The following is a 115,343-nucleotide window of genomic DNA, read 5'->3' as shown; positions in this document are numbered from 1 at the left end:
GGCCGCGTACTCCCCGTTGCCGGCCGCGTGCCGCGGGCGCGGTGCCGCGGGCGACTGTGAACCGGGGTGGAACGCCTCGGTCTCCTCTTCCTGACCCGGCCGCGAGGGCACCGCGAACCCGTCGAACGAGGGGCCGGCCAGGAGCGACCGTTCCTCGGCGGCCGGCCCGCGGGCCGCGCGCGAGGGGAGCCCGGCGGACGTCTCGCCGGCGCCGGGGTCCGAGCCGGCACCGGCGCCGAAGTCCGAGCCGGCACCCGACTCCGAGCCGGAGCCGACGCCCGAACCGGAGCCGGAGCCGGAGCGCGAATCAGAGCCGACGCCTGAGCCGAAGCCGGAATCAGAGCCGGAGCTGACGCCCGAACCGGAGCCGGAACGCGGATCAGAGCCGAAGCCGGAATCAGAGCCGGAGCTGACGCCCGAACCGGAGCCGGACCCGGAGGCCGAGCTTGCATACAGCGGCCGAGTCGCCTCGGTCTCGGTTTCGTCCACGGTCTCGTCCTCCGTCGACCCACCCGGCGCCGGAACGACGGGCCATGAGCCGGACGGCGTGAGGCCGGCCGGCGACGCGTCACCGGGGGCGGGCGAGGCGGGCACCGGCCAGGAGGGCGGAGCGTCCTCGGCCGGCGGCGGCGAGCTCGCCCCGCGGCTGTACCCGACGGCCCCGGTCGCCGCGTCCTCGGACTCCGCCCGGTTCCCGGTTTCGGGCGTCAGCCAGGAGGGATCCCCGGCGGCGGCCGGCGGGGTGGAGACCGGCGGCGCGGCCGCGGGCGACGGCGGCGTGAAGACCGGCTGCGGCGCAACCCCGGGCGGGGTCGGCGGGAACGGCCCGGGCGGAGCGGAAGCAACCGGCGGCGGCGCGGTGGAGTAGGAGGGCCGGGGCGGCGCCGAGCTGACCGGCGGCGCCGCGGCAAAAGGCGCCGGCCCGGCGGCAGGCCCCGACCCGGCGTAAGGCCCCTGCGCGCCGTAGGGCGCTTGCCCGGCATTGGCCCCCGGCGCGCCGTAGGGCGCTTGCCCGGCGGAAGACCCCGGCGGACTGAAGGGCGCTTGCCCGGCGGAAGACCCCGGCGGACTGTAGGGCCCCTGCGGGCTGTACGGCGCCTGCCCGGCCGAAGGCCCCTGCGCGCTGTAAGGTGCCTGCGCGCTGTAAGGTGCCTGCGCGCTGTAGGGCGCCTGCGCGGCGAAGGGCGACTGCGGCGGCCCGGACGTGACCGGCGGCGTCGCGGCGAAGGGCGACTGCGGCGGACCGGAAGCGACCGGCGGCGCCGCGGCGTAGGGCGACTGCGGCGGCCCGGACGTGACCGGCGGCGTCGCGGCGTACGGCGACTGCGCGGGCCCGGGCGGGCTCGACACCGGCGGCGCCGCGGCGAACGGCGGCGGGGCCGAACCGGGCGGCACGGAAGCGCCGGGCGGGGCCGACACCGGGGGAGTGGACACCACGGGCGGCGCCGGCACGAACGGCGGCGCCGCGAACGGCGACCCCGAGGAGACCGGCGGCGACGACACGGAACGGCCCGGGTACCCGCCACCGGAGACCGGCGGCACGGGCTGGGTCTCGTCACTCGGCGGCGGCGGACCCCCGAAGCCACCCGGCCCCGGCAGCACCGTGGTCGCCGCGGCCGGGAACCCCGCGGCGGCCGGGAACGCGGCCGTCTGCGCCGGCGAGTAACCGGGGCGCGCGGCCACCGGCGGCGTCGAGGCCGGACCCTGCCCGAGCGGGTACTCGTGCACGTCGGCCGGCCCGTCCGCCCCGACCGCGCCCAGCGGTACCACGGTCGGCCAGGTCCGCCAGCGCTTCACGCTGAAGGCGGCGATCAGCAGCGCCAGGCCCAGCACCGCGGTGGTGCCGTTGACGATCGGCAGCCGCAGGTCGACGGTGAGGCTGGCGATCTTGAGGTCGCGCGGCAGGCTGTTCATGACCGACAGCGGGTCGATGAACAGGCTCACGTACGTCGCCAGCAGCGCCGCGCCCGCGACGATCGGGCCGACGGGCGAGATGCGCAGGGTGGCGATGAGGCCGATGAGCAGGCCGGCACCCACGAGGTACGCGGCGGGGACGATCAGGTCGACGGAGTCGAAAGAACCGTTCTCGACCCACTTCGCCACGGTTTCCGCGGATTTCTGCTGACCGATCGCGATCAGCAGCCAGGCGATCGGGGCGATGAACATCCCCGCGATCAGGCTTCCGACGTGTCGCATGGCTCGCACCGTACCGTCTTTGGCATGACCGAGCACACCGCCCGTCCGACCAGCCGTCCCACCGGTTACTCGCGGGTCACGCTGAGCCGGATCATGACCCCGGTCGACGTCAACCTGTACGGCACGGTCCACGGCGGCGTGATCATGAAGTTCATCGACGACGTGGCCGGCGCCGCGGCCGCGCGGCACAGCGGTGGCACGGCCGTGACCGCCTCGATCGACGAGATCGCGTTCCTCGAACCACTGCGCGTCGGCGACCTCGTCCACGCGTTCGCACAGGTCAACTGGACCGGCACGAGCTCGATGGAGGTCGGCGTCCGCCTCGAGGCCGAGCGCTGGGACGAGGTCAGCGAGTCCGCCCCGGTGGTCGTCGCGACCGCGTACCTCGTCTTCGTCGCCGTCGACGCCGACGGCAGGCCGCGCCCGGTCCCCGCGGTCGTCCCCGACTCGCCGGCGAACGAGGGCCGGTGGCGGGAGGCGGAAATCCGACGCGAACACCGTCTCGCCCGCCGGGACGCGATCCAGAAACATCGATCGAACCGATAGGGCCGAAAAGAACGGCAAAAACCGGGAACAGCGCGGCGGGTACCGGACAAGAAGGTGTGTGGACCCGGAAGGCAACCTCTTGATCGCGGACGGCTTCACCGCCCTCTACGACCGGCACGCGCGGGCGCTCTACCGCTACTGCGCGCGCCGGGTGGGGCCGGATCGGGCCGAGGACGTGGTGGCGCAGACGTTCCTGGTCGCGTACGAAAAACGCCACACCCTCGACCCCGGTGCCGACCCGCTCCCGTGGCTGTTCGGCATCGCCACCAACGTGTTGTTCCGCCACCGCCGCGACGAGGTTCGCGGCTACCGGGCGCTGGCCCGGACCGGCGCGGACCCGTTGCTGGTGGCGACGTCGGCGGAGAGCCATGCGACCCGGACGGACGAACGGGTGGACGCCGGACGGCAGGCGCGCCTCATCGCGCGGGTGCTCGCCAAGCTGCCGGCCCGCCAGCGCGACGTTCTGCTGCTGTTCGGGGTCGCCGACCTGACGTACGCGGAGATCGCGGAGGCGCTGCACCTGCCGCTCGGCACGGTGCAGTCGGCGCTGCACCGGGCCCGGACCAAGTTGCGCAAGGCACTCGACGAGGCGGAGCGAACATGAGCACTGACGATAAGGACCTGATGGCGCTGCGGGGCTTCCGCCGCGACCTGGACGACCCGCCCGAGGGCGTGCTCGTGCGCGGGCGCTACCGGCTGGCGGGCAGCGAGCACCGCCCGCCGACCCGCCGCCGCCAGTGGCTGCTGGCGAGCGCCGGCGCGGCCGCGGCCCTGACCGTGGTCGTCGGCGCGGCCGCGGCCGTCAACAGCGCGGGCAACCGGACGGACGGCGGCGGTCAGGCCCCGGCGCAGGGGCCGGCGACGGCCGCGGGCCGCCCGAGCGCCGGTGCGACCGCGGACCTCCCGGTCACGATCGGCACCCGGGCCCCGCTCGACGCGAAGGTCACCAGCGACGGGGGCGCGACGCACGCCAAGGCGGTCGCCGCGATGGATCGCCTGGCGAACGCGGCGGCGGGCGGCCAGCCGCTGGCGGTGCCGGCCGGCCAGGTGTTGTACATCAAGACGTACAACCTGGTCCCCGGCGCCGAGAAGTACATCCACGAGATCTGGATGGACCCGTCCACCCTGGCCCCGCTGCGCATCCGGCGCACCGACGGCGACCAGACGGCGGACATGCCGAGCACCCAGGATGAGATCGACCAGGCCACGGCGCAGGCCCCGGGCCTGTACCGCCCGACCGCCGACTACCTGGCGAGCCTCCCGGCCGACCCGGCGCAGCTCATCTCGCGCTGGCGGCAGTGGGCGCAGACCACATACCCCGACCGCCCGGCCGACGGCATGATCTGGAAGGACGTCTTCGAGCTGATCAACTACTCGGAGCCGTTCTGGACCCCGCAGCAGCGCACCACCATCTACAAGGCCTTCGCGCTGATGCCCGACCTCAAGGCGACCACGGCGAAGATCGACAACCGGCCGTACGACCTCGTGTGCATGGACCGCGAGCCCAACGGCGGCGGCACCGTCGACTGCGACCTGTTCGACTCGGCCACGGGCCGCTACGCGGGCACCGCCTGGCCGGAGAAGAACCTGGCCCTGAAGCCGGTAAACGTCGGCCTCGTCGACTTCGGCACCCAGCCCCGCCCGGCCCCGGGCATCCGCCCGAGCCTTCCGCCCCATGCGGGCGGCTCCGAAAAGGCCAACCCCGGCAAGTCCTGATCAACCGTGGGCCGCCCCTACCCGATCGAGGGATCGGGTAGGGGCCGCCCACACTGAGCGAGCGTTCACGCGTACCGCAAGATGGACCAATGGCGAAGGTGCTCTGGGAACCCCCGACGGACGTGCGTGACCACACCCGCATCGGGGCGTTCCTGCACTGGTTGGAGGCCGAGCGCGGCCTCGCCTTCGCGGACTACCAGGCGCTGTGGCAGTGGTCGGTCGACGAGCCGGCCGCGTTCTGGCGCGCGATCTGGGAGCACCTCGGCGTGGTCGCGCACGTCGCGCCGGCCGACACCCTCCCCGACGCCCGGATGCCCGGCGCCGAATGGTTCCCCGGCGCCCGCCTCAACTACGCCGAGCACGTGCTGCGCATGCCCGGCGTCGCCGACGGCGACCCGATCGTCGTGGCCCGCTCGCAGACCCGAGCTCCCGTCGAGCTGACCGCGGCCGAGCTGCGCGAGCAGGTCCGCCGGGCGCGGGCCGGGCTGCGCCGGCTGGGGGTCGGCGAGGGCGACCGGGTCGCGGCCTACGCGCCGAACATCCCCGAGACCTTCGTGCTCCTGCTCGCCGCGGCCAGCCTCGGCGCCGTCTTCTCCAGCTGCGCCCCCGAGTTCGGCACCCGCTCCGTGGTCGACCGCTGGCAGCAGATCGAGCCCAAGGTGCTCGTCGCGGTGGACGGGTACCGCTACGGCGACAAGCCCATCGACCGCACCGGCGAGGTCGAGGCCATCCGCCGGGCCCTCCCGTCGGTCGAGCACGTGGTGCGCATCGGCTACCTCGACCCCGCCAACGACGACTGGGCCGCGCTCACCGGCGCCACGGACGAGCCGCTGGAGTTCGCGGCGGTGCCGTTCGCGCACCCGCTGTACGTCCTCTACTCCTCGGGCACCACGGGCCTGCCGAAGCCGATCGTGCACGGCCACGGCGGCATCCTCCTCGAGCACCTCAAGATGCTCGCCCTGCACCACGACCTCGGCCCCGGCGACCGGTTCTTCTGGTTCACCACGACCGGCTGGATGATGTGGAACTACCTCGTCTCCGCCCCCGCCGTCGGCGCCGCGGTCGTCCTGGTCGACGGCGACCCGGCGCACCCCGACCTGGGCTGGCTGTGGCGGGTCGCGGAGGAGACCGGCACGACGTACTTCGGCACCTCCGCCCCCTTCCTGCTCTCGTGCCGCAAGGCCGGCCTGGTGCCGAAGGACTTCGCGGACCTGAGCCGGCTGCGCGGAGTCGGCTCGACCGGCGCGCCGCTGCCGCCCGAGGGCTTCGAGTGGGTCTACGACGCCGTGTCCGGCGACGTGCTGCTCGCGTCGGCCTCCGGCGGTACCGACGTCTGCACCGCCTTCGTGGGGGGCGTGCCGCTGCTGCCGGTCCGGGCCGGGGAGATCGCCTGCCGGGCGCTCGGCGCGCGCGTCGAGGCGTTCGCGGCCGACGGCACCCCGGTCATCGGCGAACTCGGCGAGCTGGTCATCACCGCCCCGATGCCGAGCATGCCGGTCGGGTTCTGGGGCGATCCCGACGGCCGCCGCTACGCCGAGGCGTACTTCGGCACGTACCCGGGCGTGTGGCGGCACGGCGACTGGATCACCATCGACGAGCGCGGCGCGTGCGTCATCACCGGCCGCTCGGACGCGACCCTGAACCGCGGCGGCGTGCGGCTCGGCACGAGCGAGTTCTACTCGGTCGTCGAGGGGCTGGACGAGGTCGTGGATTCCGTGGTGGTACACCTGGAAGACCCCGAGGGCGGAGCCGGTGAACTGCTGCTGTTCGTGGTCCTGGCCGACGGGCTGACCCTCGACGACGCGCTGCGGTCGCGCATCGCCCGGGAGCTGCGCACCGCGCTCTCCCCGCGGCACGTCCCCGACCAGGTCTTCCAGGTCAAGGCCGTGCCGCGGACGCTGTCGGGCAAGAAGCTGGAGGTACCCGTGAAGCGCATTCTCACGGGAACGCCGGTCGAGCAGGCGGCCGCGAAGGGCGCGCTCGCCAACCCGGAGTCCCTGCAGTACTTCGTCACGGCACGGGCGTAGCCTGCTCGGACGCGGCCCGGTCGGCGAGCTTGGCCGGGTCGCTGTTCACGCTGAGCACGATGCTCGCCCCGGCCGCGAGCGGGCCGATCAGCCACTCGACCGGGTCGGGGTGGGCGACCGCGTCGACCAGCAGCCGGCCGCCCGGGTAGGCCAGCTTCCGCGCCCGGTCCACGAGGTCCTCGGTCCCGGCCCCGCCGGGCGGCCCCGGGTAGTGGTCGCCGAACTGCCGCACCTCGGCCACGTAGTCGGCGAACCCGTCCGGCACCCCGCCCCGCATCGGCAGGCCCATCGGGGCGAGCCCGAGCACGTACCGGTCCGCCGGCCCCGGCGCCCCCGTCTCCGCCGCCTTCAGTGACGCGAACTCCACGTCGGCCCCGGCGCCCGTCGGCTCCCCGTAGGCCACGCTCAGCCCGGCCGTCCACGCGCCCAGCAGGACCGCCGCCGTCTGCCAGTGCGGGGGCAGCCGCACCGCGGCCACGTCGCCGGGCCCCAGCCCGCACCCGTCGACCAGCAGGTTCGCGGTCTTCGACACCCAGTTGGCCAGCGTCGCCCCGGACAGTTCCGTTCGCTCGCCGGTCGCGTCGTCGTAGAACGTCAAGAACGGAAGTGACGGGTCTTTGCCGACAATTGCCGCAAAGAGTGAAGGAACTGTATTCCCCATATGTCCAATTAATCCCTTCTATAGCATCTCACCTGATTTCTAGCGAGATGGGGCAAGCGAGATGGGTGTCTGGGCAACGCGACGATACCGGCGCAGCAGGCTGGTCGCCCTCGCCGGCTGCGCGCTCGCCCTCCTCGCCGCGGGCGCGGTCGGCGGCGGCGCCGCGGCCCGCCCGACCGAGCCGCCGACCGCCCCGGAGAGCCTCACCGCGCCGGTCGAGTGGGCCAACCCGGCGGCCCGGGCGCCGGGCGGCGAGGGCGTGCCGACCCGCGTCACCCAGCTCGCGCTCGGCGACTTCGACCGGCCCGCGGGCGGGGTGAGCGCCCAGGGCGGGGTGCTCGAGGACGTACCGCTGGCCGACGGCTACCACCGGACCACCCGCAGCCGGACGCTCACCGTCACCCGCACCTCCACCGCCCCCTTCAGCGCTGTCGGCGTCACCTGGCGCGAGACCGGCCACGTGGGCGCGGTCAGCGTCGCCGTGCGCCACCACACCCCGGGCGGCGCCTGGAGCGCGTGGCGGACCGTCGGCGCCGGCGAGGCCGACCGCGACCCCGTGCGCGTCCCCGCCGGCCCCCGCGGGAAGGCCTCGCCGGCGCCGGGCGCATCGGCCCCCGCGACTGGGCCGGTCGGGCGGGGCGGGGCCGACCTCGTGTGGACCGGGCCGGGCGACGGCGTGCAGATCACCGTCAGCGCCACCGGTGGTTCGGCCCCGCACGATCTCACCGCCGACCTCATCGACCCGAGCGACTCGCCGGCCGACGCCGCGCCGCCCGCGCCGCCCGTGGCCGAGGACGCCCCAGTCGCGCTGCGCCCGTTCATGCCGGCCGTCAACCGCCGCGCCGCCTGGGGCGCCGACGAGCAGGTCATGGACTGGCGGCCGCAGTACGCGCCGCTGGTCAAGGCGGTCGCGGTGCACCACACGGCCACCGGCAACGACTACGCCGAGGCCGACGTGCCGAAGATCCTGCGCTCGATCTACCAGTACCAGACGGTCAGCCGCGGCTGGGGCGACATCGGCTACAACGTGCTGGTGGACCGGTTCGGCCGGCTCTGGGAGGGCCGTGCCGGCGGACTGGCCCGGCCGGTCGTGGGGGCCCAGGCGGGCGGCTTCAACACCGGCACCGCCGGCATCGCGATGATCGGCGACTACCGCACCACGCCCGTCCCGCCCGCCGTCGTGGAGTCGGCGGCCCGGTACACCGCCTGGAAACTTTCACTGAGCCAGGCCATCGACCCCGCGCGGGAGCGCGACGCTCACCGGCGGCGGGTCGACGTCGAGGTACCCCGTCGGCACCACGGTCACCGTCCCGCGTGTGTTCCCGCACCGCCAGACCAACCCCACCGAGTGCCCCGGCGACCGGGGGACGGACGTCCTGCCGGCGATCCGCGACCGGGCCGCCGCGCTGCTCGGCGACCTGGTGAAGGCGCCGACGGTACGGTCGCTGATGGCCGCCTACCGCCCGGCCGACGGCACCGTGCGCCTGCAGGGCATCGCGCAGCCCACCTTCACTTCGGGGCCGAACGAGATCGCGGTGCCGGCCGACTACAACGGCGACGGCAAGGCCGACGTGGCCACCTGGTCGCCGACGACCGGCAACTGGACGATGCTGCTCACCGGCGAGGGCCGCTCGGTGGCCCAGTGGGGCCTGCCCGGCGACGTCCCGGCCCCGGCCGACTACGACGGCGACGGCCGCGCCGAGCTCGCCGTGTTCCGGCCGTCCAACGGGATCTGGTACATCAAGGGCGTCGGCGAGCTGCAGCTCGGCCAGCCCGGCGACCAGCCGGTGCCCGGCGACTACACCGGCGACGGCCGGGCCGAGCCGGCCATCTGGCGCCCGGCCACCGGCCTGTGGGCCGTGCGGGCCATCCGCGAGTGGCGGTTCGGCCCGGCCGGGGCGATCGCGGTGCCCGCCGACTACGACGGCGACGGCCGGCTCGACGCGGCCGTGTGGTCGCCGGCGACCCAGCAGTTCACCGTCGCCGGGCAGGCGCCCGTGCGCCTCGGCGACCCGGGCGACACGCCGGTGCCGGGGCAGTACGACGGGGACGGGAAGGCCGACCCCGCCGTGTACCACGAGGGGCGGTTCGACGTGCGCGGGGTGGGCAAATACGTGGTCGGAGCGCCCGGCGACGTACCGATGCCGCTGAATTGAGGAAGATTTGAACTTCACGACCGACACGTGAGTTGATTCAGGCTGAATCCTGGGTGGAACTCACGATGCGAGTCGCGTCGTGGACATCGATCACCGGCGGATCGGGCGTAGGCTTTGCCGCGAGAGAGTCTCGCACCGAAGTTCCGCATCGAGTTCAAAAGGGAGTGCCACGTGACCCCCGGCCGACCGCCACGCGTGCTCGTAGACGCCACGAGTGTCCCTGCCGACCGAGGCGGAGTCGGGCGCTACGTAGACGGTCTCCTGGGCGCGCTCGGAGAGCTGGACGCCGACCTGGCCGTGGTGTGTCAGCGAACCGATGCGGAGCGTTACGGACGGCTGCTCCCCGCCGCACGGATCATGTCGGCCCCGGCCGCGGCCGCGCACCGCCCGGCCCGTCTGGCCTGGGAGCAGACCGGGCTGCCGATGCTCGCCCAGCAGGTGGGCGCCCAGGTGCTGCACTCGCCCTTCTACACCTGCCCGCTGCGCGCGGGCTGCCCGGTGACCGTCACCGTTCACGACGCGACGTTCTTCACCGAGCCCGAGCACTACGACAAGTCCCGCCGCACCTTCTTCCGCTCCGCTATCAAGACGTCGCTGCGGCGCGCCAGCCGGGTGATCGTGCCCAGCAAGGCGACCCGCGACGAGCTGATCCGCCTGCTCGACGCCGACCCGACCCGCATCGACGTGGCCTACCACGGCGTCGACCCGCAGGCGTTCCACGCGCCCAGCGACGACGAGAAGGCCCGCGTGCGCGCCCGGCTGGGGCTGGGCTCGACGGAGTACATCGCCTTCCTGGGGGCCAAGGAGCCGCGCAAGAACGTGCCCAGCCTGGTGCGCGGCTGGGTCTCGGCCGTGCGCGACCGGCAGGACCCGCCCGCGCTGGTGGTCGCCGGCGGCCAGGGCCACGACGACGAGATCGACGCGGCCATCGCCGAGGTGCCCAGCCACCTGCGGCTGCTGCGCCCGGGCTACCTGCGCTACGCGGACCTGCCCGGCTTCCTCGGCGGCGCGGTCGTCGCGGCCTACCCGTCCTTCGGCGAGGGCTTCGGCCTGCCGATCCTCGAGGCCATGGCCTGCGGCGCGCCGGTGCTCACCACCCCGCGGCTCTCGCTGCCGGAGGTGGGCGGCGACGCGGTGGCGTACACCGGCCCGGGCCCCGACGAGATCGCCCGTGACCTGGCGGCACTGCTCGACGACATGGAGCGACGTAACGCTTTGGCAAAGGCCGGCGCCGCGCGCGCCAAGGAGTTCACCTGGGAGTCCAGCGCCGAGGTTCACCTCGCCGCATGGGCTAGAGCCGCCGGACCGCGCGGTTTCTGACCCCGGGTGACCTTCGGTGTCACCCACCGAAACAATCCGAGGCGATTTCGGTAATGGTGTTGGCACCCCCGAGTTGTGGAAAGGTGCCCTTTTCCGGGCATGATGGGCGCGTGTTCTACGCGGTGATTCCTGCAGGTGGCAGCGGCACGCGGCTCTGGCCGCTGTCGCGAGCCGGCCATCCGAAGTTTCTCCACGCCCTCACCGGCACCCCGTTGTCGCTGCTGCAGGCGACGTACGGCCGTCTCGAAGGCCTGGCGACGCCCGAGTCCACCTACGTGGTGACCGGCGTAGCGCACGCGGCCGCCGTGGCCCGGCAGCTGCCGGGCCTGCCGGAGGGCAACATCCTCGTCGAGCCGACGCCGCGCGACTCGTGCGCCGCGATCGGGCTCGCCGCGGCGGTGATCGCCCGCCACGACCCGACCGCCGTCATGGGCGCCTTCGCCGCCGACCAGCTCGTGCGCGACGTCCCCGCCTTCCAGGACACCCTGCATCGGGCGATCCAGGGTGCGGCGGACGGCCTGCTCATGACGATCGGCATCACGCCGACGCACCCGGAGACCGGCTACGGCTACCTCCACGTCGGCGAGCCCACGGGCAGCGGCGACGTGTGCAAGGTGGCCGAGTTCGCGGAGAAGCCCGCCCTCGATGTCGCCCAGCGCTACGTCGACTCCGGGGAGTACCTCTGGAACGCCGGCATGTTCGTGTGGCGCGTCGACGTCTTCCTCGACGAGCTCGCCCGCCAGCAGCCGGCCCTGCACGACGGCCTGCGGCGCATCGCCGAGGCGTGGGAGACGCGTGAGCACGAGGAGGTCCTGGCCGAGATCTGGCCGGGCCTGACCAAGATCTCGGTCGACTTCGGGGTCATGGAGGGCGCGGGCCGCGCCGGCCTCGTCGGCACCGTGCCGGGCAACTTCGGCTGGAACGACGTCGGCGACTTCCACACCCTCGGCGAGCTGCTCGAGACCGACACCGCGGGCAACGTGGTGGTCGAGCTCGGCGCGGTAATCGACGACCCGGCCGCCACGGCCAAGCCGACGGTCCTGATGCAGGACGCCCAGCGAGTGGTCGTGGTGCCGCGCTCGGGCCGTCTGGTGGCCGCGGTCGGGGTGAGCGACCTTATCATCGTCGACACGCCCGATGCACTGCTGATCTGCCCGCGCGCACGGGCCCAGGACGTCAAGAAGCTGGTGGACTCGCTGAAGGAGCGCGGCTCGATCGAGCTGCTCTGAGCCTTCTGCCTGCTTCGCCCAGGCTGTTCTGGCTTTATGCCTGCTTCGCCCAGGCTGTTCTGCCTTCTATGCCTGCTTCGCCCAGGCTGTTCTGCCTTCTATGCCTGCTTCGCCCAGGCTGTTCTGCCTTCTATGCCTGCTTCGCCCAGGCTAATGCCGGCGCGACCAGAACATCGGTCGCGTCGGCCAGCGGGTCCGGCAGCTCGTCGGCCGTGAACCAGCCCAGCGCGCTCGACTCCGCGCTCACCATCTCCACGGCACCGGGCGGGGCGATGGCCGCGTACCGGATGTCGTAGTGCAGCGACGAACCGCCCGAGCAGTGCACGTGGTGCACGTCGAGGTCGATCGGGGCCTCGCTGATGCGCAGGCCGAGAATGCCCGACTCCTCGGCGGCCTCGCGCAGGGCCGCGCCCGCGATCGTGGCGTCGCCCGGCTCGCAGTGCCCGCCGAGCTGCATCCAGCGGTTGACCCGGCCGTGCAGGCACAGCAGCACCCGCTCCGCGGCGGCGTCGACGACCAGCGTGCTCGCGGTCACGTGGGCTCCGGTGTGCTCGCGCCAGACGGTGGTCGGCTCCGGGCGTACGAAATCCAGGAACCGCTGTCGGGTCGCCTCGGCCTCCGCCGAAGGAGCCGCCCATCCCGACAACACGGCCAGTGCGTCCTCGTGCAGCGTCATAGTGACGGTAGGCTACCGCGCCCGATGGCGAGCACGCCGAGGGGCACGCCCCCCGCGGGCAGCCGATCCGCCAGGGCCGCCGGGTCGCCGACCTCCAGCCACACGCTCGCGAGGCCGTCAGCTGCGAGAACGGCCCGTAGCCGCTCCGCCATGCGGCCCGCCTCGGCGGCGGCGCGCAGGTCGCCGGCCGGGGCCCAGACGACCACGGCGGCAACGGTGTTGACCGGAACCGTCACGCTGCGTATATCCGCCGGCGGCAGGGCCGGGAATGGCAGCGCGGGCAGGCGCACGGGCGGGCCGGCCGGGGCGAAGGCGGTCGCGTCGGGCAGGGCGGCGGCGGCGCGCAGGCCGCGGGCGGTCGCCTCCGCGGTACCGAGCGAGAAGAGGTCGGCGTCGGCCCCGCGGATGAGCTCGGCGGCGCCGCGGCCGTGTTCCGGTGGGAAGCCTGGGGCGAACCCGCGCACCACCGCGACCGGCACCTGGGCCGTCTTGCCCTGCACCAGCTCGGCGGCGGAGGCCAGCTGGTCGATCTGGGCCATCTGGGTGAGCTGCAGCTCGTTGCCGTAGACGTCCTGGAGCCCCCGGTAGTCCACCAGGGCGTCGACGCCGGCCGCGCCGATCGCGAAGTCGACCAGGCCCAGCCGCCACGGCCGGCCCATGGTGTCGGTGATGACCACGGCGACGTCGAGCCCGAAGCGGTCGCGCAGCTCCTCGCGCAGCGCCCGGGCCGAGGCGTCCGGGTCCTTCGGCAGCAGCACCAGGTGGGCGGCGTCGACGTTCGAGGCGTCGATGCCGGCCTGGGCGAGCACGAGGCCGTGGTGGGTCTGCACGATGCGGGTCGGGCCGCGCTCGGCGACGACCCGGGCGGTCTCGGCGTGCAGCGCGGCCTCGCGGGCGGCCTCGCGGTCGGGCCCGTCGGGCGGCAGGTCGACCAGCCGGCCCTCGGCCTTGCTCACGATCTTGCTGGTCACCACGAGCACGTCGCCGTCGCGGACCCAGTCGGCCGCGGCGGTGATGAGCTCGGCGAGGTTGTCGCCCGGCCGTACCTCGCCGATGCCACTGACCGGGCGGATCTCGAGGATCATGCGACACCGACCGTGGCGAGCGCGTTGCGGACCATCGTCGCGGTCGCGGCCTCGTCGGTCATCCAGAGCGGGATGGCCCGTACCGTCAGCCCGGGTACCGCCACCCCGGCATCCGACTCGTCGACCAGCCAGGCGTCGAGGACTCCGCCGTCGGCCCGGGCCCCGAGCAGCCCGCCGACGCCGGCCGCGGTGCACTCGACGCCCATCACGGCGAGGCACTTGTCGGCCATGCCGCGCACCGGCGCGGAGCCGATGATGGGGGAGAACCCGGCGACGGGCGCCTTGCCGCCGGCCACGGCCTCGCGGACCGCGGGCACGGCGAGGATCGGGGCGATGGAGACCACGGGGTTGCTCGGCGCCACGAGTACCACATCCGCCGCCGCGATCGCGTCCAGCACTCCGGCCGCCGGCTTCGCGGTGTCGGCCCCGACGAACACGAACCGCTGGGTCGGAACCCCGGCGCGGTAACGGATCCACCACTCCTGGAAGTGGATCGCCCGGGTCGCCCCGTCGACCTCCACGACGGCGTGGGTCTCCACGCGGTCGTCGCTCGCCGGCAGCATCCGGACGCCGGGCTGCCAGCGGTCGCACAGAGCCTCGGTGACCGCCGAGAGCGGGTAGCCCGCCTCCAGCATCCGGGTGCGCACCAGGTGGGTGGCGATGTCCTTGTCGCCGAGGCCGAACCAGGTGGGCTCCGCGCCGTACGCGGCCAGCTCCTCCTTGACCGTCCAGCTCTCGCCGACCCGGCCCCAGCCGCGCTCCGGGTCGGCGCCGCCACCGAGCGTGTACATCACGCTGTCCAGGTCGGGGCAGATGCGCAGCCCGTGCAGGGTCACGTCGTCGCCAACGTTGATCACCGCGGTGACGTCGGCGCCCGTCTCCCGGGCCACCGCGCGCACCCCCAGCAGGAAGCGCGCGCCGCCGATGCCACCTGCAAGAACCACGATCCGCATGGCTCAATCCTGCCCCACTCCGGTTACGGCGCCGTTCCGGGTCTCTCGCGCACGCGCGAATCGCCGCCGGGAGCTAGGCTGCTGGCGACCTGTTGCACGGACCGCTTCACTTCGGGAGAGCCAGTGAGCACCCAGCCACCCGATCCGACCCCCACCGGGGCGTACCAGCCCCAGGCGGCGGCCCAGTACCAGACCCCGGCCGCGGCGCCGCAGGCCGTTCCCGTTTCGGGTGCCGCGCAGCAGTACCAGGCCGTTCCCGTTTCGGGCGCCGCGCAGCAGTACCAGGCCGTCCCCGCGGCGCCCGCCGTCGCGCCGCCGGACGCCAAGAAGGCCCGCGGCCTGCTGGAGCCCTACCGCGAGCTGGCCGCGTTCGGCCTGCTCGGCGCGGTCGCGCTGATCCTGCTCGCCGGGCTCGTCCGGGTCCTCACCGGCCTCTTCAACTCGTTCCTGGCCACGGCCACCGCGTCGTTCAGCAACGTGATCGGCTTCGAGGTCATCCTGCTGCCGATCGTCGCGGTCGCGCTGGTCCTGCTCATCGACCCCGTGACCCCGCGGGCGAAGGCCGTCGTGCTCGGGGCCCTGGTGGAGTACGCGATCGCCGCCGTGCTCGGCCTCGTGCTCCTGCTCGCCGGGCTCATCGGCGACTTCCAGGACGAGAGCCCGATCGGCTGGGCGCTCGGCGCGTTCCTGGAGCACCTGGCGGGCCTCGGGCTCATCGGTCTCGGGCTGTTCCTCACCGCGCGGATCTTCCTGGGCGCGTACTCGGCCCCGAAGCCGGTCACCGCGGCCTACCCGGGCTACCCGCAGCAGCAGTACCCGCAGGGCTACGGCTACGCCCAGCAGCAGTACGCGCAGCAGCAGTACGCCGCCCAGCAGGCGGCGGCCGCCCAGCAGACCGGTTACGTCACCGGCGCCCAGCCGGCGGCGGCGGCCCAGGCTCAGCAGACCGGCTACGTCACCGGCGCCCAGCCGGCGGCGGCGGCGGCCCAGGCTCAGCAGACCGGCTACGTCACCGGCGCTCAGCCCGCGGCGGCGGCTCAGGCTCAGCAGACCGGGTACGTGACCGGCTCCCAGCCCGCGGCCGCCTACGCCCAGCAGCAGCCGGCCACCCAGGGCTGGTCGCAGCCGACGACCGGCGGCACGCCCACGGCCCAGCCGCAGCAGCAGGCCTACCCCGGTTACGCGACCCCGACGACGGGCGCCCCCGCGGCCGCGCCGACCTCGGGCGGGTACACCGCGCCCGGCGCGACCCCCGGGTACGCGACTCCGGCCGCTCCGGCCGCCTCGGCCGCTGAGGTCCAGCCTTCGTCGGCGGCGCCGTCCTCGGCCCCGCCGCTCAGCTCGCCGTTCGCCGCGTACACCGCGCCGGCCCCGACGCCGGTCCCCGACGAGCCGGTCGCCGCGCCTTCGGAGGCCCCGGCCGACACGCAGGCGTCGACGTCCGGCGGGTTCGCCGCGGCGGGCTGGCCGGGCGGCCACTCCACCCACCCGTCCCCGACCGACGAGGGCACTGCGGTCCTGTCGCCCGCCTCGTCGTCGTCCTCGTCGGTCGATGAGGGCACGGCGGCCATCACGCCGGCCTCGTCCGCGTCGGAGGAGGGCACCGCGGCTGTCGCTCCGGCCACCCCGGAGGAGGAGGGCACCGCGGCGCTGAGCCCCGCGCGGCCCGAGGAGGAGGGCACCGCCGTCCTCAGCCCGGTCGACCCCGACGCCACCCAGCAGGCGCCCGTGGTCAGGCCGGCCGACGAGGCCGCGGACCCGGACCGCACCACGGTCCTGCAGCCGGGCCGCCGGGACGACGGCGACGAGACCCAGCGCACCCAGTCGATCCCGCCGAGTAACTGACGGCGTCCCCGTGGCCGCGGTCCATCCGCGGCCACGGGGGCCTGGCGGGGATCCGCCCAGTTGGCGGCCTACGCTTCGGTGGTGACGTCTGAAACCGAAAGCAGCGCCCTGCGCCGTGCGCTGCGCCGCGCGCAGGACGGCCGCACGCTCGACGCGACCGAGTCCGCCGTTCTGCTGGGCGCCCGCGGCGCGGCCCTCGACGAGCTGCTCGCCATCGCGGGCGGCGTGCGCGACGCCGGGCTCGCCGACGCCGGTCGCCCGGGCGTCATCACGTTCTCCAAGAAGGTCTTCATCCCGCTGACCCGGCTGTGCCGGGACCGCTGCCACTACTGCACGTTCGCGACGGTGCCGCACCGGCTGCCGGCCGAGTACCTCGAGATGGACGAGGTCCTCGAGATCGCCCGCGAGGGCGCCCGCCAGGGCTGCAAGGAGGCCCTGTTCACGCTCGGTGACCGGCCCGAGGAGCGCTGGCCCCAGGCCCGGCGCTGGCTGGACGAGCGCGGCTACGATTCGACGCTGTCCTACCTGCGCGCGTGCGCGATCGCGGTGCTGGAGGAGACCGGCCTGCTGCCGCACCTCAACCCCGGCGTGCTGTCGTGGGCGGAGCTGCAGCGGCTCAAGCCGGTCGCGCCGAGCATGGGCATGATGCTCGAGACGACCGCGACCCGCCTGTGGTCGGAGCCGGGCGGCCCGCACTTCGGCTCGCCGGACAAGGAGCCCGCGGTACGGATGCGCGTGCTCGAGGACGCCGGGCGGGTGGGCGTGCCGTTCACCACCGGCATCCTCATCGGCATCGGCGAGACGCTCGACGAGCGCGCCGACTCGCTGTTCGCGATCCGCCGGACGATGCGCGAGTACGGCCACGTGCAGGAGGTCATCGTCCAGAACTTCCGCGCCAAGCCCGACACGGCGATGCGCGGCATGCCCGACGCCGAGCTGCGGGACCTGGCCGCGACCATCGCCGTGGCGCGGCTGGTGCTGGGCCCCCGCGCGCGCATCCAGGCCCCGCCGAACCTCATCGACGAGGAGTACGCGCTGCTCATCCGGGCCGGGATCGACGACTGGGGCGGCGTGAGCCCGGTGACGCCGGACCACGTGAACCCCGAACGGCCGTGGCCGGCCCTCGACGAGCTGGCGGCACGGACAAAAGCGGCGGGTTTCGTACTTCGTGAGCGTCTGACGATCTACCCGGAGTATGCGCGGCGCGGGGTACCGTGGCTGGACGCCCGCCTGACCGTGCACGTCGAGGCCCTCATGGACCGCGACTCGGGCCTGGCCGACGAGGCCGCGATGCCGATCGGGCGGCCGTGGCAGGAGCCGGACGGCGGCCACGAGGACAGCGGCCGCACCGACCTGCACACCGCGATCGACGAGCAGGGGCGCAGCGCGGACCGCCGCGGCGACTTCGACACCGTGTACGGGGACTGGGACGAGGTCGCCACGCGGGTACACCAGAAGACGCAGGAACGCCTGGACTCCGACGTCCACAGTGGACTCGCGCTGGCCGCGAGCGATCCGGGCGCCCTGCTGCGGCCCGAGCACGAGGCGGCCGCCCTGGCACTGTTCAATGTGGACGGCAGCGGCCTGGAGGAGCTCGTCCGCATCGCCGACGACCTGCGCCGCGACGCCGTCGGCGACGACATCACGTTCGTAGTGAACCGGAACATCAACTTCTCCAACGTCTGCTACGTGGGCTGCCGCTTCTGCGCCTTCGCCCAGCGCGAGCGCGACGCCGACGCCTTCCGGCTGTCCTACGAGCAGGTCGCCGACCGCGCCGAGGAGGCCTGGAACGCGGGCGCGACCGAGGTCTGCATGCAGGGCGGCATCGACCCGAAGCTGCCCGTCGGGGCCTACGCCGAGCTCGTGCGCGCCGTGAAGGCCCGGGTGCCCGGCATGCACGTCCACGCGTTCAGCCCGATGGAGGTCGTCACCGCCGCGGCCAAGGCCGGCGTGCCGATCCGCGACTGGCTGGCGCAGCTCAAGGACGCCGGCCTCGACACCATCCCCGGCACCGCCGCCGAGATCCTCGACGACGAGGTCCGCTGGGTGCTCACGAAGGGCAAGCTGCCCACCTCGGCCTGGGTCGAGGTCGTGACCACGGCGCACGAGCTGGGCATCCGGTCGAGCTCGACGATGATGTACGGCCACGTCGACCACCCCGGCCACTGGCTCGGCCACTTCCGCGTCCTCGCGGGCATCCAGGACCGCACGGGCGGCTTCACCGAGTTCGTGGCCCTGCCGTTCGTGCACCACAGCGCGCCCATCTACCTCGCGGGCATCGCCCGCCCGGGCCCGACCTGGCGCGACAACCGGGCGGTGCACGCCATGGCCCGCGTCCTCCTGCACGGCCGCATCCCGAACATCCAGTGCTCGTGGGTAAAACTGGGCGACGAGGGCACGGCGGCGATGCTGCGCGGGGGCGCCAACGACATCGGCGGGACGCTCATGGAGGAGACCATCTCGCGCATGGCGGGCTCGGAGCACGGCTCGGCGCGCACGAGCGAGGAGCTGGAGGCGATCGGCCGCGCCGCGGGCCGCCCGGTGCGCCGCCGCACCACGGTCTACGGCCGCGTTTGACGCTTTTCACCCTGTAAATCACCCCTGACGCCTTCACCCAGCGGTCGGGGTGCTCTCGGTCGCGTGTGGTCCCGATAAGTCGGGCGCTCCGCGCCGCGGCTTCGCTGTGGTCCCGATAAGTCGGGCGCTCCGCGCCGCGACTTATCGGATTTATCGTATATGCCCGATTAACCGACGGTGGTGGGTACCAGCGCCACCGCGGCGACCAGCACGCCCAGCAGGAGCAGCCCCAGCACTCGGCGGCCGGGGATGAGCAGGGCCAGCAGCAGCGCGCCGATGGCGATCTTCACGGGGTGGGGTCCGGACCTGCATGACCGGCCACCCCACGTGCGGCAGGATCAGCCGCACCGGCCCCACGACGTGCTTGCGGTCCACCGGCCCCGGGTCCGCCTGCGCGTTCGCGTCGCTCTTGACCGTGAGCGCCCCGTCCGCCGCCTGCGCCATGACCCGGTGCGTGACCGGTCCGCGCCGGTCCGTGTACGTGACGATCTCGTACGGTGCCACCGACTGCGCGTGCGGGTCGACGAAGATGAGGTCACCCCGGTGCATCGCGGGCGCCATGGACTCGGACATCACGACGTAGGGCTTCCACCCCAGGCCGGCAACGCCGACGGTGAACACGATCGCGGAGACGGCGGCGCCCAGGAGCAGACGGCGGATCATGAGCGTGCCGGTACGTCGGATCTCAGCTTTTGCCGCACATCGGCGCAGTTCGGCCGCGGCGCGCGCACCTTGAGCCAACTTGCCGAGACTCTTCCGGCGCGTCCGGCGTGTCGCCCGTTACCTCCGGGCGGGCTGCGTCGGTATGGGTACGGCACGGGGGTGCAAGCGGTCGCCCGAGCGGGCCTATTTATCAGGTTCGGCTTGACGACGCACGCATTACACGCGTGTAATTTCACGGGGGATGTTCGCCGGGTGGCTTCCGAGAAGCGATCTAGCGGACATAAGGAACACCGCGCCGAGGTACAGCAACCTTGTAGGACATGCGCCTTCCGCGTGGGGGGTTGCGCCGGCATTGACGCCGGTGCGCAAGAAGGAGGCACGCTGATGGACGGCCAACCAGTCGTGGCCGACCTGCTGGGTAACGCTCCGGAGTGGCAAGAGCGCGCTTTGTGTTCGCAGACCGACCCGGAGGCTTTCTTCCCGGAGAAGGGCGGGTCGACGCGCGAGGCCAAGCGCATCTGCTCGCGCTGTGAGGTGCGGGCAGACTGCCTGGAGTACGCGCTCGGACACGACGAGCGCTTCGGGATTTGGGGCGGACTCTCGGAACGCGAGCGTCGCAAGCTCAAACGACGAGCGGCTTAGCGGATCGGATTTTCGAATTCGGGCGCCGATCTCCTTTCGGGGGTCGGCGCCCTTTTCCATGGAATTGTATTGTTATGCGTCCGGGGGGATAACGCGCAGGTGCCCGCGCCGCCCGAGCGGGTGCTGCTGGTCGGGCTCCTCCCGGTGCGGCGCCGGCCGGGCCGCCTCGCGAACCGCCTCGGCCAGCGCGACGAGGTCATCGTTCGTCGGGGGCGGAGGCCCGTACTCACCTTCGTGCCGGACAAGATCCCAACCCCGCGGCGCGGTGAGCCCGCGCGCATGCGACTCGCACAGGTCGTAGGAGTGCGGCTCGGCGAACGCGGCCAAGGGACCGACAACTGCGGTCGATTCGGCATAAACGTACGTCAACGTCGCAACGGGAGATCGGGGGCAACCGTTGCGCGAGCATCGACGTGGGGTCCTCACGGCCAGACGGTATCGCTCGGACGCCCCCACGTCACCGGGAAAGCCCCGCGACACGCCGGGGTGACCATGGCGACACGCCCGCTCGGGCGATAGGCGCGGCCGGCCTCGACCGGGCGGGTTTGCCCTGGACACCGCGCACGGCCCGGCTCCCGTCCGCCGCCCGGACGTGTCCTGTCCCACCGCCCGGACGTGTCCCGTCCCACCGCCCGGACGGGTCGCGTCCCACCGCCCGGACGGGTCGCGTCCCACCGCCCGGACGGGTCGCGTCCCACCGCCCGGACGGGTCGCGTCCCAACGGGCGGTCGGTCCCATCCCAAGGCGCGGTCTGCCGGCCGCGTCCAACGCGCGGGCCTGCCTCAATACTGCGCGGTCTGCTCTCGTCCAACACGCGGGTCCGCCCCAACACTGCGCGGTCTGCTCTCGTCCAACACGCGGGTCCGCCCCAACACTGCGCGGTCTCGCGTCCAGCGCGCGGGTCCGCCCCAACACTGCGCGGTCTGCTCGCGTCCAACGTGCGGGCCTGCCCATCGCCGCGCGGCCTGCCCCGGGGCCTGGTCTGTTTCACTGCACAGGTCTGCACCATCGACTGCACGCATCCGCACTGATCGCGCGTTTGCCGCCCGCTAGGCGCGGCGGCGACCGGCGATCGTCACAGCTTGGCGGCTCGTGAGCGTGGCGGCGCCCGGCGGCAGCGCCGGGGTGTGGAGGCTGGCGCTACGCTGAACACCGTGGCAAGCCCTGACCGACGACGCAGTGGACCGGGCCGGCGCGGTCGCGACCGGCACGGCCGAGGCCTGCGCGGCCGGTTGGTGCCCGCGTCGCTGCCGATGTCCCGCACGCGCGCCGAAATGTTCGACGACCTCGTCCTGGACTCGGTCGAGCAGCTGGAGCAGCGCTTCTCCCAGGAGCTGGCGGGCGTGGAGTTCGCGGTGGAGGACGTGCCGCCGGAGCTCAACGTGTACGACTCCGACGTACTCGAAGACGGCGAAGTCCCCCTGGCCCGCCTGCTGCCCGGCCGCCCGGGACGCCACGGGGTCCCGCCACGGATCGTGCTCTACCGCCGCCCCCTCGAGTTCCGCGCCGCCGACCACGACGACCTGGCCGACCTCGTACACGACGTGATCATCGAGCAGGTCGCGAACCTCCTGGGAGTTTCCCCGGACGACCTAGAGGGCTGACCCGCTCACGCCCGAACGTCCATCCATGGCTGACGCACTCACGCCCGAACATCCATAGAGCGCCGGCCCGCTCACGGTCGATCAACCATCGAGCACTGATCACGCCCGAACGACCGTCGAGCGCTAGCCCGCTCATGCGCGATCGACCCATCGAGCCCTGATTCGCTCACGCCCGAACGTCCATCGAGGGCTGGCCCCGCTCATGCGCGATCAACCCATCGAGCGCTCACTCGCTCACGCCCGAACGTCCATCGAGCCCTGATTCGCTCACGCCCGAACGTCCATCGAGCCCTGATTCGCTCACGCCCGAACGTCCATCGAGGGCTGGCCCGCTCACGCTCGAACATCCGGCGAGGGCTGATTCGCTCACGCCCGGACATCCATCGAGCGTTGAGCGACTGCAACCGGACATGTTTCGAGCATCGAGGGTCACAATCGGACGTCGCCGCCGGACGGAGGCGCTCAGGCCTGCCACCATCCGAGCAGGTTCCACTGCCAGAAGAACCACATGAGCATGGTCAGACCGCTCAGTGACAGCACCTGATGCACACGCGCGGAGAAACGCGCAGTGGACCAGCCGCGTACCGTGCCGGCCAAGGACGCAACGGCCGCCGCGCCAACCAGGAGCGGCAGGGTCAGCAGCACCTTGAACGAAAGCGGCGCGCCGTAGATGAAGTCACTCACGTCGCCGGCGAGGGTTGCGACCAGCAGGCCCAGGAACACCAGGCCGAGAAGGGATGCGCCGCCGGCCAGCCAGCGCGACGCGCGCCAGGCGCGGGATGACTCGATCGGCTTGGCGCGGCGGCGTAGGAGGCGCCACAGGAGGTACACCGGAATCGTGAAGGCGATGACCGCGAACGCCGCCAGGATGCCGAGGTTGAACGGCGGGGAGTCGGTGTAGCCGAGCCGCTCGTAGGCGGGGCCGTCGGTGGCCACATAGGACACTCCACCGGCGCCGGGGCGGAACACCAGGTGGTCGTCGCCGTCCCGCTGCTTGTAGAGGCCGTCACCGGCGGCGACGTACTCGTGACCCTTGAAATGCACGGTTCCGTCATGGGACACGGTCAGTCGCATCGGGCCGAGCAGCACCAGCAGCCACTCCATTGTGGACTGGTTGTGGCGCGTCGAGGCGTAAAAACCAGGCGCCGGGACGGCCGTCGCGGGGGCCGTTGCAAGCTTCGTCGGTACCGTCGGCAGGAACTTGTTCGTAAAACCGGGCACGAGCGCCTGCATGGCGTCACCGGCGGCGGTGCTGTTGAGCGACGCGAACAGTCCGATGTTGCAGTCCGGGACCAGCAGCAGCACGCTGCCGAACGCCTCCCAGCCGCCGTCGTGCATGAGCACGCGATGTCCATTCATGGTGCGATCCATGAAACCGTGCGCAAATCCGCCCAACCGCGGGTCGGCCGCGAACGATCGAGTGTGCATCAGTTGCGCGGTCGCGGGCGACAGCAGCTTGCCGCCGTCGGCGAGGTGGGCCTTCATGAACTCCGCCATGTCGTCCGCGGACGCCGTGACCGAACCATCCGGAGTGAGCGGATCGAACGTGAACGGAACCTCCCGGGCCGGCGTTTCGTCGGTGTTGTAGCTGCGAGCCGGCGCGAACGGCGGCGGCTCGGTAGCGGTGCTGTGCGTCATGCCGAGCGGGTCGAGGATGTGGCGCTGCACGTACTGCTCGTACGGCTCCCCGGAGACCTGCGCCACGATGTACCCGGCGAGCGCGGCGCCGTAGTTGGAATACGCCGAGATCTCGCCCGGCGGACGGATCCGCACCGGAATGTTCGCGGCCAGGAACTCGCCGAGGTTCGTCGGGCCGTGCGCGCCGGTCCCGATGATCCGGTCCTCGAACCCGGCCGTGTGGTTCATGAGGTCCCCGACCGTGATCGGCCGCGGGTACGTCGCCGGGATCTTGAACGCCTTCAGGTAGGTGTTCACATCCGCGCCCAGATCGATCTTCCCGGCCTCGACCTGCTGCATGACCGCGGTGTACGTGAACAGTTTGCTGATCGACGCGATGCGCACGGCCGAAATCTGCGCATCCATCGGTACCCCGCGGGCGACATCGGCCAGCCCGTACCCCTTGCCGAACACGGTCTGGCCGCCGGCCACGACCGACACCACCGCGCCCGGCACCTTGTCGTTCCGAATGAACGGTTGCAACTGCTCGTCGACGAGCGTTTCGACGGCGGCCGTGGTGACGTCCGCGCATCCGGCAGTGGGGGCCGCACTCGCCGGCGACACCGGCAGAGCTAGCAAGGCGACCACCGGCAGGGCCAGCCCGGTGATCGCAACGAGTCCGAGAATCGCGCTCCTTCGCATGCGAAAACCTTCGCGTCCGCACACCCCGAACCACATCGCCGCGCAGTCCCCGCTCACCTACGACAAAAGTCGGAGCAGATTGCACGATTGCGCAACCAACGTCGGAGCAAGCCAAACATTCGCGCGACCGGATGTGGAGCAGTCCGCACGTTCACGCGACCGAAGCAGGGGTATTCCGCACGTTCGCGCGACTGGTTGTGGAGCAGTCCGCACGTTGACGCGACCGAAGCAGGGGTATTCCGCACGTTCGCGCGACTGGTTGTGGAGCAGTCCGCACGTTCACGCGACCGAAGTAGGACCACTCCGCACGTTCGCGCGACCGGATGTGGAGCGGTCTGCACATTCGCACGACCGAGTTTCGTGCAGGTCTGCACACTCGCACGAGCGTGTTCGCGCGACCTAGTGGGAGCGTGCTTGGGCATCTGCGCGACTAAAGTCGGAGGGCGTTCGCGCATTTGCGCGACTCACGTCGGACGCGCGCGGCTGCCTTGTGTTTCTACATTGAGCGCATGGACTCCAAACGGCTTGGCGATGCGGCTCTGGTGGCCGCCTCGCTGGCGTTGACGGTGCTCGCGGTGAAGGGGCATTGGTCGGCCGTACCGGCCGTGCTCATCGGGTTCGCCGGCGCCGTCGGCAGCCTGTCACTGTGGTGGCGCCGCCGGTGGCCGGTGGTCACCGCGCTCGTCTCCGCCGGCTCCTACGCTCTCTCGGGCAATCCGCTCCCCATTCTGGCTGCCGTCTACTCCGGCGCCGCCCACAGCCCGCGCCCGCGCGTGTGGATCTACCCGGTGGCCGGCCTCGCCGGATTCACCGGCTGGTCTCTGCTCGACAACGGCCGTATCGCGGCCCAGGATGCGGCCGCCGAGGCGTTGGCGGTACTGCTCCTGGCCGCCCTCGGCGTGTACGTCTCCACCCGCCGCGATCTGGCCGAGTCCTGGCGGGAGCGAGCCGAACGCGCCGATGTCGAGCGGCGGCTGCGGGACGAACGTGCACGGGCGGATGAGCGAACGCGCATTGCGCGTGAGATGCACGACGTACTCGCGCACAAGGTGTCGCTCATCGCCCTACACGCCGGCGCGCTGGAACTCATTGCCACGGAGGACGACCGCGTCCGCGAGGGCGCCGGGCTCATCCGCGTGACGGCCCGTGAGGCACTGGAGGAGCTGCGGATGGTCCTGGGCGTGCTGCAGTCGCCGGCCTCGCTCCCGCCGAATCGAGCAGACAGTGCGGATCGTGCGGATCGCGCAGGGCGTGCAGATCGTGCAGACAGCGCGCGCGAGGTGGACAGTGTGGACAGTCCGGGCCGTGCAGATCGCGCAGGGCGTGCAGATCGTGCAGACAGCGCGCGCGAGGTGGACAGTGTGGACAGTCCGGGCCGTGCAGATCGTGTAGAGCGTGCAGACAGTGCCGGCAAGGTGGACAGTGCGGACAGTCCAAGCCGTGCAGATCGTGCGGGCGACGTGGACAGTGCGGACAGTCCGCGCCGTGCGGATCGTGCAGGCCGTGCGGAACGTGCGGACAGTGTGGGCCGTGCAGACAGCGCGGATCGAGCAGGGCGTGCGGGCCGTGTCGAGAGTGCGGACCGAGCAGGGGGTGCGGAACTGGCGGGCCGAGCGGACCGAGCGGACCGAGCGGCGCTGCCGGATCTGGCGGACCTGCCAGGGCTGTCGGACCTGCCGACCCTCGTAGATGCGGCGATCGCGGCCGGTCAGGCGGTCGACCTGAACGACGAAGCCGGCGCGCTGCCGCCCGCTACCGCGCGTGTCGTGTATCGAGTCGTGCAGGAAGGGCTGACCAACGCGCGCAAGCACGCACCCGGTGCGCCAGTCACCGTTTCCTTGACCGGTGGGCCGACGATCATCGTGGATGTGCGCAACTCGGCTGCGGTCGGCGGGGCGCTCGACCTTCCGGGCACAGGCGCCGGCCTGATCGGTCTGGCGGAACGGCTCCGGCTGGTCGGCGGCACCCTGGAGTCCGGGCCGACGGAAGATGGTGGCTGGTGTCTGACTGCCGTGGTGCCGGCTGTGGAGGTGGCGGTGTGACCGTGGCCGGCGATGAGCCGATGGCGTGTGCCGACCGGTTGGTGCCGGGCCCAGCGACAGACGGTGGCCGGGGGCCGAGCCAGGGTGGCGGCGTGACCGTGGTCGGCGATGAGCCGATGGCGTGTGCCGACCGGTTGGTGCCGGGCCCAGCGACAGACGGTGGCCGGGGTCGAGCCAGGATGGCGGCGTGTCCGTGGCCGGGATCGAGCCAGGGTGGCGGCGTGATCGTGGCCGGGGTCGAGCGAGGGTGGCGGCGTGACCGTGGCTGGGAGGGCGAGCCAGGGTGGCGGCATGACCAGAGTGCCAACCATGGAGGCTACGCGTGATTGAGGTTCTCCTCGCCGACGACGAAGCTCTCGTGCGCGCCGGCCTCCGGATGATTCTCGGTACCGCCCCCGACCTGGCCGTCGTGGGTGAGGTAGCGGACGGGGCCGCCGCGCTCGAAGCGGTTCAGCGCCTACACCCCGCCGTCGTGCTCATGGATCTTCGTATGCCCAAGATGGACGGGCTCGCCGCGACCGCTGCTATCCGCGCGCTCCCCGACCCGCCCGCCGTCGTGGTGCTCACGACGTTCGACACGGACGACGCGGTGTTCCGCGCGCTCGAAACAGGGGCCACCGGCTTCCTGCTCAAGGACACGCCGCCCCCCGAGCTCCTCCGCGCCGTACGCCTGGCCGCCGCCGGTGACGCCATGCTCTCCCCGGCCGTCACCCGGCGCGTGATCGACCGGTACACCGCCGAAGACCGTTCGTCCCGCCGCCGGGCCGCGCTCGACGAGCTGCGGGCTTTGACCGAACGTGAGCGGGAAGTGCTTGTCGAGATCGGAAACGGACTGGCGAACGGTGCGATAGCGACAAGGCTGCACATGAGCGAGGCCACCGTCAAAACGCACGTTACGCACCTGTTCGAGAAGCTCGACGCGACCAACCGGGTTCAACTGGCGATCGCCGCCTTCCGCGCGGGTCTGGTCGAGTAAACCAGCCTAAGCGCCGGTCAGGCGCGACAGCAGGCCCGCGACGGCCGACGGGCGGCCTGTCCGCGACTCCGTGCGGTCGGCGGCACGGAACAGCCGCATGCTCGCGTTCACGCCCAGCCAGCGCAGCGGCTCGGGCTCCCACCGCGGCGACCGGTGACCGACCCACGGGAGCCGGACAAGTTCAGTGTCGGCGCCCGTGATCAGGTCGGCCAGCGTCCGGCCCGCCAGGTTCGACGTCCCGACCCCGTCGCCCACGTAGCCCCCGGCCCACGCCAGGCCCGTCGCCGGGTCCAGGCCCACCGACGCCATCCAGTCCCGCGCCACTCCGAGCGGCCCGCCCCACGAGTGGGCCACGCGCGCATCGGACAGCGCCGGGAACAGCGCGGATAAGGCCCGCCGCAGCTCGGCGAAGACGCCGGGCTCGCGGTCGAAGGACGGCGAGATCGCCGAGCCGTAGTGGTAAGGCGCGCCGCGGCCGCCGAAGGCCAGGCGGTCGTCCGCCGTGCGCTGGCCGTAGACGATCAGGTGGCGGTAGTCCGAGAACGTCTCGCGCCGGGCGAGGCCCGCGGCCGACCAGAACGAGGGGGGCAGCGGGTCGGTGGCGATCATCAGGGAGTACACCGGCGCGATGACCCGGGCGTAGCCGGGCAGGCGCGGCGTGAAGCCCTCGGTGGCGCGCACCACGATGGGGGCACGCACGGTGCCGGCGGCGGTGACCGCGCGGCCGGGGGACAGTTCGGTCACGGGGGACCGCTCGTGGAGGCGCACGCCCCGGCGCGCGACGGCGTCCGCCAGGCCGCGGACCAGCTTGGCCGGCTGGATGGCGGCGCAGTGCGGGGTGTACGTGCCGCCCAGGACATTCGTCGCGCCCACGCGCGCGGAGGCCTCGGCGGCGGAGAGCAGGTGCAGCTCGATGCCGTACGCGGCCGCCGTCGCGGCGTCCGCGCGGGCCCGGACCAGCTGGGCCGGGGTGCGGGCCAGCACCACGGTGCCGCCCTTGGCGTAGTCGCAGTCGATGCCCTCCTCGGCCGCGACCCGGCCGACCTCGTCCACCGTGGACTCCATGGCCGCGTTCAGGGCGAGCGCGGCCGGGCGGCCGTAGGTCCGGTCCAGGTAGCCGATCGACTTCGGGAACAGCGCCGAGCACCAGCCGCCGTTGCGGCCGCTCGCGCCGAAGCCGGCGTGCTCGGCCTCCAGCACCGTGATGTGCAGCGACGGGTCGGCCCGGGCGAGGTAGTACGCGGTCCACAGCCCCGTGTACCCGGCGCCGACGATGCACACATCGGCCGAGGCGTCCCCCGAAAGCGCCGGATAATCGGAAAAGTCCGAGTAGTCGGACAACCAGAAGCTCAAAGGCGGGCCCACGCCGAAGTCAGGACCGAACGCAGGATCTGCTCGATCTCGGCGAAGTGGCTCTCGTCGCAGATCAGCGGCGGGGCGAGCTGGATCACCGGGTCGCCCCGGTCGTCGGCGCGGCAGTACAGGCCCGCCTCGAAGAGGGCCTTGGACAGGAAGCCGCGCAGCAGCGCCTCGGACTCGGCCTCGTTGAACGTCTCCCTGGTCGCCTTGTCCTTGACCAGCTCGATGCCGAAGAAGTACCCGTCGCCGCGCACGTCGCCGACGATCGGCAGGTCGTACAGGCGCTCGAGGTACGAACGGAACAGCGGCGAGTTCGTGCGCACGTGGGCGTTGAGGTCCTCGCGCTCGAAGATGTCCAGGTTGGCCAGCGCCACCGCGGCGCCGACGGGGTGGCCGCCGTAGGTGATGCCGTGCGCGAACCAGTTGCGCCCGTCCAGGAACGGCTCGGCCAGCCGGTCGGAGACCAGCATCGCCCCGAGCGGCACGTAGCCGCTGGTGAGGCCCTTCGCGCAGGTGATGATGTCGGGCTGGAAGCCGTAGCGGTCGGCCCCGAAGTACTCGCCGAGCCGGCCGAACGCGCAGATCACCTCGTCGGAGACGAGCAGCACGTCGTAGCGGTCGCAGATCTGGCGTACGCGCTCGAAGTAACCGGGCGGGGGCGGGAAGCAGCCGCCGGCGTTCTGTACCGGCTCCAGGTACACCGCCGCGACGGTGTCCGGGCCCTCGAACTCGATCGCCTCGGCGATGCGGTCGGCGGCCCAGACCCCGAACTGCTCGGGCGTCATCGACTGGTCCGGGCGGCGGTAGTAGTTGGTGTTGGGCACCCGGAAGGTGCCCGGCACGAGCGGCTCGAAGTCCTGCTTGAACGCCGGGACGCCGGTGATCGACAGGGCGCCCATCGAGGTGCCGTGGTAGGCGACGTGCCGCGAGATCACCTTGGTCTTCATCGGCTTGCCGACCTTGCGGAAGTACGAGCGGGCCAGCTTCCAGGCGCTCTCGACGGCCTCGGAGCCGCCGGTGGTGAAGAAGACCCGGTTGAGGTCGCCGGGGGCCAGGCTGGTGAGGCGCTCGGCCAGCTCGATCGCCTTGGGGTGGGCGTAGGACCACAGGGGGAAGTACGCGAGCTCGGAGGCCTGCTTGGCGGCCGCGTCGGCGAGCTCGTGGCGTCCGTGGCCGGTCTGCACCACGAACAGGGCGGACAGGCCGTCGAGGTACCGCCGGCCGTTGCTGTCGTAGATGTACGGCCCGTCGCCGCGCACGATGACCGGCACCGGGTTCTGGGCATAGTCCGACAGGCGCGTGAAGTGCATCCACAGGTGCTGGCGGGCGGCGGCGTCGAGCGCGGCGGAGTCGGGCTGCTGGTCGGTGTTCATCGGGTCCCCCACGCATAGGTCTGCTTGGCGAGCTTCAGGTACACGAAGGTCTCCGTCGCGGTCACGCCGGGGATGCTCCGTACGGTGTCGTTGATGAGGTCCAGGAGGTGCTCGTCGTCGGTGCAGACCAGCTCGACGAGCAGGTCGTACCCGCCGGCGCAGATCACCACGTAGTCGATCTCCGGGACCGAGGCGAGCGCCTTGGCCACCGGGCGTAGATCCCCTTCGACCTTGACCCCGATCATCACCTGGCGGGCGAAACCCAGGGTGAGAGGGTCGGTGACGGCCACGATCTGCATGACGCCGGTGTCCAGCAGCCGCTGTACCCGCTGGCGCACCGCGGCCTCGGACAGCCCCACAACCTTCGCCAGCGAGGCGTAGGACATGCGGCCGTCACGCTGGAGCTGTTCGATGATCCGCTTGTTGACGTCGTCGAGGACAGGCTCGGTCACGTGTGGATTCTTACTTAATAGGCCGCCTTTGGCAACTGATTCCATGGCTGTTCAACGACGTATCTGCGGATTCGTGAGGGTTGCCGAAGATCGGGAACCCGTTGCAGACTGATCTGCCCGGTTTCGGCGATGTGACCGCGGTGACCGCACGGTGATTTCATGACGTTTTTCGTTGTGCGGCCCGATCGTGACAACGGAATCCCTTGTGAGCGATGGCACCCCGTGTCAGGATCGGTCGTCCGGTCACCACCCCCCAGTTCGGGTGACCGACACCGAGAGATCCGTAGGAGCCCCCTGTGCGAAATCCACCGCTCTCCCCAGAAGCGCAGGCCATTCTCAACGCCACCGGCCTCTCGCGCCGGACCCTCATGCGCGGCCTGCTGGCCGGCGGTGCCCTCGTCGCGTCCGGCGGTGCGCTGGCCGCGTGCGGCACGAAGCCCGCGAAGAAGACGGAGTCGGAGAAGGCCGCGTGCGTCGGCGCCGACGCCTCGGCGACCGAGAAGAAGCTCAGCTGGTCCAACTGGCCGCTCTACATCGACGTGGACGCCAACGACGACAAGAAGCGCCCGTCGCTCGACGCGTTCACCGCCAAGACCGGCATCGCGGTCACCTACACCGAGGACGTCAACGACAACAACGAGTTCTTCGGCAAGGTCCGCAACCAGCTCCAGGCGTGCCAGTCGATCGACCGTGACGTCATGGTGCTCACCGACTGGATGGCCTCGCGGGTGGTCAACCTGGGCTGGGTGCAGCCCTTCGACCCCGCCAAGACCCCGAACTTCACCAAGAACGTGCTGCCGACGCTGCGCAACCGGCCGTGGGACAAGGCCATGACCCACGCCGCCCCGTGGCAGTCGGGCCTCACCGGCATCGCGTACAACGGCGCGGTGACCAAGGAGGTCCGCACCATCGACGAGCTGCTGACCCGCCCCGACCTCAAGGGCAAGGTCGCCGTGCTCACCGAGATGCGCGACACCGTCGGGCTGGTGCTGCTGTCGATGGGCAAGGACCCGGCCAACGTCACCGACGCCGACTTCGACGCGGCGCTGGAGAAGCTCAAGAAGGCCGTCGACTCCGGCCAGATCCGGAAGTTCACCGGCAACGACTACAAGGAGGACCTCGCCAAGGGCGACCTCGCGGCCTGCATCGCGTGGTCCGGCGACGTCATCCAGCTCGCCGCCGAGGAGGGCTCGAAGGTCGCGTTCGTCACGCCCGACGAGGGCCTGATCGTCTGGTCCGACAACCTGCTCATTCCGGCCCCGGCGACCCACAAGGCCAACGCCGAGCAGCTCATCGACTACTACTACGACCCCGCGGTGGCCGCCCAGGTGGCCGCGACGGTCAACTACATCTGCCCGGTCCAGGGCGCCCAGGACGCGATGCAGAAGATCAACCCGGACCTGGCCTCCAACCCGCTGATCTTCCCGGACGCCGCGACGCTGGCCAAGACGCACTCGTTCAAGGCGCTGACCGAGGACGAGGACAAGAAGTACGCCGCCAAGTTCGAAGCAGTGTCGGGGGCCTGATACATGACCCTGCAGCTCTCCGGCGTCACCAAGCGGTTCGGTACCTTCACCGCGGTCGACGACCTGACCCTCACGGTGCCCCAGGGGTCGTTCTTCGCCCTGCTGGGCGCCTCCGGGTGCGGCAAGACCACCACCCTGCGGATGATCGCCGGGCTGGAGGAGCCGACGGAAGGCCGGGTGCTGCTCGGCGATCAGGACGTCACGCGGCTGCGGCCGTACAAGCGGCCGGTCAACACCGTGTTCCAGAGCTACGCGCTCTTCCCGCACCTCAACATCGAGGACAACGTCGCGTTCGGCCTGCGCCGGCGCGGCATCCGCAAGCACGCCGACCAGGTGGAGCAGATGCTGCACCTGGTCGACCTCGACGGCTTCGGCAAGCGCCGCCCGGCCCAGCTCTCCGGCGGCCAGCAGCAGCGGGTGGCGCTCGCCCGGGCGCTGATCAACCAGCCGCAGGTGCTGCTGCTGGACGAGCCGCTCGGGGCCCTCGACCTCAAGCTGCGCCGGCAGATGCAGGTCGAGCTCAAGCGCATCCAGACCGAGGTCGGCATCACCTTCGTGCACGTCACCCACGACCAGGAGGAGGCCATGACGATGGCCGACACGGTCGCGGTGATGAACGCCGGGCGCATCGAGCAGCTCGGCGCGCCCGTGGAGATGTACGACTTCCCCGGCACCGCGTTCGTGGCCAACTTCCTGGGCCAGTCCAACCTGCTCGCCGCCGACGTGCGCGGCCGCTCCGGCGACGACCTGCTCGTCGAGGCCTACGGCGCCCGTTACACGGTGCCGGCGGCGCGCGCCCGGGCCACCGACGGCACCGTCTGGCTCGGCGTGCGGCCGGAGAAGGTGCACGTCAGCGCGGGCGAGCCGCCGGCCGGGCACCAGAGCGTGCGCGGGCTGGTGACCGACTCCTCCTACATGGGGGTCAGCACGCAGTACCTCGTCCAGGCCCCCTGGGGCGAGGAGCTGACGGTCTTCGTGCCCAACTCGGGCGTCGCCGCGCCGCTCGCCGTGGCCAGCGAGGTCTCCGTGTCCTGGCGCCCGGACCACGCCTTCCTGCTGCCCCGCCCGGCCGGCGAGACGCACGCGCCGGTGGTGGACCCGGAGGAGGTGGCGGCATGAGCGCACTGGGGCAGCTGAGCAGCGGGCCCGTGGTCAAGCTGGAAAAACCCAAGAAGCGGTGGCTGCCGTACCTGCTGCTGCTGCCCGGCGGCCTGTGGCTGGTCCTGTTCTTCGCCGTGCCGTGCGTGCAGCTCTTCGCCACCAGCCTCTACGACCCGAGCGGGTCGCTGGAGGACGGATACGCGATGACCTGGCAGTTCAGCAACTACTCCGACGCCATCGCCGAGTACCTCCCCCAGTTCGGCCGCTCGCTGTGGTACGCGCTGCTGACCACCGCGTTCTCGCTGCTGCTGGGCTACCCGCTGGCGTACGCGATCGCGCTCAAGGCCGGGCGCTGGAAGAACGTGCTGCTCATCTGCGTCATCGCGCCGTTCTTCACCAGCTTCCTGATCCGCACCCTGGCCTGGAAGGTGATCCTGTCCGACAACGGCACGGTCGTGTCGGTGCTCAACGCGCTGCACGTCCCGCTGCCCGACGGCCGGCTGCTGGCCACCACTCCGGCGGTGATCGCGGGCCTGGTGTACAACTTCCTGCCATTCATGGTGCTGCCCCTCTACGCCAGCCTCGAGAAGCTCGACCCGCGGCTCATCGAGGCGGCCGGCGACCTCTACGCCCGGCCGGTCGCGCGCTTTACCCGGGTCGTGCTGCCGCTGTCGATGCCCGGGGTCGTGGCGGGCACGCTGCTCACGTTCATCCCGGCGGCCGGCGACTACATCAACGCGCAGCTGCTGGGGACCAACCGGCAGTTCATGATCGGCAACGTCATCCAGTCCAAGTTCCTGAAGGTCGGCGACTACCCGTCCGCGGCCGCGCTGTCGTTCACCCTGATGGCGGCGATCCTCGTGCTGGTCTTCGTCTACGTCAAGCGCGCCGGAACGGACGAGGTGCTCTGATGCTCCACCGCCTGCGCAGGTTCCTCGCCGACCACTGGGTGCTGGCGATGGGGCTGATCGTCCTGTTGTACCTCTTCGTGCCGATCGCCGTCGTGGCCGCGATGTCGTTCCGGGACGCCCGCGCCAACGCCCCCTACACGCTGGACAACTACAAGTTCACGCTGGACCACTGGAAGCACCCGTTCGGCGTGGCCGGCATCGGCGACGCGTTCTGGCTCAGCATCGGCATCGCGCTGCTGGCCACCGCGGGCGCGACGGTGCTGGGCACGCTGATGTCCTTCGCCCTGGCGCGGCACGCCTTCCGCGGCCGCGGCGCGACAAACACGCTGATCTTCCTGCCCATGGCGACGCCGGAGATCGTGATGGGCTCGTCGCTGCTGGCGCTGTTCGTCGCCTCCGGGGTACCCCTGGGCTTCTGGACGGTCGTCATCGCGCACGTCATGTTCTGCCTGTCGTTCGTGGTCGTCACGGTCAAGGCGCGCCTCGCCGGCCTCGACCCGCGGCTGCAGGAGGCGGCCATGGACCTCTACGCCGACGAGCGGCAGACGTTCCTGCGCGTGACGCTGCCGCTGGTGATGCCCGGCATCGTGGCGGCCGCCCTGCTGTCGTTCTCGCTGTCCTTCGACGACTTCATCGTCACCAACTTCAACTCCGGCACCGTCGTGACGTTCCCGATGTTCGTCTGGGGGGCCTCGCAGCGCGGGATCCCGGCCCAGATCAACGTCATCGGCACCGCGATGTTCCTGATCTCGTTCCTGATCGTCCTCATCGGACAGTTGCCGCGCCTGCGCCGGAAGGCCCAGTAGTCATGCGATTACTCATCGTCGGCGCCGGTGGCGTCGGCACCGCCGCCGTGCGCATCGCCGCGCGCCGGGAGTTCCTCGAACACTGCGTCGTGGCCGACCAGGACCCGAACCGGGCCGAGGCGGCGGTGTCCTTCGTGGACGATCCCCGGTTCGTCGCGGCCGCCCTCGACGCCTCGTCCGCGCCCGCCGTCGCGCAGCTGTGCCGGAGCCTGCGCATCACGCACGTGCTCAACGCCGTCGACCCGCGCTTCGTCATGCCGGTGTTCACCGGCGCCTTCGAGGCCGGCGCGCACTACGTCGACATGGCGATGTCGCTGTCGCAGCCGCACCCCGAGCAGCCGTACGGCAAGATCGGCGTGCTGCTCGGCGCCGAGCAGTTCGCGGTCGAGGACAAGTGGGAGGCGGCCAACCGGCTGGCCCTCGTCGGCATGGGCGTCGAGCCCGGCCTGTCCGACGTCTTCGCCCGCTACGCCGCCGACGTCCTCTTCGCCGAGGTGCACGACGTGGGCATCCGCGACGGCTCCGACCTGGTGGTGGAGGGCTTCGAGTTCGCGCCCTCCTTCTCGATCTGGACGACGATCGAGGAGTGCCTCAACGCCCCGCTCATCTACGAGAAGAACCGCGGGGTGTACGTCACGAGGCCGTTCTCCGAGCCGGAGACCTTCGACTTCCCGGCCGGCATCGGCCCGGTCGAGTGCGTGAACGTGGAGCACGAGGAGGTCCTGCTCATCCCGCGCTGGATCGACGTGCGGCGGGTCACCTTCAAGTACGGCCTGGGCCAGGAGTTCATCGACGTTCTCAAGACCATCCACAAGCTCGGCCTGGACTCGACGCGCAAGGTGCGGGTCGGTGGCGTCGAGGTGTCCCCGCGCGACGTGGTGGCCGCGTGCCTGCCCGACCCGGCGACGCTCGGCGACCGGATGCACGGCCGCACCTGCGCCGGCACCTACGTCACCGGCCTGGGCCGCGACGGGCGGCCGCGGGCCACGTACCTGTACCACGTCGTCGACAACGCGTGGACGATGCGTGAGTACGGCTGCCAGGCGGTCGTGTGGCAGACGGCGGTCAACGCCGTGGTGGCCCTGGAGCTGCTCGCGGCCGGCACGTGGACGGGCCGCGGCGTGCTGGGCCCCGAGGCGATGCCCCCGCGGCCGTTCCTCGATCTGCTCGGCGAGCACGGGGTGCCGTGGAGTATGCAGGAACTATGACGATGTTCGGGCCCGACATCACGTTCCTCGGGGTGCCGCGCTGCGACCTGGCCGCCCTGCCGGACGCCGACGTGGTGATCCTCGGCGCCCCGTTCGACGGCGGCACCTCCCACCGGCCCGGCACCCGGTTCGGGCCGTCGGCCATCCGGCAGGCCTGCTACCTGCCCCAGGACGGCTCGCGCCCGTCGCTGGCCCTGCGCGTCGACGCCCTCAAGGACCTGCGGGTCGTGGACGCCGGGGACATCACGATGTACGCCCCGAGCGCCGAGGCGGGGCTGCGGGCCCTCGAGGACGCCGTCTTCGCCGTCGCCGCCACGGGCGCGATCCCGGTCGTGCTCGGCGGCGACCACACGATCGCCTGGCCCGACGCCACCGGCGTGGCCCGCCAGCTCGGCTTCGGCCGCGTCTCGATGGTCCACTTCGACGCCCACGCCGACACCGGCGACGTCGAGTTCGGCTCGCTGATCGGCCACGGCCAGCCGATGCGCCGCCTGATCGAGTCCGGCGCCCTGCGCGGCGACCGCTTCCTGCAGATCGGCCTGCGCGGCTACTGGCCCGGCCCGGAGACGCTGGACTGGATGGCGGCCCAGGGCATGCGCTCCTACGAGATGAGCGAGATCGTGGCCCGGGGCCTCGACGAGTGCCTGACGGAGGCGTTCGCGACCGCGGTCGACGAGTGCGACGGGGTGTTCCTCTCCGTCGACGTCGACGTGGTCGACCCGGGCATGGCGCCCGGCACCGGCACCCCCGAGCCGGGCGGGCTGACCTCGCGGCAGCTGCTCGACGCGGTGCGCCGCTGCTGCTACGAGCTGCCGATCGCCGGCGTCGACGTGGTCGAGGTGAGTCCGCCGTACGACCACGCCGAGATCACCGCATACCTGGCCAACCGGGTCGTGCTGGAGGCCCTGTCGGCGATCGCCCGGCGCCGCCGCGGAGACCCGTGGGACCCGCGGCGGCCCCTGCTCGACCGCTAGGGGCTGTATCGAAGTGGATGGCCGGGCTGCGGCGGACTCAGACGCCGCCGGGAACCGTAGCGGTCACACCCCGATACAACCCCGGTATCGGGGCGCGCCCGGCGCGGCCCCAGCCGACGCCTGAGCCTCGCCTCGCTCCGACCCCCACTTCGACACAGCCCCTAGGCCGTTTCTCAGCCCGCTTCGCCTGCGGTGCCGTGACCTACTGGAGGGCGAATTCGAGCAGGTCCAGCGCGCGCTCCAGGGTCGGGTCGTCGATCACCAGCGGGGGCAGGAAGCGGATCACGTTGCCGTAGGTGCCGCAGGTGAGCAGCAGCAGGCCGGCCGTGTGGGCCCGGCGCTGGATCTCGGCCGTCTTCGCCGCGTCCGGGGTCGCGCCCAGTGCTGCGCCCTTGGCCCAGCCGCGCTCCGCCGTCAACCGGCCGGGCGGCGCGGAGTCGGGCACCACGATCTCCAGCGCGAGCATCGCGCCCCGGCCGCGGACGTCGCCGATGTACTGGTACCGCTGCTGGAACTCCCGCAGGCGCGGGAGCATGACGGACTCGATCCGCCGGGCGGCCGCGGCGAGGTCGAGCTCCCGCATGGTCTCGATCGCGGCGAGCCCGGCCGCGCAGGCGATCGGGTTGCCGCCGTAGGTGCCGCCGAGGCCGCCCGGGTGCACGGCGTCCATGACCTCGGCCCGCCCGGTCAGCCCGGCCAGGGGCAGGCCGCCGGCGATGCCCTTCGCGGTGGTGACCAGGTCCGGCTCCAGGCCCTCGTGGGTGCTGGCGAACCAGTCGCCGGTGCGGCAGAAGCCGGTCTGGATCTCGTCGGCGACGAAGAGCGCCCCGTTGGCCCGCGCCCACGCGGCCAGCGAAGGCAGGAAGCCCGGCGCCGGTACGACGAAGCCGCCCTCGCCCTGGATCGGCTCGATGAGCACGGCGGCCACCTGGTCGGCGCCGACCTGCTTCTCGATCAGGCCGATGGCCAGGGCGGCGGCGTCGGGGCCGGCGAGGCCGTCGCGGAACGGGTACGACATCGGCACCCGGTAGATCTCGCCGGCGAACGGGCCGAAGCCGTGCTTGTAGGGCATGTCCTTGGCGGTGAGCGCCATGGTCAGGTTCGTGCGGCCGTGGTAGGCGTGGTCGAAGACCACGACGGCGCGGCGCCCGGTCGCGTGCCGGGCGACCTTCACCGCGTTCTCGACCGCCTCGGCGCCCGAGTTGAACAGGGCCGAACGCTTCTCGAACGAGCCCGGCGTGAGCGCGTTGAGCTGCTCGCAGACGGCGACATAGCCCTCGTACGGCGCGATCATGAAGCAGGTGTGCGTGAACCGCTCCGCCTGCCGCCGCACCGCCTCGACGACCTTCGGGTTCGAGTTGCCGACGTTGGTGACCGCGATGCCGGCCGCGAGGTCGATCCACTCCCGGCCGTCCACGTCGGACAGCGTGCCGCCGGAGGCGTGGTCGACGTACGAGCTGATCATGCTGCTGACCCCGCGCGCGACGGCGGACGAGCGGCGCTTGTGCAGGTCGGCGGAGTGCTCCCCGGGCATTGTCATCACAGCTCGATGTTGTGCATGACGTGCTTGACCCGGGTGTAGTCCTCCAGGCCGTACATGGACAGGTCCTTGCCGTAGCCGGACTGCTTGAACCCGCCGTGCGGCATCTCGGCCACGATCGGGATGTGCGTGTTGACCCAGACGCAGCCGAAGTCCAGCCGCCGGCTCATGCGCATCGCGCGGCCGTGGTCGCGGGTCCAGACCGACGACGACAGGCCGTACTCCACGCCGTTGGCCCAGCGCACCGCCTCGTCCTCGTCGGTGAAGCGCTGCACGGTGATGACCGGGCCGAACACCTCGTCCTGGATGATCTCGTCCTCCTGGCGCAGCCCCGAGACCACGGTGGGCGAGTAGAAGTAGCCCCGATCGCCGACCCGCGCCCCGCCGGTGTTCAGCTTGGCATGGTCGGGCAGCCGGTCGATGAAGCCGCCGACCCGGGCCAGCTGGTTGGCGTTGTTCAGCGGGCCGTAGAGGATGTCCTCGTCGTCCGGCGCGCCCGTCCTCGTGGCGGCGGCCTGCTCGGCGAGGGCGGCCACGAAGTCGTCGTAGATGCCGGGCCCGGCCAGCACCCGGGTGGCCGCGGTGCAGTCCTGGCCGGCGTTGAAGTAGCCGGCGAGCGCGATCGCCTCGGCCGCGGCGGCCAGGTCGGCGTCGTCGAAGACCACGACCGGGGCCTTGCCGCCCAGCTCCAGGTGGGTGCGCTTGAGCGAGGGGGCGGCCGCGGAGGCGACCTCGCGCCCGGCCCGCACCGACCCGGTGATGGACACGAACGCCGGCGTCGGGTGGGCGACCAGGGCGCGGCCGGTGTCCCGGTCGCCGGTGACCACGTTGAGCACGCCCGGCGGCAGGAACTCGGCGGCCAGCTCGGCCAGCAGCAGCGACGAGACGGGGGTGGTGTCGGAGGGCTTCAGCACCACCGTGTTGCCCGCGGCCAGCGCCGGTGCGATCTTCCACACCGCCATCATCAGCGGGTAGTTCCAGGGGGTGACCTGGGCGCAGACGCCGATCGGCTCGCGCCGCACGTAGCTGGTGTGGCCCTTGAGGTACTCGCCGGCCGACTTGCCCTCCAGCACCCGGGCGGCCCCGGCGAAGAAGCGGATCTGGTCGATCGCCGGGGGCAGCTCCTCGCTGGCGGTCATCGCCCGCGGCTTGCCGGTGTTGCGCACCTCAGCGTCGATGAGCTCGGCGGCCCGGTCCTCCATCGCGTCGGCCAGCTTCAGCAGGGCCCGCTGCCGCTCGGAGGGCGTGGCGTCGCGCCAGGTCTCGAAGGCCTGGGCCGCGGCCCGCATCGCGCGGTCGACGTCCTCGGCGCTCGACACCGGAGCGGAGGCGAAGACCTCACCCGTGGAGGGGTCGACGAGGTCGGAGTGGCGGCCGTCGGCGGGGTCGGTGTAGGCGCCGTCGACGAAGTTCTGCAGCTGCTTGGTCATGTCGCACTCCTTTGAGGGCCGGCACGGACATCTTTCCATCGAATCCGTGGTGCACAAGCCCTCGGGCAACTGTTTCCGTGGGAGTTTAGCGCCACCGTGGGGGATAGGGTTGTGTCGTGACCCCGTTCTACATCGCCGGACGCCCGGCAACCAGCGACGACGCCGTCGAGATCCGCCACCCCTACGACGGGCGTCCGGTCGGTACCACCTCGAACGCCACCCCGGAGCAGGTGGAGGAGGCCGTCGCCGCCGCGGCCGCCGTCGCCGCCGAGGCCGCGGCCCTCCCCGCGAGCGTCCGGGCCGCCGCCCTCGACCACGTCAGCGCCCGGCTCAAGGAGCGCGCCGACGAGGTCGCCCGGCTCATCACCGCCGAGAACGGCAAGCCGATGAAGTGGTCGCGGGGCGAGGTCGCCCGGGCCGTCTCCACGTTCCGCTGGGCCGCCGAGGAGGCCCGCCGGTTCTCCGGCTCGCTGCAGCGCCTCGACACCGACCCGGCCGCGACCGGCCGCATCGCCCTCGTCAAGCGCGTGCCGCGGGGCCCGGTGCTGGGCATCTCGCCGTTCAACTTCCCGCTGAACCTGGTCGCACACAAGGTCGCCCCGGCCCTGGCCGTCGGCGCGCCGATCGTGCTCAAGCCCGCGCCGGCGACCCCGCTGAGCGCGCTGCTGCTCGGCGAGATCCTGGCCGAGACCGAGCTGCCCGCCGGCCTGTGGTCGATCGTGCCGATCCCGAACGACCGCGCCCCCGCCCTGGTCGCCGACCCGCGCCTGCCCGTCGTGTCGTTCACCGGCTCGGGCCCGGTCGGCTGGCAGATCCGCGACGCCGTGCCGCGCAAGCACGTCACCCTCGAGCTCGGCGGCAACGCGGCCGTTGTGGTGTGCGAGGACTGGGACGACCTGGACTGGGCCGCGACCCGGATCGCCACCTTCTCCAACTACCAGGCCGGGCAGAGCTGCATCGCGGTGCAGCGGGTGTACGTCCACGAGCGCCACTACGACGCGCTGGCCGACCGGCTGGTGTCGGCGGTCGACGCCCAGCGCACCGGCGACCCGGCCGGCGAGGAGACCGACGTCGGCCCGCTCATCAGCGAGGACGCCGCCCGGCGGGTCGAGGCGTGGGTCGGCGAGGCGGTCGCGGCCGGGGCGAAGCTGCTCACCGGCGGCAGCCGCGAGGGCGCGTCCTACGCCCCGACCGTGCTCGCCGGCGCGCCCGCGGACGCGAAGGTCAGCGCCGAGGAGGTCTTCGGCCCGGTGCTCGTGCTGGAGCGCGTCGCCTCCGACGCCGAGGGTTTCGCGGCGGTCAACTCCTCGCAGTTCGGGCTGCAGGCCGGCGTGTTCACCCGGCGGCTGGACCGGGCCTTCGAGGCGCACCGGGTGCTCGAGGTCGGCGGGGTGATCGTCGGCGACGTGCCCAGCTACCGGGCCGACCAGATGCCCTACGGCGGGGCCAAGGCGAGCGGCGTCGGCCGCGAGGGCCTGGCCAGCGCGATGGCCGACTACACGGAGGAGCGTGTGATGGTTCTCACCGGCCTGCAGCTGTAGAGCGCTTACTCCCACGCCTCGCGGGCTTCGATGGAGGAGGAGCCCGGCGGACGCTCGGCCGTTTCGTACAGCTTCGCGTCGAACACGTCGGGCTCCAAGCTGTGCTTCCAAATACGGCGGGGGAGCTTCGCTCCACCCACACCCCCTCGAAGTCGGCGCCTCGTCATTCCCACGCCTCGCGGGCTTCGATGGAGGAGGAGCCCGGCGGACGCTCGGCCGTTTCGTACAGCTTCGCGTCAAACACGTCGGGCTCGAGGAAGATGAAGCACTCGTAAGAGAGGGCGTCGCGCACCCGCTTCTCGGCGCGGTTGATCGCCGACGCCACGTGGGCCATCGTCTCGTCGCCGCGCACCGCCACCTTCGCCGCGATCAGCAGCTGGTCGGGGCCGAGGTGCATGGTGCGCAGGTGGATCATGCGCTCGACCAGCGGCTCCCGCTCGATCGCGGCCTCGATCGCGAGCAGCGTGCCGTTGTCGGCTGACTCGCCGATGAGCAGGCTGCGCATCCGCTGCGACAGTGTGATCGAGATGACGACGAGCAGCGCGCCGATGGCGAGCGTGCCGGCCGCGTCCCAGCGCCCGTCGCCCGTGACGACCGCGAGGGTGATGCCGACGAAGGCGAAGGTGAGGCCGGTCAGCGCGCCGAAGTCCTCGGCGAGCACGACGGGCAGCTCGGGGGAGCGGGTGGTCCGGATGAACCGCAGCCAGGGCGCCCCACGGCGGGACGGCTGAGCCTCGTGCACGGCCGTGCGCAGCGAGAACGACTCCAGTATCACCGAGATCCCCAGCACCACGAACGCCCAGAGCGGGTCCTGGACCGGCTCCGGGCTGTGCAGCTTCTCCCACCCCTCGAAGAGCGCGAACACGCCCCCGACCAGGAAGATGACCAGGGTGACGAGGAAGCCGTAGAAGTACCGGAACCGGGCGTACCCGAACGGGTGCAGCTGGCTCGCCCGCTGCTGGGCACGCCGGCCGCCGATGAGCAGCAGCACCTGGTTGGCGGTGTCGGCCACGGAATGTACGGACTCGGCGAGCAGCGACGACGAGCCGGTGAACAGGAACGCGACGAACTTGCTCAGCGCGATGCCGAGGTTCGCGGCCAGGGCCGCGACGATCGCCCGCAGGGAGTTGCCTTCCTCCGCCATGGTTTCATCCTGCCCCACGCGCTGGACGAGATCTCACATGCGCAACTTAGGACTGACACGTGTACGGAACGCAACCGCACTAGGCTCACTCCAGGAACAGCGACCACGACTAGGGGTGCGAGACTGTGATCGACCTGAGCCGGATCGTCAAGGCCTACGACGTGCGGGGAACGGTGCCCGACCAGCTCAACGAGCCGGTGGCGGAAGCCCTCGGGCGGGCGTTCGTGCAGACGCTGCGCAGCCGCGGCGAGTTCGCCGACAAGATCGTGACCGCGCATGACATGCGGGCCTCGGGTCCCGCCCTGGCGACGGCGTTCGCCAACGGCGCGCGCGCCGAGGGCGCCGACGTGCTGGAAGCCGGCCTGGGCTCGACCGACCTGCTGTACTACGCCTCGGGCGTGCTCGACCTGCCCGGCGCGATGTTCACGGCGAGTCACAACCCCGCGCAGTACAACGGGATCAAGCTGTGCAAGCAGGGCGCCAAGCCCGTCGGGCAGGACACCGGGCTGACCGAGATCCGCGAGCGCGCGCAGCAGATCCTCGACAGCGGGGCCCCCCGCGTCAGCGACGAGCAGCTCAAGGGCGGGCTGGAGCAGTACAGCCTGCTGGAGCGGTACGCCACCCACCTGCTCAAGCTCGTGGACCTCTCCGACATCCGGCCGCTGACGGTGGTGGTCGACGCCGGCAACGGCATGGGCGGCTACACCGTGCCGGCCGTGCTCGGATCGGGCCTGCCGCTGACGATCATCCCGCTCTACTTCGAGCTCGACGGCACCTTCCCGAACCACGAGGCCAACCCGCTGGAGCCGGCGAACCTGGTCGACCTGCAGGCCAAGGTCCGTGCGACCGGGGCCGACATCGGCCTGGCCTTCGACGGCGACGCCGACCGCTGCTTCGTCGTGGACGAGCGCGGCGAGGCCGTCTCCCCGTCGGTGATCACGGCGATGGTGGCGATCCGCGAGCTGGAGAAGGAGCCGGGCGGCACGGTCATCCACAATCTCATCACCTCGAAGGTGGTCCCCGAGATCGTGCGCGAGCACGGCGGCGAGCCGGTGCGCACCCGGGTCGGGCACTCGTTCATCAAGGCCGAGATGGCCCGCACCGGCGCGATCTTCGGCGGCGAGCACTCCGCACACTACTACTTCCGCGACTTCTGGGGCGCCGACACCGGCATGCTGGCCGCCCTGCACACCCTGGCCCTGCTCGGCGGCCAGGCCGCCCCGCTGTCGGCGCTGGCCAAGGACTACGAGCGCTACGCGGCCTCGGGCGAGATCAACTCGACGGTCGCGGACACCGCCGCGAAGATGGCCGAGATCGAGCAGGCCTTCCCCGCGGAGGTCGACCGTCTCGACGGCATCACGCTCAGCTTCCCCGACGGCAGCTGGGCCAACGTCCGCCCGTCCAACACCGAGCCGCTGCTGCGGCTTAACGTTGAGGCGCCGACCGCCGAGCGGATGGCGGCCCTGCGCGATGAGATGCTCGCCGTCATCCGCCGCTGAAGAGGAGTTGGAAAGCGTGTCCGTGGACCCCGCCCTGCTTTCGATCCTGCGCTGCCCCGACGAACACCACGCCGAGCTCACCCTCGATCCCGAGGCGCAGACGCTGACCTGCACCGAATGCGGCCGGATCTTCGAGATCCGCGACGGCATCCCGGTGCTCCTGCTCGACGAGGCGCGCCCGCCCGCTGCCGGCGGCGCGGTTGAGAACGGCGCCGACGGGGAATCCGCAAAGGCCGAAGAGGGTGGTGAAGCGTGAACCCACTTGAGGGCACCGCGGGCGTCCGCGGGCATCGCGAGATCGACCTGGCGCTGCTGGACAACTCCGAGGCGCTGGAGAAGAACGACCCGGGCGGCATGCTGCGCGCGACCGCGTCGGCCGGCGCCCAGGTGCGGGAGGCGGCCACACTGGCCGCCGAGACCGACCTGAGCGCGCTGGCCGACGAGGGCCGCCCGCGGGCCGTCGTCGTCGCGGGCGTCGGCACGGCCGCGCGCACCGGCGACATCCTCGAGACCGTCGCCGGGCCGCGCTGCCCGGTGCCGGTCCTGGCCCACCGCAGCGCGGGCATCCCCGGCTGGGTCGGCGCGGCCGACGTGGTCATCGCCGTCTCGGCGTCCGGCCGCTCCCCGGAGGCGCTCGCCGCCGCCGAGGCCGCGGGTCGCCGCGGGGCCCGGCTCGTGGCCATCGGCGCGCCCGACACCCAGCTGCACGCGCTGGCCGACCGCTTCCGCGCGCCGTTCATCCCGGTGCCGCGCCGGGCGCCGGCCCGGGCGAGCCTGTGGGGGCTGACCGTCCCGGTGCTGCTCGCCGCGCGCCAGCTCGGCCTGGTCAAGGTCACCGAGGCCGACTTCGCCGAGACCGCCGCCCGGCTGGACGCCGACGCCGAGCGCTGCCGCACGGCGATGGAGTCGTTCGTGAACCCCGGCAAGAGCCTCGCCCTCGACCTGGCCCACTCGGTGCCGATCGTCTGGGGCTCCTCGCCGCTGGCCACCGTGGCGGCCCGCCGCTTCGGCGACACGCTGTCGGCCAACGCCCGCTACCCCGCGGTCGTCGGCGCGCTCGGCGAGGCCGGCCGCGGCCGGGTCGGCCTGCTCGACGGGGTCTACGGCGGCCTGGCCGAGGACGACCGCGACATCTTCGCCGACCCCGGCGAGGAGAGCGACAACCCGGCCACCCGGCTGCGCCTCGTGCTGCTGCGCGACGGCGGCCTGACCGGCGACGACGAGGACGACGGCGAGCCGGTCGCGGTCGAGGAGCGCCGGGCCGAGGCCGTGCAGGAGCTCGCCGAGCGCCGGGGCGTGCGCGTGAGCCTGCTCACGGCCGAGGGCGGCTCCGCTCTGGAACGATTGGCCTCGCTCGTCGCGGTGCCGGACTTCACCTCGATCTACCTCGGTCTCGCGCACGGCTTCGACCCCATGGCCGTGCCGGCCGTTTCCGAGATGAAGGATCTGGTGAGTCCGTGAGAGGTCCGGAGCGAAGCGGAGGGGCCTCTCACCAGGCAACACAGCGATGCTCGCATCGCCGGAGCGAAGCGGAGCAGATGTGAGCACCGAAGGTGGGACGAAAGCGATCTTGGCGGCCCTGGCCGCCAACCTCGGCATCGCCGTCACCAAGTTCATCGCGTTCTTCCTGACCGGCTCCTCGTCCATGCTGGCCGAGGCGATCCACTCGGTCGCCGACTCCGGCAACCAGGGCCTGCTGCTGCTCGGCGGCAAGCAGGCGGCGCGGCAGGCCACCGCCCGTCACCCGTTCGGCTACGGCCGGGAGCGGTACATCTACGCCTTCATCGTCGCCGTCGTGCTGTTCTTCGTCGGCGGCGTCTTCGCCATCTACGAGGCCTGGCACAAGATCTCCCACCCGGAGCCGATCGAGTCGTGGCAGTGGGTGCCCGTGGTGGTCCTGCTCGCCGCGATCGTCATGGAGGGCCTGTCCTTCCGCACCGCGATCGGCGAGACGAGGAAGATCAAGGGCAAGGCGACCTGGGTGCAGTTCATCCGCCGGGCCAAGGAGCCGGAGCTGCCGGTCATCCTGCTGGAGGACTTCGCCGCGCTGCTCGGCCTCGTGCTCGCGCTCTTCGGCGTCGGGCTCACCCTGATCACCGGCAACGGCATCTGGGACGGCCTCGGCACCGCGGCCATCGGCGGGCTGCTCATCGCGGTCGCGGCCGTGCTCGCGATCGAGATGAAGAGCCTGCTCGTCGGCGAGGCGGCCACGCCGGAGCAGGTCGACGAGATCGAGCGGGCGATCGTGGACGGCCCCGAGGTCGAGCGCGTGATCCACATGCGCACCGTGCACCTGGGCCCCGACGAGCTGCTGGTCGCGGCGAAGATCGCGGTGCGGCACAACGAGACGGCCGGGGAGATCGCGCGCGGCATCGACGCCGCCGAGGCGCGCATCCGGGCCGCGGTGCCGATCGCCCGCGTGATCTACCTCGAGCCGGACATCTACCGCACCGACAAGGCCGGCGAGGCCGACAAGAACACCGTCCCCACCAACGCGGAGGCGCACTGACCGTGGAACTGCTCGACAGCCCGATCCGCAAGTACGCATGGGGGTCGCACACCGCGATCGCCACGCTGCAGGGCCGGCCGACGCCGACCCCGGACCCCGAGGCCGAGCTGTGGATGGGCGCCCACCCGGCGGGCCCGTCCCGGCTCGCCGTCAGCGGCACCTCCCTGGTCGACGCGATCGCCGCCGACCCGGTGACGCTGCTGGGCGCGGCAAACGTCGAGCGCTTCGGCACGCGGCTGCCGTTCCTGCTCAAGGTGCTGGCGGCGGCCCAGCCGCTGTCGCTGCAGGCGCACCCGGCGCTGGAGCAGGCCCGGGCGGCGCACGCGGCCGGGCACCCGTCCTACGTCGACGCCTGGCACAAGCCGGAGATGCTTGTCGCGCTGACCGACTTCGACGCGCTGTGCGGCTTCCGCGATCCGGCGGCGGCCGCGGCCGACCTGGCGGCGCTGGGCGTGGCGCGGCTCAAGCCGACCGTCGACGCGCTGGGCCAGGCCGACCCGGCCGCGGCCCTGCACGACGCGGTCCGGGGCCTGCTGGGCAGTCCCGACGCGGAGCTCGTCGGCGAGGTCGTGGCCGCGTGCGGGCCGCGGGCGGCCGAGCGGCCGGCGTACGACCTGGTCAGCGCCCTGGCCGAGCGGTATCCGGGCGACAGTGGGGTCATCGTGGCCACGCTGCTCAACCGGATCCGGCTGCGCCCGGGCGACGCGGTCTGGATGCCGGCCGGGAACCTGCACGCGTACCTGCGCGGCGTCGGCGTCGAGATCATGGCCGCCTCGGACAATGTCCTGCGCGGCGGCCTGACCCCGAAGCACGTCGACGTCGAGGAGCTGCTGCGGGTGCTGCGCTTCGAGGTGCTCGACGAGCCGGTGACGCACGCCGAGGACCTGGGCGGCGGCCTGTCGGCCTACCCCGTGCCGGTGCCCGACTTCGCGCTGCACCGGGCCGTTCTGGACGCCGCCCACCCGGCGGTGCGGCTGCCGGCCGGGGGCCCGCGGATCGTGCTGTGCACCCGCGGCTCGATCCGCGTCGACGACGGGGCGCTGCCGGTGACGCTCGGCCCCGGCCAGGCCGCCTTCGCGCCGGCCGCCCGCCCCGAGCTTGCGCTCAGCGGGGCCGGGGAGGCGTTCCAGGCGGCCACGCCGTAACCCACCACGAGCTGCTGAACGGGCGCACCGCGGATTTCGCGGTGCGCCCGTTCTCGTTGTCGATCCAAAGTGCCCGATTTAAGGGCTTTTGCTGGACAATCTGATTGCACATGGTAGTCTTCTAACTACGCAGGGTTTGAGACCAAGTCCAAGCCACGTGCGGGGGAACCAAACCGGGGGGAAGAGCGGGGCGGTGGGAGCAATCTCACCGCCCCGCTCGCTGTCCGGGTACTTCCTGCAGGGGTGCTTGGAGGGCTCATCCGCCGCCGCGTACCGTGAAGGGTCGCCGTACGCCTCTGCAGACCAGGAGATCGCATTGACCAGCACGCTGCCGCCGAGGACCGTCGCCGACGGTGACTTCAAGGTGGCCGATCTGTCCCTCGCCGCGTTCGGGCGCAAGGAGATCCAGCTCGCCGAGCACGAGATGCCGGGCCTCATGGCGATCCGGCGCGAGTTCGCCGCGACGCAGCCCCTCAAGGGCGCGCGGATCACCGGCTCGCTGCACATGACGATCCAGACCGCGGTGCTGATCGAGACGCTCGTGGCACTCGGCGCGCAGGTGCGCTGGGCCAGCTGCAACATCTTCTCGACCCAGGACCACGCGGCCGCCGCGATCGCCGTCGGCCCCGACGGCACCGCCGAGAAGCCGGCCGGCGTGCCGGTGTACGCGTGGAAGGGCGAGACCCTCGACGAGTACTGGTGGTGCACCGAGCAGGTGCTGCTCTGGCCCGACGGCCAGGGCCCGAACATGATCCTCGACGACGGCGGTGACGCCACGCTGCTGGTGCACAAGGGTGCCGAGTTCGAGGGCCAGGGCGCCGTACCGTCGCCGGACACCGCCGACTCGGAGGAGTACGAGGTAATCCTCAAGCTGCTGCAGCGCTCCCTCGGCGAGGACAACCGCCGCTGGACCCGCGTCGCGGCCGGCATCAAGGGCGTGACCGAGGAGACCACCACCGGCGTGCACCGCCTCTACGAGATGCAGCAGGCCGGCAAGCTGCTCTTCCCGGCGATCAACGTCAACGACTCGGTCACCAAGTCGAAGTTCGACAACAAGTACGGCTGCCGCCACTCGCTCATCGACGGCATCAACCGCGCCACCGACGTGCTCATCGGCGGCAAGGTCGCCGTGGTCTTCGGCTACGGCGACGTGGGCAAGGGCTGCGCCGAGTCGCTGCGCGGCCAGGGCGCCCGGGTCATCGTGACCGAGGTCGACCCGATCTGCGCGCTGCAGGCCGCGATGGACGGCTACCAGGTCGCCACGATGGAGGACGTCGTCGAGACGGCCGACATCTTCATCACGGCCACCGGCTGCCTCGACGTCATCACCGCCGAGCACATGGGCCGGATGAAGCACCAGGCGATCGTCGGCAACATCGGCCACTTCGACAACGAGATCGACATGGCCGGCCTCGCCCGCCGCTCCGACGTCACGCGGATCAACATCAAGCCGCAGGTCGACGAGTGGAAGTTCGACGACGGCCACTCGATCATCGTGCTGAGCGAGGGCCGGCTGCTCAACCTGGGCAACGCCACGGGCCACCCGTCGTTCGTCATGTCCAACAGCTTCGCGAACCAGACGATCGCGCAGATCGAGCTGTTCACGAAGACCGAGGAGTACCCGATCGGCGTCTACACGCTGTCCAAGTACCTCGACGAGAAGGTCGCCCGGCTGCACCTCGACGCCCTGGGCGTCCGGCTCACCGAGCTGAGCAAGAAGCAGGCCGAGTACCTCGGCATCCCGGTCGAGGGCCCGTACAAGGCGGATCACTACCGCTACTGATCCAGTGCGTCGAGGGGCCCCGCCGGAGTTTCCGGCGGGGCCCCTTGCTGTTCAAGTACCGCCGGCTTGTAGCAGATGCCGCCGAGGTCTAAGGTAATGCTGACCTAAGTTAGTCAAGGCTTACCTGCGGAGCGCGAATGACCGCCATCTACCTGATCGGCCTGCGCGAAGGACTCGAGATCACGCTGGTGGTCTCGATTCTCGTTGCGTTCCTGGTCAAGAGCGACCGCAAGCACCTGCTGAAGTGGGTCTGGTCCGGCGTCGCGGCCGCGGCCCTGCTGTCGATCGGCATCGCCGCGCTGCTGCAGGCCGGCACCGCGTACCTCTCCGGCCCCCACCAGGAGCTCGTCGACGCCATCGCCTCGCTGGTCGCAGTGGTGTTCGTGACGTTCATGATCTTCTGGATGCGCCGGATGGCCCGCCAGATGGCCAAGGAGCTGCGCGGCAGGCTCGAGGGCGCGATCGAGGTCGGCTCCTTCGCGGTGGCCGCGATGGCCTTCCTGGCCGTGGCCCGCGAGGGCCTGGAGACGTCGATCCTGTTCTTCGCCGCGGCCCAGGGCGCCGACGACTGGCAGCCGATCGTCGGCATCACGCTCGGCCTGGCCACCTCCGTGGTGCTCGGCTGGCTGCTCTACGCCAGCGCCGTGCGGATCAACCTGACGAAGTTCTTCACCTGGACCGGCGCCCTGCTCGTGCTCGTGGCCGCCGGCATCTTCAAGTACGGGGTGCACGACCTGCAGGAGGCCAACATCCTGCCGGGCCTGAACAACCACGCGTTCGACCTCTCCGGCGCGCTGCCGCCCACCGCGTGGTACGCGGAGCTGCTGCGCGGCATGTTCAACTTCACGCCGCAGCCGTCCGTGCTCGAGACCGTCGCCTGGATCGCCTACGGGGTGCCGGTCCTGGTCCTGTTCCTCATGCCGCTCCTGCGCAAGCCGGCACCGGAGCCGGTGGCCTCCAAGGCCTGAAGCCGTACCTCCCCTTTTCGACGTTTCCGTAGGAGAACCATGCGTACATCACGCCTGCTCACACTCGGCGCCGTGCCGGCGCTGGCCGTCGCCGCGCTCGCCGCGTGTGACAGCAAGGCCGACGGGGAGGCCGGTTCCGGCGCGAGCGGCAACGGCAAGATCGCCGTTACCGCCACCGACACCGAGTGCAAGATCGAGAAGACCGAGACGGCGTCGGGCCCGGTCACCTTCACGGTCAGCAACAAGGGCGGCAAGGTCACGGAGTTCTACGTGTACGCCACCGGCGACCGCATCGTCGGCGAGGTCGAGAACGTCGCGCCCGGCCTCACCCGCGACCTGATCGTCGAGCTCCCGGCCGGCAGCTACGAGACCGCCTGCAAGCCGGGCATGATCGGCAACGGCATCCGCGCCCAGTTCAAGGCCACCGGCGAGAGCAAGCCGCTGACCGACGACGCCAAGCTCGCGCAGGCGACAAAGGACTACCAGACGTACGTGAAGAACAACACCGGCGCGCTGATCGACAAGACGACCGAGTTCGTCAACGCGGTCAAGGCCGGCGACATCGAGAAGGCCAAGTCGCTCTTCCCGATCGCCCGCACCTACTGGGAGCGCATCGAGCCGGTGGCCGAGAGCTTCGGCGACCTCGACCCGGCCATCGACGCCCGCGAGGCGGACCTCGAGCCCGGCCAGGAGTGGACCGGCTTCCACAAGATCGAGAAGGACCTCTGGGTCACCAAGGACATCAGCAAGTCCGGCCCGACCGCCGACAAGCTGCTCGCCGACGTCAAGACGATCGTCGACAAGGCCCAGACCGTGACGCTCTCGCCGATCGAGCTCGCCAACGGCGCCAAGGAGCTGCTCGACGAGGTCGCCACCGGCAAGATCACGGGCGAGGAGGACACCTTCTCGCACACCGACCTGTGGGACTTCCAGGCCAACCTCGAGGGCTCCCGCAACGCGATCGCGGCGCTGCGCCCGGTCATCGAGGAGAAGGACGCCGCGCTGGCCAAGAGCCTGGACGAGAAGTTCACGGCGGCGCAGGCGGAGCTGGACAAGTACCGCAGCGGCGACGGCTGGAAGCTGCACAACGAACTGTCCGAGGCCCAGCTGAAGGCCCTCGGCGACGCCATCAACGCCCTGGCCGAGCCGATCAGCAAGGTCGCCCCCCTGGTCGCGAGCAAGTAAGGCTGACTTCGCCATGGATCGTCGCAAGATGCTTGGACTGACCGGGGCCGGGGCCATCGGGGCCGCGGCGGGCGGGGCCGTCGGCCTGCAGATCTTCGACGAGCCGCCGCCCGCCCGGGCCAACGACCCGGGCGCGGCGGTGCCCTTCTACGGCGCCCGCCAGGCCGGGATTGTCACGCCCGCCCAGGATCGGCTGCACTTCGTCGCCTTCGACGTCATCACCGACAAGAAGGCCGAGGTGGTCGAGCTGCTGCAGAAGTGGACGGCGGCCGCGGCGCGGATGACCGCGGGCAAGGACGCGGGCGCCATCGGCGCGGTCAACGGCCAGCCGGAGGCGGCCCCGGACGACACCGGGGAGGCGCTCGGCCTGCCGCCGTCGGGGCTGACGCTGACCATCGGCTTCGGGCCGACGCTGTTCCGTACCGCCGAGGGCAAGGACCGGTTCGGGATCGCCGGCCAGCGCCCGGCGGCGCTGGCCGATCTGCCGAAGTTCGCCAAGGACACGCTGAAGCCCGAGATCTCCGGCGGGGACATCTGCGTGCAGGCCTGCGCCCATGACCCGCAGGTCGCGGTGCACGCGGTGCGCAACCTGGCCCGGATCGGCTTCGGCGTGGTGAGCGTGCGCTGGTCGCAGCTGGGCTTCGGCCGTACGTCCTCGACCTCGCGGACACAGGAGACGGCGCGGAACCTGTTCGGCTTCAAGGACGGCACGGCGAACCTGAAGGCCGAGGACACGCAGCTGCTCGACGAGCAGCTGTGGGTGGCGGCGGGCGACGGGCCGGCGTGGATGACCGGCGGGTCGTACATGGTCACCCGCAAGATCCGGATGCTGATCGAGACCTGGGACCGGACCTCCCTGGCCGAGCAGGAGGCGATCATCGGCCGGAACAAGGGCGAGGGCGCCGCGCACGGGGTGGCGAAGGAGTTCGACGAACCCGACTTCGCGGCCGCCGCGGCCGGCGGCAAGCCCGCCATCGCCGAGGACGCCCACGTGCGCCTGGCGCACCAGCAGTTCAACGACGGGGCCCGGCTGCTGCGCCGCGGGTACAACTTCGTGGACGGCTCCGACGGGCTCGGCCGGCTCGACGCCGGGCTGTTCTTCATCGCCTACCAGCGCGACCCCCGCAAGCAGTTCGTGCCGATCCAGACCCGCCTGTCGCGGCAGGACGCGCTCAACGAGTACATCCGGCACACCTCCAGCGGGCTGTTCGCCTGCCCGCCCGGGGTGCCCGCCGCCGACGACTACTGGGGTCGTGCCCTGTTCGTCTAGGCCCGCCCCCTATGGTGGCCGGGTGGCGTTTGTTACTGGAAGGCAGATGCGGGGCCCGGTCGCGGCGCTGGCGGCGGTCGCGCTGCTGCTCGGCGCGTGCACCGGCGGCGGTTCCGGCAAGCCGTCGCCGACGGCCACCATCGGGTTCGCGGACTGCGAGAAGAACCCGACCACCTGCAACGGCGGCGACATCAAGCTCGGCGGGGCGTACACCTACGGCCTCGAGCAGCCGATCGCCAATTGGAACGTCAACACCCGCGACGGCGCCTCACCGGCCACCCGGCAGGCGATGTCGGGCCTGCTGCCGCAGGTGTTCAAGGTCGACCCGCAGGGCCGCCTCCAGCTCAACGCCGACCTGGTGAGCACCGCCGACATCACCAACCAGAACCCCGAGACGATCGTCTACAAGATCCGGCCCGACGCCGTCTGGAGCGACGGGATTCCGATCAGCGCCGACGACTTCGTCTTCGCCTGGAAGCAGAACTCGGGCAACCCGCTGCACTGCGCCGGCTGCACGCCCGCCGCCACCGCCGGCTACGACGTGATCAAGAGCATCGTCGGCTCCGACGGCGGCAAGACCGTCACGGTGACATTCATCGACGGCAAGACCTACGGCGACTGGAAGGGCAACTTCTCCAGCGACGGGCTGTACCCCTCGCACCTGGCCACCAAGCAGGGCTTCGACCTCGCCAAGCCCGACGGCGTGGCGGCCGCCTCCGACTGGTTCGCCCGCACGGTGCCGACCTGGTCCGGCGGGCCGTACCAGATCGACGCCTACAACCAGGGCCAGAGCGTCGTGCTCAAGAAGAACGACAAGTGGTACGGCAAGATCAAGCCCTCGCTGGACACCATCACGTTCAAGTTCGTGACCGACCCCAACGCGATCCTGCCCGCGCTCAAGGCCAAGGAGCTCACCGGCATGTCGCCGCAGCCGAGCCAGGCCCTCGTCGCCGGCGTGGCGGGCGTGCCCGGGGTGATCTACGAGGTGGGCGAGAGCTACGCCTGGGAGCACCTGACCCTCAACGTGCGCAACAAGTACCTCGCCGACCCGGTGCTGCGGCGGGCGCTGTTCACCGCGGTCAGCGTCAAGACCGTGGTCGAGAAGACGTACGGCGCGTTCGACAAGAACCTCAAGCCGCTGGGCAGCCACAACTTCGTGCCCGGGGACACCGCCTACAAGGACGTGATCTCCGGCACCGGGCAGGGCACCGGCGACAGCGAGAAGGCCAAGAAGCTGCTCACCGACGCCGGCTACAAGCTGGACAACGGCCGCCTCTCGACGAAGGCCGGCGAGGGCGTGCCGACCCTGCGCCTGCGCTACGACAAGGGCAACGCGACCCGCGCCGCGGCCGCGGAGCTGATCTCGGCCGCGCTCAAGAACGTCGGCATCGACGCCCACCCCGACCCGAGCGACGGCCTCGGCCAGACCCTCACCGCGGGCGACTTCGACCTGGTGCTGGCCGACTTCGTGAACGGGCCGCTGTACCAGGGCGCGGCCGAGCGGCGCTGGGCGACCGGGGCGGCGGCCAACTACGGCGGGTACTCCAACGCCGAGCTGGACCGCCTGGTGCACTCGGCGTCCATCGACGTCGACCCGCGCCACGCGGCGGACCTGCTCAACCAGGCCGACGACCTGCTCACGAAGGACGCGTACGTGCTGCCGCTGATGCAGCGGCCGACGCTCACGTTCACCTACTCCGAGTACGCCAACATCCGCGACAACCCGTCCGTGTGGGGCCCGACGTACAACATCCAGGAATGGGGCCTGCGCTCGGCCTGACTCAGGCGTGCGGGACCGGCGGGCGCGGCATCGGCGGCTGTGCCGGCGGCGCGGGCAGGGGCGGGGCCCAGGGGCCGGACGCGCCCGCCCGGTGCCTCGGCGGCAGGATGCGCGGGGTGACGGCGGCGTAGAGGCCCGGCCACACCGCGGCCGAGGCCGCGCGGGCGCGTGCCAGGCGGTGGCTCGAGCGGCGGTGGCGTTCGGCCAGGACGGCGGCCAGGTAGGCCCAGCCGGGCACCCCCGGCGGGGGCGGCGGCGTCGTGCGGCTCGCGACCTCGCGGGCCAGCGCCTGGCCCAGGGCCGTGCGCGCCGGCTCGGCGATCTCGCGGTTGCGGGCCAGGAAGTGGCGCACCGCCAGCGCGAGGCTGTCGTCGAGGCCGGTGAGGTCGAGCAGGGCGGCCCAGCGGGTCAGCGGCGGGGGCATGGCCGGCACCCAGCCCCAGGCGGCCGGCGTGCGCTCGTGGATGACGATCGTGCCGGCCACGAGGTCGCCGATGCGCTTGCCGCTCGGGTTGAGCATGAGCACGCCCAGGCTGCCCAGCCACGACACGACCGGAAAGAGCAGGCCCGGCCACTCGATGGCGAGGCCGACCAGGGCGCGGGCCAGCGCGTGGCGGAAGCGCACCGGGCCGCCGTCGTCGCGCACCACGCGCAGGCCCATCGCCGCCTTGCCCGGCGTGCGGCCGCGCAGGAAGGTCTCCCAGAACACCGGGTAGCCGACGAGCGTCACCGCCATCAGCACCACGACGATCGCCTCGAGCAGCCCCTCGTCGAAGATGTTCGTGCGCACCGTCAGCCACACCACGAGCGCGGTGGCGAAGAGCAGCGCGATCAGCAGCAGGCACTGCAGCGCGATGTCGAGCATCAGGGCGAGCACGCGCGAACCGGCCCGGGCCACCCGCACCTCGAGCTCGACGGCCTCGCCGCTGACGAGGCGCTCGCCGGGGGCCGCCGCGGCCGAGGTGTCGGTCATGGCTGACAGTCTGCTACAACGGCGCACGTCACGGGGCCCGGCCGGGACCCCCGGGACGTGACGGAGCCGTCTACGCTGCCGGAGTGGACCTGGACGCCTTCGTGGGCGAGCACAACGCCGAATGGCGGCGGCTCGAGGAGCTGTCGAAGCGGCGCAAGCTCGGCGCCGCCGAGGCGGACGAGCTCGTCGCTCTGTACCAGCGCGCCGCGACCCACCTGTCGCTGATCCGCAGCCGCTCGCCCGAGCCGATCCTGGTCGCGCGCCTGTCCCGCCTGGTACTCGGCGGACGCAACGCGCTCACCGGCGCGCCCTCGTTCTCGCCGGCCACGGTCGTCCGCTTCTTCACGCACACCTTCCCGCTGGCGGTGTACCGCGCCTGGCCCTGGTGGTGCGGGGTGGCGACGGTCTTCTCGCTGTTCACGTTCTCCCTCATGGCCTACGTGGCGGCCAACCCCGACGTGGCCGGGTACTTCATGTCCGACGGCGAGATCGGCGACCTGGTCAACAACCAGTTCGAGGGGTACTACAGCCAGTACCTGCCGCAGAACCAGTTCCTGCGCGTCTGGACCCACAACGCGCTGCTCACCGGCGAGTGTCTCGCCTCCGGCGTCGTGTTCTTCCCGGTGGTGTACCTGCTGTTCCAGAACGCCCTCAACGTCGGGCTCATCGGCGGGGTGATGATCGCGTACGGCCGCACCGACACGTTCTTCGGGCTGATCGTCCCGCACGGCCTGCTGGAGCTGACCGCCGTGTTCATCGGCGCCGGCGTGGGCCTGCGCATCGGCTGGTCCTGGGTCGCCCCGGGCCCGCTGCGCACCCGCGGCCGCGCCCTGGCCGAGACGGCGATGGAGGGCATGCTCGTCGCCCTCGGGCTCGTGGCCGTCCTCCTGGTCAGCGGCCTGCTGGAGGCGTTCGTGACGCCCGCGAGCATGCTGCCGTACATCGTGCGGGACTTCATCGGCTTCGTGGTCTGGGCGGCGTTCCTGGCGTACGTCTTCATCCTCGGCCGCCGGGCCCACCTGGAGGGCGCCACCGCCGCTATCGAGGGAGAGATCGCCCAGGAGTCGCTCCCGGCCGCCTGACCCAGGTGGGCGTCCAGACCTCGCCGTCCGGGCGGGTGCGGCGGCCCTGCAGGTAGGAGCGCAGCCGGCCGAGCGCCGGGTGCGGGTTGTCGAGCCGCCACAGCAGCGACATCGGGTACACCGGCGCGGGGTCGCGCACCGGGACGCGGCGCAGGTCGTAGGCGTCCGGCCACATGTACCACGAGCCCGCCCCGACCAGCGTCGCCACGTCCGCGGAGGCGGCGATCTCGGCCAGCAGCGCCTCGTTGCCGAAGATCGGCCCGACCACGTCGATGGTGAGCCCGAAGACGGCGGCGAGCTCGTCGTAGTAGGCGCCCCACTCGGTGCCGGCGGCCAGCCCCGGCATCCGGATGCGGTGCCCGGCCAGCTCCGCGGGCGTCACGGCGGCGGCGTCGGCGAGCGGGTGGCGCGGCCCGACGAGCAGCTCGTGCGGCTCGTCGAGCACGTGGGCGGCCCCGATCCCGTCCGGCAGGCGGTGGTCGGGCCCCGGCACGGCGTGGAAGGTCGCGTCGACCGTCCCGGCCCCGACGGCGGCGGCGGCCGTGTCGACGTCCCCGGCCAGCGTCACGACGTCAAGGTCGATCTGCGGGCACACCCGATAAAAATCCTGCAGCAGGACGGCCGCCGCGATCCGCCGGTTGACGACGTCGACGCGCAGGGCCCGGCGCCCGGGGCGCACGGAGGCGTCGGCGCGCTCGGCTACCCGCAGCAGCTCCCGGGCGTGGGGCAGGAACGCCTGGCCGTCGGCGGTGAGCCGGGCGCCGCGCGCCGTGCGGGTGAACAGGCGCACGTTCAGGTCGCGCTCGAGCGCGGCGATGCGCTTGGAGACCGCCTGCTGCGTGATCGCGAGCTCGGCCGCGGCCTCCTGGAACCGCCCGGCGTCGGCGGCGGCGACGAAGGTGCGCACGGCGTCGAGATCCACGCCGCCGACCCTATGTGTACAACGGGACGTTGTGGCGCGCCGCCGGCCGCGTTGTTTGCCTGCCCAGTGCCGATTCTGCTGTGATCCCCGGCGTGGCGAGGCGGAGTCTGGGTGCGCGGTTCGGGTGGTTGTGGGCGGCGTACGCGGTAAGCGCGTACGGCTCCGGGCTGGGCTTCGGCGCCCTGCCGCTCATCGCGGTCCTCGCGCTGCACGCCGGCCCGGGGCAGGTGGCCGCGCTGTCGGCGATGGGCCCCGCGGTCGGGGCGCTGATCGCGCTGCCGCTCGGGCCGTGGGTGGAGTTCCGCCGCAAGCGGCCGGCGATGATCGCCATGGACCTGGCCCGGTTCGCGGCGATGATGACCGTGCCGATCGCGTACGCCCTCGGCCGGCTGACCTTCGCGCAGCTCCTGACCGTCTCGGCGGTCGTCGCGGCGGCCAGGATCGCCTTCGGCGCGGCGAGCGGCGCCTACCTCAAGACGGTGGTGCGGCCCGAGGACCTCCTCGTGGCCAACGCGCGGTTCGAGTCCACGAACTGGAGCTCCATCGCGGTCGGGCCCCCGCTCGGCGGCGCCGCGGTCGGGCTGTTCGGGCCGGTCACCAGCATCGTGGCCGACGCGCTGAGCTACCTGCTGTCCGCGCTCGGCATCGCGGCGATCCGCGACCGCGAGGACCCCCCGGTGCGCGCCGCCCGCCGGACGGGCCTCGGCGAGCTCCTCGACGGTTGGCGGTACCTGCTGAGCCACCCCGGCCTGCGCGCGCTCTACGCGAACCAGCTGCTCGTGGGCGGGCTGATCATGGCCACCGAGCCGCTGCTGGCCGTGCTCCTGCTCCGGCAGCTCGGGTTCGCGCCGTGGCAGTACGGCCTCGCCTTCGCCGCCCCCTGCCTGGGCGGCCTGGTGGGCTCGCGCCTCGCGCCGCGGGTCGTGGCGCGGTACGGCCGCCGGCGGGTCGTGCGCGTGGTCGGCACCCTGCGCGCGGTCTGGCTGGTCGGGCTCGCGTTCGTCGGGCCCGGGCCGGCCGGGCTGGCCACGGTGATCGCGGTCGAGCTCGCGATCATCGTCAGCATGAGTCTGTACAACCCGGTCCTGGCCACGTACCGGCTCGAGGAGATCCCGAAGGAGCGGGCGGCCCGCACCCTGTCGGCCTGGTCGATCGGCAGCAGCGCCGCGATCGCGCTGCTGACCGCGCTCGGCGGCGTGCTGGCCGACGTCACCGGCCCCCGCACGGCGATCGCGGTCGTGGGCCTGCTGATCCTCGGCACGCCGCTGCTGCTGCCGAAGCTGCAGGATCAGAGCCGGCCGGTGTGCTTGAGCGCGAGGTAGTGGTCGGTCAGGCGGGAGGCGAACTCATCGGCCGGGGCGTCCACGACCTCGACCCCGTGCCGGCGCAGCGCCGCGGCCACCCGGTCGCGCTCGGCCAGCGCGCGCTGGGCGGCGGCCGCGGCGTACACGTCGGACGGGGTCGCGTCGGGCGTCACGTGGGCCATCCGGGTCAGCTCCGGGTCGTGCACCGCGGCGACGATCAGCTTGTGCCGGGCGGCCAGCTGGGGCAGCACCGGCAGCAGGCCCTCGCCGAGCGCGCCGGGCTCCAGCGCGGTGAACAGCACGACCAGGGCCCGCTTGCGCTCGCGGCGCAGCACCTCGCCCGCGACCAGGCCGAAGTCGGTCTCGACCAGGGCCGGCTCGAGCGGGGCCATGGTGGTGACCAGGCGGAACAGCAGCGTGCGCTTGTCGACGTTGGTGACCGAGGCGCGCACGGCGGTGTCCACGGCGAGCAGGTCGACGCGGTCGTCGGCGCGGGCGGCGACCGAGGCGAGCAGCAGCGCGGCGTCCATGGCCGCGTCGAGGCGGGGCTCGTCGCCGATGCGGGCGGCGGAGGTGCGGCCGGTGTCGAGCACGCACACCAGGCGCCGGTCGCGCTCGGGCCGCCAGGTGCGCACCACGATGTCGGAGCGGCGGGCGCTGCCGCGCCAGTCGATCGAGCGCACGTCGTCGCCGACCACGTACTCGCGCAGCGTGTCGAACTCGGTGCCCTGGCCGCGGCCCCGGGTCACCACGGAGCCGTCCAGCACGCGCAGGCGGGAGAGCTTCTCGGGCAGCAGGCGGCGGCTGTGGAAGCGCGGGTACACCCGCAGCCGCCACGACGGCGTGAGCCGGTCCGCGGCCCGCCGGCTCGTCTGGCGGTACATCAGCCCGAACGGCCCGACCGAGCGCACCAGCACCCGCACGGCCGGCCGGTCGCCGCGCCGCGTCGGGGTGAGCGTGGTGGTCACGCCGACCGTGCGGCCCGGCTCGATCCGCACGTCGTGCATCGTGGGCGTGGCCCCGGCGGAGGGCACCCACGCGTCGCGCACCCGCCCGGTCAGCACCCGGTCGGAGCGGTTCTGCAGCAGCAGGGTCACCCGGCCGGTCTCGCCGAGCCACAGCGACTGGTCGCCGGTGCGGCTCGCCCGCAGCAGCTTCGGCGAGGCGGCGTTGAGCCAGTCCACGACGCACGCGGCGGCGACGGCGAGCACCAGCAGCCCGGCCGCGACCCACAGCCAGGGCGCCGAGATCGAGCCGCCCACGATGGCCCCGGCGAGCGCGATGACGACCGCCCCGCCGCCGAGCAGTGCCGCCGCCCGCCAGGTGATCATCGCGGGGTCGGGACGGTGGCCAGCACCGACTCGAGCACGTTGTCGGTGGTGACGCCCTCGAGCTCGGCCTCGGCCCGCAGGCGCACCCGGTGCCGCAGCGCCGGGCGGGCCAGGGCCTTGACGTCGTCCGGGGTCACGTAGTCGCGCCCGGTCAGCCAGGCCCACGCCTTGGACGCGGCCAGCAGCGCCGTCGCCCCGCGCGGGGACGCGCCCAGCTCCAGCGACGGCGAGACCCGGGTCGCCCGGCACAGGTCGACGATGTACGCCAGCACGCCGTCGGCCACCGATACCCGCTGCACCGCGGCGCGCCCGAGGGCCAGGTCGGTCGCGGTGGCCACGGCCTGCACCCCGGCCTCGCGCAGCCGGCGCGGGTCGAAGCCCTGGTGGTGCGCGCGCAGGACGCCCATCTCCTCGTCGCGGGTCGGCAGCGGGACCGTCAGCTTGACCAGGAACCGGTCCAGCTGGGCCTCCGGCAGCGGATACGTGCCCTCGTACTCGATCGGGTTCTGCGTCGCGGCGACCAGGAACGGGTCGGGCAGCGGCCGCGCGATGCCCTCGACCGACACCTGCCGCTCCTCCATGACCTCCAGCAGCGAGGCTTGGGTCTTCGGCGGGGTCCGGTTGATCTCGTCGGCGAGCAGCAGGTTGGTGAAGACCGGCCCCTCGCGGAACTGGAACTCCGCGCTGCGGGCGTCGAAGATCAGCGAGCCGGTGACGTCGCCGGGCATCAGGTCGGGGGTGAACTGGACCCGCTTGGCGTCGAGGTCGAGGGCGGCCGCGATGGTGCGGATGAGCAGCGTCTTGGCGACGCCGGGCACCCCCTCCAGCAGCACGTGGCCGCGGGCCAGCAGCGCGATGACCATGCCGGTCACGACCGCGTCCTGCCCGACGACGACCTTGCCCACCTCGGCGCGCAGGCGCCCGAGCGCGGCCCGGGCCTGCTGCGCGCCGGCCTCGGGCGAGCCTTCGATCAGCGGGGTGGCGATGTCGGTCACCGTGGCTCTCCTTCGAATGGGGCGGCCGGGGCCGGCTGCGCTCCGGGTTGTTCGGTCGTGACGGCGTTGACGAGCTGCTCGAGGCTCACGGCCGCGGCGACCAGCTCGTCGTCGGTGTCGGGCGGCCGCCCGAACAGCGTGTGCTCGACCGCGGGCGGCGGCCATCCGCTGCTGGCCGCGACCGCCTCGATGAGCACCGGCCGTTCGACGTCGGGGTCGAGGCGCAGCAGCCGGGTCAGCCGGACCACGGCCGCGTCGCGCAGCACCTGCAGCGACTCCCCGCGGGCCTTCGCGCGCTGGTAGAGCCGGCCCCGGCCGATCGCGGTCTCGCTGGAGCGCACGACCACCGGCAGCGGCTCGACCACGGGCGCGCCGAGGCGCCGGGCCATCGCCACCGCGAGCGCGACGACGCCCAGCACGGCGAGGGCGGTCGCGACGTACGTCCACGGCGGGAACGCGCTCCAGAGCGGGTTGGGCGGGTCGTCCGGCGGCCGGGGTTCCTCGTTCTTGCCGTTGCCCGGCTGCGGCGGGTTGGGGGTGGCGCCCCGGCCCGCCTGGGGGAAATCGGTGTCGCGCGGGTCGCCGGGGTTGGACGGGTCGACCGGGCGCAGCGACGGCGGCGCGCCCGGGGCGCCCGCGAGGCCGGGGTCGTCGGTGATCCCGGGCGGGGGCTCGCGCCGGTGCAGGTCGAGCCAGATGAGCCGCGGCGCGCCGGTGAGCAGCCCGGTGGCCAGCTTCGCGTTGCCGTGCTCACCTATGCGGTCGTTGCGGAACGGGTCGGTCGAGCCCACGACCGTGACGTTGACGCCCGCCCGCTGGTACACCACCAGCGAGTCGTCGTAGCAGCGTGCGACCTCGCGGCCGAGGTCCGGGTCGAGGGGGCCGTAGCGGGTGCGCACCACCGCCGCCGTCCCGGCCCGGGCCGCGGGCGCGTAGTCGCAGCCGGGCGCGGCGGTCTTCGCGATGTAGTTGCGGGCCGTGCCCTGCATCGGCAGCAGCCCCTCGGCGATGGTGGCGGAGCCGGGCTCGACGATCACCACCCGGGTGGTGGCGGGCAGCACCTTGAGCATGCGCAGGTAGTACTTGTGCATCAGCTGCGGCGTGGTGATCAGCAGCGTGGCGTTGCCGCCGTAGGCCGCGACGAGCGCGTCGGAGCTCTTGTGCTCGATGACGATGTCGACGCCGGCCTGGCGCACCCGGCCGGCGAGGTCGGCGGCCCCGATGCCGTCCCGGCTGCCGGGCGACAGGAAGGCCTCGTCCTCGGCGTTCGGCTCGCCCCACTGGTACACCAGCGTGCCCACGAGCATCAGCAGGAGCACGGCCGCGGGCGGCAGCACCAGCCGCAGCCACCGCCGGTTGCGCGCCTTCCGGGGCTTCGCGGCCGGTGCGGGCGGCACCGTCGCCGCGGGCGTCGTCGTCGCTGTCGTCATCGGCCGACCTCCGCGGCGAGCTCCCGCATGCGGCCGTCGTGCTCGGCGGTGGCGGGGCGCTCGCCGTACCAGATGTCGGAGAAGATCCCGGAGGCGCTGCTCATCGGCGCCGCGACGGCCGGCCGGGCCGCCCCCGCCGCGCGGGCCAGTTCGGTGACGGTCATCCCGGGCTGGTGCTCGATGACGTGGCGCTCGACGAGCCCGCGGACCATCGCCCGGAGCCGCTCGCGGACCGCCTCGGCATAGCGGCCCTCGGCGGCGAGCCGGTCGGCCAGCGACGCGAAGACGTGGGCCGGCAGCTCCGGCACCGCCTCGCCGGCGGACGGCTCGGCCTCCGGCTCGTCGTCGGGGCCGAGGTCGACGTCGAGCTGCTGCTCTTGCTCCCTGCCCTTGCGCTGGCGGCCCAGGCGCAGGCGCGGGAAGCGCTTCGGGATCCAGCGGGGGTAGAAGTAGTACAGCAGGCCGAAGGCGAGCGCGGCCACGAGCAGCAGCACCGCCGCCAGGGGCACGCCGATCCAGTCGTCGACGGCCTGCAGGAAGGTCGCCCAGCCCCTGGTCATCGCACCGCCGCCCCGAGGATGACGGAGCCCGCCAGGTCGATCGGGCGGTTCAGGCGCCGCAGCCGGCCGATGGCCACGTCGAGGCCCTCGACCCGCATCCGGACCTCGATGTAGAGCACCGCGTCGATGCAGGCGAGCGCGGCGTAGGCCACCGTGTCGACGATCGTCCAGACGGCGATCATGGCGATCGCGTAGCCCGTCCCGTAGGGCCGCAGCCAGATCTCCAGCAGCGCCGCGCCGCCGAGGCCGAGCGCCAGGCGGATGGCCGCCCAGCTGATGTACCCCCCGACGCGGATGAACACGCCCCGCAGCCCGCGCCCGGCGAGCTTGAACGAGCGGCCGACGGCTCGGAACGGCCCGATGCGGTCCACCACCAGGGCGGGCGGGGCCAGCCCGAGCAGCCCGAAGAGCAGGGGCCAGGGCAGCATCAGCACGAGCGAGGTGGCGAAGATCAGGGCGGCGGTCAGCGCCGCGATCACGAGCAGCGGCAGCGCGCGGCGCAGCACCTGGCGCAGCAGGTCGCGCCCGCGGACCTTGCGGCCCAGCAGGCCCGGGCCGGCCGCGGCGCCCGCGAACCCGCCGAGCAGGCTCAGCACACCGGCCTCGAGCGCCATTGAGACGCAGAACACCAGCCAGGACTGGGCCGGATAGTCGTCGAGGACGAGCCAGTAGGCGGGTGGCCGCATGTGGGCCCACTCGCGCAGCGGATACAGCAGCACCTGCTGGACCGCGGCGAGCACGAACGCGGCGCCGAGCAGCAGCGGGGCCTGGGCGCGCAGGAGCGACACGGCGGCGTCGAGCAGCTCACCGAAGGTGAGTGGACGCATCGGTATCACGGCCCGGGTCTCCTCCACGCCGGACACCGTAGTCGGCTCATGCGACTTCGGGAGGCCTGATCACTCACGGTTACTGTATCGACACTATCGGACGCGAAAAATCCATGATCGGCGGTCGGGTTCCCAAACTCGGGCGCCGAGGTGAAATATTGGATCGCATGAGAGCCCGCGTCCTGGTGGTCGACGACGACCCCGCCCTCGCCGAGATGCTCGGCATCGTCCTGCGCAGCGAGGGCTTCCTACCATCATTCGTCGCCGACGGTGAGCGCGCTCTCGCCGCGTTCCGGGACACCCGCCCCGACATCGTGCTGCTCGACCTGATGCTGCCCGGCATGAGCGGGATCGACGTGTGCCGGTCCATTCGCGCCGAGTCGGGCGTGCCGATCGTGATGCTCACCGCCAAGAGCGACACGGTCGACGTGGTGCTGGGCCTGGAGTCGGGGGCCGACGACTACGTCATGAAGCCGTTCAAGCCCAAGGAGCTCGTCGCCCGCATGCGCGCGCGGCTGCGCCGGGGCGAGGACGTGGCGCCGGAGCTGCTGACCATAGGGCCTCCGGGCAACCAGATCACCATCGACGTGCCGGCGCACACCGTGATGCGCGACGGCGAAGAGGTCAAGCTGACCCCGCTCGAGTTCGACCTGCTGGTCGCGCTCGCGCGCAAGCCGCGCCAGGTGTTCACCCGCGAGGTGCTGCTCGAGCAGGTCTGGGGCTACCGCCACGCGGCCGACACGCGCCTGGTCAACGTCCACGTGCAGCGGCTGCGGGCCAAGATCGAGCCCGATCCCGAGAAGCCGGAGATCATCCTGACCGTGCGCGGCGTCGGCTACAAGGCCGGGACCGGTTAGGCCGACCGTGGTGCGTATCGACCCGATCTTCGTGCAGGCGCGCCGCCTGCGACCCAGGCGGCTGCTCCCGCAGGCGGTTAGCCGCCGCCTGCGCCGGCTCTGGGCCGTCGCCCGCCGGCAGTGGCGCCGCTCGCTGCAGTTACGGGTCGTCGGCATCACCCTGTCGCTCTCCGCCGCGCTCGTGCTGGCCTTCAGCTACACGGTCGCCTCGCTCATCAGCAACAGTGTGCTGCAGGGCAAGCTCGAACAATCCAAAACGATGATCGACAGCGGGGCCGGCTACGCGATGCGCGAGCTCGCCGGCTTCACCCAGCCCGAGGACCCCAGCCTGCCGCCGAGCCTGCGCAACGTGGTCACCCAGCTCTACGGCTCGGTCAACAACCAGCAGGCCGAGGTCGTCATGCTGCGCCACAGCGGTGGCCTCAACGCGTCGTGGCCGCCGACCCGCAACCCGGACGTCATGGACGACCCGCAGCTCAGCGGGCTGCGGGCGCTCGTGGCCGGGCCGAAGGGCGGCACCTACCAGCAGATCGCGACGCTGGACATCGGCGACGGGGTGCAGAAGTACCTCGTGATGGGCACGCCCGTGGCGGTCGGCACGGTGCCGATCGAGCTGTACTACGTGATCCCCCTGAAAACCGAGGACGAGCTCGTCCGGTTCACCGGCGCCGTGGTGACCGGCACCGGCATCGCGCTCGTCGCGCTGCTCGCGCTCATCGCGGCCATGATGACCCGCCTGGTGGTCACGCCCGTGCGGGTCGCCGCGCGCACCGCCCAGCGGCTCTCGGCCGGCCTGCTCGACCAGCGCATGGTGGTGCGGGGGGAGGACGACCTGGCGCGGCTCGCCGCCGCCTTCAACCAGATGGCCGCCAACCTCCAGCGCCAGATCGTGCGGCTGGAGGAGATGTCGCGGCTGCAGCGGCGGTTCACGTCCGACGTGTCGCACGAGCTGCGCACGCCGCTGACGACCGTGCGGATGGCGGCCGACCTGCTCTTCGCCTCCCGCGACGAGTTCGAGCCGGCCGCGGCGCGCAGCGCCGAGCTGCTGCAGGCCGAGCTCGACCGGTTCGAGGGCCTGCTCACCGACCTGCTGGAGATCAGCCGGTTCGACGCCGGGTTCGCCGCGCTCGACGCCGAGCCCACCGACCTGGTCCCCGTCGTGCGGCGCGTCACCGACCAGCTCACGTCGCTCGCCGAGCGGTGCAAGGTCGAGCTGAAGGTCGTCGTGCCCGAGGGCGACGTCATCGCCGAGGTCGATCCGCGCCGGGTCGAGCGCGTGCTGCGTAACCTCGTGGGCAACGCCGTCGAGCACGGCGAGCGCAAGCCGGTCGTGGTCACCCTGGCCGCCGACGGCTCGGCGGTCGCCGTGACGGTCCGCGACCACGGCGTCGGGCTCAAACCGGGGGAGGAGAAGCTCGTGTTCAACCGGTTCTGGCGCGCCGACCCGTCGCGCGCCCGGCAGACCGGCGGCACCGGCCTCGGCCTGTCGATCAGCCTGGAGGACGCCCGGCTGCATGGCGGCTGGCTGGAGGCCTGGGGCGCGACCGGCAAGGGGGCGCAGTTCCGCCTGACGCTGCCGGCGCGCAGCGGTGACCGGCTGGTGTCCTCGCCGCTGCGGCTCGTCCCGGACGACGCCCGCGCCGACGAGGCCGCCCTGATCGGTGAGACCCCATGACCGGTGTGACAGTGCGGCTGCGGCGCTTGCTGGCCGTGGTCGCGACGGCGTCCGTGCTCGCCGGCGCCGGGGGGTGTGGCCTGCCTTCGCAGACCGACCCCAAGCTCGCGGGGCCGGCGCAGAGCCCGGGCTCGGCGCAGGGCGGGCAGAAATCGCCGCCGAGCCCGGCCGACGGGCTCGGCACCGAGCAGCTCGTCGAGTCGTTCCTGCAGGCGTCGGTCGGGGCCAACCTGGGCGGCGACGGGGCCGAGGACGCCAACAAGGAGGCGCTCGACCGGATGCGGGAGTACATGATCCCGTCCAAGCGCGGCAGCTGGAAGCCCGCGAAGGCGGGCGTGGTCATCGTGCGCGACCCGGCGGAGATCAAGCTGGTCGGCACCGGCAACGGCCAGGACACCGTTACGCTGGCGCTCGACCCGCTGGGCACCCTGAACGAGTACGGCATGGTCAGTCGCTGGACGGGCGGGCCCCTGCAGCCGGCGGTGTACACCACGGTGCTCGTCGGCGGCCAGCGCCGCTTCCAGGACGTGCCGGCCGACTACGTATACATCAGCGAGTCGGGGCTGCGGAGCTGGTACACGCAGCAGCCCATCTACTACTGGAGCGCCGGGCCGGACAACCCGCGGCTGGTGCCGGACCTGCGGTACATGCCCAGCACGCTGTCGCGGGCCAAGCAGGTGGCCGAGACGCTGCGCTGGCTGCAGAACGGGACGCCCTCGCCGCTGGTGGCTCCCGTGGTGCAGAAGTGGTCTGAATCGTTCGCGGTGAAGGACAACCCGGTCCTCGAGGACGCCGACGTCAAGGTGGATCTCCGCGGCAAGGCGACCGCGCAAAGCAAGGACGATCTCAACCGGCTGGCGCGGCAGATCCGCTGGTCGCTGCCCGACCACAAGCCGGTGAAGCTGACCATCGAGACGCAGGACATCGCGGCGGACTCGGAGGGCTATCTCGACGACAACGCCACCGTCGAGGCCTCGCAGGTGGACCAGACGCAGCGCTACCTCGTGGTCAACGATGCCGTGCGCAGCCAGACCGTGGGGCCGGGCACCCCCGAGAACCCGATGTTCGCGCTGGGCGGCCGCAACCAGCAGGTGGTGTCCGCGGCCATCAACCGGCAGGGCACCCGGGCCGCGCTGGTGTGCAAGGTGACCGTGCAGGGCCGGACCGAGCAGCGGCTCTTCGTCTATGCGCCCGACCTGTCGGTCGGCGGTGGCCCGAGGTACGCCGACTCCGGCGTCTCCGGGGCGCGGCTGAGCCGGCCCGCGTACATCACCTACCCGGTCAAGCGGCTGATGGTCTCCGACGGCAGCCGGCTGTTGGTGAGCCGGACCGAGGACGGCAAGGAGTTCGACGCGGTCGAGCTCAGCGCGCCGCTCTCGACCGCGGCGATCACGGCGTTCGCGGTGGCGCCCGAGGGCAGCCGTATCGCGTTCATCTCCGGCCGGGTGCTGATGGTGGCGCCCCTCATGTTCGACAAGGACATCAACAAGTTCAGCATCGGAACGCCCGTGCAGGTGGTGGCGACCTCGCTGGGCGACAACCAGGCGGTCGGCTGGCTCACGGAGACCTCCCTCGTGGTCGGCGGCAAGCCGACGCCCCGGTCCGTGCACCCGATCGGCCCCAACAACAACGGGCCGAAGTACAACCTCGTGGCCGTGACCATCGACGGCGCGCAGGAGGAGCCGCTGCCGCCCATCTCCCGCACCGACGCGGCGTGGGACGTGACCGAGCTGGTGGTCCGGGTCAACCGCCCCGGCTTCCCGCTGGACTACCCCGTCCTCTACGAGGCGAACCAGGTGGCCTATCGGCTGTACTCCAGCAGCAGCGAGGCGCTGCAGGCCACGAGCGAGGCCTCGCCGTCGAACACGGGCGTCACCGGGACCGCCCCGTTCATCGCGGACTGACCCCAATGCCGGACGGGGCCTGGCGCGGCCTGCTCGACTCGCTTGTCGACCTCGTGCTGCCGGCCACGTGCGCCGGGTGCGACGAGCCCTCGGCGCGGGCGCTGTGCGAGCGGTGCCGCACGGCGATGGAGCGCGCCCGGCCGCGGCGCACCCGGCCCGACCCGGCGCCGGCGGGGCTGCCCGCGACCTACGCGCTGGCGGCGTACGCGGGCTCGGTGCGGCGGGCGATCGTGCAGTACAAGGAGGAGAACCGCCACGAGCTGACCGGCTGCCTCGGCGGGCTCCTCGGCCGTGTGGTGGACCGGGCCGCCGACGGGGCGCCGGTGGTGCTGGTGCCCGTCCCTGCGACCGCCGCGGCCGTGCGGCGCCGCCACGGCGACCACGTGCTGCGGCTGGCCCGGGTGGCCGCGCGGGGCCGGCCCGGGGTCGCGATCGCGCGGCCGCTGACGGCCCGGCCGCGGCGCGACGACTCGGCGGAGCTCACGGCGGCCCAGCGGGCCGCGGCGGCCCGGCACGCGTTCGCCCTGCGGCCGCGGCGGGCGGCGGCGCTACGGGCCCGGGTGAACCGCGACGGGGCCGCGGTCGTACTCGTGGACGACATCCTCACCACCGGGGCCACCCTCGCCGCGGCGGCACGGCGGCTCGCGGAGGCGGGACTCCGGGCCGACGGGGCCGCCGTCATCGCCGCCACCCAGCGAACACGGATGGGCGCTACGCAACGTCAGCGATAGAACACGAATTAAGCCCGATTTGTACGGAAAGTTACTTGGCGCGCAGCGTGGGGTAGTCCCCGGGGGTGGGTTTCGGCAAGCGAAGGCGCAGTTCTTCTGAACCAGGGGTGACTAGCGGCTGTCAGCGGTTTAACGTCGAGAGACGACCAATGCTCGCCACGGCGGCGCTCCCGGCGCGCCACGGCGGGGAGGCCGCGAAGGGAGGACCTGACACCCGCTGTTTCGGTCGCGTACCGCGTGGGGCTCAACCTCTGGGGAGGCGCTGTTCCGGCCGAGTCTCGAAACCGAAACCCGAACCCGTTTCTTTTGGAAGAACCCGTGGGGGAGGTCAGGAGTGGACATCGTCGTCAAGGGCCGCAACGTCGAGGTGCCCGACCACTACCGGCAGCATGTCGCTGACAAGCTGCAGAAGATCGAGCGCTACGACCACAAGCTCATCCGCGTCGACGTCGAGTTGTTTCACGAGCGCAATCCGCGCCAATCCGATCACTGCCAGCGCGTCGAGATCACGTGCTACTCACGTGGTCCGGTGATCCGGGCCGAGGCCTGCGCCGCCGACTTCTACAGCGCCCTGGACACCGCGATCGGCAAACTGGACAGCCGGCTGAGCCGCGCCGCCGACCGCCGCAGAGTTCATCGGGGCCGGCACGCGCCGGTCTCCGTGGCCGAGGCGACCGCGTCGCTCGCATTCACGCCACCCGAGCGGTACAACGCCGGCGCGATCGCGACGATGACCGAGACGGCCCAGGCCGGGCGCGGCGAGGGCTTCGATCTCATCGAGGACGCCGACGACCAGCCGTGGCACATCGTGCGCGAGAAGGAACACCCCGGTGAGCCGATGACCGTGGACGACGCGCTATTCCACATGGAACTGCTCGGCCACGACTTCTATCTGTTCAACGACAAGGAATCCGGGCGTCCCAGCGTCGTCTACCGCCGCCGGGCGTACGACTACGGCGTCATGAGCCTCGGGGTGTAGGACAGCGGACCGTGCCTCGGTGGGCGCCCGGTGCCTGGGCGCCCACCGAAGCCGGACCTACCGCACCAACAGGTCGCGGGCCAGCACGGCCGTGTCCGGGTAGTCGGCGAAGACGCCGTCGAGGCCCGCGGCCAGGAAGACCCTGACCTCCTCGAGGATGTTGCCCCACGCATTGGGGTCCTCGCCGGTGCGCAGGTTCAGCGGCAGGAACTGGTTCTCGTTGCGGAACGTCCACGCGTGGACCTTCAGCCCGCGCACGTGCGCGTCGGCGATCAGCGGCGTGGGCTGCAGCAGGTTGCCGGCCGCGTCCCGGGCGATGACCAGGTTCTTGGTCGCGCCGACGCCGTCGGTGAACGCCTTGAGGTAGTCCAGGCCGGCGGGCTTGGCGAGGTCGGCCCAGGTGCGCGGGTCGCCGCTGGTCCGGAAGTCGAACGGCTGCCCGGCCGCGTCGAGCAGCACGACCGACGGGGTGTCGACGAGACCGCGCAGCTTCTTGATGCTGGTCGGCTCGAAGGACTGCAGGAACACGGCCGCGTTGCGCCCGGCCAGGCCGTTGCGCTTGAGGACCCGGGCGACCAGCGGCTCCAGGGCCAGGCCGATCGAGTTGAAGTACGTGGGGTGCTTGGTCTCGGGGTACACCCCGATCGTGCGCCCGACCCGGCGGCCCTCCTCGCGGGCGAGGTCGATGACCTCCTGGAAGGTCGGCACCTGGAACAGGCCGTTGTAGATGGTGTTGTGCGCGCGCACCGTGGCCAGCCGCTCGACCGCGCGCAGGGCCTTGAGCTCGGCGAGCGTGAAGTCCTCGGTGAACCAGCCCGTCACCGCGACGCCGTCGACCGTCTTGGTGGTCTTGCGCGAGGCGAACTGCGGCCTGGTCGAGACGTCGGTGGTGCCGCCGATCTCGTTCTCGTGGCGGGCCACGAGCTGGCCGTCCTTGGTCGGCACGAGGTCGGGCTCGATGAAGTCCGCGCCCAGGTCGATGGCGAGGCGGTAGGACGCCAGCGTGTGCTCGGGGCGGTGCCCGCTGGCCCCGCGGTGGCCGATCACGAGCGGGCGGGCCGGGCGGTGGTGGTCCCGGTCGGCCCGGATGTCGGCCGAGGTGTCGGAGGCGTAGGCGGGGCTGATGAGGGCGGCGGGCAGCACGGCCGCACCGGCGGCGGCGCCCACCCCGGAAATCACTGCACGTCGACGCATGGACCTTACGAAAGAGGTCCGATGGCAACGTCACATGACGATCAGGTGGCCGCCGGGCGCACCTTGGCGAACGCGACGTTGTCGATGCGCTCGCCGTCCGGCCCGGGCAGCCGCTGGAGCTGCACCGCCTCGCGGTGGTAGCCGGCCGCCTCCAGGACCCGCTGGGAGGCGACGTTGTCCGTGGCGGTGCCCGCGACCATCCGCGCCATGCCGATCTCGAAGCCCCAGTCGGTCACCAGACGGGCGGCCCGGGTGGCGTACCCGTGCCCGCGCGCCTCCGGCACGAGGCTGTACCCGATCATCGCCTCGCGCAGCACGGGCTCGAAGTAGAACAGCGCGATCTCGCCGAGGTACGTCCCGTCGTCGGACCGGCGGATCGTCATCTCGGCGCGCTGCCCGGCCAGCCACCGCGAGCCGGACTCGGCGCACTGGCGCGCGACGACGGCCGGGTCCATGGGTGTGGCCACGACGGATCGGCCGCTCACTTCGGGCAGGATCCGCATGTTGTACGTCGGGGTGGCGTCGCCGGGGCCGATGGGCCGCAGGGTCACCACGCCGTCGGTGAGCCGGCCCCCGGGCAGATCGGGCAGCGCCCGCGGGCTCGGTCCGGGCGGGTCGCCGGCGAGCCGTGCCCAGACCACCATGTCGTACCGCGAGCCGTCCGGCCGCTTGCCCGCCCCGCGCGCCACGCCCTCGCGCACGTAGCCGGCCGCCACCGCGACCCGCTGACTGGCGATGTTCTCCGCCTCGATCTCGAGGTACAACCGCTGGAAACGCTCTTCGAACAGCTCCGTGCCGAGCCGCTCGAGCGCGGTCGAGGCGACGCCGCGGCCACGCGCCTCGGGGGCGACCCAGTAGCCGGCCGAGGCGACGCCGTGCCCGCGCGGCACGAAGCCGACGCAGCCGAGCACCTCGCCGGAGTCGCCGTCGACGACCGCGCGCTCGTTGACGCCCCGCTCGATGAAGTCCAGGGCGTCCGCTTCGGTGTAGGGGGCCGGGAGCAGCGGGAGGTACCGCCGCGTCGTGGGGTCGTTGCAGGCGGCGGCGATGGCCGCGGCGTCCCCGGTGCGCCACGCGCGCAGGAGGATGTTCACGCGAGGTCGCCCGGCAGCAGGGTCGCCACCCAGCCGTCCACGCGCTCGCCGCGCTGGACGCAGCTGTCGCGCTGCACGCCCTCCACCCGGAACCCCACCTTCTCCGCCACCCGGCGGGACGCGTCGTTGCCCACGTGGGCGCGCCACACGATACGACCCAGGGCGAGGCGCTCGAAGCCGTAGGCGCAGGCCGCCCGCACCGCTTCCGTGGTGTACCCCTTCCCGCGCGCCCAGGGCGCCGCCGAGTACCCGACCTCGGCGGTCACCGGGTCGAGCACGTTGATGCGCAGGTCGACGGTGCCGGCGAAGCGGTCGTCGCGGTCGGCGAAGGCGAACCCGGCGCCGGTGCCGCGCAGCCACATCGCGGGGTACGCGTGGCGGATGAAGTCGCGGCCCTGCTCGGGGCGGTAGTCCAGCGGGATCGAGGTCCACTGCACGGTGCCCGGGTCGCGGAAGGTGGCCACGACGTCGTCGAGGTCGCTCTCGCGCAGGCCCCGCAGCGTGCACGTCCCGGCCGGCAGGCGCTCGGGCGGGTGGCTGAATGCATGGGCCCGCCGCGCGCCCGGGCCACCGGGCGCCACCCAGGCCGGGGGCGTGTCGCAGACCTCGCCGGGCAGCAGGACGCCCTGCCAGCCGTCGGCGAAGCCGCCGCCGCGCACAGGCAGCCCGGCGCGCACGACCCCGTCGAAGGTGAACCCGATCCGCTCGGCGGTCAGCCGGGAGGCGTGGTTGCCGACCTCGGCGCGCCAGGTCAGCCGGCGCAGCCGCAGCACCTCGAACGCCCAGTGCGCCACCGCCCGCCCGGCCCGCTCGGCGACCCGCCGGCCCCGCGCCCAGGGCGCCACCCAGGTGCCGACCTCCGCGGCGCCGCCCGCCCGGTCCAGCACGACCAGGCCCGACGAGCCGAGCAGGTCACCCGTGCGGGCGTCGAAGACCCCCATCGGGGCCGAGGTCTGGGCCGCCCACGCCGCCCGGGTGACCGCGCCGGTGAAGTCCTCGGCGTGCTCGGGCCGGTAGGGGACGGGTACGAGGGTCCAGCGCTGGATGAGCGGGTCCTGGCACGCGCGGAACACGTCCTCGGCGTCCTCGGGCTGCCAGGCGCGCAGGACGAGCCCGTCGCCGGTGGCGAGTTCGATCGGGTCCATGAACGCCGATCCTGCCGTATCGGTCGGGGCCCTGAGGCGGATATTTCCGCGGTACCTCGGGTGATTTGTCAGTATTTAGGGCCCCGTGTCCGAAGAGTAGCCGGGCGGGGGCGGCAGGTCGCCGGGAAAGCCGCCTACGATGGGTCGCAGACGTTTGAGGGAGCGCTGACCCGTGTCGATTTTCGAGAAGATCCTTCGCGCCGGCGAGGGCCGGATGCTACGCAAGTTGAAGGCCGTCGCCGACGCCGTCAACTCGCTGGAGGACGAGTATGCCGACCTGACCGACGAAGAGCTCGCCGGCATGACCGAACAGTTCAAGGAGCGGCTCGCCGACGGTCAGACGCTGGACGACATCCTGCCGGAGGCGTTCGCGGTCGCGCGCGAGGCGGCCTCCCGGGTGCTCGGCCAGCGCCACTACGACGTGCAGATCATGGGCGGCGCGGCCCTGCACTACGGCAACATCGCCGAGATGAAGACCGGTGAGGGCAAGACCCTGACCTGTGTACTCCCGGCATACCTCAACGCGCTGTCCGGCAAGGGCGTCCACGTCGTCACGACCAACGACTACCTCGCCCAGCGCGACGCCGAGTGGATGGGGCGCGTCCACCGCTTCCTCGGCCTCAGCGTCGGCACGGTGCTGCCGAACCAGCCCTCCAGTGCGCACAAGGCCGCCTACGAGTGCGACATCACCTACGGCACGAACAACGAGTTCGGCTTCGACTACCTGCGCGACAACATGGCGTGGTCGCGTGACGAGCTCGTGCAGCGGGGCCACAACTTCGCCATCGTCGACGAGGTCGACTCGATCCTCATCGACGAGGCCCGCACCCCGCTGATCATCGCCGGCCCGGCCGAGCAGTCCGCCCGCTGGTATCAGGAGTTCGCCCGCGTGGTGAACCGCCTCAAGCGGGGCAAGGAGGGCGAGGCCGACTACGACGTCGACGAGTCGAAGCGGACCATCTCCGTCACCGAGGGCGGCGTCACAAAGGTCGAGGACCAGCTGGGCATCGACAACCTGTACGAGTCGGTGAACACGCCCCTGGTCGGATACCTCAACAACGCGATCAAGGCCAAGGAGCTCTACAAGCGCGACAAGGACTACGTCGTCAACGAGGGCGAGGTCCTCATCGTCGACGAGTTCACCGGCCGCATCCTGCACGGCCGGCGCTACAACGAGGGCATGCACCAGGCCATCGAGGCCAAAGAGGGCGTCGAGATCAAGCAGGAGAACCAGACCCTCGCCTCGATCACGCTGCAGAACTTCTTCCGGCTCTACGCCAAGCTCTCCGGCATGACCGGTACGGCGCAGACCGAGGCCGCCGAGTTCAACAAGGTCTACAGCGTGGGCGTCGTCTCCATCCCGACGCACCGCTCGATGATCCGCCTGGACCACCCCGACGTGATCTACAAGACGGAGAAGGCCAAGTACAACGCCGTCGTCGAGGACATCGTCGAGCGCCACAGCCTCGGTCAGCCGATCCTCGTCGGCACCGTCTCCGTCGAGAAGTCCGAGCTGCTCTCCCAGCTGCTGCGCCGCAAGGGCGTCCCGCACGCCGTGCTCAACGCGAAGTTCCACGCCAAAGAGGCGGAGATCATCGCGCAGGCCGGCCGCAAGGGCGCGGTGACGGTCGCGACGAACATGGCCGGCCGTGGCACCGACATCCTGCTCGGCGGCAACGCGGAGTACCTCGCCAACGCCGAGCTGCGCCAGCGCGGGGTCACGGAGGAGGAGACGCCGGAGGAGTACGAGAAGGCGTTCACCGAGATCCTGCCCGAGTTCGAGAAGCTGGTCGAGGAGGAGTCCGACGAGGTCACCGACGTCGGCGGCCTCTACGTGCTCGGCACCGAGCGGCACGAGTCGCGCCGCATCGACAACCAGCTCCGCGGCCGCTCCGGCCGGCAGGGCGACCCGGGCGAGTCGCGCTTCTACCTCTCGCTGCAGGACGAGCTCATGCGCCGCTTCCGCGCCAGCGCGGTCGAGGCGGTCATGGACCGGTTCAACATCCCCGAGGACGTCCCGATCGAGTCGAAGATGGTCACGCGCCAGATCAAGAGCGCGCAGACCCAGATCGAGGCGCAGAACGCGGAGATCCGCAAGAACGTCCTCAAGTACGACGAGGTCCTCAACAAGCAGCGCAAGGTCATCTACGCCGAGCGCAAGCGCGTCCTCGACGGCGAGGACCTCAGCGACCAGGTCCGCCGCATGGTCGACGACGTCGTCGGCGCCTACGTCGTCGGCGCCACCTCCCTCGGCGAGACCGCCGAGGACTGGGACCTCGAGCAGCTGTGGACCAGCCTCAAGCAGCTGTACCCGGTCGGCGTCACGATCGAGGACCTCGAGGAGGAGGCGGGCGGCCAGCTCGACCCCGAGTTCCTGCGCGTCCAGCTCATCGAGGACGCCCACGCCGCCTACGACCGCCGCGAGGAGGAGCTCGGCGCCGAGGCCGTCCGCGAGCTGGAGCGCCAGGTGCTGCTCAACGTCATCGACCGCAAGTGGCGCGAGCACCTCTACGAGATGGACTACCTGCAGGAGGGCATCACCCTGCGGGCCTACGCGCAGCGCGACCCCGTGGTCGAGTACCAGCGCGAGGGCTTCGACATGTTCCAGCAGATGCAGGAAGGCATCAAGGAAGAGGCGATCGGCTTCCTGTTCAACCTCGAGGTCCACGTCGAGGAGGCGGTCGAGGAGACCGCCGCCCCCGACGACGAGGTCGACGCCCTGTCCGTGCCCCTCCCGGAGTCGCACGTCGAGATCCGAGCGAAGGGCCTCGGCGGCAACCGCGCGCCGCGAGCCCTGCAGTACTCCGCCCCCGCCATCGACGGCGCCGCCGGCGAGGCCGGGGTGGTCATCGAGCAGGAGCAGGCCCCGGCCCTAGGCCTAGGCGCCAACGGCGCAACGGCGGGCCAGCGCCCGTCGCCGACCACGCGCCGCTCGGGCCCTCCGGCCCCGAACGCAGGCGCGCGCAAGCCGTCCCCGGGCCAGGCCGCGGCGAGCAACGGCCCGTCGCGCAACGCCCCGTGCCCGTGCGGCTCGGGCAAGAAGTACAAGCGCTGCCACGGCGCCCCGGGCGGCCCGGCCTGACCGGCGCTGTCGTTTGAAGTAAGCGGGCGTTCCCCTGTGGAGGGGGACGCCCGCTGCTTTCGTTCCCGGCCTTGGCGTCACCCGGCTTGCGCCCGTTCGCGTGCGCGCCGGTCGGTCGCTGTTGGCGTTCGCCTGTCCGTGTCCGTTCCGGTTGGCGTCTGTGCTGGCGTCGGCTGTTCGTGTTCGTGTTCGTGTTCGTGCTGGTTGGGTCGCCGCGGGTGTCGGCTGTCCGTGTCCGTTCCGGTTGGCGTCTGTGCTGGCGTCGGCTGTTCGTGTTCGTGTTCGTGTTCGTGCTGGTTGGGTCGCCGCGGGTGTCGGCTGTCCGTGTCCGTTCCGGTTGGCGTCTGTGCTGGCGTCGGCTGTTCGTGTTCGTGTTCGTGTTCGTGTTCGTGTTCGTGTTCGTGTTCGTGTCCGTGCTGGTCGGGTCGCCGCGGGTGTCGGCTGTTCGTGTTCGCGCCGGTCGGGCGGCTGGCGTCCACCGCTCGTGTTCGTTCCGGCCGCGCGTTGTCGGCGGAGCCCTTCATGTCTGGACTTTGTCCTGCTTGGTGAAGGGCAATACGGACGATCCATCAGCGATCGAGGCCGCCTCCGTCGCGCGGAGGCGTGTCACCCGTCGGTCGCGACGAAAACGGCGGGCGCTGAGGTCCGCCATTTCGTCTGCAGGGAGAGTCGTGGGCTGTAGCCGACCATGTGGCGACGCACCACAGATCACCGTGTCGCGACGGACCGCGAGCGCGCGCTCGCTGCAGATCCGTGCGCGAAGCCCGATCGCGACCGTGCGGGCGACGGCCCGCTTTTCAACCCCGACGGCGCGCAACCACGGCAACAAGTCGCGTTCGTAGACGCCCCGGACCCAGCTCAAATTATTGCTTTTCCTCCCTTAGAAATTTGAAGCTCTTCGCTCTTTTGCTTTTCGGCTTGCGTCCGCCCGAGCGTCCGGCCGCCGTACACGCCGGCGCGGCCACGTCTCCGGCCGGACCTACATGGGATACCGACCAAGCGGGCAACTGCCCTTGCTGCGACGTGCAGCACCATGCCGTGCCGCTCTGTCCAACCTGATGGCGACAACCCCGGCCAGGTGCGGCGAATGTTCCCCACGGCGGGCCGAGCTGGCGGCGTGTTCATTACGAGTGAATAGGTCGGCGAGGTGAGGGGCGGCCGCCGCAAGAGCTCTGGGGGAGTGCGACGGCCGCGTTCGTGGCGGTGAGTCTCTGTGTAAGCGGAGGCGGTCGCTGCGGGCAGCACCCAACCGAGAAGCAGCAAAGGGTGGTGCCCAGACGCCCCGCCGCATTCGCGATGGGCCGGTTGGTCCGTTCGAGGCGGTCGCCGCGGATCGGGCCCACTCGAGCCGCGGCGGCCGCGTTCGTGGCGGTAGGTCTCTGTGCAAGCGGCGTGGACCCGGCTCACTCAGGACTCTGGCGGCCGCGCCGGCAGTGGGCGGTTTGGTTTCGTTCGAGGCTTTCGTCGTGGAGTGGGATCACGCGGACCGCGTTCGTCGTTGCGGGTCTTCGGTTCGAGGCGGCCGCCGCGGACCGGGCCCATTCGGGCCGCGGCGGCCGCGCCAAGGGGTGGGATGGTGCCCAGTGCGCCCGCCGCTTCGTTCAGCTACCGAGCACACCGGGGGAACGCGTGGTGGGGTGGCGGCCATCGCGCCCCGGCACGATTGGGCGCGATGGCCGCCGTGGAGAGGGCTGTCCCGGCCCACCGAATCCGGGACGGCCGCTCTCCGGAGCCGCCGCTCGCTGCTGTCCCTCCCCGGAGCGCGAGCGGCGGGTGCGGCGGCGGGGCCGGGCCGTCCCGCCCCGTGCCGGGGCGGCCCGAACCTCGCCGTAGCGGGAGAGGTGGCTTATACGACCTGGACCAGGGTGCAGACCCAGCCGAACACTCCGAAGCCGGGGCGATTGGCCTTCTCGAAGCGGACGGCCATGGCCCAGGTGGAGGTGCCGTGCTCGAGTACGACCACGCCCTCGGCGATGCCGGCCAGGGGTTCGGTCACGAGCAGCCGGCGGATGCGCACCAGGTTGCCCTTGCGCGCGGCCTGGCCGGGGTTCATGCGGACCCTTACCGTTCGGCGCATGATCTGGTCGTTGACGTCCCCCAGCCGGTGCGGGTGGGTCAGCGGTCGGAGCTGGCTCGGCGGGCGGTACCCGTTGAGGATCTCCACGCACAGGGCCGCGAACCTCTTGGCGGCCTGGTACGACTCTGACCGCGTCCGCGGCGGCTCGACCGGTGCCGGGCGGCGAGGTTCGCGGACCGGCTCGCGGGCCGACTCGCGGGCCGCCGCCGTGGAGCCGGGCGGCCACTCGAATGGCAGCGGGTCCATGAAGTAGGCGGGCATGAGGGCAACCGGTGCGGGCGGGCGGTCGACGATCGGCGGGTCGAGTGGCGGCGGCAGGCGCAGGATGACGGCCGACTCTCCGGTGCGTGCCGGCAGTCCGCGGACCGCGGCGCCGGGGCGCCCCGGGCCTCGAGCTCGACGGGGGCGGCCGGCCCGTTCCCCGCTCGAGATGTGGTCGATCCCGATGACCCGTTCGGCGCTCGGAGCCGGAACCACCTCGACTCGCGGGCCCGCCCGGCGCGGCCGCACGGCGCCGGACTCCGGTGCGGGAGCTTTGCTGAAAGCCACGACATCACCGGGAACTTTGGCGCCGGTGCTGGGCGTCCTACCGCTGCGGGTTGTCCCGCCGGTGCGGACTGTTCGAGCCGCCCGTGCCGCCCCGTCGACGTGGGCGGCCTCAGCGGGGCGGGCGGTGTCGGCCGTATGACCGGCGTTGTCGTCGGCGTTGTGATCCGCCGCGTTGCCGGTGCGTCTTGTGGCGCCGCGCGGCCTGCGGGTCGGACGTTGGTCGGTCACCGCCGTCATGAGAAGCCCCCCGATGCTTGCGTTTGCTTTCGATTGCCTCCGTACCGTTGTATCGAGGGCGCGCGATGCCGTCAAGAAGGCCGGGTGGGCTTACGTTGGTCTATGGCGGGGTTTGGGGTGAATCGTCCTTTGACGCGCGGCGGATGCTCGTTGGCGATTCATGCGGTACAGCCGAAATGTCGTTTTGTTAGTAAGTCAGAAAACCGCAGGTCAATCGAGGTCCCCGGGGTCTTCCTTGTCGACCAGGGGGTTGCTGCGCACCCACTCGGCCGTCTCGGCGTACTTGCGCTCGATGTACTCCTCGAGCTTGCTCCGCTCGATGCGCCACTGGCCGCGGCCGCCGACCTTGATCGCCGGCAGCTCGCCGCTGCGCACCATGTGGTACACCTGCGAGGCCGACACGTTCAACTGCTCGGCGACGTCGGCCATGAGCAGGAATCGCGGCTCCATCGCCTCAGTTTGCCATCGTTCGTTTTCCGATGCTTACGACGATCGCGTGGACGGCCGGACGATCCGACACGCCCGACATGCGTGTCCAAACCCGGGCAAGGGTGTAGGACAAGAGCGTGACGACGGACCTCACGCGCGTGTACCTGCCCGCAACGCTCGCTCAGCTGGCCGTACTGCGGGAGAGTGGCGAGCTGCCGCCGCCCACGGAGGCGCACGCGGTCACGCCGTCGCTGCGGGAGTGGTACGCCGAGGGCGACGAGGAGGAGCTGGAGTACGTCGCCTTCACGCGCGCCGCGCAGAGTGCCCTGCGGATGCTGCGCCACGACGCGAAGGCGCCGCGCCGGCGGGTCGTGCTCTCGGCCGACCTGCCGGGAACGATGGTGAAGCTGAACGGGCTCGACCTCGGCTCGAGCCAGGTGGAGATCTCCGGCCGGGTCGCGCTGAGTACCGTGGCGGCGATCCACGTGGACGGGCACGACGCCGAGGCCGACGTCGCCGCCGCGGCCGACGTGGTGGAGGAGGCCGAGGCCGGCGACCCGGACGCGCAGTTCACCGTCGACGGCGCCGAGGACCACGAGCTGGAGTGGTACGACCCGACGGAGCTGGACGAGCTGATCAGCTAGCGCGCTTGAGGGTCCGGCCGACCAGGATCATGGCCACGAACGCGCCCGCGAACAGCAGGATGAGGCCGTGGTTGACCTGCTCGGGCAGGCGGCTCGCGATGATGGCCGCGTCGAACTCGCTCTGCTTCGCGACGGCGTGCGACAGCGGCAGGCCGCCGATCCACCCGATCAGCGCCGCGCCGAGCGTGAGCAGTCCGGGGATGGCGCCGGCCAGCGGGTACGACGGCCATGGCAGTGCCATCCCGGTGCGCCGCAGGTAGCCGAAGGCCATGGCCCCGGCCGCGATGCCGCTGACGATCGACGTCGTGAGCTGGAGCCGGTACGACGCGTCGGCCATGCTCCCGACCGTCTCCTGGTTGCCGAAGAGGTCGACGACGTCGTTCTGGAAGTACGCCACGAGGAGCCCGATCGTGGAGGCCAGCACACCGGCCGCCGCGCCCGCCGCGACCGCGCTGACCGGCTGCGCCGCGGCGACGAGGCCGCCCAGCACCCCGGCGACGGCCACCGTGACGGCGACGTAGGCGACGGAGGGGCCGGAGTGGTACGCCGCGAGCATGCCGCCCATCGCCACCAGCCCGACGGGAAGGCCGCCGAGCCCGCCCTGCAGCAGGCGCCCGCGCACCGGCGCCTCGGCGGCGAACCGCCCGACGGCCAGCACCCCGACGGCCGCCCCGGCGATCAGCGTCGGGGTCAGGACTCCCGGCAGTACCAGCGCGGCGACTGCGGCGTCGGGGACGTGCCCGTACGCCGAGAACAACGTCAGGAACAGCAGCACGAGCGCGAACCCGGCCACGAACACCGCGCGCGCCGGCCGCCACGTCTCCACGGCCTTCTCCGCCACCTCAGCACGCTTCGCACCCACGAGCTAGGAGAGTACGCGAGCCCGCCTGTGGACCGTGCCTGTGGACAACTCCGGGCGCCCGCCGAGCGCGTGGGAGGATAGGAAAAACCTCGCCAACGCTGCCGAGACTACGTGGGAGACCCTCATGGATGCCTTGATCAACGTGCCCGAGCCCGTAAACGAGCCGGTGCACTCATACGCCCCCGACACCCCGGAAAGGGCGAGCCTGCAACGCCGCCTCGGCGAACTGGCCGGCGAGCGGCACGAGCTGACGATGACGATCGACGGCCAGCAGCGGATGGCCGCCGGTGAGCCGATCGACGTCGTGCAGCCGCACCGGCACCGCCACGTGCTCGGCGTCACGCACAACGCGACCGCCGACGACGCCGCGAAGGCCGTGGCCGCGGCCAAGCGCGCCGCCCCCGCCTGGCGGGACCTGCCCTACGCCGAGCGCGCCGCTGTGTTCCTGCGCGCCGCCGACCTGCTCAGCGGCCCGTGGCGGGACACGCTCAACGCCGCGACGATGCTCGGGCAGTCCAAGACCGCGATCCAGGCCGAGATCGACGCCGCTTGCGAGTTGATCGATTTCCTGCGCTTCAACGTGTACTTCGGGCAGAAGATCCTCGCCGACCAGCCCCGCTCCTCGGCCGGCGTGTGGAACCGCCTCGACCACCGCCCGCTGGAGGGGTTCGTCTACGCGATCACCCCGTTCAACTTCACCGCGATCGCCGGCAACCTGCCCTCCGCGCCGGCGCTGATGGGCAACACGGTGCTCTGGAAGCCCTCGCCCACCCAGCAGCTGGCCGCGCACTACACGATGCGCCTGTTCGAGGCCGCGGGCCTGCCTCCCGGCGTGATCAACCTGATCACCGGCGACGGGCTGGCCGTCTCCGAGGTCGCGCTGGCCGACGCGGACCTCGCCGGCATCCACTTCACCGGCTCGACCGCGGTGTTCCGCTCGCTCAACCGGACCGTGGCCGAGAACGTGTACCGCAGCTACCCGCGCGTCGTCGGCGAGACCGGCGGCAAGGACTTCGTGATCGCCCACCCGTCGGCCGACCCGGCCGCGCTGAGCACGGCGCTGGTGCGGGGCGCGTTCGAGTACCAGGGGCAGAAGTGCTCGGCGGCGTCGCGCGCCTACGTCCCGGCCAGCCTGTGGTCGCAGATCAAGGACGAGCTCGTGGCGACCACGGACGGCCTCGCCTACGGCGACGTCACCGACTTCACCAACTTCGGCGGCGCGGTGATCGACCGGCGCGCCTTCGACCGGCACGCCGCGGCGCTCGACCGGATCAAGAACTCGTCCTCGTGCACGGTGGTCGCCGGCGGCACCGCCGACGACGCCGAGGGCTACTTCGTCCGCCCGACGATCGTCGAGTGCACCGATCCGGAGCACGAGGTGTTCACGACCGAGTACTTCGGGCCGATCCTCGCCGTGCACGTGTTCGCCGACGCGGACTACGACGCGGTCGTGACCCAGGCCGAGTCCGTGGCCCCCTACGCGCTCACGGGCTCGATCTTCGCCACCGACCGCCAGGTCGTCGAGCGGGCCATGCACGACCTGCGCTTCGCGGCGGGCAACTTCTACATCAACGACAAGCCGACCGGCGCCGTGGTGGGCCAGCAGCCGTTCGGCGGGGGACGCGCCTCGGGCACCAACGACAAGGCCGGCTCGTGGCACAACCTGCTGCGCTGGACGTCGCCACGCACGATCAAGGAGACCTTCGTTCCGCCGACCGACCACCGCTACCCGCACATGGGCTGATCGCACGCCGGGCCGAACCGCGGATCCCGGTTCGGCCCACCGGCGGTGCGGCCGCGCTCGGGGCGAGCTACGCCTGGATGGGTCGCTGCCCGCGTCGCGCTGATCAACGCCGGGAGGGCGCTGACGGCGAGGAACGAGCTCAGCGGTTTGATCCGGCGTGGGCGCGCCCGGGGCCGTCGGCCCAGGTGGGTGGCGTGTCTCGCGCGATCGGGCGGGGCCGAGTGCAAGGTGTGGTCGCCGTCGGTGGTGGCACGGGTGAGGTCGGTGGCGTGGGCGGGCGACGGCGTCGATCTTGTCGAGGGTGTAGGCGCGGTCGCTGTCGGCGAGTCAATGGCCGCCGTCCATGTTGCAGGCGGCCGCACCGATCGACGCCAGGAGGCCCCCGTCGGCGAGGGATGAAGTCGGCGGCTCGATCCGGCGTGGTGCGCTCTGGTCGTCGGCTCAGTGGCGGCGTTTCCTGGGTGGTTGGGCGGGACCGAGCGCACGGTGTGGTCGCCGTCGGCGGTGGCACGGGTGAGGTCGGTGGCGTGGGCGGGCGACGGCGTCGATCTTGGCGAGGGGTAGGCGCGGTCGCTGTCGGCGGGTCAATGGCCGCTGCCCACGGCGCACGTTGCAGGCGGCCACACTGATCGACGCCTGGAGAGCCCGCCGTTGGCGACGGACAAGATGGCGTAGCGCGTCCGGGTCGTCGGCGCAGTGGTGGCTTGTGCCGTGCGGTCGGGGGCACCCGAGCGCACGGTGTGGTGGCTCGGGCGGGATCAGTGGCGAGGGCGGGCTACGGCGACGATCTTGTCCAGGGTGAAGGCGCGGTCGTCTCGGCGTAGGCGGCACCAGGCCTCGATCACCGTTCCGGCCAGTTCGGCGTTCTCGATCACGCGTTCTGAGGCTCGGCCGTTCGCGTCCACGTAGCGGATCCACACCGGGGTGCCGTGCTCCACGGCGTCGGCCAGGAGCTGGGCCTGTTCCGGGCGGAGCTGCGGGGCGCGGCGGCGGATCTGCTCCACGGGAGTGGCGTCGCGCTGGGCCGGGATGGTCAAGCGGCGCGCCAGCTCCGTCGGGTCCACGGTAGGCGGGCGGCGGGTGGGGGGCGCCGGAGGGGCGGGGCGGGGCGCGGGGGCGGCCCGGCGTACCTGGACCTGCGGGCCCTCGCGCTCGGGGCGGAAGCCCGCGGCGCGGAGGGCGGCCACGGTGTCCGCGGTGGAGTCCCGGGAGATGGCGACCGTCGGGGCCAGGCGGGTCAGGTCGAGGGCGGACACAGCGTCGTCGAGCAGGGCCGGGTCCGCGGCGACGATCACGGTCACGCCGGAGTGGATTCGCAGCGACGGGGCGGGCAAGAGGCGGGCGGCGACCTCCGCGACCGAGCGGCCGTCGGCCAGCGCGCGGCCGAGCGGGCTGATGGCGAACGTGTCCGGCTCGGTCATCACGCAGACGCCGAGCAGGGTCGCCTCGGCCACCAGGCCGCTCACGACGTCGTCCAGGGCCGGCTCCGCGCGCGCCGGCAGGGGCGCGCTCCAGCGCACGAGCGGCACGAGGGAGTCGATGTCGTGTACGGCGGTGTCGGGCGGCAGGTCGTGCAGGACCCGGACCACGACGCGGCGCAGCGGGAGACCGGACCACCAGCCCGCGAGCAGCCGGGCCAGGCGCTCGCCCGGCTCGGCGGCCATCCAGGCGGTCGCGGCGGTCGTCGGCTCCAGGTGGGCGCCGTCCGGGGCCAGGAGACCGGCCTGGAGTACGACATCAGCGAAATGCGCGACGAGCGGCTCGTCCAGGCCGAGAAGGCCGGCCAGCCGGGTGTGCTCGCGGGCGGCCACGCCGCCGTTGCGCTGGCGGGCCAGGGGGTGCTCGGCGGCCTCGTCCAGCAGGGCGGCCGCGTGCTGCAGGAGGGCGTCGGCCGACTCGCCGGCGGCGGTGCGGATGGCGCCGCGGTCGGCGGGGATCAGGGCGGGCGCGGGCGGTACCGGGTCGAAGGAACCGTCCGAGACGCCGTCGACACCGAGGAACCACAGGTCGGAGCCGTCGGGCCAGACGAGGGCCCGCTGGCTCAGGACGCGCAGGGTGGCGTCGAGCTCCGTGTCGTCGGGGGTGCGGCCGAGGAAGTCGGCGAGGCGGGCGCGCGGGACCGGGGGCTCGCCGAGTTGGGTCAGGGCCTCCATGACCTGCAGCGCCGGCAGCGGCAGGGTGGTGACGACGTCGGCGATGGCGGTACGCGTGGACAGGCGCGCGGCGAGCGCGGTGAGGTCGCCGGGTGACGGGGCGGTCAGCGCGTCGGGGCGGCGGCGGAGCACCTCGCCGAGCTCCCTAGCCTCGAGACCCTGCAGCCAGCGGACCAGTGCGCCTCTCGTCACGACAGGTGACCTTATAGCGTGGGCCGGTGACCAACGAATCCGCCGGCAGCGCCGCCGGCAACTGGACCGATGCGCATTTCGGGGAGCAGGGCGGGCGCCTCACGTACGGTGACTACCTGCACCTGCCGGGGCTGCTCGAGTCCCAGGTGCCGGAGTCCAGCCCACCCGCCCACGACGAGCTGCTCTTCATCACCATTCATCAGGTGTACGAGCTGTGGTTCAAGCTGGTGCTCCACGAGCTCACGGACGCGCGGGACCGGTTGCTGGCCGGGGAGACATACCTGCCGCGGGTGCGACTCGAACGATGCCTGTCGATCCAGCGGGTGCTGGTGAGCCAGGTCGACATCATCGACACCATGACCCCGCAGGACTTCCTGCGCTTCCGCAACAAGCTGTCCCCGGCCTCGGGGTTCCAGTCGGGGCAGTTCCGCGAGATCGAGTTCCTGTCGGGGCTCAAGGACCCGACGTACCTCAAGCGCTTCCGCGGCCTGTCCGACTCCGAACGCACCCGGCTGGAGCGGCGGCTGGCCGAGCCGAGCCTGTGGGAGGCGTTCCTGACCATGCTCGGCAAGCAGGGCTTCGCGGTGTCCACCGCGGACGAACGGTTCGAGTCGCTGTTGTCGATCTCGCGCGACCGGGAGCGGTACGGGCCGCTGTGGGACCTCGCCGAGGCGATGCTCGCCCACGACCAGGCCTGGTCGCTCTGGCGGGCGCGGCACGTGCTCATGGCCGAGCGGCAGATCGGGACCAAGGCCGGCACCGGCGGCAGCGCGGGTGGGGCGTACCTGCGCTCCCGCGTCGAGCTGCGGTTCTACCCCGAACTGTGGGAGCTGCGCAGCCTGATGTGACGGACTCCCCGGTTCGTGCCATCGACCCCCCGGGGGAGCCGCGGCGTGGCGGTACTCGCCTACCGTCACGGGTGAGGGGGAGGGGCGTGCGATGAAGACGGTCACCGGCGCGAAGACGATCCTGGGCAACCGCTACCGGCTCGAGTCGGAGGTGGCCCGGGGGGCGATCGGCGCGGTCTGGCGCGCGTACGACACGCAGGCGAGCGAGTGGGTCGCGGTCAAGGTGCTGCGGCCCGAGGCCGCCGACGTGCCCGAGCTCAAGGACGGGTTCCTCGGCGAGGCCGAGCTGCTCGCCGGGCTGGACCACCCGTCCGTCATCCAGGTCAAGAACCTCATCAGCGAGAAGCGCGTGATGGCGATCGCCATGGAGCTCGTCACCGGGCCCGACCTGCGCCGGCGGCTGCGTGCCGAGGGGCCGTTGCCGCCCGCGGTCGCGGCCGAGGTGGTCGCGCAGGTGGCCGACGCGCTGGCGTACGTGCACGCCAACAACATCGTCCACGGCGACGTGAAGCCCGGCAACCTGCTCGTGCCCACCGACGGCGGGCCGGTGCGCCTCGCCGACTTCGGTGTCGCGCGCCGGCTGGACCGGCCGGCGGGGCCGACGCACGCCACGCCCGAGTACGTGGCGCCCGAGGTCGTGGCCGGCGACTCGCCGAGCCCGGCCGCCGACGTCTACGCGCTCGGCGTCGTGCTCTTCGAGCTCATCTGCGGCCGCAGCCCGTACCGCGGCGGCTCCCCCAACGAGGTGCTGCGCCGCCACGCGGACTGCGTGCCGGTGCCCCCGCCCGGGATGCCGGCCGCGCTGTGGCCGGTGATCGAGGTGTGCATGGAACTCGACCCGCGCATGCGGCCGGCGGCGGCCTCGATCGTCGGGCGCCTGCGCGCGGCCGAGGGGGCCCTCGACGGCTTCGAGCCGCTGCCCCGCCTGCCCGCCGAGGCGGTCACGTTCTGGCAGCGCTCGGCCGAGCTGACCGCGCCGGTGCAGGCGCCGGTCCGCCGCGTCGACTGGGTGCCGCTGCCGACGGCCCCGACCTCGCCGGCCGCCGCGTCCGCGGCGCTGATGATGGCGGTGCCGATCGACGAGCTGCCCACCGAGCCCCACGGCGTCGCCGATGTTCCCACTGCGCTGCTTCCTTCAGTTGTACCGGTTGAAGAGCCTCCCGTCCCGCCCGCCCCGGCAGGTGAAAAGTCTTCGGATTCATCCCCGGCCGCCGACGCGGACCCGACGGCCGACGTGAGCCCGGCGCCCGACCCGGCACCGGCGCCCGACGCGCGCCCGAAGCTGGACGCGGCGCCGGCGGCCGGTGCGGTCCCGACGGACGACGCCGACCCGACGGCCGGTGCGATCCCGACGGCCGGTGCGATCCCGACGGCCGGTGCGATCCCGACGGCTGCCGGTGCGGTCCCGACGGCCGGTGTGGTCCCGACGGCCGGCCCGGTCCCGATCGGCGACGCCGACCCGACGGCTGACGTCGATCCCGCGGCCCAGGCCGTTGCGGCCGGCGCGCCGCTGTGGGCCGGTCCCGACGCCCCGGAGATGGTCATCCCGCCGCAGCGGTCCTCGTCCCCGGACGAGCCGCCCACCGAGCTGCGCTTCACCCCCGCGCCCGCCGGGCTGCGCTTCGAAGCCGCCCCGCCACCCGCCGGGCCGGGCTTCGGGCCCGCCGCGGCCCCGGCCGGGCTGGGCTTCGGGCGCGGCCCGCAGGAGGCGGTCACCGCGCCGACCGAGATCGTCTCCGCGCCCGAGCCGCCGACCGCCATCGTCGCCCCGGCCCCGCTCGTCGCCCCGGCCCCGCCGGTCGCCCTGTTTGCCCAGGAACCTCCCGTTCGTCCGGCCGCCGCGACCCCGGAGGAGACGGCCGACCGCCTGTTCGAGGAGTTCGGCGACACCGGCGAGCCGGGCTCGTCCGGCGCCCGCCGGCGGCAGCGCCGCGTCCTCGCCGCGATCGGCGGTGGCCTCCTGCTGATCGTCATCCTGGCGGTGGGCGCGCTGCTCTTGACCGGTGGGACCCAGAAATCGGACAATACGGGCGACAAGAAGGTCAACTCCACGACGCCGGCCCCGGCTGCGTCGGGTACGGCCGGCGCCGCGCCCGCGGTGAGCGACACGCCGGGGGAGAGCCCGGCCGCGACCGACCCGGGCCAGACCGCCGACCCGGGCGGGGGCGAGCAGAAGCCGACGAAGAAGCCGGCCACGCCCGGCCCGACGCCGACGAAGACCGGACTGCCCGGCATCGGCGACCCGATGCCGTCGTTCCCGGCCATGCCGTCGATGCCCGCGTTCCCGACGTTCAAGTAGAAGACGTCCCCCGTACGGCTGTCCTAACTCGACAGTCGCAGCGCGACAGTTCACAGTGGATATGCCGAAATGCTGGACTGTGCTGGCGAAAGATGGCAGCGTGGGGCCTATGGCGGATTCTGGAGTCAACGCGACCGCGGCGGCCCTGCTGGGCCTGTTGCACGAGGGACCGATGACGGGCGGCCAGCTGATGGCGGCCGCGCAGCGCCGGCTCGGGCCTTATTGGTCGATGACGCGCAGCCAGGTCTACCGCGAGTTGCCCGCCCTCGCCGAGTCCGGCTACGTCAAGCTCGGCAAGCCCGGCGCCCGCTCCAGCCAGCCGTACGCGATCACGCCGGCGGGCAAGCGCGCCTTCGCCCGGTGGCTCTCCGAGCCGGCCGGCCGCGAGGCGCTGCGCAACCCGGTCGCGCTGCGCGTCGCGTTCGGCGCCCAGCAATCGGCCGGGCAACTGCAGGACGTCTATGCGCAGGCGGCCGAGCACCACAATGTGGCGCTGACCGAGGCGCGGGAAATGGCGAAAGAGGCCAAGAAGTCGGGCGACGACTTCTTCGCGGCGTCGCTGGAGTTCGCGGTCGGATATCACAAGGCCGCACTCACCTGGCTCAAGAGCGCGCCGGGCAAATAGCGGGAGACGCCTCGGCGTACTCTTGGTGCGTGACTGCTCTGGACCACGCCGAATCCCTCAAGAGCCTCGACAGCACTCTGCGCAACATCGAGGCGGTGCTCGACCTCGGGCGCATGCGCAAGGAGAAGGCCGTGCTCGAGGAGCAGGCGTCGGCTCCCAATCTGTGGGACGACCAGGTCGCCGCGCAGAAGGTGACCTCCCGCCTGTCCTACGTCCAGGGCGAGCTCAACCGGCTCGAGTCGCTGCGCTCGCGGCTGGACGACGCCCAGGTCCTGCTCGAGCTCTCCGAGGCCGAGGGGGACACCTCCTCGCTCGGCGACGTCGGCGACGAGATCGCCGTGCTGACGAAGTCGATTCAGGAGCTCGAGGTCCGCACCCTGCTGTCCGGGGAGTACGACGCCCGCGAGGCGCTCGTCACGATCCGCGCCGGCGCCGGCGGGGTCGACGCGGCCGACTTCGCCGACATGCTCCTGCGGATGTACCTGCGGTGGGCGGAGCGGCACGGCTACGACACCGACGTCTACGACACGTCCTACGCCGAGGAGGCCGGCATCAAGTCGGCGACCTTCGCGGTCAAGGCGCCGTATGCGTACGGAACCCTGTCCGTGGAGTCGGGGACCCACCGGCTGGTGCGGATCAGCCCCTTCGACAACCAGGGCCGCCGCCAGACGTCGTTCGCGGCGCTGGAGGTCGTGCCGGTCGTCGAGCAGACCGACGAGGTCGAGATCCCCGACGATGAACTGCGCGTCGACGTGTACCGCTCCAGCGGCCCCGGCGGCCAGGGCGTCAACACCACCGACTCGGCGGTGCGCCTGACCCACATCCCGACCGGCATCGTCGTGTCGTGCCAGAACGAGCGCTCGCAGATCCAGAACAAGGCGACCGCCATGGGCGTGCTCAAGGCCAAGCTGCTGGCCGTCAAGCGGGCCGAGGAGGCCGCGAAGATGGACGCCCTGCGGGGCGACGTGGCCGGCTCCTGGGGCGACCAGATGCGCTCCTACGTCCTGCACCCGTACCAGATGGTCAAGGATCTTCGCACCGAGCACGAGACGGGCAATCCGGTCGCGGTCTTCGATGGCGACCTCGACGGATTCATCGACGCCGGGATCCGGTGGCGCAAACAGCGCGAGCTCGACCCCGCGTCCTAAACGTTGATCTCTTCGGAGTTCGTCAATCACGCACCGTGAAGTGCGACGTTCGCGGGAAAGTGTTGCGTACGTCACACTCAAGGACGGAATCAAGCGCTGTCCTGCTGTTCACGTCCCCGGTTCGGGTTCGCATTCCTGGCAAAACGCACATGACGCACCGCGTGTACTTGGCCCGCTTGTCACACCGCGTAGACTCACCTCCCGTGATTCGGCTTGACCACGTGACGAAGACGTATCCGAAGGCGTCTCGCCCTTCCCTTGACGATGTTTCCGTCAACATCGAGAAGGGCGAGTTCGTCTTCTTCATCGGTCCCTCGGGCTCAGGCAAGTCCACGATCATCAAGCTGCTGCTGCACGAGGTCACCCCGAACCGGGGCAAGGTCGTCGTGAACGAGCGCGACGTGACGTCGATGCGCTCGTGGCGGATCCCGGCCTTCCGGCGGCAGATCGGCTGCGTGTTCCAGGACTTCCGGCTCCTGCCGAACCGCACCGCCTACGAGAACGTGGCCTTCGCCCTCGAGGTGATCGGCAAGTCGAAGGGCGTCGCCCGCCGCGTCGTCCCGGAGGTGCTCGAGCTCGTCGGCCTCGGCGGCAAGGAGCACCGCTACCCCCACGAGCTGTCCGGTGGCGAGCAGCAGCGCGTCGCCGTGGCCCGGGCGTTCGTCAACCGGCCCCTGATCCTGCTGGCCGACGAGCCCACCGGAAACCTCGACCCGGACACATCGATCGAGATCATGCGCCTGCTCGACCGGATCAACCGCACCGGCACGACGGTCGTCATGGTCACCCACGACTCCAACATCGTGAACCAGATGCGCCGCCGGGTCGTGGAGATCGAAAGTGGCCGGATCGTTCGGGACCAGCCCCGCGGTGTCTACGGCTGACCCCCAGCCCTAGTCCGCACCGCCCCCCGTCCTCCTGCTGGGCCCGCTGGGAAGGAACCCCCACCCGATGCGCGTGAGATACGTCCTGTCCGAAGTCCTGACCGGGCTCTGGCGCAACGTCACGATGACGGTCGCGATGATCATCACGATGACCGTGTCGCTGACGATGCTCGGCGCGAGCCTGCTGCTGTTCTTCCAGGTCGGCAAGATGGAAGACTTCTTCTACCAGCGGGTGGAGGTCTCCGTCTTCCTCAAGGCCGACGTCTCCGACGACCAGCGCAGCAGCATAGAGAGCGCGCTGAAGTCGAACGGCCTGGTCAAGTCCTATGAGCACGAGACCAAGGACGCCGCCTGGAAGCGATTCCAGGAGCAGTTCAAGGATGCGCCCGACCTGGTCGCCGCGACCAAGCCGGAGTCGCTGCCCGAGTCCTTCCGGATCAAGCTGAAGGACCCGAACAAGGTCCAGGAGTTCAGCGACCAGTTCCGCACCCAGGAGGGCGTCAGCGACATCATCGACCAGAAGCAGCTGCTGAAACGGGTCTTCGACCTGCTCGGCGCGCTGCAGACCCTGGCGCTGACCGTCGCCGTCGTCCAGGGCGCGGCCGCGCTGCTCCTGGTGGCCAACACAATCCAGGTCGCGGCGTACAGCAAGCGCCGTGAGGTCGCGGTCATGAAGCTGGTCGGCGCCTCGAACTGGTTCATCCAGATGCCGTTCGTCCTGGAGGCGGTCTTCGCCGGCCTGCTCGGCGCCATCTTCGCCTTCGGCGCCCTGGTCGCGGCCAAGGTCTTCTTCATCGACGGCTCGCTCAAGGCCCTGACCACGGTGCTCCTACCCGTGGACTGGGGCAACGTGTGGATCATGCTGCCGGTCCTGTGCGGCGCCGGCGGTCTCGTCAGTGCCGTCACGGCCTGGGTCACCCTGCGCTTCTACGTGCGCGTCTGACCCACCCGTCCAGCCGGCCTTCGAGGGCGGATCCCCACTGCGGGGGTCCGCCCTCGCCGCATCCGCTGTTTCGCGTTGCGCCGTCACGTTAGGTGCATTTATCCGAAATTCCGGACTTATGGGCCTTTTCCGACGTACCGTAACCCTCAAGTGGCACTGGGGGGTTGCTTCTGTGAACCGGATACGGATCGTCGCCGCGCTCGGCGCCGTCCTCATGTTCCTCGGTCCCGGCAACGCCGCCCACGCGGACGCGGCCGGCGACAAGGCCCGCCTCGACAAGCAGCTCCAGGAGACCCAGGCCACGCTGGAGGCGGCGACCGACAAGGCCCGGCAGGCCGCGGCCGACCACGATCGCGCCCAGGCGGCGCTGCCGGGCGCGCAGCAGGGCCTGGCCGCGGCCAAGGGGCGCGTGATCGCGGCGGATGCGGCGGTACGGCAGGCCGAGCGCGACCGCGCCGGCGCCGACGCCGCCGCGCAGGTCGCCGACGCCGCGTACGCCCAGGCCAAGCGGGAGGTCGACCAGGCCCGCCGGGACGTGTCCGTGTTCGTGGCGGCCGCGTACAAGGGCGGCGGCTTCGCCATGTTCAACTCGGTCCTCGACTCCGGGGGCCGAACGACCTGGCGCTGCGCATCGAGTACCTCAACCATGTCGCCCAGGAGAACCAGGCGGCCGTGGACGAGCTCACCGCGGCCCGGATGGACGCCAAGAAGCGCAGCGACACCTCGCTCCTGGCGCTGCGCCGGGCCCGGGACGCCGCCGACGCCGCCCAGCGCAGCCTCGCCGCGAGCCAGGCCGCCCAGGCCGGCGCCGAGCAGGCCGCGGCCGACGTGCAGGCGCTGCTCGACCGCAGCGCCCAGGCCGAGGCGACCGCCGGCCAGGAGCGCGGCGCGGTGCTCGCGCGCCACGAGGAGCTGAAGATCGAGAGCGACAAGGTCGCCGAGCAGCTGCGGGCCGAGGCGCAGGCGGAGGCCCGGAAGGTGAAGAAGAGCTCAGGGGGTACCACCGCGAACAAGGCCCCACCGAACACTGTCATCGGACCCAAGGTGGGCGCCTTCTTCCTGATGCCCGTGCACGGCTGGAAGACAAGCAACTTCGGGATGCGCTTCGACCCGGTGTACAAGGTCTACCAGCTGCACGCGGGCGTCGACCTCGCCGCGGGCGGGGGCCAGCCGATCGTCGCGGCGGCGGCCAGCGTCGTGGTGCGCGCGGGCCCGTCCGGCGGCAACGGCAACTACACCTGCATCTCCCACGGCCTGTACCAGGGCAAGGGCCTCGCGACCTGCTACGCGCACCAGTCCGCGATCCTCGTCCACGTCGGCGAACACGTCAGCCGGGGCGAGCTGATCGGCCGGGTCGGCACCACGGGCGCGTCGACCGGGTACCACCTGCACTTCGAGGTGCGCCTCAACGGTTCGCCGGTCCAGCCCCTGAACTGGCTGCCGGGCTGCCTCTGCTGAGCCCGCCCGGCTTGCACGAAATGTCCGGCGCTGGCGCGCCGGACATTTCGGATTTATCGCCCGACGGAGTATACGGTGCGTTCGACCGGCCTCGGTCGTTGGCGTTAATGGTCTTGCTCGGCGCGCTACGCTTCTCTTCGATCGAGAGAACTCAGGAGGGGTCGATGCCGCGCGAAAAAGGGCGCAAGCTCATCGCGTCCAACCGGAAGGCGCGTCACGACTACGAGATCCTCGAGGAGTTCGAGGCCGGGATCGCCCTGACGGGGACCGAGGTCAAGTCGCTGCGCGTCGGGCGGTGCTCGCTCGTCGACGCGTTCGGGCAGATCTCCGACGGCGAGGTCTTCCTGCACGCGATGCACATCCCCGAGTACACGATGGGCACCTGGACCAACCATCCGCCCCGCCGTGTCCGGAAACTGCTGCTGAAGCGGCAGGAGATCGAGCGCATCGGCACCAAGGTCCGGGAAAGCGGGCTGACCCTCGTGCCGCTGTCGGTGTACTTCTCCGACGGATGGGCGAAGGTCGAGATCGCGCTGGCGCGGGGCAAGAAGTCGTACGACAAGCGCCAGACGCTGGCCAAACGCGACGCCGACCGCGAGATCGCCCGCGTCATGGGCCGCCGGGACAAGGGCAACGCAGAGTAAAGACACCCCCGCGCGTGAGTAGGGCGCTGTGGTAATGCAAGCAATGCGTCGAAGCCCTATAGTCCCTGCGTGACCGAGATTCGGGTCGATGTCGACCTCGAGCACCCACCCTCCGTGGTGTGGCGCGCACTCACCGAGGCCCACCTCGTCACCGACTGGCTGCCGACGACCCGGTTCATGGTCCGCGACGACGGCACGTTCACCTTCCAGGCCACCGAGCTCGTCGGCCTCGAGGACCCCATCGAGGGCCAGATCGTCACCGTCGAGGCCCCGCACCGGCTGGTGATGCGCTGGGAGGCCAGCAACCTGCACACCGTGGTCGCGGTGACGCTGCACGAGCACGGGGACGGCACCCGGTTCACGATGACCCAGAGCGGGTTCCTGGGGCCTCAGGGGACCATGCGGCGACGGACGCTGCTCATGACGTACACCTCCCTCTTCAAAGGCCCGTTGACCGCGACCCTGGCCAAGATCGCCGCGGCCCCCGAGCCCGAGACGCCGGCGCCCAACGCGCCCCGGCGCAACGACGGCGGCCCGTTCAACCGCCTGCCCGCGCAGCGCAACGCCCCGAGCCGCTCCGCGCCCGGCCTGAGCTCGCAGATGCGCTCGACGGCCGGCCCCCGCCCGACCACCCCCGTGCCCGGCTTCGCCGCGGCGGTCCTCGGCGCCCGGGCGACGGGCGTGGCCAAGGTCGCGGCGCCGACCGCCGTCGCCCCGGCTGTGTCGCGGCCCGAGGCGATGCGCACGGCCCAGCTGGGGGGAGTGCGGCCCGGCCGTGCCCGCTCGGTCGTGCGCGCGGCCTGGCAGTGGCTCGTGGGCGCCCGCGACTGGTCAGCCGACCGGCGCAGTCAGGCGGTCGCGACGAGTGCGGCGGTACTGCTCCTGCTGGCGCTGGCCGCGATCCTCATCGGCAAGGCGACCGCCCTGCACCCCCCGGGCCCTCCGCGCACCGGCGGCGAGAGCGCCGGCCCCGCGCAGGCCACCGTGCCCGGGGCGGCCGTGGCCCCCACGCGCTCCGCCTCGCAGCCGATCGTCTCGGCCGCCTCGCGCTCGCCCGCCCCGGCCCCGGCCTCGACGACCGCCCCGCCCCCGTCGACGCTCGCCGCGGCCCAGCTGGCGGCCGCGTACAAGACGGAGGACCTGACCCTGACGTCGTACCGCGTCACGGTCACGATCACGAACCCGGCCACGGTCACCGCGTCCGGCTGGGAGCTGACCATCCAGCTCCCCCTGCTGGACCTGAACGTAACGAACGTCTCGGGCGCCGTGATGGCCCGCTCCCAGGGCCACATCTCCTTCACCCCGTTGGACGCGAACCGCACGTTGGAGCCCGGCGCCACGACCACGGTCCGCTTCGACGTCGACGGCCTGGGCGTGCGCAACGAGCCGTTCACCTGCACGATCGACCGCCAGACCTGCACGGCGATACCGGGATGAAACTGGGGCGCGGACGAGCTACTCTTGAGCGGTCGCACCGTGGTGGCGCGACAGCCAACACCACCCCGCGCGGGGGTGACTGGTTTCGACTTTGTTTGTGGCGATAGGGGAAGCGAGCCGAGGAAGCCGACGTTGTCTCGTGAATCAGTCGTCGGAAAGTTATAAGCGCCACTTACAAGCGCTCCGATCTCGCCCTCGCTGCCTAAGCCAGGGACGAGATCTGTCGGTCTGGGATTGCCTTCGGCCCAGTAACCGGCATCAGCTAGAAGGCTGGCCAACCGAGCCCGGTCACGGGGCTCGTGCGGTGAGATTAATTGTGGCTGGGCCCGTCATACCAACTCGCTCGCGTGATTGGTAGGGCCGAGTAGAGGCACAGCGAGCTGCGCTCGGAGAAGCCCTAACAAAGCGACGAAGGACCCGGGTTCGATTCCCGGCACCTCCACCGCTGACGCCCCCTGCTCGACGCAGGGGGCGTCTTCGTGTTTGCGGTTCCGGATTTCTCGCGCAGGCTTCGCCTGCTCCCCGGTGGGGGCTTCGCCACCCACGCCCCTGTTGGACGGCGTCGGGGTCTGCGGCGGGTTCAAGTACGCCATCGTCAGGTCCACCACTGGCGCCCCCTGCTCAGCGCAGGGGGCGTCTTCGTGTTTGCGGTTCCGGATTCCTCGCGCAGGCTTCGCCTGCTCCCCGGTGGGGGCTTCGCTACCCACGCCCCTGTTGGACGGCGTCGGGGTCTGCGGCGGGTTCAAGTACGCCATCGTCAGGTCCACCACTGGCGCCCCCTGCTCAGCGCAGGGGGCGTCTTCGTGTTTGCGGTTCCGGATTCCTCGCGCAGGCTTCGCCTGCTCCCCGGTGGGGGCTTCGCTACCCACGCCCCTGTTGGACGGCGTCGGGGTCTGCGGCGGGTTCAAGTACGCCATCGTCAGGTCCACCACTGGCGCCCCCTGCTCAGCGCAGGGGGCGCTTTCGTGTCTGTGGTTTCGGGGGTTTCGCGCGCGTCGCCCACTCACCCCGTGCGGGCCGGCTCGAGACGGCGGGGCGCCGAACACGTCGGCGTGGTCAGGCGTCCGGCAAACCGAGTCGGGAAACCTGGTAGTGCGTGATGAGCCATACGTTGCTGATCCGGCGCACGATCACGCTGAGATTGACCTCCAGTACCGGCCGGTCGGTGAAGGCGAAGTCGACCGTGAGGTAGCCGAGGATCAGATCGTCGCCGAGGCGGCGGGTTTCGCGGATGTCGTACGAGGCGGTCATGCCGATCGGCTGCGCTTCGTAGTAGCCGGATACTCCCTCTGGGCCGATGCTGTACGAGTGCAGGCCTTGGAAGATCGCGTCGTCGGTGAAGTACGACGCGACGCGCTTCGGGTCATGGGCGTCGACGGCGGATTTCCACTTGTCGAGAACGGTGCGAAGGATCTCAAGCTCGCCGCTCGTCATGGTGCTCTCCTTTAGTCGGTATCGGTACTCAATTCCCGCCGCGAATGGTGTGGACCCGGCTGGGCAGAGGTCCGAGATGGTGCGCGAAGCGGTGACGCAGTGCGTCGAGCTGCGGCGGCAGCCCGGCCTGAGCGTGCATCAAGGGCAGTGTTGGCGTGTACGCGAACCTGCCGACACCCATGCCGGCGGCCAGTGCCGCGGCACCCTGCCCGACGATCCGCCGTGGCTGTGCCGGTGCCGCCGGGCCGCCGGTATCCAGCCTGCGGCCAAGCGCAGCCTCCATCGTGTGCCTTCTTTGCGGTGGGGCAGGCGGCACCAGCCGCCCGCCCCGGCTTCGCAGGGATTCAGTGGCCGGCGCTCTGGCCGCCGTCGACGTGCAGGATCTCGCCGGTGACGAACGTGGCGGTCTCGAGATAGATGATCGCGTCGACGATGTCGCTGATGTCGCCCAGCCGGCCGAGAGGCTGCAGGCCTGCGAGAAATTCGTGGGTTTCGGCCGGGTGCATCGGCGTGCGGATCGTGCCGGGTGAGACGGCGTTGACCCGGATGCCCCGGGTGGCGTACTCGATCGCGAGGGACTTGGTGACCGCGTTGAGGCCGCCCTTCGTCAACGACGCCAGCGCGGACGGCACCTGCGAGTTGGCATGGTCGACCAGGCTGGTCGAGATGTTGACGACGTGCCCGCCGCCCTGGGTGAGCATCGCGGTGACGGCCCGGCGGGTGACCTCGAAGAATCCGCGCAGGTTCACGCCGGTCACCAGTCCGTAGTCCTCGTCGGTGTAATCGGTGAATGGCTTGGCCACGAAGACGCCGGCGTTGTTGATCAGCGTGTCGACGCGGCCGAACGTGGCCAGGGCCCCCTCGATGACTCGGGGGCCGACGGCCGGGTCGGCGATGTCACCCGCGACGGCCAGAATCATGGGGTCATCGGCCGGCGTGATGGAGCGGGAGTTCGCGACGACCGCGTAGCCGAGCTTGCGGTATGCGGTCACGAGTGCCGCGCCGATGCCCTGGGATGCGCCGGTGATGACGGCGACCTTATTAGTAGTCATTTGATGCCTTTTCTCCCGTGTGAATGAGGGCGTGCGTTATCCGCGCCGCTGTGGTGCGGCGCCGCTTGGTGCGAGGAGTGGGTTAGAGGGTGGGTGCCGTCCGTGGGCGTGAGGACCCGGAGATGGTCGGTCGCCCGGCCGGTCGAACACACCATCCCGGCGACCTGCTCCGTATGGCGTTCATGTGTCGATAGTGGGCCTGACCAGGGGTTGCCCGCCACGACCGGTTAGCTCTCTGCTGGTAAGCAGAGCCTCCTACCGAACTACGATGGGCAGGTGGAGTTACGGCAATTGCGCTACTTTGTCGCAGTGGCTGAGGAGCTGAGCTTCGGCCGGGCCGCGGATCGGTTGCGTATCGCCGGCCCGTCGCTCTCCCAGCAGATCAAGGCCCTGGAACGAGATCTGGGCGTGCGCCTCTTCGACCGCGACCGCCGCTCGGTCACCCTCACCGCCTGCGGTGCCAAGTTACTGCCGCAGACCCGGGTGCTGCTGGAGCAGGCCGACGAGCTGCGCCGTTCCGCAGCAGGCATGTCGGCGACCGAACCGGTGCGGCTCGGCTATGTCAACTGGCGCCCGGCCGACCTGGCCACCCGCGCTTCGGGCGTCGCGCAACTGCACTTCGACGCATGGGTCCTGCCGTCACACACCCAGGTTCGCCGGGTCGTCGACCACAGTATCGACCTGGCGATCTGCTGGGTGCAGGCCGGCGACCTAGTCAACAATGACCTCGAGGCGCGGCTGATCGGCGCGGACCGGCTCTTTGCGATCGCCCCGGGCAACGACCGGTCCGCGGTACAGGCGAAGGACACTCTGGTGCTGCTGGACGTCGACACCGCCACCTGGTCGTCCTGGAACATGTACGCGGAGGAGTTCGCCCGCGACACCGCCGCCCACATCGTGCGCATCAGCGACGGCGGCATCACCGGCCCGGCCTACTTCGATCACGTGCGCTCGCTTCGCCGCCCGGTCATCAACTCACCGAAGGGCCAGACCACGCCGGTGCCACCCGATCTCGTACAGCGGCCGGTGGTGAACCCGTCCCCGTACTGGACGTGGTTCCTCGTGTCACGGCGCGACGAGACCCGGACGGCCGTGCGGGCCGCTGTCGAGGCGCTCACTCGTGATGTCGGCTCGCTCGGACTCGAAGCCGACACGGCCTGGGTCCCGGGGGAGACCCGTCCCGTGTTACCGGGACGGCTGGCCAGGGTCATTCGGGTGCGGTGACAACGGCGTGACCGTGTCGTGCCGCCAGACGCGTAGCGGCATCGACGCCAGGGCCGATTCCAGCTGATCCGCATCGTCCGCGCTGAAGAGGCCCCAGGTACGCCACTCGCCAGGCGCAAGCGGTGGCCGCCAAAGCCGCAGCAGATTACCGGACGCCACCAGCTCTGCCGACCGCGCCGCCTCGCGCTTGCGCATATCGGCGACCTCGTCGTCCGACGTGCCGTCCGGCACGGTCGTGACCATGTCAACCAAGAACTCCATTGGTCGATCATGCAACATCCTTGCCGGGACCGTGCCAGTACGGATCCGACGCCAGAATCCACTTCGGGCGGGCTTAAGAATGACCTTGCACTATCACACCGGCGGGTTCAAGTAAGCCATCGTCAGGTCCACCGCTGGCGCCCCCTGCTCGACGCGGGGGGCGTCTTCGTGTTTGCGGTTCCGGACGACCGTGGATCGCCACGATCCGTGGAGGGCGTGAGCGAAGCTGACACGCCCGTGTTTCGACGATGCCGCTTTCAACGCGGCCCGGCTCTCGGTGATCTCGTCGAGCTTCCCGCAGTGCTTCGCGAGTTCCGGGCCGGCACCTGCGATCCAAAGCGTGATTTCTGCGCCGCGCCTGAGCGCGGCGGCCGGTTCATCGGTTCGGCGCCCGCTGAGGGGCCGCGTGGACGATCGACATCGCGTAGCCTTCCCGCCATGCACCGCAGTCGATTGGTGGGTGTCGTCTTCGACACGCCGGCCGCGCAGGTCGGCCTGGAGGTGGATTTCTGGTCCAAGGCGCTGGGCACCCCGACCTACTCGCCTCCCGGTGAGGAGCAGTTCACCGCCCTGATCGGCGCCGTCCCCGACCTCTTCACCGTCGTCCAGGCGGTTGGCGACGACGCGCCGCGCTACCACGTCGACATCGAGACCGATGACCTGGCGGCAGAGGTGGCCCGCCTGACGGCGCTCGGGGCGGAGTCGCTGACTCGCTGGAAGGACGCCTTCACGATGCGCTCACCAGGCGGGCACGTGCTCTGTGTGGTGCCCGTACACAGCGATCCCGAGACGTTCGCCAGAACAGCTCACGCCTGGCCGTGACCTAGCCGCGCGACTCGACGCTGACAATCGTGGAGTTACGTGTGTTACCGCGAGCGAGCGGAGCGGGTTCAAGTACGCGAGTGCCAGGTCCGCTGGAGATGATCAAAACGGCGGCCCACCGATTCGGCAGGCCGCCGTTTGGGTGGCCGTGGCTGACCTGAGGCCGCGTGAAGGAGCGGGTGGGCCGGCTAGCCTTCAAGTAGGCCGCGGAATCGCTCCTCGTCGGCCCTCTTTTCGGCCTCCCGCCGGGCTTTGCTCAAGGCCATCATGTTGATCCTAGGGTCCTTCTTGTCGAAGATCGCCCGCTGGCCGTCGGGGCGGACGAGCAGCGGTACCCCGCTGCCGATGGCAACGTCGACGGTCTCGCTGTGCTGCTCGACCTCGAGCCTGGTCGACTCGCCGTTCGGCGCGGTGAACTCGACGACGTAGTTGTGCAGGTGCGACGGCGGGCCGACCACGTGACCCTCCACCCGATTGTCATATGACTTCCGGATCCGGGAGTCGAGTACGCGGCCAGTCGTTCTGATCCAGTTGCGGCGGAAGAACATGGGCGCTCGATTCTATGGATAGATCGATGACCGGAGCGTTTGTGTCGGCCCGAGCGGTTGAGCGATCGTAAGCGATCCGGGGTCTCGTCAGCGACCACCGCAGCAAGATCGACGTTCGGCCGATGGCGCAGGACGTCGGCGAAACAGGCCCGGCAGAACAATTCGACGGCGGCGCGTTCCCGCTCGGTCAAGTGCGGCCACCGGGTGTGCAGGCCCGTGGTGATGCTGAGGTCCCTGATGCCTTCATGTGGTCGCTCGGCATGGCGCGAAGTGGCGCCGGCATGAGGCCTGGGTAGTCAGGCGGGTAGCTGACTCAGGCGGCCAGAAAGGCGAGGACCTTCGGCCAGCTGTCGCTGCGGGCCGCGGCGTCGGCTTCGCGGGTGCCGCCCATGCTCCTGGCCACGGTGCCCGGGGAAGTCAGCGACGTGCCCGCGGCGAGGTACGGGAAGCTGCCGACGCCGTGGCCGGCGTTCGGATAGACCAGGGCCTGGTGCGCGGTGACGTGGGCGTCGTCGAGGTTTTGCATGATCCGCCGCGCCTGCGCGTCGGACGGCCAGACCCGGTCCTTGCCGCCGGCGATGGCGAGGACCCGACCGGCCACGTGGGTGACCGGGATGGTGGTCCGCGGCACGGGGACGCCGCCGATGGTCCAGGCGTTGCCACCGCCGGGAAAGCTCGACCAGACGGTGTCATTGGGCGCGTACAAGATGGCGCCGCGGACGAGTTCGGGGTAGGACTCGGCCAGCAGCAGCGCCGCCTCGGAGCCGCGGGAGTAGCCGTTGACCACCACCGCACCGGGGTCGGCCCCCGGCTGCGCGTGCAGGAGCCGTGCCGCCGTCGCGAAGTACTCAAGCGGTATGTCACGCAGGGTTTCCGGCAGACCGGGCACACCGAAGTAGCCGAGCGCCAGCGCCGGATAGCCGCGCGAGGCGAGCAGCGCCGCGTCGTACTTCCGCCCGACACCGCCCTCAGAACCACCGAGAAGCAGCACGCCGGGGCGGCGCACGGCACCCGGCGGCGGCAGGAACAGGACTCCGGCTGCCCCGTCGACGCCGGGCGTCAGGGTGCGGTGGGTCACCCCGGTCGCGGTCCACTGCCTGGTCAAGGTGCGCGCCCCGATCTCCTGGCCGGCCACGGTCACGGTCAGCCGGACCTCGAACGCCGCGGCCGCGTCGGGGTACCCGGGACTGAACCACGCCTCGTCCGGATCGCCGGTCGGCGGCCGCATCGACCAGAACAGGCCCATGCCGTCGGCGCCGCCGTATGTGCCCGACACGGGCGCGGACCGATCGAGGTCGACGACGCCGTGGCCGTCCGCCGTGAAGGTCGCCTCCCCGCGCCAGCGCCGGCCCTGGGCGTCGGCGGCCAGCGACGCGACGGTGACGGCCTCGCGGGCCCGCACGCCCGACACTCGCACATGCACGGGCTGATCAGCGAGGGCGACGGGGGCATCCACGTCGAGCGTGGCGTGCGTCGAATGCCGCTCCGAGTACGCGACGGCGCCACCACACACGACCACAATGGCGGTCAGGCCGAAGAGCGAATGGCGAACGCCCACCCGAAAATGATAAAGCTCAATCTTCTCGCACAGGGCCCGGTCATCCTTCGAGCGATGTCAGCGTTTCGCGCAGCCAGGCGAGCTCGGTGCGCGTCGTGGCCGTCGCGATTTTGAAGAGTCCCTGCCGGAACGGATCGTCGAAGTCGGCGGAACGTAGCGGCCGGTCGCCGTCCCAGAAGAAGCTCGCGGGCTGGGTCAGGAAATGCAGCCGGCGCCGCAGGACCGCGGCCTGCGCCGGCGGGTCTTGCAGGTGGCGCAGGAACGCCAGCAGGGCGAACCACCGGTTCTCGTCGGTGATGTCCAGATCGTCGGGCGCACGGAGGCGGTCCAGCAACGTCGCCTTACCGTCGGCGGTCAGCGCCAGCATGTGCCGCGGCGCGGCGGCCTGGCCCGGCTGGAGCTCGCGCACGAGGAGCCCGGCCCGTTCCATGCGCTTCAGCAAGGGGTACAGCGTGCCGTCGGCGATAGGCCGAACGTGGCCGGCGAGCGCGGCGATGCGCTTGCGCAGCTCGTAGCCGTGCAGCTGTTCGTCGTACAGAAAGCCGAGGACCGCGAGCTCCAGCATGATCGACATCATACCCTCTTGCCAAGGTACCTCGATGTCGAGGTATCTTGGGAACTATGCACAGCGTTGAGGTGTTCACCGACGGATCCCGCCTCCGGTGGGTCGAAGTTCCCGGCATCAGTCCCGCCCGCGTCTACCTGCACGGCCTTGGCGCGAGCTCGGCACCTTACTACGCGGAGGCGATCGCGCATCCAGCTTTGGCCGGCCACCGATCGCTGCTGGTCGACCTGCTGGGCTTCGGCATCAGTGACCGGCCGGTGGACGCGTCGTACAGTCTCGACATGCACGCCGACGTGCTGGCGCGCGCCCTCGGGCTGATCGGGGTACATCAGGCCGACGTGGTCGCCCACAGCCTGGGTGGTGCCGTCGCGACCATCCTCGCGACGCGTCACCCGGAACTGGTCCGCCGGCTGGTCCTCATCGACGCGCCGCTCGATCCCGCGCCGGGCCTGCCCACCGTCAAACGTCCGGGCAGCTCCGGCATCGGGGTCTACCGGACCGAAGAGGAGTTCCTCGACCACGGTTGGGACGAGACACTGAAGTTCGTCGGGCCGCACTGGGCGGCCACCATGCGGCAGGCCGGACCGCAGGCGCTCTACCGCACTGCGATGAGCCTCCTGCGCGGCACCGCTCCGACGGTCCGGCAGCACCTGGAGGCGCTACCCCATCCCCGCACCGTGCTGTACCCGGCGGCGGACGGACCACGCCCCGACAGCGATCGGCTCGCAGCCGCCGGCGTCACGGTTGTAGCGGTCCCCGACTGCGGCCACAACATCATGCTCGACAACGTGGATGGCTTCGCCACGGCAGTGCGGGCCGCGCTGCACGACTCGGCGGACAGTGTCGGAGCTGTTCGTCCGGACGCGCGACAACCCGCGTGACCGGTCACGGCGGGTTCGAGTAGGCCTCGCGCAGGCTTCGCCCACCCGCCGCCCCCAAAAAGGACCGCACCGCGTCGTTGCGCCGGCCGGACATCGCCGTTCTCGTGCTGCTGGGATCTATCGGTATCGTGGTCTGGGTGATTGAGCTGCTGTTCGAGCCGGGGGATCTGGCGCGGATTCGATTCGCGCGGTCGCCCATGCACGAGCTCGTCAGCAGCGTGCGGATTGGTGATCATGCCGATCGGGCTCGGATGCATCGGCCTTGGGTTCAGTCGGTTCGCGGTGGTGTTGCCGGGCTGCGGCTCGAGCTGCTCCCGGCGTTGCTCGCTGATCCGCGGTACGTGCCGGACTTTCTGACGCCGTCGCCGGAGCGGATGGATACGCGGTTCGGCGACGAGCTGGCTCGGGTGCGCAGTGCCCCCGAGGCGGTTGTGCGGGCGCAGCTGGATCTGCTCCGGGGGAGTGGGTCGCTGCCGGCGGCGCTGCTTGCGCTGTACGAGGACCCCGAGCGCGAGCTCGGCCGGCTGGCCGCCGAGCTGCAGGCGTACTGGCGGGTGGCGATCGATCCGGTCTGGTCGCGGCTGGCCGGGCTGCTCGACGCCGAGATCGGTCATCGTGCGGATCAGCTCACCTCCGGCGGCATCGTGCGGCTGCTCGGGAATCTGCATCCGGAGCTGGAGTACGCCGAAGACACGTTGCGGATTCTGTGGCCGACCTGGCAGTCGCGGAACCGGCTCGAGGGAGCCGGCGTGCTGCTGGTGCCGTGCGTGTTCGCGTGGCCTTCGCTGCTTGTCGACACCGATCCGCACTGTCCGGCGCTCGTCTACAGCCCGCGCGGTGTCGGCCAGGTGTGGGACGGCTCGGCCCGGTCGTCGTCGCCGCCCGTCGCCGATCTGCTCGGGCGCAGCCGTGCGGCACTACTGGTACGACTGGATCTTCCGCTTTCCACCACGCAGGTGGCCCGGGATCTCGGCCTGAGCGCGGCGTCGGTCAGCGAGCACCTGTCCGTGCTCCGCCGTTCCGGACTTGTCGCGTCCCGCCGGTCGGGGCGGCAGGTGCTCTACCAGCGCACGGCGCTCGGCACCGACCTCCTGGGGGCCGCATCGCGCACGACCATTCGGTGACAACCGAATCGTGGAGCCGCCGCCTCCATCGAGCCCACCATGTCCGGACAGCACATCGGACATGAGGAGGCTCCATGCGTGTGGTGAAGGCACTCGTTCTGGCCGCGGCCATCGTGGCGGCGACGGCGGGGACGGCGGCCGCGTCCGCCCCGGGCGACGATGGATGGGAGCCGTCGAGCACGCCCCCGTTCGTCATCCCGGCGGGGGACGTGTGCTCCTTCGAGGTCAAGGGCGACATCGTCCGGGACCGCGAGCGGATGCGTACCCCCGCCACCTACCCGGACGGTTCGCCGAAGGTCCAGGACTTCGAGGGCGTGCTGGTCATCCGGTACACCAACACGAGCAACCACAAGACGGTCGTGCGCGACGCCACGGGCACCATCCGCGTGTACTACCTGGCGGACGGCACCCGGATCCTGCAGCTGCACGGCCACAACGCCCTGCCGATCAAGGCGGCCAACGTGGGCTTCCCCGGCGGTGACTACATCACGCACGGCGACTTCGTCGTGATCAGGCATCCGGACGGCAACCGTGAGGTACCGGTGCGGCTCGGCACGAGTGAGAACCTCTGCGACACCCTCGCCTAGATCACGGGCGCCTAGGTCCTGTCCTGCCGATCATGTCGAGCCAAGACGAGGTCCAGATTTCGCCTGCGTGTGCCCCGCGGAGGCCTGGCTACCGGTGTTGTAACCCGGCCTTCGCGGGGTGCGCGCAGCGCCTTGGGCGGGCCGGCTTGGCGCAGCGCGCCGGGCCGGCCTGGGCGAGGGCCTGGGCCCGGCGCAGGCCGGCATGATCGGCAGGACAGGGCCTAGGGGCTGACGACGGCGTCCCCGAGCGCACCGTACGGGCGGGTCGCGTTGCCACAGGAACCCTTCGTGCGTTCGGCCGAGACGGTGAGCATGCGGACCTTGCTGAGGTCGAGGTCGACGGGGACCGACCTGGTGCGGCTCACGGTCTCGGTCAGGGCCGCCTTGCCGTCGAGCTCGATGATGAGCTTCGCGGTGACGTCGGCGGGGGCGGTGACGTCGAGGCCGGCCGTCGCGGTCAGGCGGCGCCAGTTGCCGTCCAGCTGGTAGGTCGCGGTGGCCGGACGCCCCTCGCAGCCGACCCAGAATCCGGTCGAGTCGGGGAAGTGCCGTCCGTTGAGGGTGCTGTCGAGCTGCTGCCCGGAGGAGCCCACGTCGCTCGCGGCGATCGGCATGCGGTGCAGCGGGCGGTCGGCATCGTTTGACGCCTCGCTGTCCGAGCGGACACGGTCGAGCCAGGGGACCACGGTGGCGCCGGCGCATATCGCGACCAGGCCGACGACGGCGGCGACACTGCCGAGGGCGGTCAGCGCCCGGCCGGCCAGACGCGGGACCGGGCCGGGGCTCGGGTTCGCGACCGCAACGGTGCCGACCGGGTGGACCTGGAGCACCCGGTGCCAGGTCGCCGCGTCGATCGGGCCCGCGTAGTTGTGGAAGTCCTGGCGCCTCAGCTGGAACGAGGCCGACAGGTCGAGGAAGCTGTTGGTGGTCGCGCGCCGGTCCCAGGCGTGGGTCGGGATCTGCACGTGATCGTGGCGCTGGCTCTTGTCCTTACTGGTGATCTTCAGGACGTCGAAGTTCTGCCCGTCGCCGCGCAGCACCAGGCAGGGGCGCACCTTCTCGCCCTCGGTCTCGCGGAATGGCACCGCGGCCCACCAGATCTCGCCGGGCTGCGGGTACTGCGGCATCCGCCGCGGACCGCGACCCTGCATCGACCGGCCGGCGAACCAGCCGACCACCCCGGCTACGAGCAGCACGATCCCGGCCGTCAGGACCCAGTTCGCGTGAATGTCTTCCTCCCCGTGGCGTATGTCGATCAAGGCGCCGAACCCGTGGCGTACGTCGATCAAGACGCCGAACCGGGATCATCGCAGAGCAGGCCGGAAACTGAAAGGTGCGGATTGGAGCACCTCTATGCGCCGGACGGCGTTGCGGCGAGTGGCTCGGCGCCGCCGCGACGGGCGCTTGCCGAGTAGGCCATTGTTGGCTCCGCCATTGGCGCCCCTGCGCAGCGCAGGGGGCGTTTCGCTTTGTGGTTCCGGATTCTTCGTGCAGGCTCCGCTTGCTCCCCGGCGCGGGGCTTCACCCACCCACGTCCCCCGGGAATCTGCGCCGTTGTCTACGGCGGGCGTTGCCTGACGTCCGGGCGGTTGTCGCCGTACGGCCCCTGAACTGCCGGTCTCCCTTCCGGGGGTGGGATTCGGCCCCGCTACGCCGGGAATGCGCTACCGTATCCGCGCGGAAGCCCGTTCTGGGTCGAGCGGCACCTCCGCAATTCTTGTGGTTGACGTCATCTCATCGACCTGGACACCCCTGTGACACGGTAGCCTTGTCGCAAGCATCGCAGCGGAGGACGAGTACGACATGAAAAGCAACGGTCCCGCCCCCGAGCCGCGGTCCCTCCGGGACGACGATATTCCGCTGCACCTTTTGCTTGCCGTGCGGGACGAGGAGTCGGCCCTGGCCAAGTCGATCCGGAGGGTGTCCGATGCCGCTCGACGGAATCCCGCAAACTCGGTCGCTGCGTTCAACAACTACATCTGACGCCGTCGAGAATGCTCGTGACCAGCCGATCAGTCAGGTTCTGCTGAAGATCCACAGCCGCTGCAATCTGTCTTGCGACTATTGTTACGTATACACTCATATCGATCAAAGCTGGCGAAATCAGCCGACCGTGATGTCGGATCACGTGATCGATCTGGCCGCCCGTCGCATCGCCGAGCACGTTGACGCCCATGACTTGCAAGCGGTGACGGTGATCCTGCACGGCGGCGAGCCACTGCTTGCCGGGCCGGCCGTGATCGAGCGCGCGATCACCGCCGTGCGAGCGCAGGTGCGCCCGGAGACCCGCATCGCCCTGCACGTGCAGACGAACGGGCTGCTGCTGGACGACGAGTTTCTGCGCTTGTTCGCGCGCTACGGCGTGCGGGTCGGGGTGAGCCTGGACGGCGGCCCGGTGCATAACGACCGTCGCCGGGTATTCGCCAACGGGCGGGGCAGTTACGCGGACGTGGCGGCTGCGTTGCGCAGGCTCGCCGAGCACCCGGAGCGGTACGGCGGTATCCTGTGCACCATTCATCTGGACAATGAACCGCTGGCCGTCTATCGGGAACTGTTGTCGTTCGCGCCGCCGCGCATCGATTTTCTGCTCCCGCACGGGAATTGGACCACGCCTCCGCCCGGAAGGGATCCGGAAACCGTCGACACGCCATACGCCGACTGGCTGATCCCAATCTTCGATGAATGGTTCGACGCGCCCGCCCAGCCCATCGGCATCAGGCTTTTCGAGTCGATACTCGATCTCCTTCTCGGCGGGCCCAGCGGGACGGAGGCGCTCGGACTCGGCCCGATCGATCTACTCATTGTTGAAACGGACGGATCGATCGAGCAGGGTGATGCTCTGAAAACCACCGAGTCCGGCATGGCGGCGACCGGGTTGCATGTACGTTCGGCCACCTTCGACGAAGCGCTGGCCCATCCCGGCTTCCGCGCCCGGCAGGCCGGGATCAATGGGCTCTCGGCCACGTGCCGGACCTGCCCGGTGGTTCGGGTCTGCGGAGGCGGGCACTACGCGCACCGGTACCGGGCCGGCAACGGTTTCGACAACCCGTCCGTCTACTGCCCGGACCTGATGCGCCTGATCCGTCACGCGCAGCGGCGGCTGACGGCGCGGCTCACCGCGAGCTGACGCGGCTCACAGCTGCGACAGATCGATCTCGCAGTCCCAGCGCTCGAACCCGGCGATCGCCATGGTCATCGGATGGTCCCGGCCGAGTGACCGGACCGCGAGCGCGTGGAGGTCGGACCGGAAATCCTCGAGGCCGTCCGTGTCCGCAAGGGCGGCCCGGCTGGCCGCGATGTTGCAGCCGGCGACCAACCGCTCGGGATGGGCCGTGCCCAGCACGCGCTCCATCCGGGCGAACGCGTCGAGCTCCAGCTCCAGCGCCCGGGCCGGCTCTCCGGCCGCGAAACGGGTGTTCGCCAGGATGATCATGCACTGCAGCACATAGGGGTAGTCGGGCCCGATGATCGCTGTCAGCCGGCTCAACGTGTCCTCGGCGGTGAGCCGTGCCGCGTCGATCTCGCCGGCCCGGCGGAGCACGACGGCCAGATTGCAAGCGGCCCCGAGCGAGAACAGATTCTGCGCGCCGAACTTGTCGCGGTGCCGGTCCACGCACTCCTGCTGCAGCCGGAGCGCCTCGGTCTGGTTCCCGAGTGCCGAGTACGTCATGGCGAGCGTGTTGAGGCAGTTGAGCCGGTCCGGGTGATCCAGTGGCCGATTCGCCACGAATGCATCGTGGACCAGGTCCCGGGCGATTCCCAGTTCGCCGAGCCGGCGATGGGTGGCGGCCAGCTCGACGGCCGCCCGCAGCGTCGTCGGATCGTCCTCGCCGAGAAGGCCTCGGCAGCCGTTCAGGGTGCTCTCCAGCAGCCGGCGCGAGGCGCGGTAGTCGCCGCTGAAGCGCATCGTGCGGCCGTAGCTCACCGCCGAGAACAGCGAGTCGGGGTGCCGGTCGGACAACGTGCGGCGTCGCCCCGTGTAGGCGCTGGTGTGCAGGCGGAGCGCCACTGTGTAGTCGCCCATCCGCTCCAGATGTACCGCAAGGTTGTTCATGGCCCGGTAGGTGCGCCGGTGCTCCACCCCGAACAGGTCGATCGAGTTGTTGAGCGCCTCCTCCAGCAGGGCGCGGGTGCGTTCGAAGTCGCCGCGCGCCCACAGGTCGGCGGCGAGGCCGGCCATGGACATGATGCTGTACTGGTTGCGCGGCCCGACCGTCGCCATCAACCCGGCGTACGCCTCCTCGCTGAGGTCGCGGCTGCGGTTCAGGTCGCCCGCCGCGCGCAGCGCATTGGCCAGGAAGACCTTGGCGATGAGCGCCTTCTCGTCCTCGACGGGCCACTGCGACGACCAGACCCGCAGCGCCGCGTCGCCGAGTTCGGCGCTGCCGATGAAGTCCGAACGACGATAGAGGTATCGGATCACGTCGAGGATCAGCTGGCGGGTGGCGTCGACGGTGGCGTGGAGCGCGTCGGAGGTCACGACGTGCGGCCAGAGGCCGTCCCAGCGGTCCCAGGTCTCGGGCCGGTCGGAGTCGCCGGGGGCCGCCTCCACCAGGATGTGGTGGACCTGGCGGCGGTACACGTCGGCGACCTCGATCGGCAGACTCTCACGGATGACCGCCAGCACCAGGCGGTGCATCTGCAGGCTCTCCTCGACCTCGTCGAAGCTCGCCAGGCCGAACCGGCGCACCTCCGTGATCAGGTTGCCGAACGCCACGTCGTCGCGCAGCGCCGGGTCCTCGCCGGCGACGAAGTCGATCAGGTCATGGCTGTAGAGCAGGGACGCGGGCACCGGCTCGGGGCCGAAGAAGGCCAGCAGCTCGACCAGCCGGGCGGCCCCGGGCGAACGTTCCCGCAGCTGGTCGAGCGACAGTAGCCAGGTGATCGCGCCGGCCCGCTCGTAGCCGGCCGGGGGGTTCTCGGCGAGCATGCGTGACAGTTGGTTGTCGACCAGCGTGAGGTAGCGCTCGATCGGCATCCGGGTGGCGGCCAACCACGATCCGGCCTGTTCGATGGCGAGCGGCAGGTCGCCCAGCCGCTCGGCGATGCGGTCGGCCTCGGCGGGGCTGAGTGCGGGCAGCCGCAGCCGCAGCAGGTCGATGCTCTCTTTCCGGCTGAACGGCATGATCTCGATGCTCTGCACGGGCACCGGCCAGGCCGGGCTGCGCGAAGTGATGAGCACGTGACCCGAACCGTCGGGGATCAGGCCCTCGAGATCGGCCGGATCGCGGGCCGAGTCGAAGATGATGAGCCAGCGGGCGTACGGCCGCCCCTGTCGCAGGGCGTCGAGCAGAAGACGAATCCGCTCCGCCGTGGTGTCGGTGGCGGGCACATGCAGTTCATCGGCGAGGTCGACCAGGTTGGCCCGGACGATGCCGCTCTGGGCGGCCGGCACCCACCACACCGCGTCGTAGTCGGCCGCGAATCGGTGCGCGTACTCGGTGGCGATCTGGGTCTTGCCCACGCCACCGAGACCGCTGATGGCCACCGGCACGGTCGAGTCCGAGCGGGGTGACAGCTGCTCGCGAATCGCGGCGAGCACCTCACGGCGGCCGGTGAAGCTCACGTTGCGCAAGGGCAGGCGTTGCACGGCGGGCGGGTTGCCCGGAAAACGGGGCTCGCCGAGCGCCCCGGCCCGCGGGTCGCTCGCCGGCCAGTTGAGGGCCGTGAGGAGGGCGGTGCGCGCCCGCTCGGCCGTCATGCCGGACAGCTCGATGGCGCCGAACCCCTCGAGTTCGGTCGGCGGATTGGTGCCGTCCAGCGAGATCGGCAGCACCGCCGGCCGGCGCGGGCCGGTGCTCGCCGAGCCCTGCAGCCAGCCCGTGCTTCCCGCCGGGATCTGATACGAGGCGGAGACCAGCACCGCGATGAGGTCGATGTGCGGGTCGGACTCGGGCGCGGCCGCAATGGTCTCGCGGAGCACCGTCGGCAGACCGACCTCGTTCAACACGCCCGACACCCACTCCGCCCACATCCGGTCCTCGGCGGCGTGGCTGATGAGTACCCGGGTCATCGCCCGCGGCCGGGTGCGCTCGAACTTCGCGAGCCAGAAGCGCCGTACCGACTCCTCCATGGGCGCCATGTCCGGCAGCCGAGCGGCGCCCGCTATCCGGCGGGCGAGCCGCTCATAGGCGGCGAGCAGCGTGGTGGGCTGGCCCGGCCGGTCGCCGAAGACGCTGAGGATCTCCTCGTAGGCGTAGTACACCCGGTACGGGATCTCCATCTCCGCCCAGTACCGCGTCATCGCCTCGATGTCGAAGCCGTCGAGGAACTGGGCGAAGCGCAGCCAGGCGTAGTCGCGCCCGGCGTCGAGCTTGCCCTTCTCGCCGTCCTCTACCCGCATGGGCACGGGTAGCTGGCGCACCGGTGCGTCGACGCGCTGGTTCTGGATCGATCGGGCCACCGTGACGGCCCCGTCGATGCTCTGCGTGCTGAGGGTGAAGCAGTTGACCACGAGATCGGGCAGCAGAACGGTGCAGATGCCGGCGCTGTCACTCAGCCCGGTGCGGCTGTCGATCAGAACGAAGTCGTAGAGCTCGCGCATATTGTCGCGCAGCGCGGTGAGGAACGCCGCGCCGCCGAGCCCGTCGTAGAAGCTCGGCCAGTCGAACGTGCTGACCGTCGCCGAGTACGCCGGACCTTGCCGGCCCGCGGGCAGCAGGTCGAGCTCCCCCTTTCCGCCGGCGAACCGCCAGTCCAGCGAGACCGCATAGCGCCGCACATCGGCGGCCGGCAGGTCGCGGGGGTCCGGCTGATGGGCGGCGACGTCGGCGTACTCCCGGATCAGGTCGATGACCCCGTCGGACGTGTGCAGCTGGGGGTCCTTGAGGAACGGATGAAAAAACCGGTGCACGCCGGGCGACTCGAGGTCCCAGTCGACGACGAGCACCCGGTGTCCGGCGCTGGCCAGGATCCAAGCCACGTTGGCCACGGCCATCGTGCGCCCGGTGCCGCCCTTGTAGGAGTAGAAGGTGACGACCTGGCCGCCGCCGTGCTGGTCCTGGGTCATCGTTCCCTCTCAGGGTCCCTCGAGGATCGGGCGGGCCATTCCAGAGCCCGCCGGCGGGGACGGCACGCCGCCCCGGGCGGCGAACCCACGGTTGCGTGCGGTCTCAAGGACGATCTGCAGGTCTTCGTCGAAGGCCCGGTGCGACAGGATGTCCTGGCGGTAGGCGAGCGAGTCACGGGTGGCGATCCGGTCGAGGAAAACGCTGCGCAACCCGTCGGACAGCAGCCGCCAGCGCTCCTCGGTCTCGGAGTCCTCGGTATTGCGGGGCACCAGCGCGGCGGCGGCCGTGCGGCGTTCCTCGTGCCGCTCCAGCGCCTGCCGGTACACGTCCATCTGGCTGGCCCAGGCGTCGACGAGCAACACGACGATCCGGGCGCCACCCTCTGAGTCCCCGGCCCCCACCGGGTTCAGCGATATCGACGACGCGCCGGCCGTAAGTCCACGGCGGGCGGCGATCTCGCGGGCGTATCCGGCCAGCGGCACGGTGTGCGTCGACGCGTACGGTATCCAGTCCACCGACCGCTCGCCGTAGAAACTTACGTCCTGGCGCACCCGGCGAGCCTCGTCGCGGTTCGGCGCGGCGACGATGAAGTGCACATCGTCAGTCTTCGGAGGGCTGGGCGGCCGCTCGGCCTCCGACTCCGGGTGGAACGCGCTCGGGGCGGAGGCGAACTCGGTGCGTTCCGAGATGGAAAGGGGCGGCAGCCGGTTCACCTCGGCGTTGTCGACGACGTGCTGGGCCAGCAGGGAAATGGCCTCGAGGTACTCGTCGCGGTAACGGCTCAGCCGCATCAGCTGGCGCAGGCCGTCGCGCCGGTATGCGGCGCTGAAGTGCTCCTGGTCGTACTGGACCCGCTGCATGGCCGGCGGCATGCGTCGCGGCGGCAGCCACAGCGCCGGCAGCAGCGCGGTCGAGCGGCGGCCGGACCGCTGCTCGAACTGGTCGCACCGCTTCGCGAAGAGGTGCCACTCCTGGCCGCACGGCTCGCTCAGGATGTACCGCGGCGAGCACAGGCCGATGAACGTGGTGCACGTCGCCAGCGCGTCGACCAGCTCCTTGGACCAGATCGTCCCCATCTCCATGTTGCGGTCGAAGAAGCCGACGGTTTCGCCGCTGTGCAGCCCGGCGCGCACCCGCACCTCGCCGGACAGATCCTGGAAGAACTGCTCGACGTACGGGTCGTCGTCGCTGCGGGCGTAGCTCAGGAAGAAGTACGGCGGCGCCGCCGCTGGGCGGGCCGGTCGTGAGGCGGGCAGGCCGATAGAACTCATCGGACGGCTCCGCCGTACGAGTGAACGTACAGATGACGCAAGAACACGCCGAAATTGACATTTGCGGGAAAACCCGCGACATACGGACCGCACACCATTGGGCGCCCTGACTTGTCGTCGCCTGGCGGTGCGGACATGGCTGGAACACATCCCCGAAACGGTGGTCAGCAGACGGCGGTGCGGGCCCGGCGATGGGCTCGAGTCGGCCCCGCCGTCTCATCATGCCTGGCGGCCGCCACTTTTGGTAGAACGCGCGTTCAGCGATCGGGCGATGAGGCTATGGCTCTTTGCGTCGAGATCTATTACCCTGAAGGTCGAATATTGTTTCCATTGACTCGGTGGCGAGAACTCTATTGGCGTACGCAAATATCGAATGTTAGGCTCCTGCGACTGAAGTGTCTCGGTTGAAGGTCGCAAGCGCCACCATTGCCGTGCCTGTGTAGCAGGAGGACGTATGTGCCCTTGCCTGCGGGCCCGATCTCACCGAGCGGTCCGGACCTCGACGGGTGCGGCGGCCGGTGGCACGAAGGTGGCCGTTGGGTCGGCGCCGCGGATCGGCCCCTTCGACGTCGCCAGACACCCTCGGGCGAAGACCGGTTTCCGTGCCCGGCCGAGGAGGGGTCGGTGCCACAGTTCTTCCTGAGCCGGGCGGTCGGCTACGACGACCGTTACGTCACCCGATTCTTCCGTGACCTCTCGGCCAAGGTGGGCGAGCTGACCGGCGCCCATGGCGAGATCGGCTACATGCGCCCTCCGGGCGGGCCGCCGTGGCCGAACGAGGTGCTGGAGGCGCTGAGCTCGTGCCAGGTGTTCGTCGAGCTGCGCTCGCCCGCGTCGGTCCTGAGCCGTTGGTGCGTCGGTGAGCGTGCCGTCTTCGAGGAGCGGCTCCGGCGGCACACCGCCCGTACGGGGCAGGTCGTCAAGGCCCTGATCCCGCTCGTGTGGGCGGAAGATCCCCTCGGCCCGCACAGCGACGCGGAGAAGATCGGCGAGCTCGTCCGGCACCATGCC

96 protein-coding genes, 1 other RNA gene and 2 pseudogenes (2 of these 99 cut by a window edge) are annotated in these 115,343 nt (G+C 71.6%); 59 read left to right on the top strand and 40 right to left on the bottom strand.

The window, feature by feature from the left end; genetic code table 11:
* Positions 1 to 2,196 carry the 5' portion of a hypothetical protein gene (locus ACPPVO_RS56165; protein ID WP_426507859.1) on the bottom strand. The gene continues 837 nt to the left of window position 1, outside the view, so 2,196 of the gene's 3,033 nt are visible here — the first part of the coding sequence; its start codon is at positions 2,194 to 2,196; the stop codon falls past the left edge of the window.
* 24 nt (positions 2,197 to 2,220) lie between these two features.
* On the opposite strand from ACPPVO_RS56165, the gene ACPPVO_RS56160 reads away from it, so the two are divergent.
* From ACPPVO_RS56160 to ACPPVO_RS56145, 4 genes are all read left to right on the top strand, one after another.
* Entirely contained in the window at positions 2,221 to 2,742 is a 522-nt protein-coding gene (locus tag ACPPVO_RS56160; RefSeq protein ID WP_426507857.1) for an acyl-CoA thioesterase, read from the top strand.
* Positions 2,743 to 2,800: 58 nt separating this feature from the next.
* The gene (locus ACPPVO_RS56155) at positions 2,801 to 3,346 is read left to right on the top strand and encodes an RNA polymerase sigma factor (protein ID WP_426507855.1); all 546 of its coding nucleotides are present in this window, start codon (positions 2,801 to 2,803) and stop codon (positions 3,344 to 3,346) included.
* The gene (locus ACPPVO_RS56150; protein WP_426507853.1) at positions 3,343 to 4,458 is read left to right on the top strand and encodes a hypothetical protein; all 1,116 of its coding nucleotides are present in this window, start codon (positions 3,343 to 3,345) and stop codon (positions 4,456 to 4,458) included. Before ACPPVO_RS56155 ends, ACPPVO_RS56150 begins: the two co-directional genes overlap by 4 nt.
* 89 nt (positions 4,459 to 4,547) lie before the next feature.
* Positions 4,548 to 6,485 (top strand): acetoacetate--CoA ligase, encoded by a 1,938-nt coding sequence (locus ACPPVO_RS56145; RefSeq protein ID WP_426507851.1) that lies wholly within the window; start codon positions 4,548 to 4,550, stop codon positions 6,483 to 6,485.
* Here the strand turns inward: ACPPVO_RS56145 and ACPPVO_RS56140 are convergent.
* A complete protein-coding gene (locus ACPPVO_RS56140) occupies positions 6,469 to 7,083 on the bottom strand; it encodes a TIGR03089 family protein (RefSeq protein ID WP_426507850.1) in 615 nt (204 codons plus the stop codon). The genes ACPPVO_RS56145 and ACPPVO_RS56140 overlap by 17 nt on opposite strands.
* A gap of 426 nt (positions 7,084 to 7,509) precedes the next feature.
* Positions 7,510 to 8,049, bottom strand: coding sequence for a hypothetical protein (locus ACPPVO_RS56135; RefSeq protein ID WP_426507848.1), 540 nt, complete (start codon positions 8,047 to 8,049; stop codon positions 7,510 to 7,512).
* On the opposite strand from ACPPVO_RS56135, the pseudogene ACPPVO_RS56130 reads away from it, so the two are divergent.
* The 4 genes and pseudogenes from ACPPVO_RS56130 to ACPPVO_RS56115 form a co-directional block, all read left to right on the top strand.
* Positions 7,967 to 8,350, top strand: a pseudogene (locus ACPPVO_RS56130) (N-acetylmuramoyl-L-alanine amidase); the annotation flags it as partial. The gene ACPPVO_RS56135 and the pseudogene ACPPVO_RS56130 sit on opposite strands and share 83 nt — an antisense overlap.
* Positions 8,351 to 8,462: 112 nt before the next feature.
* Positions 8,463 to 9,302 (top strand): FG-GAP repeat domain-containing protein, encoded by an 840-nt coding sequence (locus tag ACPPVO_RS56125; protein ID WP_426507846.1) that lies wholly within the window; start codon positions 8,463 to 8,465, stop codon positions 9,300 to 9,302.
* A 171-nt stretch (positions 9,303 to 9,473) separates the two neighbouring features.
* On the top strand, positions 9,474 to 10,622 hold the full coding sequence (locus ACPPVO_RS56120; protein WP_426507845.1) for a glycosyltransferase family 4 protein: 1,149 nt from the start codon (positions 9,474 to 9,476) through the stop codon (positions 10,620 to 10,622).
* A gap of 110 nt (positions 10,623 to 10,732) precedes the next feature.
* Positions 10,733 to 11,851 (top strand): mannose-1-phosphate guanylyltransferase, encoded by a 1,119-nt coding sequence (locus ACPPVO_RS56115; RefSeq protein ID WP_426507843.1) that lies wholly within the window; start codon positions 10,733 to 10,735, stop codon positions 11,849 to 11,851.
* A gap of 130 nt (positions 11,852 to 11,981) precedes the next feature.
* Here the strand turns inward: ACPPVO_RS56115 and ACPPVO_RS56110 are convergent, their stop codons facing one another.
* The 3 genes from ACPPVO_RS56110 to cofD are packed head-to-tail and all read right to left on the bottom strand — an operon-like array spanning position 11,982 to position 14,565.
* Complete coding sequence (locus ACPPVO_RS56110; protein ID WP_426507841.1) at positions 11,982 to 12,527, bottom strand: NUDIX hydrolase; 546 nt, start codon at positions 12,525 to 12,527, stop codon at positions 11,982 to 11,984.
* The gene (locus ACPPVO_RS56105; protein WP_426507839.1) at positions 12,524 to 13,612 is read right to left on the bottom strand and encodes a coenzyme F420-0:L-glutamate ligase; all 1,089 of its coding nucleotides are present in this window, start codon (positions 13,610 to 13,612) and stop codon (positions 12,524 to 12,526) included. Before ACPPVO_RS56105 ends, ACPPVO_RS56110 begins: the two co-directional genes overlap by 4 nt.
* Entirely contained in the window at positions 13,609 to 14,565 is a 957-nt protein-coding gene (gene cofD / locus ACPPVO_RS56100) for a 2-phospho-L-lactate transferase (protein WP_426507838.1), read from the bottom strand. Before cofD ends, ACPPVO_RS56105 begins: the two co-directional genes overlap by 4 nt.
* Before the next feature lie 123 nt (positions 14,566 to 14,688).
* On the opposite strand from cofD, the gene ACPPVO_RS56095 reads away from it, so the two are divergent.
* Both ACPPVO_RS56095 and ACPPVO_RS56090 read left to right on the top strand, forming a co-directional pair.
* Complete coding sequence (locus tag ACPPVO_RS56095) at positions 14,689 to 16,410, top strand: hypothetical protein (RefSeq protein ID WP_426507837.1); 1,722 nt, start codon at positions 14,689 to 14,691, stop codon at positions 16,408 to 16,410.
* 78 nt (positions 16,411 to 16,488) lie between these two features.
* On the top strand, positions 16,489 to 18,987 hold the full coding sequence (locus ACPPVO_RS56090) for a bifunctional FO biosynthesis protein CofGH (RefSeq protein ID WP_426507835.1): 2,499 nt from the start codon (positions 16,489 to 16,491) through the stop codon (positions 18,985 to 18,987).
* A gap of 167 nt (positions 18,988 to 19,154) precedes the next feature.
* On the opposite strand, the gene ACPPVO_RS56085 is transcribed toward ACPPVO_RS56090, so the two are convergent.
* Positions 19,155 to 19,277 carry a hypothetical protein gene (locus ACPPVO_RS56085; RefSeq protein ID WP_426514952.1) on the bottom strand — a complete coding sequence of 41 codons (123 nt, stop codon included), beginning with the start codon at positions 19,275 to 19,277 and terminating at the stop codon, positions 19,155 to 19,157.
* Positions 19,278 to 19,362: 85 nt separating this feature from the next.
* Positions 19,363 to 19,560, bottom strand: a pseudogene (locus tag ACPPVO_RS56080) (S24/S26 family peptidase); the annotation flags it as partial.
* Between the two features lie 474 nt (positions 19,561 to 20,034).
* On the opposite strand from ACPPVO_RS56080, the gene ACPPVO_RS56075 reads away from it, so the two are divergent.
* Positions 20,035 to 20,292, top strand: a complete 258-nt coding sequence (locus tag ACPPVO_RS56075) for a WhiB family transcriptional regulator (RefSeq protein ID WP_426507834.1) — start codon at positions 20,035 to 20,037, stop codon at positions 20,290 to 20,292.
* Between the two features lie 72 nt (positions 20,293 to 20,364).
* On the opposite strand, the gene ACPPVO_RS56070 is transcribed toward ACPPVO_RS56075, so the two are convergent.
* Positions 20,365 to 20,718 carry a DUF3499 domain-containing protein gene (locus ACPPVO_RS56070; protein WP_426507832.1) on the bottom strand — a complete coding sequence of 118 codons (354 nt, stop codon included), beginning with the start codon at positions 20,716 to 20,718 and terminating at the stop codon, positions 20,365 to 20,367.
* 728 nt (positions 20,719 to 21,446) lie between these two features.
* Here ACPPVO_RS56070 and ACPPVO_RS56065 point away from each other — a divergent pair.
* Positions 21,447 to 21,896: a metallopeptidase family protein gene (locus tag ACPPVO_RS56065; RefSeq protein WP_360378474.1), complete on the top strand. Its 450-nt coding sequence runs from the start codon at positions 21,447 to 21,449 to the stop codon at positions 21,894 to 21,896.
* 462 nt (positions 21,897 to 22,358) lie between these two features.
* Here ACPPVO_RS56065 and ACPPVO_RS56060 read toward each other — a convergent pair whose 3' ends face one another.
* Entirely contained in the window at positions 22,359 to 24,215 is a 1,857-nt protein-coding gene (locus ACPPVO_RS56060; RefSeq protein WP_426507830.1) for a serine hydrolase domain-containing protein, read from the bottom strand.
* Between the two features lie 509 nt (positions 24,216 to 24,724).
* Here ACPPVO_RS56060 and ACPPVO_RS56055 point away from each other — a divergent pair.
* Both ACPPVO_RS56055 and ACPPVO_RS56050 read left to right on the top strand, forming a co-directional pair.
* Positions 24,725 to 26,257, top strand: coding sequence for a histidine kinase (locus tag ACPPVO_RS56055; protein WP_426507829.1), 1,533 nt, complete (start codon positions 24,725 to 24,727; stop codon positions 26,255 to 26,257).
* A gap of 376 nt (positions 26,258 to 26,633) precedes the next feature.
* The gene (locus ACPPVO_RS56050) at positions 26,634 to 27,233 is read left to right on the top strand and encodes a response regulator (RefSeq protein ID WP_426514887.1); all 600 of its coding nucleotides are present in this window, start codon (positions 26,634 to 26,636) and stop codon (positions 27,231 to 27,233) included.
* Between the two features lie 6 nt (positions 27,234 to 27,239).
* On the opposite strand, the gene ACPPVO_RS56045 is transcribed toward ACPPVO_RS56050, so the two are convergent.
* From ACPPVO_RS56045 to ACPPVO_RS56035, 3 genes are read right to left on the bottom strand one after another with little or no spacing between them, the layout of a single operon-like run.
* The gene (locus ACPPVO_RS56045; protein ID WP_426507827.1) at positions 27,240 to 28,586 is read right to left on the bottom strand and encodes an NAD(P)/FAD-dependent oxidoreductase; all 1,347 of its coding nucleotides are present in this window, start codon (positions 28,584 to 28,586) and stop codon (positions 27,240 to 27,242) included.
* A complete protein-coding gene (locus ACPPVO_RS56040) occupies positions 28,583 to 29,965 on the bottom strand; it encodes an aspartate aminotransferase family protein (protein ID WP_426514886.1) in 1,383 nt (460 codons plus the stop codon). Before ACPPVO_RS56040 ends, ACPPVO_RS56045 begins: the two co-directional genes overlap by 4 nt.
* Positions 29,962 to 30,462, bottom strand: coding sequence for an Lrp/AsnC family transcriptional regulator (locus ACPPVO_RS56035; protein WP_426507826.1), 501 nt, complete (start codon positions 30,460 to 30,462; stop codon positions 29,962 to 29,964). The genes ACPPVO_RS56040 and ACPPVO_RS56035 overlap by 4 nt, the downstream gene beginning before the upstream one ends.
* Positions 30,463 to 30,713: 251 nt before the next feature.
* On the opposite strand from ACPPVO_RS56035, the gene ACPPVO_RS56030 reads away from it, so the two are divergent.
* The 6 genes from ACPPVO_RS56030 to speB are packed head-to-tail and all read left to right on the top strand — an operon-like array spanning position 30,714 to position 36,943.
* The gene (locus ACPPVO_RS56030) at positions 30,714 to 31,943 is read left to right on the top strand and encodes an extracellular solute-binding protein (protein WP_426507824.1); all 1,230 of its coding nucleotides are present in this window, start codon (positions 30,714 to 30,716) and stop codon (positions 31,941 to 31,943) included.
* Positions 31,944 to 31,946: 3 nt separating this feature from the next.
* Complete coding sequence (locus ACPPVO_RS56025; protein WP_360378458.1) at positions 31,947 to 33,062, top strand: ABC transporter ATP-binding protein; 1,116 nt, start codon at positions 31,947 to 31,949, stop codon at positions 33,060 to 33,062.
* On the top strand, positions 33,059 to 33,955 hold the full coding sequence (locus tag ACPPVO_RS56020) for an ABC transporter permease (RefSeq protein ID WP_360378456.1): 897 nt from the start codon (positions 33,059 to 33,061) through the stop codon (positions 33,953 to 33,955). Before ACPPVO_RS56025 ends, ACPPVO_RS56020 begins: the two co-directional genes overlap by 4 nt.
* Entirely contained in the window at positions 33,955 to 34,761 is an 807-nt protein-coding gene (locus ACPPVO_RS56015) for an ABC transporter permease (RefSeq protein WP_360378453.1), read from the top strand. The genes ACPPVO_RS56020 and ACPPVO_RS56015 overlap by 1 nt, the downstream gene beginning before the upstream one ends.
* 2 nt (positions 34,762 to 34,763) lie before the next feature.
* On the top strand, positions 34,764 to 35,969 hold the full coding sequence (locus ACPPVO_RS56010; RefSeq protein ID WP_426507821.1) for a saccharopine dehydrogenase family protein: 1,206 nt from the start codon (positions 34,764 to 34,766) through the stop codon (positions 35,967 to 35,969).
* A complete protein-coding gene (gene speB, locus ACPPVO_RS56005) occupies positions 35,966 to 36,943 on the top strand; it encodes an agmatinase (RefSeq protein WP_426507819.1) in 978 nt (325 codons plus the stop codon). Before ACPPVO_RS56010 ends, speB begins: the two co-directional genes overlap by 4 nt.
* 202 nt (positions 36,944 to 37,145) lie before the next feature.
* Here speB and gabT read toward each other — a convergent pair whose 3' ends face one another.
* Together gabT and ACPPVO_RS55995 are read right to left on the bottom strand one after the other, a co-directional pair.
* Positions 37,146 to 38,483: a 4-aminobutyrate--2-oxoglutarate transaminase gene (gene gabT / locus ACPPVO_RS56000; protein WP_426507817.1), complete on the bottom strand. Its 1,338-nt coding sequence runs from the start codon at positions 38,481 to 38,483 to the stop codon at positions 37,146 to 37,148.
* Entirely contained in the window at positions 38,483 to 39,913 is a 1,431-nt protein-coding gene (locus tag ACPPVO_RS55995) for a gamma-aminobutyraldehyde dehydrogenase (protein WP_426507815.1), read from the bottom strand. The genes gabT and ACPPVO_RS55995 overlap by 1 nt, the downstream gene beginning before the upstream one ends.
* Positions 39,914 to 40,029: 116 nt before the next feature.
* Here ACPPVO_RS55995 and ACPPVO_RS55990 point away from each other — a divergent pair, with 116 nt between their 5' ends.
* Positions 40,030 to 41,454, top strand: coding sequence for an aldehyde dehydrogenase family protein (locus ACPPVO_RS55990; RefSeq protein ID WP_426507813.1), 1,425 nt, complete (start codon positions 40,030 to 40,032; stop codon positions 41,452 to 41,454).
* 163 nt (positions 41,455 to 41,617) lie between these two features.
* Here ACPPVO_RS55990 and ACPPVO_RS55985 read toward each other — a convergent pair whose 3' ends face one another.
* Positions 41,618 to 42,598 carry a cation diffusion facilitator family transporter gene (locus ACPPVO_RS55985; protein WP_426507811.1) on the bottom strand — a complete coding sequence of 327 codons (981 nt, stop codon included), beginning with the start codon at positions 42,596 to 42,598 and terminating at the stop codon, positions 41,618 to 41,620.
* A 125-nt stretch (positions 42,599 to 42,723) separates the two neighbouring features.
* On the opposite strand from ACPPVO_RS55985, the gene ACPPVO_RS55980 reads away from it, so the two are divergent.
* From ACPPVO_RS55980 to ACPPVO_RS55935, 10 genes are all read left to right on the top strand, one after another.
* Positions 42,724 to 44,097 (top strand): phosphomannomutase/phosphoglucomutase, encoded by a 1,374-nt coding sequence (locus tag ACPPVO_RS55980; RefSeq protein WP_360378436.1) that lies wholly within the window; start codon positions 42,724 to 42,726, stop codon positions 44,095 to 44,097.
* Positions 44,098 to 44,113: 16 nt separating this feature from the next.
* On the top strand, positions 44,114 to 44,353 hold the full coding sequence (locus tag ACPPVO_RS55975) for a Trm112 family protein (RefSeq protein WP_426507809.1): 240 nt from the start codon (positions 44,114 to 44,116) through the stop codon (positions 44,351 to 44,353).
* On the top strand, positions 44,350 to 45,558 hold the full coding sequence (locus ACPPVO_RS55970; RefSeq protein ID WP_360378431.1) for an SIS domain-containing protein: 1,209 nt from the start codon (positions 44,350 to 44,352) through the stop codon (positions 45,556 to 45,558). The genes ACPPVO_RS55975 and ACPPVO_RS55970 overlap by 4 nt, the downstream gene beginning before the upstream one ends.
* A 79-nt stretch (positions 45,559 to 45,637) precedes the next feature.
* Positions 45,638 to 46,606 carry a cation diffusion facilitator family transporter gene (locus ACPPVO_RS55965; RefSeq protein WP_426507807.1) on the top strand — a complete coding sequence of 323 codons (969 nt, stop codon included), beginning with the start codon at positions 45,638 to 45,640 and terminating at the stop codon, positions 46,604 to 46,606.
* A 2-nt stretch (positions 46,607 to 46,608) separates the two neighbouring features.
* Entirely contained in the window at positions 46,609 to 47,751 is a 1,143-nt protein-coding gene (gene manA / locus ACPPVO_RS55960; RefSeq protein WP_426507805.1) for a mannose-6-phosphate isomerase, class I, read from the top strand.
* A 316-nt stretch (positions 47,752 to 48,067) separates the two neighbouring features.
* A complete protein-coding gene (gene ahcY, locus ACPPVO_RS55955) occupies positions 48,068 to 49,534 on the top strand; it encodes an adenosylhomocysteinase (protein ID WP_426507803.1) in 1,467 nt (488 codons plus the stop codon).
* A 137-nt stretch (positions 49,535 to 49,671) separates the two neighbouring features.
* Positions 49,672 to 50,502: an iron uptake transporter permease EfeU gene (efeU, locus tag ACPPVO_RS55950; RefSeq protein WP_426507802.1), complete on the top strand. Its 831-nt coding sequence runs from the start codon at positions 49,672 to 49,674 to the stop codon at positions 50,500 to 50,502.
* 39 nt (positions 50,503 to 50,541) lie between these two features.
* Entirely contained in the window at positions 50,542 to 51,687 is a 1,146-nt protein-coding gene (gene efeO / locus ACPPVO_RS55945; RefSeq protein WP_426507800.1) for an iron uptake system protein EfeO, read from the top strand.
* Between the two features lie 28 nt (positions 51,688 to 51,715).
* Positions 51,716 to 52,957 (top strand): iron uptake transporter deferrochelatase/peroxidase subunit, encoded by a 1,242-nt coding sequence (efeB, locus tag ACPPVO_RS55940; protein ID WP_426507799.1) that lies wholly within the window; start codon positions 51,716 to 51,718, stop codon positions 52,955 to 52,957.
* Positions 52,958 to 52,979: 22 nt separating this feature from the next.
* A complete protein-coding gene (locus ACPPVO_RS55935; protein ID WP_426507797.1) occupies positions 52,980 to 54,737 on the top strand; it encodes an ABC transporter family substrate-binding protein in 1,758 nt (585 codons plus the stop codon).
* A 1-nt stretch (position 54,738) separates the two neighbouring features.
* Here ACPPVO_RS55935 and ACPPVO_RS55930 read toward each other — a convergent pair whose 3' ends face one another.
* Positions 54,739 to 55,710, bottom strand: coding sequence for an RDD family protein (locus ACPPVO_RS55930; protein ID WP_426507796.1), 972 nt, complete (start codon positions 55,708 to 55,710; stop codon positions 54,739 to 54,741).
* Between the two features lie 83 nt (positions 55,711 to 55,793).
* Between ACPPVO_RS55930 and ACPPVO_RS55925 the strand changes: the two genes are divergently transcribed.
* A complete protein-coding gene (locus ACPPVO_RS55925) occupies positions 55,794 to 56,792 on the top strand; it encodes a stage II sporulation protein M (protein ID WP_426507794.1) in 999 nt (332 codons plus the stop codon).
* Here the strand turns inward: ACPPVO_RS55925 and ACPPVO_RS55920 are convergent.
* The gene (locus tag ACPPVO_RS55920) at positions 56,749 to 57,714 is read right to left on the bottom strand and encodes a LysR family transcriptional regulator (RefSeq protein WP_426507792.1); all 966 of its coding nucleotides are present in this window, start codon (positions 57,712 to 57,714) and stop codon (positions 56,749 to 56,751) included. The two genes, ACPPVO_RS55925 and ACPPVO_RS55920, sit on opposite strands and share 44 nt — an antisense overlap.
* Before the next feature lie 92 nt (positions 57,715 to 57,806).
* On the opposite strand from ACPPVO_RS55920, the gene ACPPVO_RS55915 reads away from it, so the two are divergent.
* The gene (locus ACPPVO_RS55915) at positions 57,807 to 59,036 is read left to right on the top strand and encodes an MFS transporter (protein ID WP_426507790.1); all 1,230 of its coding nucleotides are present in this window, start codon (positions 57,807 to 57,809) and stop codon (positions 59,034 to 59,036) included.
* Here the strand turns inward: ACPPVO_RS55915 and ACPPVO_RS55910 are convergent.
* The 5 genes from ACPPVO_RS55910 to ACPPVO_RS55890 are packed head-to-tail and all read right to left on the bottom strand — an operon-like array spanning position 59,003 to position 64,188.
* Positions 59,003 to 60,349 (bottom strand): DUF58 domain-containing protein, encoded by a 1,347-nt coding sequence (locus ACPPVO_RS55910; protein WP_426507789.1) that lies wholly within the window; start codon positions 60,347 to 60,349, stop codon positions 59,003 to 59,005. The genes ACPPVO_RS55915 and ACPPVO_RS55910 overlap by 34 nt on opposite strands.
* Positions 60,346 to 61,344 (bottom strand): AAA family ATPase, encoded by a 999-nt coding sequence (locus ACPPVO_RS55905; protein ID WP_426507787.1) that lies wholly within the window; start codon positions 61,342 to 61,344, stop codon positions 60,346 to 60,348. Before ACPPVO_RS55905 ends, ACPPVO_RS55910 begins: the two co-directional genes overlap by 4 nt.
* Positions 61,341 to 62,774 (bottom strand): DUF4350 domain-containing protein, encoded by a 1,434-nt coding sequence (locus ACPPVO_RS55900; RefSeq protein WP_426507785.1) that lies wholly within the window; start codon positions 62,772 to 62,774, stop codon positions 61,341 to 61,343. The genes ACPPVO_RS55905 and ACPPVO_RS55900 overlap by 4 nt, the downstream gene beginning before the upstream one ends.
* Positions 62,771 to 63,334, bottom strand: a complete 564-nt coding sequence (locus tag ACPPVO_RS55895) for a DUF4129 domain-containing protein (RefSeq protein ID WP_426507783.1) — start codon at positions 63,332 to 63,334, stop codon at positions 62,771 to 62,773. Before ACPPVO_RS55895 ends, ACPPVO_RS55900 begins: the two co-directional genes overlap by 4 nt.
* Positions 63,331 to 64,188, bottom strand: coding sequence for a hypothetical protein (locus ACPPVO_RS55890; RefSeq protein WP_426507781.1), 858 nt, complete (start codon positions 64,186 to 64,188; stop codon positions 63,331 to 63,333). Before ACPPVO_RS55890 ends, ACPPVO_RS55895 begins: the two co-directional genes overlap by 4 nt.
* 140 nt (positions 64,189 to 64,328) lie before the next feature.
* Between ACPPVO_RS55890 and mtrA the strand changes: the two genes are divergently transcribed.
* The 5 genes from mtrA (at position 64,329) to hpf (ending at position 70,307) form a co-directional block, all read left to right on the top strand.
* Positions 64,329 to 65,018, top strand: coding sequence for an MtrAB system response regulator MtrA (mtrA, locus tag ACPPVO_RS55885; protein WP_223098678.1), 690 nt, complete (start codon positions 64,329 to 64,331; stop codon positions 65,016 to 65,018).
* Positions 65,019 to 65,064: 46 nt separating this feature from the next.
* Positions 65,065 to 66,693, top strand: a complete 1,629-nt coding sequence (mtrB, locus tag ACPPVO_RS55880; protein WP_426514885.1) for an MtrAB system histidine kinase MtrB — start codon at positions 65,065 to 65,067, stop codon at positions 66,691 to 66,693.
* Positions 66,690 to 68,597 carry an LpqB family beta-propeller domain-containing protein gene (locus tag ACPPVO_RS55875; RefSeq protein WP_426507779.1) on the top strand — a complete coding sequence of 636 codons (1,908 nt, stop codon included), beginning with the start codon at positions 66,690 to 66,692 and terminating at the stop codon, positions 68,595 to 68,597. Before mtrB ends, ACPPVO_RS55875 begins: the two co-directional genes overlap by 4 nt.
* A gap of 5 nt (positions 68,598 to 68,602) precedes the next feature.
* Entirely contained in the window at positions 68,603 to 69,328 is a 726-nt protein-coding gene (locus tag ACPPVO_RS55870) for a ComF family protein (protein WP_426507777.1), read from the top strand.
* Between the two features lie 334 nt (positions 69,329 to 69,662).
* The gene (gene hpf, locus ACPPVO_RS55865; RefSeq protein ID WP_360378382.1) at positions 69,663 to 70,307 is read left to right on the top strand and encodes a ribosome hibernation-promoting factor, HPF/YfiA family; all 645 of its coding nucleotides are present in this window, start codon (positions 69,663 to 69,665) and stop codon (positions 70,305 to 70,307) included.
* 57 nt (positions 70,308 to 70,364) lie between these two features.
* Here the strand turns inward: hpf and ACPPVO_RS55860 are convergent, their stop codons facing one another.
* From ACPPVO_RS55860 to ACPPVO_RS55850, 3 genes are read right to left on the bottom strand one after another with little or no spacing between them, the layout of a single operon-like run.
* Positions 70,365 to 71,501 carry a glycerophosphodiester phosphodiesterase gene (locus ACPPVO_RS55860; RefSeq protein WP_426507775.1) on the bottom strand — a complete coding sequence of 379 codons (1,137 nt, stop codon included), beginning with the start codon at positions 71,499 to 71,501 and terminating at the stop codon, positions 70,365 to 70,367.
* 41 nt (positions 71,502 to 71,542) lie between these two features.
* Positions 71,543 to 72,595, bottom strand: a complete 1,053-nt coding sequence (locus tag ACPPVO_RS55855; RefSeq protein WP_426507773.1) for a GNAT family N-acetyltransferase — start codon at positions 72,593 to 72,595, stop codon at positions 71,543 to 71,545.
* Positions 72,592 to 73,740, bottom strand: a complete 1,149-nt coding sequence (locus tag ACPPVO_RS55850) for a GNAT family N-acetyltransferase (protein ID WP_426507772.1) — start codon at positions 73,738 to 73,740, stop codon at positions 72,592 to 72,594. Before ACPPVO_RS55850 ends, ACPPVO_RS55855 begins: the two co-directional genes overlap by 4 nt.
* A gap of 172 nt (positions 73,741 to 73,912) precedes the next feature.
* On the opposite strand from ACPPVO_RS55850, the gene secA reads away from it, so the two are divergent.
* Both secA and ACPPVO_RS55840 read left to right on the top strand, forming a co-directional pair.
* A complete protein-coding gene (secA, locus tag ACPPVO_RS55845) occupies positions 73,913 to 76,822 on the top strand; it encodes a preprotein translocase subunit SecA (protein ID WP_426507770.1) in 2,910 nt (969 codons plus the stop codon).
* 179 nt (positions 76,823 to 77,001) lie between these two features.
* Entirely contained in the window at positions 77,002 to 77,664 is a 663-nt protein-coding gene (locus ACPPVO_RS55840) for a hypothetical protein (RefSeq protein ID WP_426507768.1), read from the top strand.
* A gap of 1,004 nt (positions 77,665 to 78,668) precedes the next feature.
* Here the strand turns inward: ACPPVO_RS55840 and ACPPVO_RS55835 are convergent.
* Entirely contained in the window at positions 78,669 to 79,160 is a 492-nt protein-coding gene (locus ACPPVO_RS55835) for an Rv3235 family protein (protein ID WP_426507766.1), read from the bottom strand.
* Between the two features lie 735 nt (positions 79,161 to 79,895).
* Positions 79,896 to 80,135: a helix-turn-helix domain-containing protein gene (locus ACPPVO_RS55830; RefSeq protein WP_360378365.1), complete on the bottom strand. Its 240-nt coding sequence runs from the start codon at positions 80,133 to 80,135 to the stop codon at positions 79,896 to 79,898.
* Positions 80,136 to 80,251: 116 nt separating this feature from the next.
* Here ACPPVO_RS55830 and ACPPVO_RS55825 point away from each other — a divergent pair, with 116 nt between their 5' ends.
* Positions 80,252 to 80,758, top strand: a complete 507-nt coding sequence (locus ACPPVO_RS55825; RefSeq protein WP_426507765.1) for a DUF6912 family protein — start codon at positions 80,252 to 80,254, stop codon at positions 80,756 to 80,758.
* Here the strand turns inward: ACPPVO_RS55825 and ACPPVO_RS55820 are convergent.
* Entirely contained in the window at positions 80,751 to 81,620 is an 870-nt protein-coding gene (locus ACPPVO_RS55820) for a hypothetical protein (RefSeq protein ID WP_426507764.1), read from the bottom strand. The two genes, ACPPVO_RS55825 and ACPPVO_RS55820, sit on opposite strands and share 8 nt — an antisense overlap.
* Before the next feature lie 124 nt (positions 81,621 to 81,744).
* Here ACPPVO_RS55820 and pruA point away from each other — a divergent pair, with 124 nt between their 5' ends.
* Complete coding sequence (gene pruA / locus ACPPVO_RS55815; protein ID WP_426507763.1) at positions 81,745 to 83,364, top strand: L-glutamate gamma-semialdehyde dehydrogenase; 1,620 nt, start codon at positions 81,745 to 81,747, stop codon at positions 83,362 to 83,364.
* Between the two features lie 758 nt (positions 83,365 to 84,122).
* On the opposite strand, the gene ACPPVO_RS55810 is transcribed toward pruA, so the two are convergent.
* Positions 84,123 to 85,709, bottom strand: a complete 1,587-nt coding sequence (locus tag ACPPVO_RS55810; RefSeq protein WP_426507762.1) for a hypothetical protein — start codon at positions 85,707 to 85,709, stop codon at positions 84,123 to 84,125.
* Positions 85,710 to 85,735: 26 nt separating this feature from the next.
* On the opposite strand from ACPPVO_RS55810, the gene ACPPVO_RS55805 reads away from it, so the two are divergent.
* From ACPPVO_RS55805 to ssrA, 10 genes are all read left to right on the top strand, one after another.
* On the top strand, positions 85,736 to 86,557 hold the full coding sequence (locus tag ACPPVO_RS55805) for a tryptophan 2,3-dioxygenase (protein WP_426507761.1): 822 nt from the start codon (positions 85,736 to 85,738) through the stop codon (positions 86,555 to 86,557).
* A gap of 91 nt (positions 86,558 to 86,648) precedes the next feature.
* Positions 86,649 to 88,856 (top strand): protein kinase domain-containing protein, encoded by a 2,208-nt coding sequence (locus tag ACPPVO_RS55800; protein ID WP_426507760.1) that lies wholly within the window; start codon positions 86,649 to 86,651, stop codon positions 88,854 to 88,856.
* Between the two features lie 109 nt (positions 88,857 to 88,965).
* Complete coding sequence (locus tag ACPPVO_RS55795; protein ID WP_360378344.1) at positions 88,966 to 89,481, top strand: PadR family transcriptional regulator; 516 nt, start codon at positions 88,966 to 88,968, stop codon at positions 89,479 to 89,481.
* 29 nt (positions 89,482 to 89,510) lie between these two features.
* Complete coding sequence (gene prfB / locus ACPPVO_RS55790) at positions 89,511 to 90,629, top strand: peptide chain release factor 2 (RefSeq protein WP_426507759.1); 1,119 nt, start codon at positions 89,511 to 89,513, stop codon at positions 90,627 to 90,629.
* A 203-nt stretch (positions 90,630 to 90,832) separates the two neighbouring features.
* Positions 90,833 to 91,513, top strand: a complete 681-nt coding sequence (gene ftsE / locus ACPPVO_RS55785) for a cell division ATP-binding protein FtsE (RefSeq protein WP_190251422.1) — start codon at positions 90,833 to 90,835, stop codon at positions 91,511 to 91,513.
* 67 nt (positions 91,514 to 91,580) lie between these two features.
* On the top strand, positions 91,581 to 92,456 hold the full coding sequence (ftsX, locus tag ACPPVO_RS55780; RefSeq protein ID WP_426507758.1) for a permease-like cell division protein FtsX: 876 nt from the start codon (positions 91,581 to 91,583) through the stop codon (positions 92,454 to 92,456).
* A 672-nt stretch (positions 92,457 to 93,128) separates the two neighbouring features.
* Positions 93,129 to 93,914 (top strand): M23 family metallopeptidase, encoded by a 786-nt coding sequence (locus ACPPVO_RS55775; protein ID WP_426507757.1) that lies wholly within the window; start codon positions 93,129 to 93,131, stop codon positions 93,912 to 93,914.
* Positions 93,915 to 94,078: 164 nt separating this feature from the next.
* Positions 94,079 to 94,558 carry an SsrA-binding protein SmpB gene (gene smpB, locus ACPPVO_RS55770; RefSeq protein WP_426507756.1) on the top strand — a complete coding sequence of 160 codons (480 nt, stop codon included), beginning with the start codon at positions 94,079 to 94,081 and terminating at the stop codon, positions 94,556 to 94,558.
* A 69-nt stretch (positions 94,559 to 94,627) separates the two neighbouring features.
* Positions 94,628 to 95,995 (top strand): SRPBCC domain-containing protein, encoded by a 1,368-nt coding sequence (locus tag ACPPVO_RS55765; RefSeq protein WP_426507755.1) that lies wholly within the window; start codon positions 94,628 to 94,630, stop codon positions 95,993 to 95,995.
* 71 nt (positions 95,996 to 96,066) lie between these two features.
* Positions 96,067 to 96,440: a transfer-messenger RNA gene (gene ssrA, locus ACPPVO_RS55760) on the top strand.
* A 611-nt stretch (positions 96,441 to 97,051) separates the two neighbouring features.
* Here ssrA and ACPPVO_RS55755 read toward each other — a convergent pair.
* The 3 genes from ACPPVO_RS55755 to ACPPVO_RS55745 form a co-directional block, all read right to left on the bottom strand.
* Positions 97,052 to 97,429, bottom strand: coding sequence for an SgcJ/EcaC family oxidoreductase (locus ACPPVO_RS55755; RefSeq protein ID WP_426507754.1), 378 nt, complete (start codon positions 97,427 to 97,429; stop codon positions 97,052 to 97,054).
* A gap of 28 nt (positions 97,430 to 97,457) precedes the next feature.
* Positions 97,458 to 97,712 carry a hypothetical protein gene (locus tag ACPPVO_RS55750; RefSeq protein WP_426507753.1) on the bottom strand — a complete coding sequence of 85 codons (255 nt, stop codon included), beginning with the start codon at positions 97,710 to 97,712 and terminating at the stop codon, positions 97,458 to 97,460.
* Between the two features lie 61 nt (positions 97,713 to 97,773).
* Positions 97,774 to 98,481 (bottom strand): SDR family NAD(P)-dependent oxidoreductase, encoded by a 708-nt coding sequence (locus ACPPVO_RS55745; RefSeq protein WP_426507751.1) that lies wholly within the window; start codon positions 98,479 to 98,481, stop codon positions 97,774 to 97,776.
* A 309-nt stretch (positions 98,482 to 98,790) separates the two neighbouring features.
* On the opposite strand from ACPPVO_RS55745, the gene ACPPVO_RS55740 reads away from it, so the two are divergent.
* On the top strand, positions 98,791 to 99,705 hold the full coding sequence (locus ACPPVO_RS55740; RefSeq protein ID WP_426507749.1) for a LysR family transcriptional regulator: 915 nt from the start codon (positions 98,791 to 98,793) through the stop codon (positions 99,703 to 99,705).
* Here the strand turns inward: ACPPVO_RS55740 and ACPPVO_RS55735 are convergent.
* Positions 99,667 to 99,966, bottom strand: coding sequence for a muconolactone Delta-isomerase family protein (locus ACPPVO_RS55735; RefSeq protein ID WP_426507748.1), 300 nt, complete (start codon positions 99,964 to 99,966; stop codon positions 99,667 to 99,669). The two genes, ACPPVO_RS55740 and ACPPVO_RS55735, sit on opposite strands and share 39 nt — an antisense overlap.
* 216 nt (positions 99,967 to 100,182) lie before the next feature.
* Between ACPPVO_RS55735 and ACPPVO_RS55730 the strand changes: the two genes are divergently transcribed.
* A complete protein-coding gene (locus ACPPVO_RS55730) occupies positions 100,183 to 100,788 on the top strand; it encodes a VOC family protein (protein ID WP_426507746.1) in 606 nt (201 codons plus the stop codon).
* A 188-nt stretch (positions 100,789 to 100,976) separates the two neighbouring features.
* On the opposite strand, the gene ACPPVO_RS55725 is transcribed toward ACPPVO_RS55730, so the two are convergent.
* From ACPPVO_RS55725 to ACPPVO_RS55715, 3 genes are all read right to left on the bottom strand, one after another.
* The gene (locus tag ACPPVO_RS55725; RefSeq protein ID WP_426507745.1) at positions 100,977 to 101,336 is read right to left on the bottom strand and encodes a hypothetical protein; all 360 of its coding nucleotides are present in this window, start codon (positions 101,334 to 101,336) and stop codon (positions 100,977 to 100,979) included.
* A 313-nt stretch (positions 101,337 to 101,649) separates the two neighbouring features.
* Entirely contained in the window at positions 101,650 to 102,894 is a 1,245-nt protein-coding gene (locus tag ACPPVO_RS55720; protein ID WP_426507743.1) for an acyl-CoA thioesterase/BAAT N-terminal domain-containing protein, read from the bottom strand.
* Positions 102,895 to 102,934: 40 nt separating this feature from the next.
* Positions 102,935 to 103,459, bottom strand: a complete 525-nt coding sequence (locus ACPPVO_RS55715) for a PadR family transcriptional regulator (RefSeq protein WP_426507741.1) — start codon at positions 103,457 to 103,459, stop codon at positions 102,935 to 102,937.
* Positions 103,460 to 103,530: 71 nt separating this feature from the next.
* Between ACPPVO_RS55715 and ACPPVO_RS55710 the strand changes: the two genes are divergently transcribed.
* The 3 genes from ACPPVO_RS55710 (at position 103,531) to ACPPVO_RS55700 (ending at position 106,051) form a co-directional block, all read left to right on the top strand.
* The gene (locus ACPPVO_RS55710) at positions 103,531 to 104,340 is read left to right on the top strand and encodes an alpha/beta fold hydrolase (RefSeq protein WP_426507739.1); all 810 of its coding nucleotides are present in this window, start codon (positions 103,531 to 103,533) and stop codon (positions 104,338 to 104,340) included.
* A 137-nt stretch (positions 104,341 to 104,477) separates the two neighbouring features.
* Positions 104,478 to 105,464 (top strand): DUF5937 family protein, encoded by a 987-nt coding sequence (locus ACPPVO_RS55705; protein WP_426507737.1) that lies wholly within the window; start codon positions 104,478 to 104,480, stop codon positions 105,462 to 105,464.
* Between the two features lie 74 nt (positions 105,465 to 105,538).
* A complete protein-coding gene (locus ACPPVO_RS55700) occupies positions 105,539 to 106,051 on the top strand; it encodes a hypothetical protein (protein WP_426507736.1) in 513 nt (170 codons plus the stop codon).
* Between the two features lie 221 nt (positions 106,052 to 106,272).
* Here ACPPVO_RS55700 and ACPPVO_RS55695 read toward each other — a convergent pair whose 3' ends face one another.
* Positions 106,273 to 107,340: a type II toxin-antitoxin system PemK/MazF family toxin gene (locus ACPPVO_RS55695; protein WP_426507734.1), complete on the bottom strand. Its 1,068-nt coding sequence runs from the start codon at positions 107,338 to 107,340 to the stop codon at positions 106,273 to 106,275.
* 638 nt (positions 107,341 to 107,978) lie between these two features.
* On the opposite strand from ACPPVO_RS55695, the gene ACPPVO_RS55690 reads away from it, so the two are divergent.
* The gene (locus tag ACPPVO_RS55690) at positions 107,979 to 109,178 is read left to right on the top strand and encodes an FxsB family cyclophane-forming radical SAM/SPASM peptide maturase (protein ID WP_426507733.1); all 1,200 of its coding nucleotides are present in this window, start codon (positions 107,979 to 107,981) and stop codon (positions 109,176 to 109,178) included.
* A gap of 6 nt (positions 109,179 to 109,184) precedes the next feature.
* Here ACPPVO_RS55690 and fxsT read toward each other — a convergent pair whose 3' ends face one another.
* Complete coding sequence (fxsT, locus tag ACPPVO_RS55685; RefSeq protein WP_426507731.1) at positions 109,185 to 113,060, bottom strand: FxSxx-COOH system tetratricopeptide repeat protein; 3,876 nt, start codon at positions 113,058 to 113,060, stop codon at positions 109,185 to 109,187.
* 9 nt (positions 113,061 to 113,069) lie between these two features.
* Complete coding sequence (locus tag ACPPVO_RS55680) at positions 113,070 to 114,332, bottom strand: TIR-like protein FxsC (RefSeq protein WP_426507729.1); 1,263 nt, start codon at positions 114,330 to 114,332, stop codon at positions 113,070 to 113,072.
* Positions 114,333 to 115,037: 705 nt separating this feature from the next.
* Here ACPPVO_RS55680 and fsxC point away from each other — a divergent pair.
* Positions 115,038 to 115,343, top strand: the 5' end (the start) of a protein-coding gene (fsxC, locus tag ACPPVO_RS55675; protein WP_426507727.1) for an FxsC protein. The gene runs 744 nt beyond the window's last position; only the first 306 of its 1,050 coding nucleotides appear in the window; it begins with the start codon at positions 115,038 to 115,040; its stop codon lies off the right edge, out of view.

Origin of the sequence: Dactylosporangium sp. McL0621 (genome assembly GCF_049995355.1) — a bacterium.
Taxonomy (GTDB): Bacteria; Actinomycetota; Actinomycetes; order Mycobacteriales; family Micromonosporaceae; genus Dactylosporangium.
The sequence above is the reverse complement of the archived record's forward strand: the minus strand, read 5'-3'. Positions and strand labels throughout refer to the sequence as shown.

What these genes read in the sequence shown, in the direction of transcription:
- ACPPVO_RS56160 (WP_426507857.1), top strand. Translation starts at nt 2,221, where the DNA reads ATGACCGAGCACACCGCCCGTCCGACCAGCCGTCCCACCGGTTACTCG.
- ACPPVO_RS56150 (WP_426507853.1), top strand. Translation starts at nt 3,343, where the DNA reads ATGAGCACTGACGATAAGGACCTGATGGCGCTGCGGGGCTTCCGCCGC.
- ACPPVO_RS56145 (WP_426507851.1), top strand. Translation starts at nt 4,548, where the DNA reads ATGGCGAAGGTGCTCTGGGAACCCCCGACGGACGTGCGTGACCACACC.
- ACPPVO_RS56110 (WP_426507841.1), bottom strand. Translation starts at nt 12,527, where the DNA reads ATGACGCTGCACGAGGACGCACTGGCCGTGTTGTCGGGATGGGCGGCT.
- ACPPVO_RS56105 (WP_426507839.1), bottom strand. Translation starts at nt 13,612, where the DNA reads ATGATCCTCGAGATCCGCCCGGTCAGTGGCATCGGCGAGGTACGGCCG.
- cofD (WP_426507838.1), bottom strand. Translation starts at nt 14,565, where the DNA reads ATGCGGATCGTGGTTCTTGCAGGTGGCATCGGCGGCGCGCGCTTCCTG.
- ACPPVO_RS56075 (WP_426507834.1), top strand. Translation starts at nt 20,035, where the DNA reads ATGGACGGCCAACCAGTCGTGGCCGACCTGCTGGGTAACGCTCCGGAG.
- ACPPVO_RS56060 (WP_426507830.1), bottom strand. Translation starts at nt 24,215, where the DNA reads ATGCGAAGGAGCGCGATTCTCGGACTCGTTGCGATCACCGGGCTGGCC.
- ACPPVO_RS56055 (WP_426507829.1), top strand. Translation starts at nt 24,725, where the DNA reads ATGGACTCCAAACGGCTTGGCGATGCGGCTCTGGTGGCCGCCTCGCTG.
- ACPPVO_RS56050 (WP_426514887.1), top strand. Translation starts at nt 26,634, where the DNA reads ATGATTCTCGGTACCGCCCCCGACCTGGCCGTCGTGGGTGAGGTAGCG.
- ACPPVO_RS56040 (WP_426514886.1), bottom strand. Translation starts at nt 29,965, where the DNA reads ATGAACACCGACCAGCAGCCCGACTCCGCCGCGCTCGACGCCGCCGCC.
- ACPPVO_RS56035 (WP_426507826.1), bottom strand. Translation starts at nt 30,462, where the DNA reads ATGGAATCAGTTGCCAAAGGCGGCCTATTAAGTAAGAATCCACACGTG.
- ACPPVO_RS56025 (WP_360378458.1), top strand. Translation starts at nt 31,947, where the DNA reads ATGACCCTGCAGCTCTCCGGCGTCACCAAGCGGTTCGGTACCTTCACC.
- ACPPVO_RS56020 (WP_360378456.1), top strand. Translation starts at nt 33,059, where the DNA reads ATGAGCGCACTGGGGCAGCTGAGCAGCGGGCCCGTGGTCAAGCTGGAA.
- ACPPVO_RS56015 (WP_360378453.1), top strand. Translation starts at nt 33,955, where the DNA reads ATGCTCCACCGCCTGCGCAGGTTCCTCGCCGACCACTGGGTGCTGGCG.
- ACPPVO_RS56010 (WP_426507821.1), top strand. Translation starts at nt 34,764, where the DNA reads ATGCGATTACTCATCGTCGGCGCCGGTGGCGTCGGCACCGCCGCCGTG.
- speB (WP_426507819.1), top strand. Translation starts at nt 35,966, where the DNA reads ATGACGATGTTCGGGCCCGACATCACGTTCCTCGGGGTGCCGCGCTGC.
- gabT (WP_426507817.1), bottom strand. Translation starts at nt 38,483, where the DNA reads ATGACAATGCCCGGGGAGCACTCCGCCGACCTGCACAAGCGCCGCTCG.
- ACPPVO_RS55995 (WP_426507815.1), bottom strand. Translation starts at nt 39,913, where the DNA reads ATGACCAAGCAGCTGCAGAACTTCGTCGACGGCGCCTACACCGACCCC.
- ACPPVO_RS55985 (WP_426507811.1), bottom strand. Translation starts at nt 42,598, where the DNA reads ATGGCGGAGGAAGGCAACTCCCTGCGGGCGATCGTCGCGGCCCTGGCC.
- efeU (WP_426507802.1), top strand. Translation starts at nt 49,672, where the DNA reads ATGACCGCCATCTACCTGATCGGCCTGCGCGAAGGACTCGAGATCACG.
- efeO (WP_426507800.1), top strand. Translation starts at nt 50,542, where the DNA reads ATGCGTACATCACGCCTGCTCACACTCGGCGCCGTGCCGGCGCTGGCC.
- efeB (WP_426507799.1), top strand. Translation starts at nt 51,716, where the DNA reads ATGCTTGGACTGACCGGGGCCGGGGCCATCGGGGCCGCGGCGGGCGGG.
- ACPPVO_RS55930 (WP_426507796.1), bottom strand. Translation starts at nt 55,710, where the DNA reads ATGACCGACACCTCGGCCGCGGCGGCCCCCGGCGAGCGCCTCGTCAGC.
- ACPPVO_RS55910 (WP_426507789.1), bottom strand. Translation starts at nt 60,349, where the DNA reads ATGATCACCTGGCGGGCGGCGGCACTGCTCGGCGGCGGGGCGGTCGTC.
- ACPPVO_RS55900 (WP_426507785.1), bottom strand. Translation starts at nt 62,774, where the DNA reads ATGACGACAGCGACGACGACGCCCGCGGCGACGGTGCCGCCCGCACCG.
- ACPPVO_RS55895 (WP_426507783.1), bottom strand. Translation starts at nt 63,334, where the DNA reads ATGACCAGGGGCTGGGCGACCTTCCTGCAGGCCGTCGACGACTGGATC.
- mtrA (WP_223098678.1), top strand. Translation starts at nt 64,329, where the DNA reads ATGAGAGCCCGCGTCCTGGTGGTCGACGACGACCCCGCCCTCGCCGAG.
- ACPPVO_RS55875 (WP_426507779.1), top strand. Translation starts at nt 66,690, where the DNA reads ATGACCGGTGTGACAGTGCGGCTGCGGCGCTTGCTGGCCGTGGTCGCG.
- ACPPVO_RS55870 (WP_426507777.1), top strand. Translation starts at nt 68,603, where the DNA reads ATGCCGGACGGGGCCTGGCGCGGCCTGCTCGACTCGCTTGTCGACCTC.
- ACPPVO_RS55860 (WP_426507775.1), bottom strand. Translation starts at nt 71,501, where the DNA reads ATGCGTCGACGTGCAGTGATTTCCGGGGTGGGCGCCGCCGCCGGTGCG.
- ACPPVO_RS55850 (WP_426507772.1), bottom strand. Translation starts at nt 73,740, where the DNA reads ATGGACCCGATCGAACTCGCCACCGGCGACGGGCTCGTCCTGCGCGCC.
- ACPPVO_RS55835 (WP_426507766.1), bottom strand. Translation starts at nt 79,160, where the DNA reads ATGCCCGCCTACTTCATGGACCCGCTGCCATTCGAGTGGCCGCCCGGC.
- ACPPVO_RS55830 (WP_360378365.1), bottom strand. Translation starts at nt 80,135, where the DNA reads ATGGAGCCGCGATTCCTGCTCATGGCCGACGTCGCCGAGCAGTTGAAC.
- pruA (WP_426507763.1), top strand. Translation starts at nt 81,745, where the DNA reads ATGGATGCCTTGATCAACGTGCCCGAGCCCGTAAACGAGCCGGTGCAC.
- ACPPVO_RS55800 (WP_426507760.1), top strand. Translation starts at nt 86,649, where the DNA reads ATGAAGACGGTCACCGGCGCGAAGACGATCCTGGGCAACCGCTACCGG.
- ACPPVO_RS55795 (WP_360378344.1), top strand. Translation starts at nt 88,966, where the DNA reads ATGGCGGATTCTGGAGTCAACGCGACCGCGGCGGCCCTGCTGGGCCTG.
- ftsX (WP_426507758.1), top strand. Translation starts at nt 91,581, where the DNA reads ATGCGCGTGAGATACGTCCTGTCCGAAGTCCTGACCGGGCTCTGGCGC.
- smpB (WP_426507756.1), top strand. Translation starts at nt 94,079, where the DNA reads ATGCCGCGCGAAAAAGGGCGCAAGCTCATCGCGTCCAACCGGAAGGCG.
- ACPPVO_RS55755 (WP_426507754.1), bottom strand. Translation starts at nt 97,429, where the DNA reads ATGACGAGCGGCGAGCTTGAGATCCTTCGCACCGTTCTCGACAAGTGG.
- ACPPVO_RS55750 (WP_426507753.1), bottom strand. Translation starts at nt 97,712, where the DNA reads ATGGAGGCTGCGCTTGGCCGCAGGCTGGATACCGGCGGCCCGGCGGCA.
- ACPPVO_RS55745 (WP_426507751.1), bottom strand. Translation starts at nt 98,481, where the DNA reads ATGACTACTAATAAGGTCGCCGTCATCACCGGCGCATCCCAGGGCATC.
- ACPPVO_RS55735 (WP_426507748.1), bottom strand. Translation starts at nt 99,966, where the DNA reads ATGGAGTTCTTGGTTGACATGGTCACGACCGTGCCGGACGGCACGTCG.
- ACPPVO_RS55725 (WP_426507745.1), bottom strand. Translation starts at nt 101,336, where the DNA reads ATGTTCTTCCGCCGCAACTGGATCAGAACGACTGGCCGCGTACTCGAC.
- ACPPVO_RS55715 (WP_426507741.1), bottom strand. Translation starts at nt 103,459, where the DNA reads ATGCTGGAGCTCGCGGTCCTCGGCTTTCTGTACGACGAACAGCTGCAC.
- ACPPVO_RS55700 (WP_426507736.1), top strand. Translation starts at nt 105,539, where the DNA reads ATGCGTGTGGTGAAGGCACTCGTTCTGGCCGCGGCCATCGTGGCGGCG.
- ACPPVO_RS55690 (WP_426507733.1), top strand. Translation starts at nt 107,979, where the DNA reads ATGCCGCTCGACGGAATCCCGCAAACTCGGTCGCTGCGTTCAACAACT.
- fxsT (WP_426507731.1), bottom strand. Translation starts at nt 113,060, where the DNA reads ATGACCCAGGACCAGCACGGCGGCGGCCAGGTCGTCACCTTCTACTCC.
- ACPPVO_RS55680 (WP_426507729.1), bottom strand. Translation starts at nt 114,332, where the DNA reads ATGAGTTCTATCGGCCTGCCCGCCTCACGACCGGCCCGCCCAGCGGCG.